Below are 115,343 nucleotides of genomic sequence, written 5' to 3' on the forward strand. Positions count from 1 at the left end.
CCTTTTATAGCATATTTTAAATTTAAAACATCATCAGAATAAGCACATACATCAGAAGCGTATTCAATTCTATTAATATGCAACGTATCACCAAACTCCTCATAATACAATTGCAAGCCTACTTCACTTGCACTATAATCGTTAAATTCTGCTATTAAGTAAGGTTGCTCACCCCATCTCTGTATCTCTGTCTTAAATCCAAATTGAAGGTGATCTGTTTCTTTCCATAGCCCTTGAAGAAGTTTATCTAATTCTTTTTCCAGCTTATTAAGTCCTTCTTCATATTTTAAGAAAAAATTATCCATTTCTTACTTCACTCCTTATTATTATATCTGCACCTAGTTTTTACTTTCGTAGGATATTCGTGTTCTACAAACCTCATAGGTAGTGGGCTTCCAAGACATCAATTCCCAATCAAAGACAGATTTTACTATAGCTTTTCCAATTCCTCTATAAATTGATTGTACCTCTCTAGGTTTGATAATTCTTTGTAAAGTCTCCACTCATTTCCTTGCAAGCCGTTATCAGCTCTTACATTCCCATTGTCAACTTCTTCTTCAACTTGATCTAATATACGCCTGATAACTTTAATAGATTGTAGTACTTGTCGTTTAGAGTAATCTCGCTCTACTTTTATCGTTGTCAGAATCATTTCCTTTTTATCCATATTAATTCCACTCCCTTTTAGTTAGTATTCTTCGGCAATATCTAGGAACATATCATAATCTACTTTTAAATCCTTTAGACGTTGTTCTAGATGTCTTTTTAATAAAAGATTTTCGCTCTCTTTTATAGTTTCTTCTAATTCAGCAATTTCAACTGTTAAGAATGCAATCGCATAATCCAATGCTTTTCTTTGTTGATTACCATTCAATTTAGTCCACTCCTTATTAATCGACTATCTTAATGTTATCTGCATTATAAGCTTCTACATAATCTTTTACTTTATGATAACCCATTTGTTGCTTTAACATAAACTCAACTGTATCTTTCATTTCAGCTAACTGTTTAATTTTTCTGTACTGCTCCTTTGTCACTCCATATTCCACTCTTATCATCTCCCAATCAAAGATAAATTTTATTACCATTTACTACTTATTCATTTTCCTTCATTGAATCTCTTATATTTCTTTTCGGCTGCCAAAGCTTCTTCTTTCGTATCAAATTCATACTGTACCCATTTTCCATTCACAATATCTGCCATTACAGTATTCCTTAGTTTAACATAGTATTTGCCATTGGCTTTTCGTAATATTTCTGATTTCATCCAATTTTCATCTCCAAGCAATTGAATTAATTAGTGTTTGAAATATATTCCAATTTGTGATATCTTATTGTTCAGTATAACATAATTAAAGTAAATGTAAATAATAATTATATAATTATTTAACTTTCCTTTAGTATCACAAAACCGTGATCATCGTATATAAAAACACTGTTAAAACAAAAGCATAGAATCCATAAAATGTAACATACATGCTCCAATGAACCTCTTCATCACGATCTGCAATAAATAATTCATTCATACGTCTCACAAGCTCCATGTTGAGACCTCCATTCTATTGTATATGATTCATCATTTAAGTTGGTCAAAGCCGCCTGCTGCATCCTTACGTTCTACAATGCGTTTGTTATTCTCTGCTTCCTTTTCAGCTTCCTTAATTGCCTTTTCTAGCATTTGTGCAAAACCATTGCCGACTAAATACGATGCATCAGTAGTATGATTTCTAAATGGTTTATTATTATCTACTTTCATTCTTTTCACTCCTGTTTAGTATAATGCTATTTTACTTACTTAATAATTTCATATAGGCTTTTTGCAAATCTCTATATGTAATATGATTATCTCTGCTGTTATTTTTATTATATGTATTAACTACTTCTTTTATACCTTTATTCTCTTTGTAGTACTGTTTAATTTTCTTTATATCATATGCACCGATCAACTCATAATTATTCATTTCATTAATTTCTTGTACCGCAGCCATCGCATGAAATATGTCTGGTTGCTGTTTAATTAGCTCGATTAACTCTGAGAAGGGTAAATATACCCCTCCCTCTATTCTACTTCCCTGTGATGAATCTAGTGAGCGTTGTAGCATGTGTACTATCATTTGTTTGATCTCCTTTTAGTTTGAGTTTTTATATGCCTAATGCATACAAAACTTTTTCTTCTAGTTCTTCTCCTACCATTGCATCATGAGTCACATAAAAAGTGATTAAGGTTTCACCTGAATTGGCTTCAAAAACATTTCCATAATAACCGTCAGACAGAGTATGGACAGTGGTTTCATTTCTTCCGATTATTTTAAAAGAAGCAGTATCACAACCTAACGTCTGTTCTTTATAAACAAGACCTTCTAAAGTTGATAATGTTTCGGCTATCGGATCGAAATGCATCTCTTTTTTCTTATTGTAAAAATGGATTGTTGCAACTGCTACTGGATGTTCATCTTCCACATCGATAACGGTCAACTCCACTGAAGAATTAATGTTCTTATTAAAAACTAATTTCCTCATTCCCTCATTTTCACGTACTTTTAATTCATCTAAATACATCCCGTCACCTATTGTTAGATTACCTTTAAACTCTCCATATACTTTCATTTTGTATTCCTCCATTTCTTTTTAATTATTCTACCACATAAGGTATTAATCTGAACAAATCATTCTATTATTGGATTATTATAAGAAATAAAATGACTACTTTGTCAACGTCTCAGCTATTTTTAGTGCTATTTTAAGTTTTGAACCTTCATAAAATTGACATTCATCTTCTATTGCCTGCCTATCTTCTTTATTCAGATTTTTTGTGATATCCACAAATTCAACGCATTTGCTGTTATATTTTTCATCTTCTCTTTTAAATAACTCTAACAATTTAAAGATGCTTGCGTAACGCATTTCTTTTCCTAACTCATGATAATCCCAGCTGTTTAAATCCATATTAATCAATCTCCTTTTATTTTATTCGATAAGTTGGTAAAAGCAATCTTTCAATCAAATAGCTTAAATAATGACTTATTTTCAGTTGTCTTTATCTTGACTTCTTTGATTCCAAGCAGTTTCTTTTCTCGTTCAATCTCTTTTTCTATTTCATCTATTCTAATTATTCTCAGCACTTTTTCGTTGATACTTTTTGCTTTTTTAAGATATATCATTTCATTTGAAAGCTTAATTTTTAATGTATTAAGATGCGACCTATTGAACATTGTCTTTCTCCTTTCTTGCATATACTGTCGTATTTACTCACCTATCCTAACAGTTTTGCATTTCGGACAGGCATACAGGTTAATCTCTTTCCATCTAGAATTATAAGCTTCTCCTGATTTAAGAGTGAAATCACCTGTGATTAACATAAAATTCTCAGTATCTTCATATTCTAATTCTAAAGTATCACTATTCCAAATACTGCTCTTGTGTCCGCATACTCTACATTCCATTTCTTCATCCTCCCTTTTTTATATATGATTTTGACTTCCTTGTTTGTTTCTATATCTCAATTGTAGCACACATAACAAGTAAGTCAAATGTTTATTTAATTTTCTTTTTGATTTACTCGCATTATGTATATTAATTCATATAGTTATATTTTATACACAATATATACATTTATACTGTATATTTATACAGCATTTACCTAATAAAACTCTGATTTTACAGGAACTTATCATTAAGAAAACCCCTAGATTCTCACGTCTAGAGGCTTCTTAAATGACTTTCACGAATAGTGAAAATGTAAATAGTAGTTGCGGCTACAACTAATACAGTACATGAATACGTTTTACTTGTCTACTAGTAAGTTCTACTAAATACAAATGACGCAACCTTATCGAAAGCAGGTACTAAGCTAAATGTTGTTTGATTCAGCTTACCACTCACTCTCCATAAAGATGCGCCCGATTAGTGTTTAATATTTAATTTGTCTTGCTATGATTATTATATTACATGATGATGAGATGTTTGTCTAGTAATATGATTTGATTCATATTTAAGTCATTTTAAATTTACATTTCTATATTATATGTAGGGCATAAAAGCATGTTATTGAATCCTATTGCAAATATAAAAGGCGGTCACTCATATAGAATGAACCGCCTTTAGGAGTTACTAATTTTGATTTTCTAAATTTAGAGTTAATAATTAATATTCCACAGCAGCGGAGCTGATGTGAGGCGAAGAAAGACGAGTGCTCCTTTCGTCTTTTTGAAGCCTTTCTCTCTATACTCTAAAGATAAGTTAAATAAACGTGTCAATTTTGATGTTTTTTAATTAGAGGGATAACATCATTTTTGTCACTCTTCTAATTTGTGAACTTCCCAATATCTCTCTTTATTTGTTCTCTTCGGCAATATCATGTATTTCAATTTTATCATTTCGAGACCTTCATTTAGTTTTTTATAGCTTCTTTGCTTTCTACCGTTTACTCTTAAATCTATTTGATCTATAAGTTCAATTTGGTCTTCTTTAAGAAGTTTATGCCCAGTTATTTTTTCTAAATAGTTTTCTAATTTCATTTTAGAATCTTCCTCTTCATAAATTTGATATTTAGAATTCAACAACTTTGAAATATAGAGACAGTATCCATATCTCCCTTTGTTAATTATCTTTTTGATTTCTGTAATATCCGCTATTGTTTTAAAGAACATCATTTCATTAAGTTTCTTTTTAATATTTCCATTTTCATCTAGTGTATCATAAATCATATAGCTATTTGTTAAGCTTCTATAGAATTTGTCAATCATTGATTTGTCGCCGTTCTTATACATCTCCACAGGCATTTCTAATTTCTCGACTAATGATGAATATATGCCACCTAGCCTTTTATTGCTCAATGCCTTGATATGAAGAATTATATAGTCGTCTTCATATTGCATCCTCTTCCTACCAATACATTGTATAAGTGATCCTACATCATCTACATCTACAACAATATGATGCAGACTTCTATCTTTTAGATTAATGCCTGCATCAAAGGCCTGTGTAGTGATTAAAATTTGTTCATCGAATCTTTCCTTTTTTAGTATCTCTTTTATCAATCCTTCATTTACATATTTGTAATATGGATTTCCTTTGCTACAGTTAAATACCGTATTCTCTTTATACTTTTTGTGAAGTTCATATGCCTTTTTAGCAGATTGAATAAAGAAAATTGCTTTTTGTCCAGTATTAATTGCATCTTCAATATATGTCTCCAGCGTCTCGTCTTTATAGAAGAACTCCAATCGTTTTATATGTTTATGGCTATTTGGAATTGTGTAATCAATAGTAGTTAATCCTTTATGTTTCTCATTCTTTAAGTAGTATTTCATGTTATCTCCTGTGGCGCTCATAAATATTCTGATAGCCTCACCTTGTGATAAAATACCTTCTAGTGAAATATCACAATAATGATTGTAGCTGCTATCAGATAAGAAATAATGAAATTCATCCGCAACAATAATGTCGTATTGATCTATCATCAAATCTTCTTTTCTTCTTCCTCTTGCTTCTAAAGACTGGTAAGTTTTTATATGCAAGTGTTCTAATTCTATATTTTCTTTCTTTAGTTCAACCAAAAATTGCTCAACACAGCTTCTTCTGTGAATGAGCATAAGAATCTTCAAATCATTCTCTTTCGCATAATCATGTAAGCTATACTTAACAAAATGACTTTTGCCACCACCTGTACCAGAAGCTATTGTAATAATATCTCCTGCATTCCACTTCTCAATTTCTTCTCTCGTAACAACATCTGACACCCAAACTTTACTCATTAAATCTGCTCCATTCTATAATTGGTTCTATAATAGAAAACTACTTAGGTTTTATTTCTGACGACTCCTTTTTGACCACACTGTAAGTAGTTTGCTTAATTCATCATTCATTTCATATATCCACATTCTTTTATTTGTAACATTGTGATTAGTAATTGAATACGGCACTATGCCATTTTCAGTCAAAAAATTTGATAAAAAATAACTATAGCACTCATAAGTTTTTTTGTTATTCAATGAGATCACCTTCTAATTTTAATTTTTAAGTTTAATAAAGTAAAAATAAACATAGCTCTCCACTATCTATTATATAGAAGGAACTCGATTTATGCAACGCGAAAAATAATATTATTTAACTTTATTTATTAATTATTTTACACCCTTATCCCCTTCTAATCATCCAATAAAAGGCGTATTGTATCTCCTTCTGACTGCTCAGTCTAATCGTGAATGGATTATAACTGACAGCTCACCTATCTGCTCAATAATGACTGACCAGACTCCCACCTGTCACTGTGTGTAACCTTAGACTAATCAGTGATACATATTAATTTCTGTTATAAGATTAAAATTGAAAATATAATACATTGTATTATAAAATTTATAAAATCACTGGCGATATCAACTTGAAGCTGTTATCGCGAAACAATCTTCTCAATCTGTTATGCAAATATAAATTCCCTTGCCCGCCCCGCTGCGCCCTTGACTGTCAAAATCCGCCGCGATAATAAACAATTTCTGTTATATAGGTAATTAGCCCTATACTAACTATTAATCAAATATAAAAATTTCTATCTCCCATCTAAAATAAACTATAAAATAATATACAATTAATCCTTGACAAGTCGATCCTCGTATAGTATAATCACACGCCCGCATACGCGCATATATTAATGAAGCTATTTGTTTAATGGCTGCAAAGGTTGATCTCATGCGGTTTTGCAGACAAATCAAAAGAAAACTAAAAGAAAGTTAAAATAGATATTTACTTCTATTTTATATGTGGTATACTACTATTAGGTTAACAAATACGGAATAGCCAAACGACAATAGGAGGAAAATAAAATGAAAAATAAAATTAGACAATCTAAATTCAATAAATCATCTGACAGTACAGAACGTGCAATTATCTTTAGTGCATTAGATTTCATGCATAGTATGGATCAAAACGGTTTCTGGGACGATGTAAAACTTTTGATACAAAGTAATGAAGAAACATGTTCTGACATCTCTAAAGAGATCATAGAAGTATTGCAGGCATGGCTAGTTGATTCGGACGGAAGACAAGAAAAGAACATTCGGGAATGGATCGGAATATTAGAAAACCTTTGAAACGATGCGGAAACAATGCATAGCATCGATGACAGATCAACTTGTATTGCATGTGGGAATAGGCAAGAAATTAGCAATAGGAATTTGGAGATAGTTGATCGTATGGCATATGTGACTTGTGAAAAGTGTAAGAAACAATTTGGATTGTAAAGTAAAAGAAAGTTAAACTAAGTATTGTAATCAGTAAATGAATATGGTATAATGAACTTAGGTTAACAGATCGGGAAAATGAATATTGGAGGAATGAAGATGATTATGAATCAAATAGAATTAGAAGAGTTAGTTAACAGTGTGAAGTATGGACACGGTAACGTAATAAGTAATAACAATGAATATGCAATAACAAAGCCATTGAACACATGGGACACTAACTACAGACTGTACGACAAAAAAGAAGAAACAACTTACTTAATCGACTGTGAAAACGTACACGACAATAAAAAAGATTTGGAGGAATATGGTGGAATCTTATATCAAGACCTTGTGAATTTAGAAATTGAAGAAATTAAAGGTGTAGCGTGGAAAATTGAAAAAGATGATTTTTATTAAAATAATGTAAAACTATAATTTTGAATGGAGATGGAAAAATGAGAACAAAAACATTAAACAATGCAAAGTTTATAATTGAGGTAGAAAGTAACAAAAATACTAAAGAGATAAAAACTGTATCTATTTTTGATAACAGAAGTCAAGAATACCTAACAGATGAATATATCAATGAGCGCAACATTAAACATTTTTTAGATATAAATGATTTAAAAGAAACCCTAAATTGGAATTTAAATGGGGACAGTTCAAAATACCAATTTAAATGGGGACAGAGCGGCAAAAATATTTCTGAAGGCTTGGCTTATGTGTTTGAATAAAAACAACATTTCTTAGGGAAAGGAGAATGAACTTATGAAGAGTAAAGAAGTTGAATTTATTATATCTGTTCTGAAAAAGGAAATATTTAAGTTGCAAAATGACTTAAAACTAGGTCACTGGACAATAGAACAAGAAGAAGAGCTGATGGAAAGATTAGCGAAATTGAACAGATCGATTAATATGTTACATGATAATTTTGTAAGTTGATAAAAGTATCATTTCATGATGAAAGGAGATATATTAGGATGGCTAAAATTGAATTGTATGCAAAGCTGGAAGTCTCACCTTCAAGTGGTTACTTATCTGTTACTGAAATATTCCCTTCTAATGATATTAAAAAAGAATATAATTACTCAATTGAAAGAACAAGAAAATTCGGATTTACGAACAAAGTGGAATCTTTAGAAGGATATACTTTGCAATATGTCCTGTTAAGTGTTTATTATGACGGAAGAAAAAAGAGCGTTCATGATGCCGACATTCTTAAATCATTAGAAAGTCACGGTCTTGCTAAAAAAGTAGGTGAAAGTATGTTTGGAGGTTTTTACTTACCTACTAATGAATTGGAAAGTATGTTAGAAATTCAATTAAAACAAAGAAAAGACTTAATTGAGAAAGGCTTATTTCAAGTTGTATAGCAAGTCGATATATTATTTCGCGTCCATAAAAGAAAATTAAAGAAAGTTTAAAAAGATGTTTACTTTTAGTGTAGATGTGGTATACTAGTAATAGATCAAGCGATAGCAACTAAAAGTAAACACTTTAAAAAGAATCAAAAAGAAAGTTAAATAAACATCTGACTTTCATCTCAATAGTTCTATAATAATAATATACAAATAAACAGTACATAACAAATAACAGCCTAACGGTAAAAGGAGAAATGGAAAATGTTAAAAATTACAGACAAAATGGTAGAAGTTTTAAATTCGATGATGGACAGTGCAACATATACAAAGGACGAAATTTTGGTTTTTGAAACGTATACAGATTTAGCAAAACATATTTATGAAAATGATTTAGACGGATTTTTAAGAGAATTAGAAGACATGAAGGTGTACGATGTCAATAGAAATCTTTTAGAAAACTTCTTCTATGAACATAGTTGTGTAATTGAAGACGAATCTTACGGTTGGATCTTTTATGTATAATTAGTATTGAGGTAAAATAATGATTTTACAATCATAAGGAGGAATGAAACATGACAGAACAAACGATTAAAAGACTTCTTGACGTTGACGTTGACGGCTTAAAGGGAATTGTCACATACAAAATAACGGAAATGTATGACTTGATTGACGATAAAGGGTATGCAACAATCAAATTTAGAACGATTGATGAATTTACAATGGCATGGAAAGAAATTGAGGAAGAAGAAAAAATGCAAGGTCATAGCATGAAAACTGAAATATACAAAGTATATGGCATAGCTGAATAGAAAAAGTGGTATGTGCAAAAAATGCACTATGCACTATTCACTCTAAACAAAAAATGATATGGTTGTTTCCATTTTGGAAAATACCACTTTGCAATAAATGACTGCATTTATCGTCTAATGAGGGCGAATGATCCCCTGCCCTCTCCATACATAAAATTCTAAGGAGGAATAGATATGCAAGCTATTTTAGATAGAGTACAGGAAAGAGAAAATAAACGCCTAATAGGAGTTATGCCTTTGTACGTTAGCGCAATGTGCTTGAAAAACTTCGGCTTTAAAGTGTATAAACACTCCTATGGAAGAAAAGAAAGAGGAATCTATATTTACCCTCAAAATGATAAAGACAAAGTATTTTTAAGTTTAGAAACGTTTAAAGGTAAACATACAGATGATGAAATGGAAAATATCGTTGTCGGTTTATTAAAAGGAATTATTCAGTAAAAGTCTGATTGTATGGGAATAAACAAAAAACTATAGATGAATGGAGAAGATGAAAAATGAAGATTAAACTATTAGTGAATGTTGGAGAAGTGTATAAAGCTGGTCAAGTGGTCAAAGTATGTGAAGATTATAAGAAAGAGTGGAAACATGAAAAAGGGGAAATTGATATTCGTTTAGGTGACGGCTCAGTTTATCAACTTTATACAGGAGAATATAAGTTCATCTAATAAGCCAATAAAAAGTTGATTGTATCGGCATATTAATGATACGGTAAAATAAAACTGAATGGAGCATGTGGAATATGAGAAACTTTCATTTCATCGTAAAATGGGTAGCAGGTATTACAGGCGATAAGTCAAATTATGATTTTGAAAGTATTTTGATTGTTGAGACAGAAAACGTCACAGATGCCGTGAAAAAGCTTTTTGAATGGGCGAAAAATGAAAAAGTAACTATTATAGAATATAAACAGATGGATCGACCTTTTTATATTTAACAGGTGTGCTATAAAATCATTTTACCGTCTATCCCCTATTATGTCTTTCTCATTGCGTCCGAGCAATTGCAACATATCGGACGTGAAAAGAAGTATATAATATAATTGTGTTTTGCATCTGTCTCTGAATCGATCCATATTCGGGTACGGACAGGAAAACATAATTCTAAAAGAAAATTAAATAAACACTTGTAATTTAAACTGTATGGTGTATAATAGTAATTAACAGTAAGAGATGTAGCAATTAAAAATACTATTTGATTGGAGGAATTGAAATGAATAAAATAGGTGGAAAATATGTAGCGCAGGTGAAAGACAGGGAAAATGGAGAAATAAAGTTAGTTCAATCAAGTAAACATTGTAAAACAAAAAAATCGTTTAAAGATAGCCTAAAGGAATATTACATTGTTAGGCAGATAGTTGAAATCTAAATAAATACAGTATTTCATCGTATAACAATAATATAAAATGAATGGAGACGTTGATATGTTAGCGAAATATGAAGGATATACAGATACAATTAGAAAAGTGCCGGAAAATTACTGTTTAGTATATTGGGATGATGAAGGAAAAGCACATTTTGATATGGATGGAGCCACAAAAGAATATAGAAACAAAATAGAACAAGGCTATAAAAATTGGATTGAAAAAGATAGTTGGGAACAAAAAGAATTTTTAGCTCATTTCGTAAGTGAAGAATTGAAATAAAAAGTAACTTTTATCCACCTGTCACGGAAAAATAAAATATAGAATGGAGACTTTATAATGACGGAAATTATTCTAAAATGCGGAGCTTGTGGAACAACAGGAACGGAAAAGGAATTTGAAAATGAACATGGTGTACAGTCTTGTAAGTGGTGTGGCTCAGATGTTTGGTTAGATACGATAGAAAATCACAATGAAGCGAACGAATAAAATACATCTTACATAGGAGAGGTCAAAAATGAAACTTACAAAAGAAAAGGTTAACTACTACAATCATCTAGTTGATAATAATTGTCATGGAGAGCTGCTTACGACTATTGCAAGTGACTTTAAATTAGAGCGGTATAAAAAAGCATTCGGTTCTATTCTTACTATTCACAATGTAGATGGGCATTTGAATTATGATGTGAGCCAAATTCGTAATAGATTTAAGGACGAAATGAAAATGTACCTGAAAAACAATTTAAGCATTGAAGATTATAGTGTTATTTCAAGTTTGATCTAATAAGACTAAAGTAAAAGAAAATTAAACATATAACTTGACGTAATGATGAATTGTATGGTATGATGTATTTAAGTTAATAAGTGCTATAATTAAATTATATACCTAACGGCGGAATGGAGATGATTAGAATGAAAATGACTCTTATAACAAACATGGAGGATTGGAGGAAATTCAAAATGACTACACTTGAAAAATTGAAAAAATATGACAGCAGCTTAACAGTGGATCAATTGCCGGATGATTTGCAAGGCGAAGTAATGGATTGGGCAAGAAATTTTGCAGAAGAAAGTTTTATATCAGAAGATGAAATGGAACAAATGGATCGGGAAACATTAAGAAGCAAAGTCAGTGACGTTGTGGCAATTATGGAGAATTGATCTTTTAGTTGAATATCAAGGTATGATTGAAAATTATTCGTGCCTTGCCATTTGATTAAAGTAAGTAAAAGAAAATTAAAGAAAGTAGTTGATATTACATCTGATTGGTGCTATAATAAAGATATAGTAAATAAGTGGATGTCAGAGGCGATCAAGTGAAGCGTCCGTATACAGACAAGTAAAGCGCAGCATTGTTGAGACGGATTGGGAATACATAAAATAGCCATAAGGCAAAAGGAGATTGCTTAATTATGAATAACAACAAAACATTATACTTTGAACGCGCAGGAATGGATTTTTATAGTAACGAACAGACGGATCAGAGCGATGTAGGAAATTTTAGAATCAGAACATCATTTTTTGATAATGATGGAGTGCAACACTATGTAGAAGTAAGTAACGGACATAGACCAAAAAAGAATAACAAAAGTAAAGATGAATACTATTTAAGTGTACAGCACTTCTTTGACGTAGGAGAACAATTAGATAACCCAAATAGAAAAGTTTGTAAAGAGTTCGATGATCATTATTTACGTACATTAGATTATACAAAAGAAAATATTATAAAGTTGATCAATGACAATCTAAACTGTAATTTTGAGTCAATGGTAGTGCTAGATCGTTTTTATGACTATCATGTACATGATGGGAAAGGACTGTATAACGCAATGGAGTTTATTGAATTAAATCATGAGAGAGCAAAAGCACGTAAAAAAGCATATGACAAAACTGTTGAAAAGTATAAAGCAATATTCAATAGAAAATATCCGGCTATTAGTATTAAAGAAATGTCTGATACTTATATGATTTTGGATAATCATCAAGGAAAAGACCTGTTAGAAAAGCTTAATCTTGTTTCACGCTATGAAAAAATACAAATAGATTACTAAAAATGAAAAGGAGGATTATTAAAATGAAGATACTAGACAGGGGAATCATGACAGATAATACAACTATTCAAATTGAAGATTGGAGTAATGACTATTTATTTATGCCAGAAGGTCACATAATCGGAGCATATCCAAAATCAAAACAGACAATTGCTGGATCGTTTAAACCTAAACTTAATGAGACGTATCGTTTTGAATTTGATTTTATTAGTTATGAAGAAGCAAAGGAAGCATTTCTCAATTTACAGAACGGAAATGCAGAGCTGATTGATTATAAAGAACATTATAGAGGTAAAAAAGAATTTCTAGTATGTCTGTAATAAAAATTTGAAAGGTGGAAATTGATATGGAAAATAGACAAGGCTTCTACTCAATCGAACCATTGAATAATGGACATACGCGAATAGGTTTGATGTGGAATAACACAATCGAAAGAAAATTTTACAATGAAACTGTATCAAGAGAAATTATAGATGTAAAGAAGTTTCCAGATTTTCTTGCACATGTAATAACTAGAGACGATGTGGAAGAAGTAGCAAGAGAATTATTGAATAACAACAATATAAAAGAGTGTGCGGTTATATTTGAGAATTTGAATTATAATGAGACTATGACTATACAAGGGTAGTCTTCCTCTACCCTATTTCTTTTTACAATTGTAAGATACATAAATATAATTAAACGGCAGAATGGAGATAGTAAAATGAAAACTTTAATTGTAGACAATTTTGAATATCTGTATTTTGGAATATTACACGTTGCCTCTTTTATTGCATTGTATATTTGGCTATAAGTTTGAGTAGTAAAATTATGAATGGAGTGTATTGAGTATGACTATGACAAGAGAAAGAACTTATAAAAGTATTCCCATTTACACATATGACTGTATGGATTTGTCAGATAGACAATTGAGTGAAGATCAGACTAAACATTTTAGGAAACACAATGATTTGAAAGGTTGTGTTTATTTGACGCATGAGATAGTCGATAGTTTGATTAAGGAGTCTATACAGTTTAGTATTATCCCACTGAACATAAAACCTTACAAGAAAGATAGTTATGCATTAGTTGAATTGATATTAAATTATAGCAGTACATTCCCTATTAGCTTATACATTGATATAGGATTGTTGGGTATGCTTGTATCATACAGTGAGCAGAAAAGTATATACAAACCCAAACAGGATGATAGGACGGCATGAAAAGACTACTGACCATTGTGAGTATCAAGACAGGTGACACATTGCAGAAGTATAAACTATATGAGAATAAAGGCAAAAGACAAGTAGCTGAGATCATGATAAAAGAATTAGATGAACTAGGAGTTAGCATAGTGGATCGATCGGAAAAGAAAGATGTAATACAGTTGACGTTGGATGATGGTAGGTATATGTATATTGTTAGTGTGTAGTGTGAAGAGAATGAGTAAAAGAAAGTTAAACAAAGTATAGACATGTGATTATAGGTGTGCTATAATAAAGATATAGTAAAGAAGCAAACAAAACTTAAATAGAAAAGGATGATTAGAATGATCAAAGAAATGATTGCAAGTGTAGTGATCGGATTGAGTGCAATGGGAATGATACAGGATGATAACGGATATGAAGAAGTAGTCGTGCCAGAAGGTGAAGAGTATACACACATCGTATGTGAAGTAGTAAGCAATGAGAGTCAAGGATATTATGAGGATGAGTACCTACCATGTGTGAACGTATATGATCGTACAGATGTACCTATACTAGATAAAGAAGATGTGAATGAAGGTGACTTGGTGCATGTAATATTTGAGCATGATGACGTGTACAGTGTAGACAAGATTGAAGGATATAAAATGATGATTAAGAAGGAAGATGCAGAGTGAAGTTAGATACAGTACAGATAGATATAGTGTACAAGGCGTTAGGTTATGTATGTAAGACAGAAGGTATAGAGATGCCAGAAGAAGTATTGGAGGTGTATGAGCTATTAGCAGAACATAACCCGAATGATACACATGCAGTAGATTGTGTAGATGTAATGGAGATGATACAGAGTTGTATAAGGAATGATGAAAGGTATGAGGAATATTTGAATGAAAGTGAGGAATAAAATTAAAAGGAGGTGAAAGTAATGATAGAAAATATTAGAAAGAATGGAGTGTATATTGGATTCTGTAGACTGAATGGCTATATGTATAGAGTAGACAGTAAAGTGTATGGGTATAACAAAGACGGAGTGAAACAGATAGTATGAGTACTGTACGTCTACTTAATTGTAGGCGTTTTTGTGTGGACAGTATAAAGTAAAATTAGATAATGTATTGATAAGTAAAAGACAACATGGTATACTTAGTATAAGAAGTAAGGAAGTACATAAAAACTATAATATGAAATGGAGTAGATGAAAATGACAAACGCATACGTTAATACACTGGATGAGAACGTACAGGTAAAAGTTAAAGCTATGATAAGGAAAGCGTTAGTAATTGAAGGCTATGAAGGATCAGAGTTAGAGGAATACATTGAAGATGCTATGTGCAGTAGGTTGAATAATTTGAATGACTTGATTAACATTGATTCAATATTGAAATGAAATGGATGAATAGGAAAATGAAGGTTCGCATATGCTGCGGATCTTTTTTGTGTGTTTATTAAGATATGGAATGTGAATATGTAGGAATGTGATATCTGTATTATGAAATATGGAATTAGAAATTTGATTGTGGGATATGTGAGCTTATGGATATTGGATTGAGTGAGATGAAAAGTAAAATTAGATAATGAGAAATGTTTCATGCGGAACAATTGGAATAGGATAAGAGTAATACAGTGTAGTACAGAATGGATGATGAGGTGATACAGATTGAGTGGTCGGATTGTATATAGTTAATGTGGATATATAGATGGGATAAACTTATGGTATGATGGAAATTTGATAATATAGGATTATGTATAGTTTATTGTGTGGTATTGTATAATGTATAATAGGTAGATAGTATGATAAGTCTTTGAGAGGAAAATCCCTGTTATATGCCGAATATAATACTGAATAGCCATTCATTTATTGGTATGTGAAATTTTAAAATTAAGTATGCAAGTAGGATTTACTGATTATTGAATATAGGAATATGCGTTCTTATATTACAAATTGCAGCAAATGGGGATCAATGAGAAAATTAGACGGAATAAAGGGTGCTATAATTGCAGTTATAGGAACGTTTAGGCTAGAGGATGTAAGGGTATGGGAGGGGTTAGTTTCAATGATTAGGATGAGTTAAAATTGGAATAAATGGCTACCTCTTCTATCCACACGATATGATATTTTTCTAACTACTCTATTTAATATTACTTATTAATTAAAATTATCCAATATAAAACTTTACATAAAAATTAAACAATAAACTCCAATATTACCCTAATCTCAATTTTCCACCTCATTTCGTCTCGTTTTCCCTCTCGAAACGTGTCGAGACACCCCTTACTTTCTCTACCTTTTCAACACTCGCATTTTCATCATATTTTCCCTTTTCTCTACTTTTCATCATATTTCAGCCTCATAACCCTTATATCCTCTGCTCTCCTTCGAACTCGGTACACATTTCTCATACCCCTCACTCTCTCCCCTATCAAATTTATCACTATTTCATTCACCCTAAACGCATACTTTCCCTACCTTTTCATCAACTCATTCACCCTAAATTTACCGTCCAATATTTATCCCTCTCGACACTCAATTTTCATCTTATCGGAGCTAATTTTCCTTCGAGTCCATTTTCACTATTAACTCATTATCGCCTCATATACCAGACAATCTACGGTGGGGAGGGGTATAATTTCAATATTTCAGAATTTAAGCTTATCCTATACACCACTTCCTAAAATTTACCATATATTAATTATGACCTACTTATTTCCATTTATCTACCCTTTCATCCTCATGTCTTAATCTGTCTAAATCTCATATTCATCTCATCATCAATTCTGACACTCTACAGGTATCCTATTTACCCTCTAATCATCTCCCTAGTATAATTCATCCAATTATATCTAACATGCCTAGAATCAATCACTGGAGGTTCACACAGCTATTCATATTATAATTCTATTTCTTAAACTCAGCCTAACTATTAAATTAACTCTAACACACTCTATCGTAATCTACAGCTATCCTATTTGGCGTTCCAGCTTTCTTATAGTATAATTCATCATAAATAATTACAGCGCCTTAAAACGCATCCTGAACAGTCTGGCGATGCGATGTATATATAAACTTAACATATCCAATATTAGTTCTTGTCTAATCATCAAATTACACCTAACACTTTCTATGGCTATCCAGAAGTATCCTATTTGCTCTCGTAATACATTTATAGTATGATTCTTCACCTTGACTCTAACACCCCTTGAAACGTCGCCTAGAATCTCACAGAGCTATCCATAAATTTTCATGCAAAAAAGAGAAGGAATAATGTCTCCCTCTCCATTAAGAAATTATACTTTCACTTGTCATAGTATTTTTAAAATGTTATCATAAAATTGGAAGGTGCTTATCCGCTACGGTGGATAGGCGCTTTTTCTTTGTGTAAATCATACCGCTTTCCCCACTTCGCGAAGAATATTAAGGAATAAAGGGCTCATTTGTATTAGTACGTATCCTAATCCAGCATTAAATATTGTAGACCATGCTTTTTCTGAGTTACCTATCATAAATAGGAAGCAAGCTCCAAGCATAATAACACTTGCAATTGGAAAACTTATCGCTACCAATATTTGTATTACAGGATCAAGAACTGTAGCAAGCATGTTCAGTGAAGTGTCGGCAATTACACCTGTTTGTATTGTGTCAGTACTTGAAAGAGAAACAGGGATCATTGAAGGATCAAATGTGGACGTAGTGGAAAGTACATTTAGAGGTTCAATCGTAGTTTCTATTATTGGACTCATACCAGCCGTTGATTCTGGTACATTATTAGCTTTGCTATAACTGGATATTGCATATGTCACTAATGATGCAGTAGTGGCTATTCCAACTCCCATTAATATACTTTCTCTCTTTCTATATTTTTCATCAATATGTTCCATTTCTAACTCAGAGACAATTTCAATATCTCTTTTCTTTTTAAACATATTAAACTTCCTCCTCTTATTTTATATCGCTAGTGGTGTAAACCATGATAACTGGTAAACCTTCACACTCCTCTTTAAGCTCTCTTCTTCGATGCTCTGTTGTAGTCAGCCAAACAACTGCTGGAAAATGACCTAACTTTTCTTCTACTAGCCCATTCTTCATAAGTTCTTTGTACCGTTTAATTTTACTTCTATTTTCTTTCATAGACTGAGTAGAATCAATCTCAAGTAGATGCTTACGATCCCAATCATTGGTAAACATAGCGTCTGCTATTAAACTGGTATATCCATCTGATATTTTCACTTCATTCTTCCAATCGTTCGGTCTGTCATGGAAGAGCCACATATCATTTCTCATTATTATATGATGTACATGCCCACCTTTTTTCCGTACTTTATCACACTCGACGTAGTGTTTACCCTTCTTGTTCAAATAGTAGATAGTCTGATATCCTTCGCGGAATCGTGAAAGATAGTCTGTTATTTTGTAAAGAGTTCTATTAGTATGTCTGACGCTACCGAAATGGAAATACTGATTAAGTTGATCGCGAGACATGAAATCAAACCTCTTCAATAGTAACAGTATTGCTTCTTCTCGGTCGCTCAGACGTTTCAATTTTAACAACCTCCTCTTTCTTAATAATATAAGGAGCGATTGTATTACGTATGATTTCAGCTGTAATGAGAGGAGTCTGCAATATTTCACGCTGGTCAGCAGTTTGATAGATTGCTCTACCTTTAATCTGAGGCAATTGTTCAGCACCTTCGCCATCCAACACTACTCTTGAAGCAACGGCAGATTGAACTCTGAATGAAAGTTTGGCATCTGAGTTTTGTTTGCATTGGCGTGGTATTACGTCTCCTGTAGGATATTGAGTTGCTAATATTTGCCTAAATCCCAAACCGGCTCCTAAACGTGCTATTTGACTCATTAAAGTCTGACACTCTAGTTTTAGTTTCTTATCTTCTCTACTAACTGCTTCGGCAGGGTTTAATTCACCTACCTCGTCAATTATGACGAAATAACGTTCTTTAATTCCTGCTTCCTGTACATTTTTCTTTCCCATCTTACGTACATGATTCTGTATGTCTCTCAATTTATTGTAAGCTAATGTTAGTGTTTCTAACGCTTCCTTTGGTTCATAGGCAATAGATACAGTCTGCTTGATGTTTTCATAGTCACATAGCTCAATACCACCCTTTAAATCAATAAGAAATAGATTTGTGTATTTAGGTTTGCTATTCAATAAGCTTATAATCATTGTGTTGATGGTATTTGATTTCCCATATCTAGTAGCTCCTCCTATTACTACATGTGGAGTTGTTTCAAAATCATGATATCTGAAACCATTCTTCATTCTGGTAATTCCTACAGGTATTTTCCAATCAGTTCCAACATGAAATGGAACTTGTTTTGGTAAGGGTTCATCATATACACGGATCACTAGCAATCCATCAAATGAGATTTCAACTTCTTTTGTTTCTGTCAGCTTATTAGCCCATAAATTTCTCAGACTATCAATGATATTGGAGTCAAATTGAAGCTCCTTTAAATCAATGACCGTAACTCTCTTTCTTCTGTTATTTAACCCGTCTTCAATTATATTTAATTTGTTCTGATAGTCTTGAAATGATCTACCAAGCGGGATACGATATTTATACTCCCAGCCCCATTCATATTTTTTCTTTCTAATCAGTTGGGTTGTAAGAGTATCCTTCCCATCTTTAACATTTAATCCAGACAGAGAAATAATTCTTTGTATCTTCCCACTTTCATTTGATGCAATCCCCTGTTTTTTAGTATATGCTTTTATTGCTATACCTCCCATTAAACCTGTCGTAATAATTTCAAATAACATTTCTATCATTCCTCCTTAACGATAACGCCACAGTGGGTTATCTTACAAAGTAAGAGTTTCACTAATAAAGACATAAAATAACAACGAGAAGCCTTGCAGATACAACTTTTGCAATGTCCTGATGGATGGATGAGATGGACTTCATTCAGGACATACATCTGGCGCTATAATATATAATAAATAGAGCACATTTGGACATCGATTAAGACATGAATCAGGACTAAATATTTTCTATCTTATCTAAGTAATTAAAATAGAATCTTAAAGCTTCACGATAAGTCCTGCTTCTATCACGTCTAGGTATTTTTAGAATCTGCTCAATCAAATCTGCATCTAATACAGGGTTTAGTTTTGAAGAGATTTGAGGTATTTTTAATTCTTTCATTGGAGCATTCTCCTTTCATAATTTTTCTAAATACTTCTTACTTTTTCTAATGTATGCAGAACAATCAATGAAGATGACAGAAGAAATTGAATATCTATAAAGCATCTCTTTTTCTTAAAAATTAAGCAGATCATCAAGCGCACTATCCAGTTGTTTATCGTCTAGTATAACCTTTTCAAATATATCAGGAGCATCTTCCAGATGAATGCTGGATTTAAAATGAGGCGGCTTATCAAGTAAGTAGTACCTCAAAGCTGCACGAATTACACTGCTTCTACTATTCTCACTTGTAATGGCTTTCTCCAATGCTTCTGCAATATCATCGTCTTTTTCTGAACGTAACTCAAAAGGGATTATTCTACGTTCCATTGGCGTCTACCTATCTTTCCATATCCATATAGATTGCTTAATTGGTCTCCTATAACTTTATTAGGAAGCGATAGATATTCATTTAGTCTCTCTGCCTGACCACCAACAATCAAAATTCTATTAAAATTCATATTCATATTCTCTATTTCTAATAGTATTTGATGAGAAACCGCCTTGAATGATAGATTTATAAGTGGAGTAATATCGAATCCTTCATACGCACCAGAGGCTACTATATAGTCCATTTCATAACTTGCAGGTGTTTTATGAAACTTTTCGCGAATGTAACGTTTTAAAAGACTATAGCAAGTTTCTACCCCCAAATTCGGAGGGCTAGAACTGATATTGTGTATTTCCATTCCATCTAGGACAAGCAAATCTAGTGTATATCTGCCCCAATCTACAACTAGAATACGTCCTTTAGCGTCTTGTTTATGGATTAGTTCGGCATGATCATCTAATAAATAATTCATGGCTGCTCCTAGAGGTTGTGGAACAAGCTTAAATTCTTGAGTGTGAATATGCTGTTGTAGTGTATTTCCGCCAATTATTTCAAGTGTAGAGGATATATTTTTGAGGTTGTCTAGTAGGGTTAAGAACTCATCTTTTTGTTGGAAGTAAAAGTCTATAGGAAGTCCTGTAACGATGTGTGAGCCATCCGATTGTAGATAAGTGAGCGCAATCTTGAGAAACAGTTCAGTCGTCCAATTTGAAGCCTTAGAATCCTTGAGGCTGTGGTATTTCACGTCGCTGTGTCTGATTGCTAATTCACCTACAAAGTAATCCTCGTAGATGAGGTAACCATTTTTCTTATTTTCTTCATGTAATTGACGTTTATCTCCTAATATAGAAGGTTGAAGGAAAATCTTATCTTTATATCTACTTTTAGCCCAACCATAACCTATATCCATGCCTGTAACGCCCATATTAGAACTCCCTTTCTTAGTTGATGTATTACATTGTATTACAGGGAGGATAGAAAGATGACCGGAGAGTGAAATAAAGATAAATAACACCAAGACTATGATGGACAATTCCAATAAACTTGGTGTATTAACTGTTATTTAAATATATTGTCTAAGTAGTATTCTTAAATACTTCAAGTTTATTTAAACTGTTATTTTCCTCTAACCATTTCTCGAAAGAAAGAGATAACTCATTTACTCTCTGTTTATTTTCTAATTCATAGTGAACTAACAAGTCTCCAACTTCAAATCCCATATATTCAATTAGCGATAAGGTATTAAAGGCGTACAACTTCCTCCAAAACCATGTCTGCTCTTTAATCGGTTTACTGTCGTACAAACGTTGCCTTCGATCAGTCCGTCTAATGAAATCATTCCAAAAGGATTCATCAAAACTCTCTTTTTCTATACAGACGTTTTGAGCTTCGACAGATATTACTGCATAAGACTGATAAATAAATTTACACTCAAAATTGCTAGCTAACATTTCTGAAACACTATCTACAATACTTCTAATCCTTGCTGACTTTTTGTTGCTTCTTAGGGCAAAGTTATACTCATTAATACTACTTCCCAGATCTTTAAGAAGGTTCATACGAGCTAACACAATCTTATCATAATAATATTTATCAACAATTAATCTCTGTCCCTTTAAATCTACAATATTGTAATTTTTAGCATATTTAATTTTCTCACATTTATTTAGTATATTAAAACTTTTCTCTATTAAACTTATGTTCATATTATATAAGGCATCTTTAAAAATCCTTACTATTTCTTTTGGCTTAATTAAGTAAAAGTCTGTAGTTTTATGAGCCTCCTCTATTCTTTCTTCTAATTTTTGGATTGGTAAACTTTCAATATCTAACAAGTCAAACTGACTCACCCACCCATTTAGACTGTGCTCCATGTGTTTACCACTCTCTACCATAAAAATTAACTTTCCATGTATAAACTCTGACATTAACAATTGATCTTCAGTAGGCGGTTGTCCTGTTTTATTGTCCTTTCTCCTATCTTCTTTTGGAATGGCTTTATCCCTAATTTTATTTACAACATGTCTCCTATTCTTACCAGTGAGATATTTACCATTCTTTGGATTAGTCAGTAGATCCACTTCTTCATACAGCATCTCTAATAGTTTCTGTAAGGAAGCTACTGATTTCATATTGTCAAAACGTCCTCTCCTATTATAAGTAATTATCAAACTATTGGCTTCTTCTACTCCTTTTTCTATACAGTGTTCTAATGCTTCTAGATCAGTCATTACTTTTACAAGTGACATACTATATACTCCTTTCTTTTATAAGTTAGATTTATTTGTCCAATTATTTAATAGTATATCTAATTCATTACTCCTCTCATATATCCAAAATGTTCGGTTAGTTTTAGAGTGGATCATCTCATGGATTGGATGTAAGCCATTAACAAACAGATATTCCTTTAATTTATAGCTAAAACAATTATAATTACCTTTTCTCATTTTATGCTACTCCTTTTTAGTTATTATTTTACTAGGCTAACTATTTATATTTATATACTCATACTTAAAAGATAAGAGCCTAACGCGCAAAAGCAAGCTTTTACTTGTTCTCCTTGACTTACGTCAAGTCGTAATATTATTTAATTTTACTTTTGCGAACTAAGCAATTGTATATGTTTAGGTTTTATAATATATAGCATTGCATAGTTCGCAAAATGATGGTACATGTAATTATATAGAAGAAATCTCTATATTGCAACTATATGTATTAAAAACACATTATGTTATTTAACTTCCTTTATTAGCGCGTTGCATATATCACTTCCCTTCTATATAATAGTAAGTAGGAAGTAAAAGAAAGTTAAATAGAATTAATTTAATTATATAGAGAAGATGTTGGATTTGCAACTTGTATGCTAGGGGGAATTTATGATTGGGATTATTGAGTAGCAAGGATATAGAATATCAACAGTATACACTAGGAGACATTGGAGTAATTGAATTATTGATTGTCTATCGATATAAATATGATGACAACATCTTCTTGGATGATTCTATCCCAATGGCAGTCAGTGGAGCAGCCAGAGTTAATGAGGAAGTGATTTATACATATGCTTCTTTGGATCAAACAATAGCTAGATGCAACTTTAATGAGCAACAGAAAGAAATGATTAGATTAATAGGTGAAGGATATTCACAGAGTGAGATAGCGTTTGAGCTCGGTCTTCATCAATCAACTATTTCTGGAAGATTGCAAACAATTTACAAAAAGATATATAAAGAAAATGAGTGGCTCTGGAGAAAGTGTGTATATGAAGATAAGTTAGAACTGAAAAATAAAATTTGTAGTAAATGCAAGGAAGAAATGCCTGCTACACCAGAGTTTTATAGTGATTTGCATAAATCAAAGGACGGTTTCCATAGTCAATGTAGAAAATGTAAATATTGAAGTATCCGTAAAACATAGAGAGAAGTGCCTTCTCACCCCCTTATAAATTAGATAGACTTATTTAGTCGGAAAGAGGAATTCAATGAAACTTAAAATGCCTCACAAAACATACATTCTAGACTTTGAACTAGACTTAGTAGAAAGATTAGAAGTTGTAAATAGGATTCTTGCTGATAAGATTGATTTCAATGGTGAGAAAATGACTGTAAACGAATATTTTCGGGAGACGTGGAATGTTCTAAGTTACAAAGACACTACTATAACTTATAAAGAGATAATTGGTTATTACTTAACTAAAGAGGAAAAAGATTTGAGTGTGCTCTCTAGAGATAAGCTAAAAGAAATGAGTAGAGGCTCAAAACGTCACACCACTTTCTCAGGAATGGGATATGACAATCAGGTTAATTGTGGATTGGTTGATCCTGAGCAATACGAATATAACTAAAGTAAAATTATATAATATTGAACGGTTTTCGTCAATTTCCGTTTCAAAAATTACGTGAAAACTATAATAGTAGAGAAAAAGGAGATAGATTATTTATGACAGTACTCAAAGCAGATGAACTACGAGGATTATTCGCAGAGGAATATGGCGTTACAAAGAAGGAAGCAAAAGAACAGTTGGATGGTATTTTTGATTTTTTTGAAGATGTGATGGTTAAGCAGCAAAAAGGATTCGTATTCGGCAACTTAGGAAAAATTGAGATTGTAGTAAATCCTGAGAAAGCGTATCTGAATCCACAAACAGGTGAGTTGGGAGATCCTAAGCCTGAACATTATGGATTCAAATTTAAAACAAGTAAAGGTAAAGCCTCTGTTCGTGAGAAGTTGAAAGATGTAGAAGTGAAATAAGCAATTGGAGAATAAGCGATAAAAATATATACGTGTAGAGGGAGCTTTGACTCCCCTGCTGCATGTTAATGGGAGATTAGCTTATGACAAATGAGAAAATGTGGATTGCAGATACGAATTTTCTGTACGATGGTATTGAACAAGTTATTGATACTAAAAAGATTGTTCTTATGTCAACCGTAAGATTCGAAACAGACAAACATAAGACGGCAATTGACAAGGATCTACAGTACAAAGCCAGAAAAGTTAACAGATTCATCTTTGATAATTATGATAAGTTTCATCATGACGTTGGAGAATATAATCCTGAAGTGATTCTAGGGTTAGACTACAGCAAAGATGTGATGGACTACAGGATCTTAGCCTGTGCGAAGGTTAATGACTACGGTATTCTAACAAATGACTTAAATCTCTATTCTACTGCCAAAGCATTCAATGTAGAAGTAAAAACTTTAGCGAAATTAAATGGTGAAGCAGAAAAAGAATATACAGGTATTCGTAAGATTTATGTTAAACCTAATAGCGAAGATGAAGAGAAATTCGCTAGTATCTATCAGGATATATCAAATAACCCATATAAGTTACTAACTAATGAATATATTATCTTTTATGATAAAGAGACTCCAATTGAACATGATGAAGACGGTTATCCCACTAAATACAAGGTATTGGACAAGTTTCGTTATGACGGAAAGAAAATGCATAAGCTAAAGCTGCCTCATAAGAAAGTTGTACAAGCTAGGAATGAAGAACAAGAGTGCGCTATCGACTTACTGAACAATGACGATATTCCCATTAAATTTATTATTGGTGTAAGTGGATCAGGAAAGACAAAGCTTTCTGCTAAACTAGGAATTCATAAAGTTTTAGACACTGGAGCTCACTCAAAGATATTAGCTGTAAGGAATCCTATTGGTTCAGGAGAAAACATTGGATTTTTGAAAGGAACCTTTGAGGAAAAGACTGATAAATTTTTCGAACCAATTATTTCGTGTCTGAAGGGTGGAGAGTTAGAAGCTGCCCTGATGGAACAAAGAGGACAGTTAGAAAAGCATATTCCTTACTTCTCTAAAGGATTGACTTGGAATGATTCTTACGTTCTCGTGGATGAAGCAGAGGACTTAAGTAAAATTATCATTAAGCTACTTGGTTCTCGTATAGGTGAAGATGCCAGTATTGTTTTTGCTGGGGACTATAAACAAGTAGAAGAAAAATATTCTCGTAATAACGGACTCATTCAAGCCATTGAAGATTTAAAAGGCAACTCGTTAGTCGGAGTTGTTTCGTTAAGTGAAGATGTTCGATCAGAAGCATCTAAAGTGTTTGCTGATTTGTGGTAAAGAGTTGACCGTTGGCACGGGTCATGCCTGAATCCAAATATTCCATTCGCGGGAGATGTAGAGCTATATGCCTTACTTCTTATGAATATGCTTATGACGAGGGTATAAGTTGTACTAGAGTAAAATTAAACATTGCAGTACCGTACGCGTGGTCTGAGTAGCGGTATATAGAAGCCTCTTAACAATGCTGTCTAGCTATATAGGAATGAAAAGACCGCTTCTAGAACGCATGATATTTCTCTCTCCCCTTTCTCCAGTCACCCTATTGATAGGAGATAAAAAGCGCATTTTAACTAATGCTGACGGCTAGCTTTAAAGGTTGGTAGCTGGTTTTATATTGGAAGAGTATGCAAGTGGATAAAGCAGGAAGACTGTAAATCTTTTACTTCGGTTTCGTAGGTTCAAATCCTACCTCTTTCACTAAAAAGTCTTTCTGAGACTATAAAGCAGACGAATAAAAGGATAAGGGAGATTGATTATTAATGACAAACACTACTGAAATGACTGTGGCTCGCGCCTTAAGTGAATTAAAGTTATTAGACTCGAAAATCCATCGCACTATTAACGGAGCTACATTTATCGGTGCTGAAGTTGGCAAGAAAGTTTCTGCTGGGTTTAAGAGTGTAGAGGAAATTGCAAATCGAGCCAAATCAGATTATCAGTCATCTCAGGATTTAATTAAGCGTAGAAATGTGATTAAGTCGGCTATTGTAGTGTCAAATGCTCAAACTAAGGTAAACGTTGCAGGAGTGGAAATGTCTGTAGCAGAAGCAATTGAGCGCAAAACATCAATTGAATATGATAAAACACTTCTTAATAAGATGAAACGTGTTTATGCAGAGTACGTGCAAGCAGTAGATAGAACTAATGAAGATATGAAAGAGCGCTTAGATAAGCATCTTGAAACTTTGTTTGGCAAGGAAGGGAAAGCTTCTGCTCAAGCTAATGAAGATATTGTGAAAGCTTTCAAAGCAGACAATGAAGCTAAACTAGTTGATCCTCTAGATTTGAAGGATAAGATTGAAAAGTTAGAAGCTGAGATTGAGGACTTTGAGTCAGAAGTGGACTTCACATTATCAGAAGTGAATGTTTTAACACGTATTACAGTGTAATGAATGTAAAGTAAAATAAAACATTGTTAACCAGTCGAAATTCAATAAACTAAACACCTCAATTAGAAGTAGGTTAACTTCTAAAACTCATAAAAGAGCCGAAATTAATCCAAAGATGGGATATATTCTGATGACATACATCAAACAGGTTGAAAGTTCAAACTTGAAATCTCAGAGATTAAATTTCAATATTCAAAGTTCTTATGAGCTCAGAGTTTAGTTTTTAAAGTTAAAGAATCGATAAAATCCTAGTGAAGTGGCTTATGGGTATTTGTTTATTGACCCTATTGGATGCCTCTAGGCTGACTGATTGACAATACTTTTTTTATGGACATATAGCCAAGTTGGATAAGGCGTTGACCTCATAAGTCAGAGATGCACTGGTTCGAGCCCAGTTTTGTCCACTATGTTACGTTGAGTTTCATGTTTAACTCAAATAAATCAAATTAAACATGTGAATATAAGGATAAAGGGGATTATATATAATGGCTAAACAAAACTCAGGATTTTCATACAAAGGTGAAATTGGATATGATGATGGACGTTTTTATGTAACAGAGATTAAGAAGGATTCAGAAGAAACATATGATTTATCTGCAATGTTGATTAATTATGTAGGACGGACAATTACAATCAACGGAAAAGAAGAGTTGGAAATTAATCCTATCGAGGAATCTTGATTATGGAGTATAACTTTAATAGACTTCAAGGAGAGATACCATTTCAGCAATTGAAACGTATTAGTGTAGATAAAGTAAATGGTTTACACAGAATGGATTGGTTAGACGTTAAAGAGAAATTTGGATTTGAACAAAGTGCCGAAACTTTACGTCGGTATGCTCAAGCTTGGAAAATGGATTTAGATAATAGTTTGGAATCTAAAGAAAAGTCATCTAAAAACGAAGAAGTCATCAATAAATATAGAAGTACAACAGAGATTATGGGTGATGGCTCGCATAAGTCAGATAGACTAGTAGAAATGAATGATGAACAGTCTAAGAATCCTGATTATGTATTAAAAGCTCATGGATTTGATAAGTCTGAATGGGAATTGGTTAGTGCTAAGAATAGCATTTGGAATGCTAATCAAACTGACGGAACTAAAACGTTGTTCTCTAGTAAGATTTCAGTAAAGCCCAAAGTTAATGGATTTGATGTTGATAGGTTCTTGGAGAAGCTAGAGAGTATAAAGCCTAAATACAGGAAACAACTAACAAATTCAACGGACAGATTACTTACTTTATCTTTTGTAGACTTACACTTCGGAATTAACAGCTGTGAAGACTATCAGCAAAAACTAGATGAGACTATTGAAATTATTCAATCTAAACAGTGGGATACTATTTACATTCCACTAGGAAATGATGCTTTACACAATAACGATCATACTGGTAAGACAGCCAATGGAACACAGATTGAAACTGTAGATATGGATTACGCAACCGAAGAATTCTATAAGTTCTATACTATCTTAATAGAGGAATCTCTAGATAATTCTACTAATGTCGTTGCTGATTATATCCCCGGCAATCATGATGCAGATATTACGTGGATGATGGTTAAGATGCTGGCTAAAATGTACCCTCAAATTAAATGGAATACTTCTATGGATGCCAAGAAGATGTTTAAATGGAAGAATATATTTCTTGTTAATCTTCATGGAGAAAAAGGGATAAATAGAGTTGCGAAAACATTAATTACTGAATATCGAGACTATATGGTAGATGCAAAAACAACAGAAATTCATAGCGGACATCTCCATTCCGAGAAAGTGAAGGATGAGTTTGGAATTCTAGTTAGGACACTGCCCACTAGTGCGAAGACAGATGGTTGGCATAAAAATATGTCATTCGAAGGTGCAAATAAGACTAGTCAACTATTTGAATATGATTGTGATAAATTAAAAGTTATACATTATGTCTGATAAGTAAAACAAAAATATTAATAGGATAAACACTCATGAAATAAAAGGAGATTACAACTTGACAAATAAAAACAATCAATCAGAAGAGAAATGTGAAGTCTGCTCAGCGTATAGTTACTTCTCTGATTTAGTAGATAATACAAATACTACTGTAGAAGAAGCATTCCATGATGCATTTGAGCTACTGACAGAGACAATCATCGAACAAATTGCAGACGATATGATGGAAAAGGCTTTCATGGACGGCTATGAGATTGGGAGATATGACTCTATTAAGGCACTACAAAAACAACTAGGAAACATTGCAGAAGTTATGGAAGATGAGATTCATACAGGACATTGTGGAGACTGTGATTGTGATGAAGGATATTGCGAGCGCGAGGATGACGGCACGAATTATAAGAAGGATGATGAATTGGACTATTCTAGCGTAGAAGATAAGATTCGTAAAGCTATTCGGGAAGATAAGTAATGGCAGATAGGATAGGGAAAGTTAAATATAAGATTAAGTGTATAGCTATTCTATTACATTTTAAGTGGGAATGCAAGAAGAATGAGTTCATGGATAAATTTCTACAGTATAAACGGTAGATGAGCACAAGGAGAATGAGGGAAGATGCCCTCCTCTGTCCTTCTAATAAGATGAGAGATTAGGAGGAGTGGGATTATGAGCGAAGAGAAGAAGGATGTTGTTGAGGATATTGAGGAAGAAATTGCTGATGTTGAGAGTGTTGAGGATGGAAATATTGAGGCTGAAGATGAGAGAGAAACTGTTGTAGTTTATCTTGATGAATTAGAAAAGCTGTCAGAATTAGTAGATGAATTAGAGAATGATGAGAATATTGAAGATAAGATTGATCGGACGCTGTTTGATGAGAGAGTGATATATTTACAAGGAACTATTAGTACGGACACAGTGAATCAAGTTGTGCCTATGATTCATTTTTATAACATCCAAGACTCAAAAAATAACATTCCTATCGAGAAGCGCAAAAACATACAAATTTACATCTCCAGTGTTGGTGGGGAAATGACTCATGGCAAAAACATCTTGGCAGCAATGGAAGCATCTGAGGCTAAGATAGAAACAATCCTACAAGGATCTATGGGAGCTAGTATGGGAATGGTGCTTTTTCTGGGCGGCGACATTCGAAAAATGTCTAGACATGCTGAAATGCTATATCACAATTTGTCAGCTGGGATGGAAGGTACCTATTCAGAAATGAAGAATCAATTTGCTTACTATGATAGGTTGCAAAAAGAAATGGATAAATACATTGTAGAGCGTACAGATATTCCTATGAAAAAGTTAAAACGATACAGTGAAAGAAACTTAGACTGGTACATGTCATTCGAAGAATGTAAAAAATATAATGTATTTCATATTGAGATTTAATAGTTTGTTAGGAGGCTTGGCTGGTACGAGCTCCTTATAGAGATTATTAAATTATAATAAGTAAAGTTAAATATATGAGATAGGATAGGTTGGGAGTTGCTCCCCGACTGATAAGTGACCTCAACCCCACTTCCTATCTTTTTTATTATTGGGTTGGGAGAAAAGGGTTGTGAGATATGAGCGAAGTAAAGAAACGTTCTAGAGGTAGAAGATTAACAATAGAACAAGTGAAAGAAGAGTTTGAAAGCAAGGGATGTTTATTGTTATCTAAGCAATATAACAGAATTTCAGACACCCTTTCTTATAAGTGTAAATGCGGAAATATCGCAGAAAAATCGTTAAAAAACTTTAAATCTTATCCTTACTGTAAGGAATGTGCAAGAAATGATAAATCAAAAGAGACAAAAGGAAGAAGTAAATACAGTTACGAAACAGTAAAAGAATATTTTGAGCAGTACGGTTGCGAGCTGATTACAACTGATTATAGAGGCGTGTCTCAAAAATTAGATTATAAGTGTCACTGTGGAAGAAAAGCCGAGATAACCTTTAGCAAATTTAAACAAGGACGTAGATGTATGCAATGCGCCATAGAAACAAGAGCAAATAAGAGAAGACATCCTTATGAGAAAGTAAAAACAGACTTTGAATCTGTTGGCTATCAATTAATTACTACTGTAGATAAGTATGTTGATGCATCCTCGAAAATAGATTTTATTTGCGATCAAGGACACAAAAGAAGTACTACCTATAGGAGTTTCAGAGAAGGAATAAGATGCACAGGATGTAGTGGTCATGAAAAACATACTTTTGAATACGTACAGAAGTTGTTTTTAGATAGCGGTTGTGTTCTTTTAGATGATAAATATATTAATAATGAAACCAAGCTAAACTATATATGTTCTTGTGGAAATAAATCTTCTATTAAATTACAAAACTTCATAATGGGGAAAAGATGCTATGAGTGTAGATCAGACAAGATTGCCGAGGCTATAAGATTACCTTACAAATATGTACAAAACTATTTCGAAGAAAACGGATGTACGCTTATTTCTAAAGAATACAAAAGTTTGAGCTCTAAACTTAAATATATTTGTAAGTGTGGCAGAAAGGGATTTTCTTCTTTTGCAACCTTTAAAGAAAGCAAACAATGCAAGAAATGTTCTTTTGATGCGTTAAGGAACCCAAATCTAACAGATGAAGATAGAGTGAATCAAAGAAAAATAGAGGGGTACGAAGCGTGGAGAATAGCTGTTTATAAACGCGATAATTATACATGTCAATGTTGTGGAGATAACTGGAGTGGTAAGTTAAACGCTCATCATAAGGATGGATATCACTGGTGTCAAGAAAGACGTTTAGACGTGACGAATGGAATAACTCTTTGTGAAGAATGTCATAGACTAGGAGAGTTCTCATTTCACGCAATTTTCGGAAACGCTAATAACACAGAAGAGCAATTTGAAGAGTGGTTTTTAAAATACAAGGCACACAACTTAAAAGAAAGGAGAATATCATGAGTGAGTAAAATTAAAGAAAGAACCAGAAAAATATGCACAAAATGTATCAAGGAAAAAAATATCACGGATGACTTCTACCTCGCTGCCAATGACCTTATTAGCAGTGATGGTAGACTTAACATATGTAAATCATGCCTGACTGATTTAATTGATATGAATACTCCAGAGACTTTAATAGACGCTATGAGAGCAGTAGACAGACCTTTTATCAAAGAAAGATATGATGAAGCCATGACCAAGCCTAATCCATTGGGATATTATATGCGTATGTTAGGCACTATCCAGCATAGAGACTGGACTTACTTAGAAAGCGACTTCGATTCTGATAATAGTAGATATAACGCTAAAACATCTAAAGAGTTAAATAAACCTAAACAAGTCGACGATATAATTAAATTTAAAATTACACCTGAAATTGTTTTAAAATGGGGATCAGGCTATCCAGAAGCAGAGTTGTATCAGCTAGAGACATTTTATGAAGATATGATTACAGCTAACGATGTAACCACACCGCAACATAAAGAATACTTAAAGTTGATTTGCAAACTAAGTTTAGAACAAAACAAAGCCTTAAGTGAAGGAAGAGTTAATGAATTTAAAAATCTCAATACTCAATACAACGTAATGATAAAAGAATCCGGATTTAGACCAATTGATAGAAAATCTGGTGGAGAGTCGGCGGGGATAAGAACATTCTCACAAGTTTGGGAAGAGATTGAGAAAGATGGATTTATTGAACCTCATCCCTATGAGGTTAGTCAGGAAATAGTTGATAGGACTATTATGTATGTAGGAAATTACACTAGAAAGCTTGTTAATATGCAGAGCATGAGTGAACCTCCTAAAGATACACCTAAAGTAAATGAAGGTGAAGAAGATGAGCTATAACAATTACCGTCACCCTGATAAGAAACACAGTAATTTAAATGACGTATCTGATAATGATCTCTCTAAAAAAGAGACAAGCGTATCTTCCTTCGATACGATGCGAGACGACTGGAGAAAGTTTTGTTCGTATTATAGACAATATCCAGATTATTTTATCGATTTAATTAGCCCCCCAAACTCTAGAATAAAGCTGTTCTTCTATCAGAGATTAATGCTGAGAATATTATTTAGGTATCAGCAAGTTTATTTCACAATGACCCGTGGATCAGCAAAATCTTTTACTCAAATATTAGGACTCTACCTAAAAAATATCATGTATCCCGGAGTTCACCTTTTTATAGCGGCGCCCACAAAATTGCAAGCGGCTAATATATCACAAGAAAATATAGAGAAAATATGGGAGTATTTCCCCTTACTTAAAAACGAAGTAAAACAATTCTACTTTAATAAAGACTCAACTAAATTGGTTTTTCAAAACGGTTCAAAATTAGATGTTGTTCAAGTCTCTCAGTCTGCTCGTGGAGGGAGAAGACATGGTGGATCAGTAGAGGAGATAGTTGACGAAACAATGAAGAAAGATGTGCTGAATGAGGTGGATTACTGCCTTCCTTCTTAGAAATTTGAAGGTAATCAAATTGGACAATATCGGTGAAATCCTCTATTAAAAATGGATAATACCGAGATAAGCAGGAACATCGCCTGCCATCGTAGAGCGTAGGAATTGAGCGATAAGAGAGCAATAATATTCCCAAGAGTGTCCGATACCTAAAGTGAGAACTATGGTAAAAATGTACGCCGAACTTATATGATAGAAAAATATAAGAAGTAGAGGATAAAAAACCTTTACGATAACAAATTGAGTAATTCCAATGATGGCTAATAATAGAATTGCTACGTGTGGGGGAACCGACCCCAATGAAATTCACAAGTCTACTGCATATGTTACAACCGCTGGTACAAGACAATCCTTTGCATATGAAAAACAAATGGAAGTCTTGAGAATGATGGTTGAAGAAAAGAGTGCCTTTATATTCGGTGCGGGTTACGAGCTCCCTGTAATGCATGACCAGTTGGACTTAGACTACATTGTCTCTTTAAAAGAGTCAGAAACATTCAATCCGTTAGGCTTTACTAGAGAGTATGAAAGTACATGGACGGGAAGTTCTGATAGATCACTTGTAAGTTTTGAAGATATTAACGAGTGTAGAGTTCTTCCAAAAGCCGAAGAAAAAAATATGGATAAAGACGCAATGTATGTATTATCCTATGATGTAGCAAGAGCTGAAGGTTTAGCTAATGCTAACAGTGCTTTAGCTGTAATAAAATGTATCCCTCGCGGAGATGGAACTTATACAAAACAACTTATAAATATCTATAGTTTTGAAGGAACTCATTTTCAGGAGCAAGCTAAATTTTTAAAGCAAAAGGTAAATGATTTTAAGGCGAGTATTTTAATTGTAGATATAAATGGATTAGGCAGTGGATTGGTGGATTTCCTAGTTACTGACACGATAGACGAGAATCCTCCGTATTCCGTAGTTAATGATGATAGATACAACGCCTATAAAACTCCAAATTCCATACCTATGATATTTGCCATCAATTCAAGTAGCAGAGATACCAAGGCAAGTGACATCCATAATTTATTTATTAATCTTGTTTCTAATCATAGGGTGAAGTTGCTCATATCTCAATCACAGGCGAGAACAAAATTAGGAAATGTAAAGGATAGTCAAAAATTATCTGACAGCTTGTTGCCTTATGTTATGACAGATTTATTAGTGGAAGAAGTTATGAACTTAGAATATAAGCAAGCAGGCAATGATACCCAAGTCAAACAAATCTCAAAAAGTATAACAAAAGATAAATTTAGCGCATTCCAATATGGATTGTTTTGGATTCATTTAGAGGAAAAGCGTAATCAGACTCGTAAAAAGCAAGATATAAGCGTCTCTCAACTATTTAAATTTAAGCAAGGTAAACTATACTAATCTATAATCATCACACAAGAAAGGAGGAAATAAATGTCTAACTATATTAACAAACAAAATAACAAAAAATTCTCGCCCCCTTCCCCACCTACAGAGGAAGAGCTTAAGAAGCAAAAATTTGTAGCTGAACAGCAGAAAATGTTTTCATCTGTTCAGCGATCAATCATCAGAGAGACCAATAAGCATATTTCATCTAATTCATCTCTAGGCAACTTTACAACTCAACAGGTTACACGTTTTCTTCAAAATCCTATTCAATTTGAGAAACAATTGAGACAGTTATCTAATTATCTATATAATGTAAGTGGAAACTATAAGCGCATCATTCAGTATTTTGCTTTACTCCCTACTTATGCTTACACTATTGAGCCTTACTCTATACCTGAAAAATATAATAAAGAAAAATATAAGAAAGAATATTTTAAGGTAGCCAAAGAATTAGAAAAGATGAGTCTTCGGCACGAGTTAACAAAAATTATGAAAATAGCTTTTAAAGAAGACGTATTCTATGGATATATAATTGAATCCAAAGATACGTTTTTTATTATGCACTTAGATGCTGATTATTGTAAGATTACTTCACTTTCGGGTGAAGATGGTTTATTTAACTTCTCATTTGACTTTTCATTCTTTGATAGGAATAAAGACGTATTGTCTACCTATCCCGAAGAATTTCAGCAAAAATATCAAACTTATTTAAACGATACATCTCAGAGATTTATCGAGTTAAGTTCAGATAATGCAATCTGTATTAAAGTTAATGATGAAATTGAATACCCTCTTATCCCCTTTAGCACTATATTTGAGAGCATCTTTGAAGCTGACCAGTATAAAAAAATTAAAATGCAGAAGACAAAAATGGACAACTTCCTTCTATTAACTCAGAAGATTCCGCAAGGAGATAAAAATGAAGTTGACATGTTTACAATTAACCTTGATTTAGCTGGACAATTCCATGACATGTTGAGTCAAAGCGTCCCAGAGGGAATTAGCGTTGCATTGAGTCCAATGGAAATTACAGCGACGCGAATGGAGAAAAGTCGAAATGATCAAGACGTTATTCAGCAATCTCAACGTGATATATATAGTGCAGCAGGAGTACCTCAACAAATATTCAACTCAGAAAAAAATACAGCTGTAGGCATTAACAAGAGTATCGTGACAGCTGAGCAAATTTTATTTGGCATTCTGCGTCAAGTTGAAAGATGGGTAAATAGAAGATTATCTAAAATGAATGCTTCCTATAAATTTCATCTCAAATTTCTCGATATAACCGTATTCAACCAAAAAGAGAAACAAGATCAGTTGCAAAAAGCCGCTACTTCTTCTATGCCTGTAATCAATGAATATGCTGCTAGCTTAGGTATGAGTCCGTTGGATTTATATAATAAAGCAGTATTAGAGAATGAAGTATTATCCTTGCATGATTTATTGAAACCTTTGCAGTCCACTCATACGCAATCAGGCAAAGACAATGAAGGTGGAAGAGATAAAGTAGACGATGATGTTGTAAATGAAAGTACAGAGCAGTGGAGAGAAACAGACGACGCACAAGGTGAATCATAAAAACAATAACATCAATTAAATAAACTAACATCACAGAAGCCAAACGAGGCTTTTTTATTTTGACTCATATTCCCTTTTAAGGAGGTGAACACATAATATGACAGTGAAAGAAATGGATAAAAATTTAAGATTTGAAACTGAAATCCAATCTATAGAAAAAATCAATCCTCTATTTTCCCGCGCCACTTTAAAAGCCTTTTATACAGGTGTTAACAGGAATGGGAGTTTTATTTCAAAAGAAGTAGCCGAAGATGCAATCAAATCAATATATAACACTCCTATTGTTGGAGAGTACATTGAGCAAAATGATAATTTTGGTGGACATGGTGGAGAAATTGTAATTACTGATGATGAAATCAAATTTAAAACTACAACTATGCCCTATGGCGTAATTCCAGAATCTGCAACTATTAAATGGGAAAATGTCACAGAGGTAGATGGAAGAGTTAATGAATACTTAGTAATCGAAGGTGCTTATTTATGGACTGGTAGATACGAAGAATTGAATGGTCTACTAAATACATCGTATGGGCAATCGATGGAAATTGAAGTTCAAAATGGTAGCTTTGCAATTGTTGATGGAGTAGAAGCATTTAAAGTAGATGAGTTCTTGTTCTCTGCTTTCTGTATCCTCGGAATCGCCAAGGATGGAGAAGATCGTGTTGAACCCTGCTTTGAGTCAGCTTCAATTACAACATATTCATTAGATAAAGATAGTTTCAAGAAAGAGTTTAATCAAATGATCTCTGAATTGAAATTTAGTCTTGAAAAAGAAGGAGGTAATGAAATGTCAAAGGAAAATGTAACACCTGAAGTAGAAGCAACTGAATCTACAGAAGAAGTAGCTATCGAAAGAGACTATGAGAAAACTGAAGTAGAGGCTACTAATCCTACTGAAGGAACAGAAGAAGATAAGACTGAAACTACAGAGGATGCTAACGAGTCACCTGATACTCCAGAGGACTTCACAGAGGCTTCTAATGAAGCTACCGATGAATCTACTACGGAGCAACCAGAAGACGCTACAGAGTTAACTGAAGAAGCAGAAGATGAGACTGATTATAAAACAGAGTATTCTACTTTATTAGAAACTCATGAAACACTTAAATCAGATTTCACTACTCTACAATCTCAATTAGATGAACTTCAATCTTACAAGCGTCAACGTGAAGAATCTGATTTGAAGTCTAAATTTGAAGGTAAACTTTCAGACGAGGAATTCACTCAAGTATTCACCGAGATGAAAGATGAAACAGTTGAAACAGTAGAAGAGAAGCTATTCGCTTTAATCGGTAAGAAAACTTATTCAATTCAGAAGCCAACTAACACAAAAGAAAATAAAATCAAATTAGCAGTCTCAAAAGAAGATGCAAAACCATCTAGTCCTTATGAGGCTTTATTTACAACATATTTACAAAAATAAGAAAACATATTCTAGGAGGAACAAATAATGACAAAAGTAAATCTTGATAAGATTCAAGCAAAAGGTGACGGTAATATTGTATCCGTTGTAGGAGATGCAACACTTCCAAACGGTGCTGTAGTGGCACTAGGAGAACTATTAGACGGTGAGCGCGAATTGTTTAAAGCAGTAGCTCCAGAGGCAGAAGCAGAGTTGCTATTAGTAGCTGCTCCAGAGGTTAAATATGATGAAACTCAAGATCAGCTAGACTTCGAAACTAAAGCTGGTACTCCAGTACGTGCGTATCACTTGAAACGTGGAGATATGTATCAGGCTGAGCATTCTCTATTTGAAGCTACACCAACAAAAGGACAAGTTGTAACTGGTAACGCTACTTACGGCTATAAAGAAGCAGTCGGAACGGAAGTAACTAAATTTAAAGTTGAAGCATTGACTAAGTTTGGCTATGACCGTCGTGACATGGCACTATTGCGTGTATTGTAAGATAAACAAAAGTAAAATTAAACTATAAAATATAACAAACATTCAGGAGGAATTATTAATGAGCAATTATAAACTAGCAGTAAATATGGCAAAAGAGGTAGGTTTAGGACAAGCGCAAGCGGTCGCTAACTACTCAGCAACAGATGTGGATACAGTAATTCGTGGAGCATTTCTAGAAGAAATCGGAGTTGAAGCTATCGACTTTAACACATACCGCGAGAATAAGTATAAAATTTTCCGTATTCTACAGGAAACAGTATCCCCTATTATTAATGACCGACTAGTTGAAACTATGGGACAGTTTGCTGAGATTCGTAATGTAGCATGGGGTGATACAACTGTATTTGATGTAGAGAATCCAGATTTGTTCGATGTTGCAGTTATTGCAGACGGAACAGCTAACCTACGTCGTCAACGTCTAGATAATGGTAAAATGGACGTTCAAATGTCTAACTACGGTATTGCTATCTATGATGAATTCTACCGTTTCCTAGCAGGTCGTACTAACTGGTCTCAAATGGTAGATAAAGTTGCCAAGTCATTCGAACGTAAATTAGCAGAGTCTGTACATGCTTCAATCTTCGGAGCATATGACAAACTAGATGCTAAATTCAAGTATACAGGCTCTTACAGTGAAGATGAATTATTGAACGTCCTTCAAGCAGTAGAAGCTATGTATGGTTCAGCTATGGTAGTTGGAACGAAAGCAGCTCTAGCTAAGATTAAACCTGACTACGTTGGAGATGGCACTAAGGATCAGTACAATGCAATTGGTCATCTTGGAGTTTTCCGTGGTTATAACATGGTTGCACTTGCACAATTCTTCAAAGCTGGAACTACAGAGTTTGGTTTGTCTAGTACAGATCTACTTGTTCTTCCGTCTGCTAATGAGAAGATTGTCAACATCGTACATGAAGGTGAAGCAATTGTTCAGGACAAGCAAAATGACTCTGACTTGACAATTGAGCACACATTCATCAAACGTGCTGGAATTGGTCTAGCAGCAGCTAATGGTTTCGGTATCGTTAAATTTTCATAAAATAAATTAAATATACTTTGCGAGAGGGGTCATTCTCCTCTCAATGATAAAAAGGAGAATAATAAATGACAGAAGAAAAAAAGACTGTAGCTAAAAAAGCCCCTGCTAAGAAAGCTTCTACTAAAAAAGTGGAAACTGAAAATGTAGAAGTTGAAGAGGAAGTTAAAAAAGCTATTCCTAAAGAAGAACCTAGACGAGAACTCACTAATGAGACTCAAGTTGAAGTCATGAATAACACTACTGGACGTTATGGATACTTTGGTCGTTCAGGGTTTGCAATGGAAATGACTGAATATGGAGATGTATTAGAAATTCCATTTGGTGAGCTAAAGCGTATGAGAGCAGAACAGAAGCGTCACCTTGAAGATGCATTCATTGTTCTATTAGATGAAGATGCAGTGAAAGAATTGCGCTACGAGAAGTTATATGAAGGAGTATTTAATGAAGAAGGATTAGACGAGCTATTCCATAACCCTGATAAACTTGCAAAAGTACTCCCTAAAATGCCTCCTACTATGCGTGAGACAGCAGGTTCTATTGCAAAACGTAAATTTGAGAATTATGAACTTACGAATACTCTAGTTAAAAAAGTCATTGAAGAGAATCTAAACATTAAGATTGACGCTTAAGAAAGAGGTGATTCAAATGGGAACACCTTTTAGCGATATTTATTTACTGTTTCTTTCCCAAATTAAAGATTATGAATTAGCTACTATGGAAGAAACTCTATTAGAAGAGAACTTACAATTATGGCTAATCAACTCAATTGGATACTTTACCCTGTGTAAGAAGGATTTACGTAACTATGATTCAGACCTTGCTCAATTCACTGATGTTCTAGATTCTATTGAAAAACAAATACTAGCCAAATTTATGGTTCATTCCTATCTCAATACATTCCTACTAACAGAGCAAAACTTAAAGCAAGCTCTTAACTCTAAAGATTATCGTATGTACAGCCCAGCTAATCAGCTTAAAGCTTTAAAGGAAGTAAGAGAGCAAATTAATTCAGAAGCTAACACATTAATGAGTCGGTATTCATATAATATTCACGATGTAAAGAGGTTTTTCAAATGAACAGAGGATTAACAGAAAGAGATTATCGAGAGTATCTAATTAACCTTATTCCCTCTATTTTTAAACTCCTTCCATTATATGAAGAAAAGAATGAATACTTAATTGACTTTATTGATTCACTATTACACTTTGAATTGTACGGTGCGACTGAAGCTATTGGAGACTTACCTAAAGGCGTCTGGTATGGGAAGACCATTACCACTCTAGAAGGCATTGAAAAGCATTTACGACAGGAATTATCTGATCCCGAATATAAAGATAATCATAAACGCTTCAAGAGAGAAATATTTAAGATTACAGCATTAATCGATAAGCAAATAGACCAGTTAAGAGGAGGGTGATGCTATGGGTAAATATGATTCTTATATTGCTAGAGTTACAGCCAGCGGGAATACGTTCCAAGAAGATGTAATGAGCTCTACTAAGAGACAAGCCTATGAATATATCATGAACTCCCCTACTAAGTCAGATGTAAGTATATTTAATATTATTATTAATGAGCAAGGTAAACATGAATTTATAGAAGTTGACAAAAAAGTTACCATTGTATCTGAGAAAACAGGAAAGACTTTCCACGAGAAGTCAGTGTTATTCCTTCCAGATGAAGATGAGCTAATTGGCACGTATATGCTATATAAAAACAGAATGTATCTAGCTACTGAAATTTCTGATATTGAAGGTTATCCACAAGCTTTCGTTGAACATTGTAATTACTTCTTAGATATTAAAGTAGGAGAAGATCAGAAGATACAAACTGGAACGAATTCTAGAGGAAGACCAATATTTGAGTATATTACTCCTACTATTAAGTTACCAGTTAAACAGTCTTCTAAAATTTACTCTGAATTAAACAACTCTCAAGTCCCTCTGCCTGAAGGAGCGATTATGATCAAGGTTCCTTATCATAAAGATATTAAAATAAAGGTGAATGATGAGTTCTTTATACATGGGGATAAGATACAAGTTACGACTGTTTCTAGTGATGATCTATATTTTAATAGTGATGGGTCACTGTACGGTTATTATACAGTACGAGGTCAAAAGGGTGACGGCGTTGAAAAATGAGATTAAACGTGGAACATTAAGGTATCATATCAATACAATTTATACGCTGCTTAGAAAAGATGAATATTTAATGAGGTTATTATATTACAAACCTGAATCTTCTGAACTAGAGGATTCTTTGGAAATTAAACATATTCTTGATAATGATGATTATTGGAACATTGTAGATGAGAGAATTATGACAACTACTAAGTCCTCCGAGATAGAAAAGGAAGAGCTGTGTAGATTATACATTTATCCCGGCAGAAGAAGATCAGATTTTAATAGCTATGTAGTCGCTGATCAAGAAATTGTAATAGATGTGCTTGTACATGATTCATATAGCTCTGATTTACGAACAGAATGGATAGCAGATAGATTAAATGAGTTAATAGCGCTAGAAAGAATAACTGGATTCGGTAAAGTAGAATTTGCAGCAGCAAATCAAAGAGATGCTCCCACTAGATATGATAGATATCAACTTGTTTATACAATAAAGGATGGTAAGAAATGAGTCAAGTTAAATACGATAGAGAGATGTTTATTTTTGGTGAGCCTGTCTATGTGGATGGAATTGGTAATTTTAGATTTCTAACATATAAAGAATACTTAACTGAAATTCAAAGTCTATTAGCTATTAAAATGAACACACTGCATGTCTACTATTTATACCGTAACCAGCTTGATGAGAATGATACTCAGGCTATGAGCGAACTAGAAGAGTTAAAGAAAATGAAACTGTTTGAGATTGTAACGACTCAGAAGATGCTCCTTGATGAATACGTGAAAATTTTGTCTATTGTGCTGGATGAGAATAGTAAGAGAAATACTTGGTCAGATAGTTTAAAGGAATCTGTAAATAAAGATATAGAAGAAGCTAGAGAAAATGCTTATGTAAAAGATATGGAATTTACAGAGCCTACTACTGATGAGTACAACTATTTATTGTTGATGAAGGCGCTAGGTTTAATTTTTAATGATGAAGAGTTGTTTGAAGAAGTTCGCAAGTTAGTGATGGATATGCAAGTTTTAGTGGAAGAAGAAGTTAGTGAGGATAAAGTTGTCCAGAGTTTTATTGAAAAAAGTAGACGCGTTCAACAAAAGAATTCTCAACCTCAGTCGACTTCGGATCTTGCGTCTTCAATAGTGGTCGGTTCAAACTATAAATACGAAGAATTAGCAAAAATGACAATTCTTCAGATATACAGTACTTACTATAGAATAGCTGCAATGAAGTCATATGACACTTCTACACTTTTTGCAACTGTTTCTGGAGATGTGCAAATAGATCAGTGGAATCGCTCAATAGATTTATTTGAAAAACAATCAGTAGGTATTGCAGCATCAGAATTTAATAAAAGTTTTGGAAGACTCTTTAAATAAGGAGTCTTATTAAAAATAATAAAAACAACAATGGAGGAATAAATTTATGAATAATCGTTATGTAATTGCGGACACATGTGATGTAACTTGGGAACGTATCCGAGACGGTAAAATTGTTATGACTACAGAAAGTCAGCTTGCTAGCATTAGTCAGGCAGTTTCTGAAGAGCGAATTTATGGAGGTATCGGTGGAGGTACTGTAGCACTAATTTCTTCTCAAAAGGAAATTGATCTATCTGTTCGAGACGCTTTATGGATGTTAGATTATCTTGAAATGACGCAAGGTGTTGAAATTAACAGCGCAGGAACGGCAACTATTACTAAAAAACTAGAAGGGAAAGTAGCTGATAATGCTGGTACGTTAGAAGTTACAATCGATAACACAACTGTTACCGAAGGTGTCATTGTTGATAAAGACGGCTCACAAAATGTAGCAACTTTCACAACAGGAGTAGCTGACCTACCTTTACCTGCTGAAGCAAAAGATGGGGATACTGTGGTGGTGTATATCAAAGAAGAAGTAACTGGAGATATGGTTACATTTAGTGCGGATAAATTTAGTGAGTTGTACAAGTGTACTTATCGCACTATTGCTTTTGATCCTTCTACAATGGAACATAAAAAGGATATCGTTATTCAGTTCGACTCCGTAAAACCATCAGGATCGTTCGATATGTCGTTTGAAATGAATTCTCCAATAGCGCCCGAAATGAATTTTACTGTTCTGACTCCTATGGGGAAAAAAGAGATGGGACGTATTCTAGTAACTGATCCAATTTAACAACCATAAGTAAAGTTAAACAGTACGTTGCATATAGAGGATTCCTTCTATATAATAGATTAGGGAGTTAATCTCCCTTTCTATTTTTAGTCATCAAAAAGAAAGTTAAATAATATAATTTGTATTTGATTATTAAAAATAGAATTATAGCAGAAAGATAGAGTGGGAAGTCATGAGTTCACTCGAAAGTAGGCAACTCCAATACCTATTTCTTTCTGACTTATTAAATTGGAAAAAGTACACTACTGGAGAGTGGTTGGGAATGAAGAAGAGTCAAGTTGAATCAATGAAGGAATGTCGTATGTGTAAAGAAGAAAAAATGTTAATTTTAAAGGAGAGATTCTGTGATGAGTGTAAACATAAAAGAAAAAAAGAGTCCCAAAGAAGATACGATGAAAAAGTAAAAGAAGATAGAGTCAAGAAGAAGCGAAGAAAATATGAGGATAATTTTTACGAAATCGATCCATCAGGCGATGATTTATTACCTATTAAATTTAATAAGATATCGAAAATAAATGCAGAGTCTTATAGAAAACTATTTAAAATGAATTGGAAAGAGGTTTTAGATAAGTTTGGTAAATTAGAAGAAATGCAATCTCTGCTCGACCATAAGTATGAAATGTTTCATAAGGAAACGGGAAGTCAAGATGTGGCAAGATTCTCAAGAGAGATAGGAAGCAATTACTACACTATACAAGACTTCGACATAAATAGAATGATGAGTCCTTTAGGGTTACGATTTAATAGTTATGAGGATGAACATTATAGAAATAACATGAAGTATTTATACAATAAATACAATCGTATACCTCTGTATTCAGAATTTATGGAGAACACAAAAATTCCTATTCCTTCTTATGTATATAGATATAAACTAGTAGGAAAAGTGTATGATCAATTGGTTAATATGTTTTATAATGAAAAAGATATAAGAGAATATACAAAGCTGAGACTCTCTGTAAAGTCTGACATAGGGAGAGAGAACCATCAAGGATACAAATACGACTTCGATGATCTAGAGGAAAACTTTAGATTTGTATTTAATAATTATTTCGAGGATGTCAATGAATATCCAACAATAGAGATTTTTAGTAAGTTTTCCAATGTCGACGTAACCACTTATAATCATAGATTAAAGATGTCTTTCACTCAAGTGGCGAAACACTATGGGTATCCTGTAGATGCCTATGGAAGTAAAACTGAAAAATATGTGCTCAGCACTATCTCCAGATTGTTAGATACTGAAGCTGATACGCAAATGACATTTAAATGGCTTAAGTCAATTAAAGGATTTCCTTTAAGATGTGATGGTTACTATAAAGACCATAGCTTAATAGTTGAGTATGACGGGCAACAGCACTTCTATCCTATTGAGTTTTTTGGTGGAATTGAAGGATTCGAAAGACTGCAAATAAATGACGCAATCAAAAACGATCTAATCCCTAAACACAACCTAACACTTATTCGTATTGCCTACGATGAACCTTACTGGGACGAAGACTTCCTACGTATGCGACTATATGAGAATGGGATCATCTCACCTAACCGAGCACTCATCACAGACAGTCAGATCAATCAAATTAAAGTTTCATAAGTATAATTAAACTATATAACAAATCAGTGGCAAAGTAAAGATAAATAATACAGTCATCCAAACAGTGCCTATCTCTTAAATGAGAAATGGCACTGTTTTATTTTACCCAGAATCATCAGACTATAAGGAGGAATTAAAATGTCAAATAAAAATAAAGAAACAAATAAGAATACAACTGCATCATCCCCTACTAAGAAAGTTGGTTCTAAACCTCGTGCTAAAACACTTAATATGAAAATGATTGATAAACAATTTAATGACTTATCCAAATTAACCACTTATACACTCGATCCCAAAGAAAATTTAGTAGTTAAATATTATGAGAAATTTGATGAAGTGAAAATTCAGGAATTACTTCAACTAGCCTATAAGCATTTAGAGTATGTACGAGAAAAAGAATTACCTTACTTCCAATCAGATGATGAGTTCATGATTTTCGTGCAGTATCTAATTATTTATAAATTTGCAACTGTAGTAGATGAAGAATCAGAAGACTTCGAGCCCCATATTAACATTATGAATAAACTTATCAGTACAGGGTTGTATCGTGTATTTTTAGAGGATATTTTTGATCCTAATGAAGTTATGAAAGTGTTAGACAGATTAAAAGAATTCCAGAATCTAATTGAGAAAATTGGAGCGCTGACTTTTGAAACTCAGAAAGAGTTAGAATCTACATTGCAGAATAAAGAAATTATAGATGGAGCATTTGGTAAGAAGAATACTGATAATCCTATTCATCCATTAGTTGATCCTTATGGAGATGAGAGTAATGGTAAAATTTAAGAATTTAGCTCAAATGCAAGCATGGCTTGAGAAGAATGTACATCAAGTGGTGAATAAATCTGCTGAGATTGAGAGGATTCTTGTGGACGCTATGGTGGAAAGTGTATGGATGAATGTCTATGATGCTTACGAACCTCAACAATACAACAGGCGTGAAGATGAAGGTGGACTTGCCGATGAGAGGAACTATGAGGTGACAAGTGTTTCTCTCGTCGATGGAAGAGTACGGATGGTAGTGGAGAACTTGACTCAAGGTAATGACAATCTAAGTCACACGTTCCTTTCTGACACAATTGAGGCTGGAATTAAGTCCAATTGGAACAATTCTAATGGATCGTGGGCAGAAGCCAGACCGTATATTGCTGAAACAATAAAGAAACTTAAAGAGAATCCTGAAGAGTTAGCTGGAACGTTGCGTAAAGGATTAGCTGCTAAGGGATTAAAGATTCAATAAAGAATATTAAATTATAAGTAAAATTAAATATTATATAGTAGAGAGGAAGTTTTTATGAGTGAGTAAAAAGATGAAGAGGGTTAAATATTTCACTAATGAAAAGAAAGCTATGATTAATCCAGAAAATAAAAAGAAATATAATAAATATTATAACTCAAGAGTCGCAAGTAACAGAGATGTAAAGAGTACAACCTACAAAGTATATAAGAATTATATGGATCACTTTTTAGTTTATCTAATGGAAGAGTGGGACAATGTTGATCTATACAGTGAAGAATTCTTAGATAGCGCAGTTGAGATTATGGAAGGATTCATGATTTTTTGTCAAGATGTGCTATATAACAATAAGAAAGTCATCAACACAAAAATATCCGCAGTTTCCAGTTTCTATATATGGAGTGTAAAAAGAGATCTAGTCGACAAACATCCATTCGATAACAAACTAGAAAGAATGAAAGGTGCTCAAGACGAACAGATCATTGATTCACACTATTTAAACGAAGAAGAGACTGATGTCATTACAAAGGAATTAGAAACTGATAAGCGTTACGATATTCAGGACAGACTTATTTGGGGTATTATGCTTGATTCCGCTAACCGTGTAGGAGCCATTTCAAAACTTACTCTATCGTCTTTAAACTTAGACTTGATGGTATTTGAAGGAATAAGAGAAAAATTAGGGAAGATTGTAGAAGTTGCTTTTGAGGAAGATACAGCAGAAATACTGAGAGAATGGCTAGAACTTAGAAAAGATATGGACAATTTAGAGGTAGATGCTGTATTCATTACTAAATATAATGGAGAATATCGTCCTATGTCAAAAGGAACTATTCAAGAGAGAGTAAAGAAAATTGGGCATATTATTGGCTTGACTACTTTCCGGTCTCACTCTATCAGAAAGACAAAGATTAATCAAATTTATGTAGATACAGGAGATCTTGCTTCTGCCAGCGAATATGCCAATCATTCTGGATTGGATGTTACTAAGCAAAGCTATACTAAACCACAGACTAAAGCTGAGTTAAGAGAGAAGATTGCAGAGATGAAACGCAAAAAGCAAGAAAGCAAAAATAAAACATCAGAATAATATCACCATTTTATTATAATAATAAACACATACTATACCAACAAAAATATTTCAATAATTGAGAAATTGTGGTATAGTATATACATATCTTAGTAATACTACAAATAATAAAACATACTATATAATACATACAAAGGAGTTGATAAAATGAAGAGAATTTTACCGATCTTGTTATTTTGTTCACTACTATTATTTGGATGTGGGGATATAGAAAAAGAAGATCAAAAAGTATCTGCAAATACGTCCAACGAAACAAATTTAAGTGAAGAGAATTACGTTTCAATTGTTAAATCTCTTGAATCCATAAAAGATTTTAATTCCCATGCATTTGTCTTCATGGAAAGATTGACGCTAGATACATCTCTTATCCACAATGAAAAGTTTAAGGATGAGTATTTTGATATTTTCAAAGGAAAAATGTATGAGTTAGAAAACGTCTCTTTAGACATCGAAAATGAAAAAGAATTAGAAGGTTATCTTAATGATTACATTTCCATGAATAAAGAGCTTGTGGATGCTTTGATCAAAATGATTGAAAATGAAGATATAACTTATACTTCCGTAGTTACTGAAACGTTTCGAAAGTGGGAACTAAAAAAAGAAAGTTATGGGGATATCTTAAATAAGTATAACTTGGATGAAGAAGTATTGTAATAAAATTTAATAAGTAACAACACTAACGACACTCCAATAGGTGTCGTTTTTTGTTGTGCAAATTTATAGCAAAGGAGACGACACCTATTGACAGGGAATACAGATAATAACCTCGAACTTTTGGTAAAAATTTCAGCGGACACGACAGGATCGAAAAAAGATTTGCAAACACAGTTGTCTAGCTTATCGGAAGATCTTAAAGGTTTAGATAAAATAAAATTAGGTATAAATCAGGATGATGTAAAAGCTTTAAAAGATATTGCTAAGATTGATTTCTCTAAACTAAAGCAAAGCCTAGAAAAACCTTTATCAGAAGGTATAGATACAGCGAGAAATAAATTAAAGGAAGTAGCAAGAGTAACTGAGCAAGAATTTGCTGAAGCGGGTAGAATTGCTGCATCAGTAATAGGTAGAGAATTTGGCAAAATAGATAAGCTAGACTCAATTAATGATATAGAAAGAACCCTTAAATCAATTGACCCTTCTGCATTGATACAAGTCACTAAGGAAGTAGGCAGAGCTGGAGAAGAAGTAAAAGCCCTGTCAGCTTCGTTTAAGCAAGCAGGAATTGAGCGTAAAATTGCTTTTGAACAAGTTAAAATAGGAGATGCAGTAAACCCCGATGTTTCTACTCTAGGGTGGATGCCTAAGATTATAAAAGAAACAGATCTTAATTTAAAAGAAGCTGCTCAGTCTACTCAAAAACTAATGACTGAGATGGAACGTCTCAAAAAAAGTGGAGAAATAACTAATCAAGAGTTTGAGAAGTTTTCAGGTAGAATTGGAAAAGCAACTGATTCTGATGGCATTAAGAAATTAAATTTAGAGTTAAATCAAGCAGTTGATAATAATAAACGTATCAAACAGGAACAAACTGAACAAAATAAGAAACTCAAAGAACAAGAAGCTATCAGGGAGAAAATTAGGAAGCTAGAATTAGGTATTATAACAGCTCAAAATAAAGATCCTAAATCGTTCGGTGGTGCATCAGGTACGAACGAGATGCTCTCTACTCTTCAGAAGATTGATCCGGCATCTAAAGGTGCTGCAAATGCTGTAAAAGGCGTGTCAGATAGCTTCGATTCCCTAAAAGCGTCTTCCGTAAAAGCTGGAAGAGAGTCAATGAGTGTTATGGACTCCTTTAAAGTGGCAATGGAAAAGTTCCCTGTATGGATGGCAGCTAGTACCGCCTTCTACGGAACAGTTAGAAGTGTACGTGGGGCTATGGAGGAAATTGTAAACCTTGATTCTCAGATTACTGTTTTACGTAGAGTTGCAGGCGACGGAATTGATGTAAATTCTGTAATGAAAGAGTCTATTGAACTCGCATCAAAACTAGGAAACACAATAACTGACGTCAATGAAGGCTTCATTTCGTTTGCTAGACAAGGTTTTCGTGGAGAAGATCTTAGCTATCTTTCTGAATATGCAACCTTATTATCCAATATCTCGGAAATGAGTACAGAGGAAGCTAGCTCAATATTAACTGCAAGCTTAAAAGGTTTTAGTTTAGAAGTCTCTGAAGCTGCAAGAGTAGTCGATAGTTTGAATGAGGTCGACAATAACTATGCAATCACATCAAAAATCTTAGCAGAATCTCTTCAACGTTCGGCTGGGGCAGCAAATACTTATCAGGTCTCCCTTGAGAAGTCAATAGGATTAACTACCGCAATCGGAGAAGTAACACGAGAATCAGGATCAGTAATCGGTAATTCACTGAAATCAATTTATTCTCGTATCACCTCTATCCCGAAAGCAGTAGAATCTTTACAGGATATTGGAATTGCAGTAAAAGACGGAGCAGGAGAAATGCGATCCGTAGAGAGTATATTAGATGACGTTGGCGCAAAGTGGAAAGACTTATCTGCTGAACAACAGCAAAATCTAGGATTACAGATAGCTGGAAGGTATCAATTAAGTCGGTTCTTAATTGCAATGAACGAATATGACACTGTTTTAGCTGCTACAGAGACAGCATTAAATTCTCAGGGAAGCGGTTATCGAGAAAATACCGAGTATTTAAAATCATTTGAAGCTCAGATCAATATGGTTAAAAACGCCTATACTGAAGCTGTAATTTCAGCTAGAGATAGTGGATTAGGTGACGCTATGGTCACAGGTTTACAAGCGGGGCTATTGGCATTGAACGGTTTAACAGCAGTCATTGACAAAATAGGAGTCCTTCCTGTAGTAATAGGCGGGGGCTCAGCAGCAATGTTGCTCTTCTCTGAAAGAGCTAGAAACATGTCAATATCTATTAACAATGGTGCAACATCTCTCTTAGCACAAGGAGCAGCTCTTTTAAAGAATACGGCAGACAAAAATACTAATACGGTCGCTACAACAAGGTTAACGTCTGCTAATACTACTGCTAGTGCGTCTATAAAAGGCTTAAATATTTCCATGATTGGTGCAAGCTCAGCTACAAATACTGCAACTGTTGCAACAACAGGAATGACTGTCGCATTGAGAGGTTTAATAGCAACTGCATCTACGTTCTTACTCCCTGTTGCTGGTCTTATGGCACTGGGTGCAGCATTCTCTTTTGTCACAGAAAAAATAGTGGGAAGTATAAAAGAGCAAAAAGAACTTAATAAAGAAGTAGAAGACTATATGCGTAAAGGAGTAGATGCGGTCTCTGTTAATAAAGAACAGGTTGACGAGTTGACCGCTAGCTACGAAAGGCTACGTCAAAAGCAATCCGAAGGATCTTTAACTGTTGAAGAGGAAGAAGAATATTTAAGAGTGCAAAATGAATTAGCAGAAATTTTCCCTGCTATTGTTGATCATATTGACAGTAAAGGAAACTCACATCTTAAGACTTCTGAAGAAATCAAGAAAGAAAAAGATGCGATGCTAGAATTGCTTGCAGTAGAGGAAGCTTTGAGAGTTGCTACTGCAAATGACGTTTATAAAGAAAAAATTAAAAATATCAAAGAGTATACTAATGCGGCAGAAAATGCATCTAGAAGAGAGAACTTCGCAGATGACGAGACGAGACTCAAAGCGCAAGCAGAGAAATTAAAAAACACAATGCTGTCAAATAGTGAACTAGAAGGTATTGTGACTGAAATGTCCAATGTTCTTAGTATACAGCTGAAAAATTTACCCGACAAGGTCTCTCCAGCTATTCAAGAAGCTATGTCGGAATTAGGGAAACTTATTAAGCTAGATCCTAAGGACTTAGATGAGGATAACCTTGAGGCAGCAGTAGGAGTGCTTCTAAGAGCATCAGAAGGATTTGATAAAGCTTTTAAGACCAATGACAAAAAAGAATTTCAATCTGTAATGAAAAATCTAGCAAAAGAGTTAGATTCATTAGGTATCGAAGCCGATTCATCTTCATTGTCTTTAGATGATATGAGTAATATAGCAGAGAAACTGAAGCGAAAAGCCGAAGAAACTGAAACTTCTATTGATGAGTTCGGAGATAGCATGGAAGATACTGGAGATCAAGCAGAATCTTCCTCGGATAAGTTAGGTAAGAATGCAGATGTAATAGAGAGGCTTGCTGGAGTTAGTAAATCTTTCTTGTCTGATGCAGATGAACTTTTATACACTATTAACGAGCTCGGAAGCATGAGTGAACTAACAGCAGAGCAAACAGGGCAATTATCAGATGCTCAGCTTTCGCTAATGAATATGTATCCAGAAATTACAGGTTCTGCAATGGACTTAATTAATAAATATGATGATCTCACTAATAGCACATTAGCTAATGCGAATAGCATCGGAGAAGCTACTCAGGCAGGCAAAGAGCAAAAAGCTATAGAAGAAGAGCTTATAGCTTTATACCCTTCTTTAATTAACGGAGACATGGATAGAGTCTCCATGATAGACGCAGTCATTAATGCTATTGCAGACGAAGTTAAAGCAAATGACATTCTTCTAGCTGCTCTATCTGCAAAACGAGACGGCGCTTTAACTTCTGAAGAAGAGACAACTTTAGGTCAATTACAGAATGTTAATGCAAGGATAGAAAATATCAATGCAGAAATAAAAGCTTTAAATCTATTAGCTCAAAATTACAATAAGATTTCAGCGGCAAACAAGGCAGCCCAAACTGCACTTTCATTGATGCCGGGAACAGAAGTTTTTAGAGCTGGTATAGAGGCTATGGATAAAGGAATAACATTTAACTTTGACAATCAACAAGCTAAGTTGGCTAGATCAACTGCTGAAAGAATAAAGCTCACTGATATCCTATCCAAGTCAAATGAAGTAATGTCTCGAACAACTTCTGATGGAAATAAAGCTGCAAAGGAATCTGCTGAAAAAAATCTAAAAGATGCTAAAGCAAAAGACAAAGGTTCAAAAGCTACTAAAGATGCAACTAAGGCTCAAAAGGATTTTAATACAGAGCTCCAGAAATCTATATATCTATCTGACTCTTTCCGGGAAGCACAAGAAAAAATTAACATTGAATTAGCTAAACAGAATGAAATTAAAGCCAAAAATGTTCAACATAGTGTTGCCTATTTGAATGCCTTACAAAAAGAGTTAGAGGCTCTTCATGAGAATAAAAATCTTCAACGTGAAGAAGCTGCCCATATTAGGAATCAGATAGCAACGGGAAACATACAGCAAACAGGAATTGTAAAGGTTCCGTCATCAAGTTCTGGAGGATACAGCGGTAAATATGCTAAAGAGATTAACAAGGCAGCTTCCGTATATGGTATTGACCCTCAGTTAATCGCAGCTGTTATTAAAGCTGAATCTAATTTCAATCCAAATGTTAGATCTTCTGCTGGAGCACAAGGCTTAATGCAATTGATGCCTGCAACAGCTAAAAGCTTAGGGGTTAAAAATTCTTACGATCCTGAACAGAATATCATGGGCGGAGTTAAATACCTATCTCAACAACTTAAGGCTTTTGGTGGAGACATTAAGAAAGCTTTAGCTGCCTATAATGCAGGTCCCGGCAATGTTAGAAAATACGGTGGAATTCCTCCTTTCAAGGAAACACAAAATTATGTTAATAAAGTTATCAATTCTTTTAATAGTACCAAGTCTACCGCTGCTGCTCAACAAGGAACGGCCTCAGTAGCAGACTATTACCTTAACAATTCTGCATTTAAATTCGCATCAGGTTTCGGAAAAAGACCTGCTCCTAAAAAAGGCGCCTCTACCGATCATATGGGTATCGACTTGTCATCCAAAAAAGGAACAGATATTAAAGCTGTTCGAGGTGGAAAAGTAGTTGCGAATGCTTATCACGATGGAGCTGGCAACTATGTAAATATCCTTCAAGATGACGGTTTAGTAGCAAGGTATCTACACATGGATAAGAAGTCTCCCCTTAAGAATGGCTCAGTTGTAAAAGCGGGAGACGTCGTTGGTAAAGTAGGAAGTACAGGAAACTCCACAGGAAACCACCTTCATCTTGAAATTCGAGACCCTAAGAAAAAAGGAAGCGACTCAGCAGGAAGTATGGGTCTTGCTCAAGATCCTGTTGAATATTTAAAAAAGCAAGTACAAGGAATCTCGTCAGGAAGTCAATCTGTAGCAGAATTCGAAAAAAATATAGACGACTTGAAATCTGACCTTAATGGAATGTCTCTAAAAATATTTGGCACCAATGAGGAAATTAGACAAAAAAGTGCGGAAATTACTGAAGCTCTATTAGGTGCGTATGCAGTAAAACGTAACGATTATCAAAGAATAATTGACTATGAGACTACAAAACTACAAGAAGTAGATATCGAATCTGAGCGCTACGGTAAAACTATTGAAAAGATTATTGCTCAGCAAAAAGCTCAGCAAAAAGCAAATAAAGAAGAAATGGCTACGGCTCAAGCTCTAATAGACTCAAAGAAACTCAGCGCGGTAGAAACAAGAAAGCTGACAGATAGAGTCTGGGAACTTAAAAATGAAATAATTGAACTCGATCAAGCTTCCAAGGCAATGTCTCTTGAAAAACTAAATATCGAAATTCGTAAAATGGATGAAGCCCTACGAACAAATAATTATCAATATGAACGTTCCATTGCAATTATGGCATTGTATGAAGAAGGTAGCGCTGACTATAATGTAGAAGCTAAAAAGCAAATTGAGTTACTTAAAGAAGAGCAAAAAGCTATAGCCAATAAAAGAGACTTTTTACAGAAATCTCTGATGACAGAAAACTTGAGCATAGAGACAGCTAAAGAGTTAGGAGTGCAAATTGATGAGCTCTCGCTCTCCTATTGGAAACTATCGGGAAGTATAAAAGATGCAGAGAAATCTCTAGAAGAGACTAATAAGAAAGTTGCGGAAGAGTTAGCAAATAAACTTATTGATTTACACAAGACTGTTACTAGTGAACGCAGAGATGCTCATATGCGACAACTCGAAGCCGAAGTAGATTCAGAGAATGATCGTCATGAAGCTGCTATGAATGCCATTGAGCGAGAAATGGAAGCAGAAAATGAGCGACATGATGAAGTTAAGAAGCAGTATGATTATGAAATCGAAATGGAAGAAAAACGACATAAAAAACGCATGGACGCTATCAATAAAGAATTTCGTGCTTTTGAAAGATATGTTCAAGCTCAGCTTCAAGAAATGGATCGCAATGAGAATACGCGCACTTATGATAAGGACATTGATAAACTACAAGAAGAGCGTAATGAGACTCAAAGAAAACTAAATGATTTGCAAGGAGACGACAGTTACGAAGCAAAAGCAAAAAAGAAAGAGTTAGAAAAACAGCTCGTAGATATTGATGAGCGCCTATTTGAACGTAGAAATGAGCGTGAATTAGAACTCCGCAAAGACAACTACGATGACCTTTTACAGAAAGAGAAAGATAAAGTAGAAGAAATTGAAGAGAATGAAACGAAACAGCATGAAAACACTCTCGACAGAATCAAAGACAAAATTAAAGCTGAAGATGAGATGCATGACGGGATTATCAAAAACCTTGAAAAGCAAAAGAAAGCTGAAGATGAAACTCACAAAAATAGACTCAAAAATATTGAAGATGCAAAAAGATATTGGAATAAATTCTATGAGGATCAGCTTAATAATGAAAGAGAGTTTGCTCGTATTCGAGAAGAAATAATAAAAGGGAACTTAGAAAATATTGGAGAAGAATTTCAAGGATTCTTAGATGAAATGGAAGCAACCATGCCCGAGCTTGAAGATACATTAAACGGTACTATGCAGGCAGTAGGCACAGAGATCAGAAAAAATCTCATAGATAATCTTAAAGAAGCGTTGCAACTATTGAATGAATTTAACTCCAAAAAGAACACGAGCAACCCAGTAACGTCCCCATCTGGCTCAGGATCTTCAGGCGGTGGATCAGGTGGCGATAAAAAACTACTATCTAGTGCAAATATGACAGTTCTTACAGGGAAGTTCTTAAACGACATATTAGCTCCACAAGAGCAAGATGCGAGTAGAAAGGCTAAAATTAAGGAAAAAGGTCATTCTTTAGCAGCGGCTGGAAGAGCTTCAGGTTCTGATATCTCTTCTACTGAAGGTTTCGATTCTGTTGTTGCGTCACTTTCTAAAGAAGAGCAAGCGCAATTGGGATTGTATTTGAAGAGTAATGGAGTTAATCATGTGTCTTCGGATTATTTAAAGGACTATATTAGACAATACGCTGATAAATTAATGAAAAGCGCCGCTGCCTTTGATACTGGTGGATTTACGGGCTCATGGGGTGGTTCAGGGAAGTTAGGTATTCTTCACGAGGAAGAACTTATTCTGAATAAGAAAGACACTTCAAAATTTACGGAAACAATGAATACATTCGACAGATTACATTCATTAATGTCTATGCCTAAAATTCCTCCAATGAGTAGTAGGACACAAGATATAAATGAGGGTGATTTAATTATTCATTTTAATGTGGATAAGATGACAGGCGATAAAAATGATGTTAGATCCTTTACCAATGAAGTTGGAAGAATCTTGAAACGTCAGAAAGGAGGAAGATGATGCAAGAATCATCTCATTTTAACTTTGGTGGTATTAGCTCAAAAGAAATGGGCGTAAGAATAGCAACAACATCGAAAGGTTTATTTGAAGAGACATTTTTACCCACAAGGAATATTATCGAAAAAGAAGTAACTCATAGAGAAAAGCCTTATCTACAGAGAGTGGAGAACGAACCACTCTCTTTTTCTTTGGGTTTTTTTATTGAAGAATGGGACAAGCCCGATTCTCTTAGAAAAATAGCTAGGTGGTTATTTCAGTCTTACTATAAACCATTAATTATGGACGCAAACCCAAATAGAATTTTTTATGTAATCTTCGAAGGTGATTCCAAACTCTTTCACAACGGTGCAAAAGAAGGTTATGTAGAGCTTAATGTAAGAGCAGATTCTCCTTATTCTTATACAGCAGAACGTAACACAGAAAATATTAAATTCAGAACAACAGACACCGCGACGATAGTAGAAAACTCAGGAACAGACTTTACAGGAGAGATGAATAATACTGTCTTAACGTCTAATGGAGTTACTATAGATAAGGTCGTAAATAGCTGGGGAGATTTGGTAAAAAATAAGAAGAAATGGGGTGAACTTTTATAATGGAAAGCACCAATAAACTACATTTAAAGATAGTTACAGAAAACTCTTTTGAAGAAGATGATATTGAACAAACGATCATAGAGTATGGAAAAAACTTTGGAAAACTGGAATATGAAAGTGCTGACAGCGGATCTAACATAGAAGATTTGAAGGCTGGACATGAATATATGTTAGGCAAAAAAGTATGGAATTCTCATCCCATTTCCGGCGGACATATTGGATGGGTGAATTTAAGAAAAGGCATCTATGCTCCTGAATGGAAACCTCTCAAGAATTTCATGGAAAATGATATTATTAGAGCCTTTCCTGATAACGGAAATATATATAAATGTATTACAGCAGGTAAGACAATGGCTCGGACACCTTCTTTTTTAACAAATGCCAGTGTTGAATTTTATGACGCTAACGGAAATAAGTGGATACCAAACTACAACTATGAAGTAAATGATGTAGTATTCTCCCTTGATAATAGTGTAGTTTTTTATTATATATGCGAGACTGCTGGGTTTTCGGCAACAGAAGAGCCAGACTGGAATAAAGTTGCAAATGGAACAACTGTGATAGATGGATCTGTTACTTGGAGAAAAGAAAGAACTGTGAAATGGAAGCAAGTTGGAACTTCGTCTAACTTTAAGCCGTTTGGGAAAATAGAGTAAAGTGGTGAAACTATGTCGAATTGGAATAGCTTAATGACACCTTACGGAGAATATATATCTGAACCTTTTAACATTTCTAGTAGTCTTGATCGCTACGTGGCAGAAATTGAGTTTACAGTCTTAAATATACATGATGAACAGTTAGACTTCTATTTTTCTGTGTCTAACGATCAACATGTATGGAGCGAATGGAAGACTTTCTATGAACAGTCTTCTGATTTTCTCAATGATTACTCTTTAGACAATCTCTACTTTAGATATAGGGTGATAATGTCTTCTAAGAATCTCGATAATCGCCCCTACCTTCAGTCTATAAGTATCAAATTAGAGCCTTATGTTTTAATTGAGAACATAGGAGATATAGTAATGAAGCCTAAAATATGGATTAGAAAAGTAGATGGTAAAGGAGATGTGAGAATTAAAAATCAAATGACTGGGCAGGAATTTGTAATGACTGATCTCATGAATAATGAAGAAGTTTTCATTGATTGTGAAAATGAGGAAATTATATCCTCTTTTCAAAATACAGGTATATACAGATACGACAATCACAATGATGAGTGGCTAGAATTTGATGCCGGAGAGAGTTATATCAAAGGATACGGCGATTTTGATCTAGATCTACGTTATCAAGGGAAGCTACTGCAAGATTAAATTAAGGTGGTGAGGATTTGTGAAATTAGGGGAGATAAATCCTAATAGAAAACCAATAAAGGAAAATTTATTTTTATGTAAACCTGATAAAAAAACAATAGCCAAGCTTAGTGAGGCTTATGATGTTAAATGTTCCACTAAGTTAGGAACAGTAAACGAGATTACGTTTAAAATCCCTACAATATTAGAGAAAGATAGAATTCCGATAGATAACCCTAACATAAAGAAAATTAAACATAGGTATCTATTTAAATTATCTCATGGTGAGAAGATAGAGTATTTTGTTTTCAATGAAAGAAACAAAGTCTATTCAGATGATGAGTATATAGAGTACCGAGCTTACTCAAAAGGGTTTGAGTTAAACGATAAGATGATTAGAAGGTATGAAGCTGTCTCTAAAACATTAACAGAAATGCTAAGTGATATTTTGAAGTATACAAATTGGAAAATTGGCTATGTAGACTCTGCATTTGATTTAACAAACAATCCTGCAAAAAGAAGTCATGAAATAGGATCACAGACTGTTTTGGAGGCTGTATATGAATTAGCACAAAAGTTTAATGCGATACTCGAATGGGATACAAATGATCTAAAGATAAATATATATAAACCAGAAAATACAGGAAATATAGATAAAGGATTTAGAATTAACGATGGAAAATATTTAGAGTCCTTTAATCTTTCCGATAACTCTGAGGAAACAATTACTAGACTAATTCTTATAGGAGCAGAAGATTTATCTATTCGTCGCTTAAGCTCGACGGGCTCAAATTATATTGAGGATTTTGGATACTATATGTATCCGTTCAAAAGGGACCAAAACAAGAATGTAATAGAAGAATCTTACTATATGTCAAATGAGCTATGTCACGCGCTATTAGATTATCAAGAATATTTAATGTCAATTGACGGACAGTTCAAAAACTATACTGAACAGTTAACAGCCATCCAAAAGTCCATTCAAGAAGAAGAGGAAATTTTAAAAGGTTTGCAAAACCAACTCAAACTAATACTAGATGAGTTAGATTTATCTAACGCCAACTTTCAGATGACTTCTGATGGAAATGAAATCCCCGTACTTGATACTCCAGAGCATCAGGCTATCATAGCAAGACGTATACAAAAAGAGGCTGAAATCGATGTTAAAGTCGCTCATATTGCAAGTTTAGTGGTACTGGAAACAGATAAACAAAATCAAATAACGAGTTTAGTAAATGCGTCTAAAATTGATGTTCACTTAGGATCTTTAATGACCGAGTTAAATAGATTCATCATTGAAAAAGAATATGTGAACAATATTATTATTGACGACGAAGATCTCCTTAAAGAAGGAATAGAGGCTTTTAACCAATTCAGAGAGCCTAAAGTTAGGTTAGATGTTGATATTGTAAATTTCTTATCTATTGTTGAAGCGCAGAATGACTGGGATAAGTTAGTTTTAGGTGATGAAGTTCTTGTTAGGTATGATCGATTAGATGTGTATATCAAAGCTAAGATAATTGAGATTAACTATGATTTCGAAACAGATGATATTTCCCTTGTTATTGCCAATGAAAAAGAAATAGCCGATGATGACGTATTAGACATGATCTATAATTCAGGAAAAACATCTACCACTGTCGACATGGATAAATGGAAATGGGATTTATCCGAAGAAAACAATGGATCTATTAATGAAATCATTAATAATAAATGGGACGCCCTTAAGAATGCTATTGTCGGTGGATATGAACAAAAAATAGAGATAAATGAGCGAGGAATCACAGTCAAAAGTCTTGATGATCCTAATAGTTGGTTAGTGATACAAAACGGCTTCCTTGCCATAACTAATTCTAGAGGAAATGACTGGAAACATGCAATAACTAAGGACGGCATTGTCGGAGAACGTATTTACGGAAAAATTATAATGGGTGTTAACTTAGCCATCGAAGATGAAAGTGGAATCCTAAAATTCCGTGGATCTAGAGGTCAAATATTTGATCGTAACGGAAATGAAGTAATGAGATTAGGCTTGGTATCAGACGAAGATAATTCTAGGGAGTGTTTTGGAATTACATCTTGGAATAGTATCACAAAGGTAGCTATGACTGATTGCGAAGGAATATCTATTTCTAGAAGAAAGTTAGATACTAGCTGGGAAAAGGTATTCTGGGTCGCCCCTGACACTGGAACACTCTATACAAGAGATATGGTAGCCGAGCGTATTAAAATTGTATCAGACACAGGGGATATGATTCTGGATGCCGAGAATGGTTATTTTGACGTGGGATGGTTTGACAAAATTGTTGCAGATGGAAAGTTGACCACAACTGAGAAGTATGAATTGTGGAATACCGTAAATACAATTATGTCTCAATATCAAATACTACTTGATCATGCAGCTGACTTTAAATATTCTGCTAGAGATGATTCCTATATATTTAGCACACAAAATCCTGAATCTTCGAGAACACCAAGTAGCATTGTAAGAGTCGATGTAACACAACTTAAGTTAAAGTACGCATCGTTAATAGCTTTCATTGGACAGTACATCTCTATCCCACCGGCATTTGACGATGAAATAATGGAAAGAACAGATGAGATAGATAGAGATACCTTTGTTGTCCGTTTTAAAGAATACTACGATGAAGCAGAGAAGATACGAGCCGCTATAGATGATTTCTTAATTTACTCTGGAATGCAATTCGGTCGATTCTATAACAATTTAATCATGGATGCCAAAGTAGGGTTTATGGCTATTAGGAATGATTACAAATACCGCGCAAGACTTAGCGCTACCGATGGACTGGCTCTTGAAAAATGGGAGAGAGGGTCATGGGTTAAGAAATTGTACGCTGCTTTAGGGCATCCTGATTATGAAGATGGAACGCTTATAGCTGAGAATTTAGTTGCAAGAAGTTTGAGAATTGTAGATGGAAATCTAGGAGATAGAATTGTTCTTGATGAGAAAACCGGGATCAGTATTTATGGAAATAAAGCAAATATATTCTTGAATGCTGATGATGGCATACGTATACAGGTGAATGGTCAAGACAAATTTTATGTAGATATCGATGGTAGATTGTATGCCAAAGATATAACGACTCACGGGCTGAAAATAGTAGACGGGTTACTAGGCGAAAGAATTATCTTTGATTGGTACGACGGTATAACTATTCTAGGAGATAAAGCCACTATATTCCTCAATGCGAATGATGGAATCCGTATCAATTCAGGAGGAAAAGATAAGTTTTATGTTGGTACAGACGGCAGGCTATACGCACATGATATTACAACTCACGGTCTAAAAATTGTAGATGGTGAGCTAGGTGAAAAAATTATCTTTGACCAAGAAACTGGTATTACTATCAACGGTAATAAAGGAGAACAAATACGTTTAAATGCCAACGAGGGAATAGCTATTGACGTAAACAATAAGAAAAGATTTTGGGTAGGAACAGACGGTAATTTGTATGCTAGAAAATTATTCATAATGAATGATTTAGAAACCCCTATTCCAGATGAAGTGACAGGCAGTTTCATCTCTGATCTTACGGTAAATAAAGTTAGAACTCTATATTCTGCCTCTCCTGCTGATCATGTGTATATTGCTGATAATTTTCTTAAATTGATGACAGGATCTGCAAGAGGTGCCAATGAGAAGTTTACTCTTCAACTCATGGGAAGTGGAGATTCTTCTTATCCTCACATGACATGGGGAGCTGGAGGAAGCACGGGAGGAGCAGGAAGCAACGTGGGGCAGATCTATAAAGATACTCGCTCCCTCTCCTTTATTTATACGGGAACAAACGGCAACGAGCGTAAATTACTGTTACAGAACTCTGATACAGACTCTATCTTATTGGAAACTGCTCAAGGAATGGTATTGAAAGCGGGGACTAAATTTACCATCGAAGTAGGTGGAGGTGTCTCTATGGAAATGTCTTCCTCTGGGATTAAGTTTAAATCCCCTCGCGTTGATTTTGATTAAGAAAAAGGAGGTTGCGACATGGCTGGTATAGCACATGAAGGGCATAAGCTTACACAGGCAACAAAATCTGTTTCTTATACGGCTCAAGTATGGAACTCTTGTAAGTATTGGGATGAGGAGTCAGGATGTTCTGGAGGTTACGATTATCCTACTCGATCTTCCTCTATTAGAATTAACGGAACATTAAAAGGAGATTCGACGAAAGTTTATATAGGTGGTAAAAAAGTGTCAGTAAATGGTGGAGGAACAACTGAGAACGATAGTTGGAGCCAACCTTCTGATTACTACTCAGGTGTGAACTTGCATTCAAGCTCCTCTGGAACTATCTCTAGCGGAAATAGTAAAGGTGTCTATATAAGTGGAAAATTAATTGCAGTCAAAGGCTCAACAGTGAATACTCATGAAGGAGTTAATACTACTATTGCAGAAGGCTCATCAAAGGTTTTCATTGGAGGATAAATGAAATTATAGAAAGGAGGTGAATATATGGCAAAAGAAAATACGTATTTAGAATTCAACAACCCTATCCACACGATTTGGAGATCCGGTTTACCCGATGATCCGTATATAGATCGCCTAGATATCTCTAAAGTGGTGAATCAAAGAATAGCCCTATTAGAGATACCAGATGAGTTGTACAGGGTGAGAATTGCTAATATGCAAGAAATAAACTATGAGAGATTCATAAAGAATACTTTAAACGAAAATGAATTCTATGTAGATTATTCTAATGGATTTGTATATTTCCATCACTCAAAAGAGGCTCTTACAATTTCTATTGTATATAAAGGGAGAGGTATGCTACTGTACCCTACTTCCCGCTTAGTGCATTTCGACGGGACAAACCCTTCTGAAAGCTTACATGATATCATTGAGAAAGCTAAGCTGCAAATAAGAGACTTAATCGATGAAACTCAAAATTATGAGCACGTTATGGAGAAAATGATAATAGCGACTAATCTTACTAAAGAGGCAGCTGATGGTGCAATCAAGGCTACACAGGATGCACTTACTGCAACAGACTTAGTACATGATGCGTATAAAACAACCGTTTTAATCTATATGCCTTTCGTTCAAACTGAGAAGGATATCGAAACAACATACCCTAATCCATCTGTTGGATGGACAACACAAGTGTATGATACAGGAATTCGTTATCGCTGGAACGGTGCAGAATGGGTTCCTATTGACGCTTTAGGTGGGAATATTCCCTTAGCAAATGAATTGATAGACGGTTTACTATCTACATCACTTTATAAAAAATTAGATGCAATCACCGAGAATGTTGATACTCGTGTGGTTGTTTTTATTATTCCTCAAGACGTACTTTCGGGTATTCAAGATCCCCATATTGCTTTCCCTTTCAATGGAGTAATAGAGAGTGTTGAAGCATTTGTATCTAAAAAAGGGAGCGCCGACACTTCGATAAGAATTGAAAAAAGCACGGATTATGAACAGTGGAGTAATATTCTCGGTAGCCCTTTAATGATAAAGTCTGGAAGTTTTTTTGATGATAATTCACACAACATAATCAAAAATGAAGTTAAAGTAAATGACATTTTTAGATTGTATATCCCTTTTTCAGGGGATGTACAAAACTTAACAGTGAATATAAAAATAAAATTATAAATAATGGAGGAATATAAATGTCACAACCAATCGTGTCATGGTATGAAGAAGTAAATGCAAAAGACAAAGAAGTCAAAGGAACAATTTCTTATGGTACAGTGGACGCAGATACCGACTCAGGACAGAAAACGTTCTTTATTTGGAATAACCGAAATAGTTTAGAGAATGTATCTAAGATGGAGGAAGTCACATTTACTACGAGAGATCGTCTCGGTGGTACAGGAGACACTCCGGGTAATATTGTTGAAGCTGTGCGAGATAACTGGTTTCAAGTTAGAGTAGATTCATTAAATGAAGATTCGTTTACACCTGTAGGTAAAGGCGGTGTAGGAACAGAAAACGAAAGTGGCGTAAAAGCAGTTGGTACAAACGGAGCTACTATTAATCCCAACGCTGCTACAGCATCCACATGGGCTACTGGCGTCGCGTATGAAGTTGGAGATTATGTAAAACCAACAGCAAATAACGATTATATGTATAAGGTTACAACAAAAGGCACTACTGGTGGATCTGAGCCTTCTTGGTCTGTTACTGAAGGAAATGTAGTTACAGACGGAACGGTAGAATATACAACAGTTAAAGTTTCCAAGAAGCCAGCAACTCAAGAAATTCTAGGATTGGCTAACAAAGTAGAAGATGACGGATCGAATGCAAATGAAGCAGGAGGAAACTTTGTAAAGGTAACTGTTTATGCCGAAGTTCCTGTAGATGCTTCTGCCGGGAAGAATTTGCTCGTTCAGCGTGTCAATTTAGGCACTCTTTTATCAGCGATGATAATTGTATAATCTTGTGAACTCGTAGATGCGAGGTGTCATATCAACGTAATAGTAGCGTCAGGAAATGGGCGTCAATGATATGGCTAACAGGGGAACCTCAGCACGTGTGAGTGATAGGAATCACATGGTGGTGGCAATCCTGTGCCAAGCTTTGAGAGAAATCTCATTGAAGGTGCAACGACTAGGATATACCGTCTAAGGCAACCGCTATGACGATGAAATCTTTACCTTTAAGGTGCAATTCCTTATTGGGAAGCGCAAGACATCTCTAAGAGATGATGATATAGTCTGGCTTATGTGAAAACATAAGAGGTAAACGCTCTTACCGATACGTTTAATAAATAATAAGATATTTTAGAGGTGGCTCATTTGAGTCATCTCTTTTTTATTTCAATTAAAACTCAATACAATGAGGTGGCAAATATGATTTTCAACAACAATAAAGCACCACAGGCAATTAACATCCCTTTTAACTGGGTAGCAGACTATTTTGATGGTAGCTATCTGTCTGAATATGATTTCCAATCACATAAACCTAACAATTTTTATACTGTAAAACAGGATTTCACTTTAAGATTTGGACTAATTGGACAGGGTATGAAAATGTATTTTGATAATACTGATGGATCATTTCATCTTAACGGTAGAAAAGTAGATATTGTATATGAATTTGAAGGAAAACAATATGTATTAACATGTAACAATGAAAAAAAGGATTTTATCACATATAAGCAGGCATTTACAGAATACAACAACAGAGAAGGGCGGCAACGATCAAATATAGAGTCTATTAACTTCGGATATAAAACAGTTTACAAAAAAGACGATATTGAAATGTTTTTCCAACCCGTAGTAAGTCTCCCTTTTGATTCTAAGGCTTTTATAGAAATCAAACTAACATCTAATAAAGAGATGAATGGTGAATTGGTGTTTATATCAAGACGAAAAGAAATCGAGAGGTTTAAAGCTCCACTTCAAGTAAATACATCTGGGAATATGAAATGGACTATAAAATAAGTAGGTGATAAAAGAATGGCTACTGTAGAAACGAAAGAGATAGGAATTGCATTAGGGGTAGATAAAGGAAGCTATATAAAGACTGAATACGTAAAAGGAAAAATTCAATTAAAAAAAATTACAGGATCGGAAAGTAATTTTGAAAAAGAAGGTTATTGGGAGTCCGAGATAATAGATATTGCAGGGAAGTTTAAAGAGTATGACAAGTTAGCTGTAACAAAAACTCAATTCACAAAAGATCTGTATCTTATTGAAACTAGAACTTCTGACAATGGAGTTGATTTTGATCCGTATATTGCTCTCAGTGCAGGAGGAAGCATACTGTCTACTAAAAGGAAATATATCCAAATCAAAATTACATTTTTTGCTGGCTATGTAGAAGAGAATGTAAATGTAGATGACTTTGACTCAGAAGAAAGTCAAGGTAATTGGGATAGTGAATTTATAACTGTAGAAGATGGAAACTTAAAACTTAAAGAAAATTACACATATGAGATGACCAAAGATGCTACTTGGACACAAGAAGGTACATTATTTAGACAACCTATACAGAATACAAAATTTAAAAAAATTAATTCATTGAACATAGAATAGGAGTGATTAGTACATGGGTAACGGATATTTAGGCTCAAGTAAAATTTTAACATCTGCAGCCAATCAAGAAATAGTTCCTGAAACGCCTGAAAACTGGACATCGGATAGATACAGTATCTACAAATTGTCTTTCATAAACAAAAATAATTGCTCCGTGAAAATTAACGGTGGAAGTTCTATTTATTTGGAAGCTAATCAAGGATTTGAGAGTTCTAAAGAAGATAAGGCTATTAATAGTTTTGTAATCGTAGAAGAAGGAATCCAGTATTCTTTCATTGGGGCTTATTAATATGAGTATGTTCAAAGATAGATCAGGAGGTAGCATGTTTAGGTTTAAATCATTATCTGGATACATGAAGATATTGTATGAAGAACATTTCTTAGATGGAGATACGCCTCCTGTAACTGAGCCTGAAGGTGAATTAAAGAATAAGATGATTGCTAATTATGAAGTTAAAGCCAAGGAGGCGTAACCTGTTGAAAGAATTTTACTGGTTCAATAAAGACATCCTAGAGACCATTTCAATCAATGACTCTAACAATGAAATACAGATTATTAAAGCAACAGAAAATATAGAGTTGGAAATACCATCTGAAATGTACTCTATATCTGATTTGCTTATCACTTTAAATAATTTAGTTAGTGAGGAGGTTATTTTTCAACTTGGCACAATAGTAGATGAAAGAGGACGTACTAAAAGATGCGTAACAATTGCAGACGAGGCAGCAGTGCTTTCAGTAGGTGGTAGTTTTTTTGACTACTTAGAGGGTGTAGAGTATGTCAAGTCGCAAAAAGATATCAGTCAAGAACTAGATGAGGGTCAGGGTATTGCATTTAAACTACATCCTAAAGCTAGGGAAATTGCAATTAATCGAAATCCTCAATGGAGTTTTCTAGGAGACGTTGACGATTTAGGTGAGGTAAAGGAATGGAGAGTTTATTTTAAAGAAAATGATGATGAAGAAGAAGTTTTTCTTGGCATAAGACCTTATGAAGATGCTGAAATAATTATCGAAGACTATTACTTGCTACCTTCACATAGGAAACATCTATATTCTATAATCCAGAAAGATGAATATGGTAAAAATCTAGTTGAAAAAGTAAAGGTTGCATACAGTGGTGAAACGGAAAAGAAGGTTATGGACATTGCTTACAATGATGTTTCTTATTTGGGAGTATCTGATGATAGTAATATAATTGTTATCCTCCATAATGATGACAAGAAAGATCAAACAGAAATTATCAAAATAGAAGACGACATTTCTGAAGAGTTGTTGCTTCCCTATAGAGTAAAACGAGCAAATCTGTCAGATGACGGAGTTACTTTAGCTGTTCAGAATTTTGCTAATAACTATGAATTACTAAAAACATCAGATATGAAGCGTTCTGTGTCAACAGAAACAAAGAAATTGTCTAAAGACCTTGATGTTTATTTCACTGAAGATAACGAGTTCGCATACTATCAAGAGGATTCCAAAATTAAAATTGCCAATATGAACACTATGGATAGTGGTTATTTTTATAGTGGTGAAATAGAAGGTGTAGTAGCAAAGGTTCTTTATAATAATGAAAAGACAGTATTTTTTACATCGGATAAAAACAGAATAATCGTTTACAACAACTCTCCTATAGAGAAAAAACAATATATTAATTTAAGAGAAGATGTATATAGAGGCTTTTCATCGTCAGAGGGTAAAGAACCTGAAATTATTAATATGAAAATATCTAAAGATGGGAGACACATCTACTTTTCTGTAGAGAGCTATTTTGGAGAGTATGATGAGAATCTTAATAATTACGATGAAAAAGAATTTCCTCATGTAGATATGTTCATATATGAACTGTCTGAAGAAGATAATTTGTATATAAAGAAGCTAGAAAAGATAGCTCCAGAACATTCTTATAAATATTCTTCCATTCTAGATTCAGGCAGTAAAAACTATTATGCCTTAAACAGAGAAAAGTTGAAGTTTTATAATTATGACGATGTTATTGTTGGACAAACAGAGCAAGAAATATCTGCAAACCTCTTTGACATAGCGGATCATGCTAACCAAGTTTTTTATATCCAAGAAGATAAAGGAAAGTTAGGATTATATACTAGGAAGTTAAAAGATTAAATAATTATTTTTACTATATGTTGTATGTAGCGCAATAGACTATTCACAATATATAGTATTGTATACTGATAAAACAGTTCTTTTATTTAGAAATAGGAACAAGAAAATATTGATAAACAGAGAGGTGAAGATGAATGGCGAAAGTGGGTGACGTTCTTCCACAACCAGAAGCAGGTTGGAAAAGATATGATGAAACCAATGAGAATATATTATATGAAGGCAACTGGATTGATGCGCCTAACGTTTCTAACTATATGGGAAGCAGAAAATATTCTGTGGCTAATGGAGATTCGTACTCTTTTTATTTTAAAGGGGACAAGATTAGGATTATAGCAGTATCTAATACTTCTTATAGCAAAAATATAGAAGTATTTATTGATGGAATTTCTTATGGTTTTTTTGCTGGAAACATAAAACCTACAACTACTTTTACGGTGGTGATATTTGAAGCATTTTTAACTCAAAAAAAGGAATATCATGTAAAAGTAGTCAATAGAGAACCACAGCAAATCAATTTGGATGCTATTGACATAAACGAAGATGGTTTTTTTGGAAAATCTTCAATAAATAAAACATTCATTTTATCTACTGATGGATATAAGAAGTTGGATGAGGGAAGTCCTGAAACAGAAAGTAGATTCACTCCCACGTCAATGACTCAAAATACAACACCCGAAGGAATTTCTGTTTCGGCAAGCTCCACTCTTAGCGGTAGCTTTGAGCCATTTTATGCCTTTGCTAATTCTAGAGGATGGGCAAGTCTCGACAGCAAACCATTTCCGCATTGGATAACAATAGATTTAGGAGAAAATAAACAGAAAGCTGTAGCTAGTTATAGAATAACTGGTATAAGCAGTAGTTTGACAAACAACAAAAATTCCCCATTAGACTGGAGTCTACAGGGTTCTAATAATGGAAGCTCTTGGACTGATGTTGATAGTCGAATTGACACTGCATCATGGAGTAGTTTAGAGGAAAGAGTTTATGTGGTAGACAGTAATAGGCTATTTAGATTTTATAGGCTTTATATCAGAAAAACGGAAGCAAACACTTTTGCAACATTAGGGAAACTGGAGCTGTTTGAGCGTATTCCACCGTCTCCACCATCATGGAAAACAGTCTCACCTACCCTTCCTACCCTTACTCAATTCCAATCAGAAGGAATGGATGACTTATCTATCCTAGACCGTAAATTACAACAGGTAATAGAGTCACCTCAACAGATGACAAGTGAAGTTTTAGGTGAAGGTAAAGTCTTCAAAGGGACAGTGGATTTGCAGAAGTTATTCGATTTACGGAAGCTGGAAGTGAAGTAGGCTATACTTAATAAAAAAGGAGATGGCTTATATGTGGCTAGTAGCTATCAATGGTGATGGGGAAGAGTGGAGTAAGTTATACGACAATGAGCAAGATGCTGTAAATTTCATTCAAGAGTATAAAAGAGGAATGTCTACGGATGCAAAGCTGTATGTAGCTGAGATTAAGCATGAGGTGGGCGGGGAGATAAGGTGGTAACTACGGGTAAAAGAGATATTTTACTTGAACATAAACGTGATACCTATGCACTTTGTAGCGTGTCTCGTTTACATGAAATGGGAATTTTATTTAGATAGGAGGACGAGATAATGGCAATAGTAGGACAAGTTCTAGCCAATCCAGAATCAGGATGGAAGAGAATTGATGATGCTCACTTAAAGATATTAAAAAGTGGAGATGTGACATCCTTGTCAGGACTTAATGGATATTGGGAAGGAACACGAACATCAATGATAGGGACAAACAGTAATTCAAACTACTTAGAGTTCGTATTTTCTGGTGTTATGTTGCGAATAATTGGCGATACAGCTACATCTGCCTCATCGTCTGCTGATAGCTCAATTACAATTGAAATTGATGGAGTAAAAAGCACCTTTACAAATATTAGTAATGGTGTTTATAAAACAGCTCTGCTATATGAAAAAAATAATCTACCTATGAAAAACCACACAGTAAAAATATATCCTTCAAATGGAAAAACATTGTGGTTCGATGCAGTTGATATTGATGATAATGGGACTATGGGTGGAATTGTGAATAAAATCTTACTTTTAAGTGAAAAAAATAATAAAACATATTCAATTAAACCTCGCACTTCATCTAATACTCTAGCTACTCCAACAATGTCATCAAATATTGCCCCAAGTGGTGAAGTACTATTCAGTACACAAGCCAATGCAACTACTCTTGGTGCATGGAGAGCATTTAATAAAGTAGAAGATGCAATTGGTTGGCAAAGTTTAGCTTCGACTACAGGATATATTGGATATGATTTTAAATCTCCTAAGAAGATAAGTAAATACACATTAAGAAGTGGGGCAGTTGCTAATGTCTCAATGTTACCTAAAGATTGGACGTTAGAAGGATCGAATGACAATGTAGAATGGAAAGTTTTAGATAAGCAAGTAGGGCAGTCATGGACTACTCTTAATACAGATAAAGATTACTTCATAACAAAACCCGAAGATTTTCAGATGTATCGTGTAAATATTACAGCTAATAACGGACACACTACTGTAGTTGGTTTGAATGAATTAAAATTATACGAAGAAGATTCACCTTTAACTTTGGTTGAGTTACCTTCTAGTGATGAGAGTGTATTTGTAGAGCATGGAATTAATCTTGCTGATTTTAATAAGTTTCCTCTTAACTCTGTATTCACTAAGAAAGAAACAGTTCAAGAGGGCGGAGGAATTACCTCTGAAAGTGCCTCATCTACTATTTATGATATAGTCGGCAAAGATGAGAATGGAGAGCAACTACCAATTGGAGTCATTTACTACACAGATGATCCAGACAAAACTTCCGCAGAACTAGAAATCACAGCGAATTATTCTCCATTAGATGAGTTTAATGAAGATTATGAGGTTGTGACGTGGACGGATGAGAATGGATCAGATGTAAAAAGAATATTAAATATGAACGCAAATCCTAAACCTCACCTAATTAAAAGCATTAATCCACTAAAAATACAGTCAGAAATCAGCAATTTTGTCATAAATAATGCAAATAATCCAAGTAAAATGTTCCTTTTATCTCCAGATCGTAATGTATGGAAAACTTGGGACGGAAGCTCTTTTGCTGCTGTAAGTGTATCCGACCCTTTTACTATTCCTAATGAAGCTATGACATCTACAATACTGTCATCCATTACTAAGGAGCAATGGAAATTGTGGTCAGACGAGGAAGTGTTCTTGGGCATTTATTTAGATGAAGGGGATGTTATTGAGAATATCTCTTATAAAGGGATAGCACCAACAGAATCCACTCAGATCTCCGATGCTAGGCTTTACATTTTAAATACAGTTTCTACAATCAATGTTTCTTTTGCGGGCAGTACTCTTACGGGAGTCATAGATGATGAAGATAAAGGGAAAGTGCAATATCGCGTCCTTCTTAATGGTGAAAATTACTATCCAAAAGATGGTTCATTCACGAAGCTTTCTCCTGCTCCGTTAGATATAGATATCACTTTATCTAACAAAGACTATCTTATTGACCAGAACAACACGCTTAGAGTTGAATTTAAAGATTACTGGGGTACTGTTGATTACTGGCAAAGCAATTTCGTGGGAACATATAGCGGTCTTTTGTTTACGGATGAGACAGGAGAATACTACTCTGATGAGATAGGCGGTATTTTAAAGTATTTAGATTTTGGTGTAATCATAGCGGGACAAACCACAATAGAACAGGCAATTATTTTAAAAAATACCTATGGCTATCCTGTCAAAGATATAACTATAACTGCAAACCAATCTAAATTTCCAGCTGGTATGAAAGCGCAATTTGGAACAAATACAATCTCATTCGAGGCGTTAGATTACTTAGCATTTCCAGAAGTCATGGAAGATGGAGAAGAAAGAAAATTTTATATGAGATTATCTACTAGATTAGGCGTTACCCCAGAAGCAAGTGGTGAGTTCGATATACTAGTAAACGCAAATAGGGTAGTAAAAGAAGAAGAAGTGAAATAAAACTCAATACAATGAGTTAGGAAGTGATCAAGATGAATCACGATACGGAAAACGAAGAGATTTTTATACCACCTGACAACAGGATGAAAGCAAAATATACACTCTATGCAGTGGATAACAGCGAAGTATTTACCGAAGTCGAAGTTTCGCAAGACGAAAATTCATCAATTCTTACTGAAATAGCTGTAAAGGTAAATGAGCGCAGTGATAAAAATACGGAAATTGACATAAAATATCGTGGAAATTCGGATGTCTTTGTAGAAATACAGCCAATAGGATTCAATGGAATCTCTGTAGAAATTGAAGTTCCTCCACATAATAAGATGTGGGCGCTATTTGAAGTACAAGAGCCTCCTAGAATAACAGCTATTAAAAATCCTTTTCAGGACTCTTTTACACGAGAGAAAAGTCAATTCCAAGCAATTAACTATGGACAAAACAATTCATTAGTGGTTGGGCGTTCAGAGGATGACATCTACAGATCTTACATTCAATTTGACTTCGGTGAATGGTCTCCTCATTTCATAATTGTTGAATCTAAAATAAAATTATATTATACAGGTACTATTCCTGATAATGCTAAGCTTGAAATTTTAACACTAAATGAGCAATGGTACGAGTACGGTATCACACATCTTAATCGACCTTCACCAATAAATCTTATTGTTGACAAGTACACCATTAACAAAGAAGAAAGGTATGTAGAGTTTACCGTAACTGGATTAGTGGAGAGTTGGTTAAAAAATGAAGTTAACAATCACGGTATAGTAATCAGAGCATCAAACGAAACGAAAGATATGCTAGTTAATTTCAGAGCCAGAGAATCAACCAGACCTCCTGAATTATTAATTACTTATTATGATGCAAATGTATACAGCGGTGGAAGAACACAGATACCTACTGAAATCTTTGTTTGGAATGCAGACAAAAGTGATGTAAATACAGAAGTCACTGTTGGGTCAGTTATTGGGACAGATATTATTCCTGTTGAAATTTACGTGCATCGTTATGAAGTACCCGTTGACTCTGTTCATGATATAGAAATCACTGTTTCAAGACCTCTCATTCTAACGGAAATTACTATCTCAGCACTGGGAGAGAGCAGTACGTTAGCAGAATTAAGTGTAAGGTCAGGTCGTTTAGATGATAAAAGAGACGTAGAGATTACTGTTTCTAAGCCAAAGTTTTTATCTGAGATATTTATTAAGTATGTAGATGATATTGATGCAGAAATTACAATTCAAAGACATGAAGATAGCGAGAAGTATGCGGAAATCAGCATAACTAGAGAAGTCGTAAATAGTGAGATCTACATTAAACATCGTCATAATATCGAAACGGAAATTACTGTGCAACGATTTACTGATGATGAGAAAAACGCAGAGCTAATTATAAATAGAGAATCAGTTAATGTAGAAATAAGCGTAAGTCATCGATCTGATAAGAACACTGAGATAACCGTTCAAAAGTTAAAAGAAGAAGATATGTTGACTGAGGTTGCTATTACGAGAGAGAAAGTTGAAGTAGAACTATTTGTAAAATATAAGAATGACATCTTAGTCGAGCTAACAGTTCAGAGAGAAGATGCTTTAGAAAACGAGGTAGAGCTAATCGTATCTAGACCTCTTATTAACACAGAAATTAATGTTAGAGCGTTAGTTAAAGATGACACATATATAGAAGTTGTAGCTAGAGCTATAGGTGAAGAAGAAATAGACTCAACAATCACAGTAAGCCGTGATGAGATACTAACTTTAATCACTGTTGTTGAGTTTTCTACTGTAGATGCCGAACTGTACGTTAAACACAGAGATGATAAATTAACGGAAATCATTGTTACGATCTTCGATGATGTTTTAGTAGAAATTGATCCACTACCTCAATCTAAAATTTCTGTGGAAATAACAGTTACTCGACCAGACACTCTTGCACAGATCACTGTTCCTTATTGGGATGATAGCAATGTAGAAACTGAATTAGAAGTTCGTATCTTGGAAATCAGCGACGTTGAAACAATTATCACTGTAAAATCCAAGGGCGGAGCTTATGTATTTATTATATAAATTGTGAAAGAGAGGTTAGTGCAGCCTCTCTTTTTTTTGAATTTAAATTAAAAGGAGAATGATATAACATGCATATGAAAAATTATGAAGTAAAAGAATTTGGGGACTTTCTCTACTTACTAAAATTAAAAGGTAAACAATCTAGAATGAGAAATAGGCTTGTAAAACTTCTTGAAGAACATCTCTTGCAAGTAGAAACTGAAAGACAGCACTTGGTTGAAGAATACGCATTAAAAGACGAAAATGGTGAAATTATTTTTGATGATAATAACAATATAGACTTTAAAGATGAGCAAGGATTAAGAAAAGAGATTGCGGTCTTAATGACAGAAGAATATATCCTTGAAGAGTCCTTAGATAAACAAGAAATGTTTTCTATCATTAGAGAAATTATAGAAGAGTACGGAGAGAGTACAGAAATGTCAGGAGAAGAGTCTATGAACTTTGAAAGATTCTGTGAGTTTTTGGATATTTAAATTATAATTTATAAAATTATTAGAGCAAAAGGATGAGAAAAAGGAGTCGATATCAGTTTCCCTTAGAGGAGGAAGAATTATGACAGAAAGATCACCCAAAGATCTAGAACAAATACAGAAAAGCAAATGGGAGATTGAGCAGTTAAAGCAAAATGAAAAAGTGCTCAAAGAAGATATCCAGAAGATTAGCGAAAGAGTAACGGTGGAAGTTAAGGAAATTAATATGAATTTCACTAAAGAAATAAAAGTTTTGGAAGCAAAGATTTCAGAATTTGATATATGGCGTGAAAAAATTGAGAGTCGCGTTTCCGCATTATTCCGTATCGTTGATACCTTAAAAGAAAGTGATCTTTGGCTGAAACGTACTATAATAGGGGCAATTGTATCTGCATTAGTAGGGGCTGCCTTCTCAATACTAATCTTCTTCATAAAAAACTAAAAGGAAGTGAGAAAAATGTCTGAAAAAGAGCAAATTAGAGAGACAGAAATGAAGCTTGATGAGCTAAGTAAAAGAGTAGAAGAAAAAGTAATGAAGAAGAACATCCCCCTTTTTGAAGTTTTCGTGACCCTGTATAGCATATTAGTCTCTATTATGATACTTCAATTCCCATCTGTAATGGAGATAATGGTAATAGACCACGGTTCTGAGGGAGTTTTAATTTTTGAAATGCTGCTTGATTTAGCAAACCCTTGGGTATACGGAGTAATTTTCTTTATAGCTGGAGCATTTAAGGGTCTAGGACTGGTAATTGATAACGCCCCAATGAGAGTAGTCGGATTACTTCTATCCGTTGCACTGTATTCAACATTTACGCTAGCTTTAATGTTTAACGCCCCTTCTTTTATATTGATTAGTTTTTTTACTATGAGTATATTTTCAACAATATCCTTAACTTTAGTCAAGAGCACAGGGATCAGTTTGAAACAGGAAAGAACTGAAACAGAAGAGTTGGAGAAAACTGAAGAAATGTAAAATACGTATCATTATATAATTATGACTCCTAATAGGAGGAAAAAAGATGAATAGCACAAACAAAAAAATAAAAAAGATAAACTTCTTCACCAGAGGATGGACTGATAGGGCGTTTATTATGACTATCAGTGTTCTAGTGTTTTTTATATTTCTTTCTACTGGTTTAATTATGCTACTGCTTAATAGAGAGTTAGATCCAATGTATCTTTCATTACTTAATATGGGTAAAGATCCTCTCCTTTTGATCGTGGGGAGCATTTTTGCGATAGAGGGAGTTGAAAAAGTTACTGATAGGAAAACCAAACAAGAGATAGAGTCTATAGTTGAAAAGCGTGTTGATGATGTTGATATAGGTAGGGATGTCTCTGAGAATGTTTATGGAAGCATCGAGCTGGAAAACTTTGATATGAATGTTGTAGAAGAGGAATACCAAGAAGTCTATCAAGATAAATCAGATGATATTCAATCAGAAAAAGATGAAGATTCAGGAGATTATCTAGTATAAGTTTAATAAAAGGAGAGATTTAGATGGAATTATTTATCGATAATTGGTTCGTACTATTGGCTTTTGTTGCTGCAATGGCTTTAACAGGAGTATTAGTATACACATTTATTAAGATGCCAACTTCTAAGCAGTTGGATAAAGTTAGGGAATGGTTAGTATTTGCTTGTATTCAGGCAGAGATACAGCTAGGGAATGGTACAGGAAAAGTTAAATTAAGGTCAGTTTACGACAGCTTCCTAACAAAATTTCCTTGGCTAGCTAAAGTAGTAAGTTTTGAGACATTCTCCGCTATGGTGGATGAAGCGTTAATCACAGTTAGAGAAATGTTAGAGTTAAATACAGCGATCAGAAATTTGGTTGTAATGGAAGTGAAGGATAATGCATGATTTCATATCTCCAGCGACAAGCCATATCACAAGTTTCTATGGGTCTAGGACTCATCCAATAACTGGAGTAAAGAATAAATTTCACTACGGTATAGACTACTCAGGTTTAGCCAGTCACGATGTAGTTTCAGCAGCCGATGGAATAGTTAGAATTGCAAAAAGTATGGCTGGTTATGGAAATGTAATTATGATTACGCACACTATTCGCGGAAAGATTTATGAGACTGTTTACGCTCATCTTCAGACATTTAATGTGAAACAAGGAGCTAAGGTCAAACAAGGACAACTTATAGGGATAATGGGAAATACAGGTTCTAGTACAAGTCGTCATCTTCATTTCGAGTTATTCAATGGGCATTATAGGAGTAACTATTCTAATACTCTTAATCCACTTGCATATGTATTTGATCCAAATACACTAGAATTACAGCAACTCCTCAATAAGACGGCTCCGTTCAACTTAAAAGAAGATGGCTTCAGAGGGGAGAACACTATTAATGCTACTGCTGTATTTCAAAAACGACAGAAACTAAACGTAGATGGGTATGCTGGAAATGCTACATTTGATACTTTGCGTAAATTGGTAAAATCCCCACCTAAACAAGTAGCATCTGACTCTCCTCTTCTAAATATAATTGCTAATAACGAATCAAATACAGGTACACTCATCACTACTTCTGAAACTCTCAAGAAAGCTTATACAGAGCATCTTCAACGAGCTATTGATAGTAAAATTGTTCAGCCCAAATGGTTGCAAGACTATTTGAGTGGCAAGTTGAGTATCTCAGATGCTATTCATTTAGACGTTCTGATTAGAGCTAATTCATAAGGAAAATTAAATATAGAAAGGAGAGGATATAACATGAATAAAACTGAGTGCGTAATCTGTACAAAAGAAATTAAAATAATCGACAACTACAATGGTGAAATGATGTGTCAGGAATGCTATAACGATCCTGAGAATGAGGTGTTTGAATAATGGCTCTTATAGTAATTGACGCGGGGCATGGAGGATCGGATGGAGGAGCTGGTGGCAAATACACTAATGAGAAAGATAATGTCTTAAAAGTAGCTTTACGACTTAAAACTCTACTTGAGCAAGCAGGTCATACAGTTAAGCTAACGCGCTCTACAGACGTATATTTAACACTAAGTCAGAGAGCTAAGTTAGCTAACCAATGGAGGGCAGATTTCTTTATCAGTCTTCATAATAACTCTGCTAAAAATAAACAAGCTTCTGGATTTGAGACATTTATCTATAATGGACAGGTCAGTAGTAAAACTATACAGTTTCAGAAAAGCGTTCATAAAGCTATTTTAAATGAGTTAAAAATTAGAGACAGAGGAATGAAACGCGCAAATTTTGCAGTACTAAGAGAAACCAATATGGCATCCTGTTTAATCGAATATGCATTTATCTCTAATGACGAAGATGAAAATCTGTTAATGAATAAAGTTGAACAGATGGCTCGATCCACGGCACAAGGTATTGTAAATTATGTAGGAGGTAAGAATATCCCTACAGTGTCGTCAAATTCACCCACTCAAGACGTAATCGCTAATAATAAAGGAGAGAATGGAATGTTAATCACAACTTCAGCAACACTAAAGAAAGCGTATCAAGCATATCTACAGAAAGCTATTGATAAGAAAATTATCCAACCTAAATGGTTACAGGATTATAACAAAGGTCAATTGTCTATTTCAGATGCAATTCACCTAGATATTTTGATTAGAGATAATATGTAAAGAAAAATTAAATAAAAAACGGGAGGAATTATATGAAAATAGACGTATCCTATAATATATACGATAAAGATATTTCGTCCGCTGTCTTATCTAGCTTAGATGAGCATAATAATCCTTCTAAGTTCCATCTGACAATTGATCATTCAGAAGAAATTAAACGGTTGATATTGGCTCATGTAGACATCTCTACAGGTAATCCAAATGAAAATAAACTCGTAATGACGCTAGATGATGCTCGACAACTATTACTTTTGCTTGCTCAGTTTCTACATCAGATGCAGCCATCAGACATAAACAAATAACAATAAAAGAGACCTTACAGAAGCATAAAAGGTCTCTTTTATACATAATGCAACACCCTAAATTTCACATTCATATTTCTCTATATCTAATTAAATCAATGCCTCATACAGTCCCCTACCGAAATAATTTCACATGTGGAAATCACCCTAAAATACAATTCCGTTTTCATGAAATGAAATTGGACTGCCTTCCGACAAAATGATGTCAAAGTGGAGTTTATTGTAAATAACTATTTCAGATACTACTTCTCTAATTTCATCTTCAGTCAACTCTCTTCTAAATCTATTATTCACTAATTCCACTAATTTAGCCTCACTTATCGCATTTCTCTGACACTTTTTAGAGTTATCATATGTGCTGCATACGTACACCTTCTTTTTATGCCTCCCTTCTCTTTTCATTTTAAAATTACCTTGGCAATTGCCACAGGATATCTTCTTATAAAAGAGTGATTTTATTCGCATAATGACCTCCTAAGAACCCCGTAAACACGGGACTTTGACCATGTTGGTATTTTGATTATTTACTGTTTATAGACAATTTCTAAAAACATTGGATGTAATCTCCTGTTATCGGCTATGTCTTTGTAATAATATATACATTCAATAATTTCTCTCAGTGCTGTATTTAATTCTTCTACTTCCATCTCACCTGTTAGAATATTTGTAGCAATGTCTTTATATTTCTCCATTTTCTCAATCTCTGACTTAGAATCAGTACTTTTAAGCTTTCCTAAATTGAATTCTAATTGTGATTTATCTTCATCTAATTTTGTTAACTCATGGCTTGCTTCTTTCTGATCGTATATCCCTACTTTAAATCCTTCTTGAATACGCTTCCTCTCTATAGATAATTGATTAAGTCTTTTTTCTAGATCATTTATTTGCACATCAACTTCACTAAATATATCGCCTCCTTCGTTTATAAGAATTTCAATTTCTTGTTCCAATTCTTCTATATAGGATTCTAACTCTTCAAAAACCTTTTCTTCAATCCTGTTAGATTTAACACCCATATTTGAACATCTTTGACTAGCGTTAGCTTTAGCTATCTTACTTTTTGACGAGTGGCAATTTAATACATACAACTCTCTCTCCTTTTTGTTTAATTCCTCTTTTGACTTTTTTGAGGGATATTTCATACAGAACGACAATGTGGTTTTACACTTAGGACATACAATTAATCCTGACAACGGGTAAGAACCTCTTTTGGATTTCTGTGGAACAATGCGTCTTTCTTTTCTTATAATTTGAGCCTCATCAAAAACATCCTTATCCACAATCGGTTCATGAGCATCTTTTTTAATGATAGGATCTCTACCTTCAAGCTTGTAATATACTGTTCCAATATAAGCAACATTCTTCAAAATAATAGAAATACTTCTATTTGTGAATGGTTTATTTTCATTAGTTTTATGTCCTAGGAGATTAAGATGTCGAACAATTTCCTCTTGATTCTTCTTCTTATTCACATACATATCAAATATCATTTCAACCACTTTTGACTGCTCGGGGTGTTTAATAAGTATCTTAGGTTTTGTTTGAGACTTGTTATATCCATAAGGAGGTATCCCAAAGTATACGCCACTATTTAATGCCTGTACTCTCCCTCTCATCATTTTCCTCTTTAACACTCTCATAAAATGGTTATCCATCTCAGCTGTAATGCCTGTCATAAAGTTATCGTCGTCATTGGAAAAGTCGAAGGTTTTATTTAGCGTATAGAACATTAATCCTTCTTCGATGCATATCCGTTTAAATAAACCAAAATCAGTTGAATCTCTAGATATTCGATCTTGCTCTGTAACCAGTACACCATCATACTTGTCATTTCTAACTTCTCTCAACATCTTTTGGAGTTCTATTCTATTCCAATTTTCTGAGCTGCCTTCTTCATGGTAAATTTTATACTGCATATTGTTCTTGTTTGCAAAATCTATAAGAAGTTCAATCTGTCTAGATATCTCCATTGAGTCATCATTCTTTAGACGAGACTTACGAACATAGATTGCCACAAGTTTGTTTTGTGTAATCATACTTCGACCAGCTCCTGTGATATAATGTATAGGAACATGATAACACAGGGCTTGATTAAGATGCAAGATACCAGACATCCTATGTACCCAAGTGATTTCGCTTCTTCTCTAGACGTACTTTCACTCGACGAAACACGGCAGGCCATCACAGATCTTCTTTCCTATCGCGATAAAAATACCTGGATGTTATTTGGAACATTGCCGTTCTACAACTGCAGTCAAGACGCCCGTGATCAAGAGTTGTTTGCAAAACTTGCAGCCAGCAAAAATGTCACTGTGCGCAATGATCCGGACGGTCGCTCTCGTTTGAATGTTAATATTTTCACGGGAGATGTAATTGTCACAGATTTTGGCGATGTACCACCTCTTGGAAATATTCAGACGGATCATTTGCCTGAACTGTATGATCGATGGCAACAACATCCACTTGCAAAAAGTGTGAGCTGTCACTGCCCTGCTGTCCGCTGTCTTGGACCGAATTTGCTTGTGAAAGATGCTTATTATCCAGAAGTTGATTTTTTGAAACGAGAACTTGTGAAATGATAAAAAGGCTATCACTGGAAAATTTCAGTGATAGCCTTTTAATTTCATATGCTGAAGATTAAAAATAAATATCCGCCGATTACAGAAATCGATATCAACAGCTTCGCACCCATAGTCGTTTTTTTCCCAACGATGCTCATAATAAAGCCTACTACTCCTGCTGCAAAGAGCACCAACGCAATCATTTTACTGGCAGTATAGTTATCCGGAAAGGATGTATACGATATAAAGCCAATCAGTAAATTCAGAAGTATATTTTGAATCCATACACCTCTTTTATCTCCAAAGCGTTTTAAATACAGCAATACTTGACCAATGATCACTAGTATTCCTAATACTATTAGTATGATTAAAAGTTCTCCCATGGTTCTCACCTCAAGTATAATACTTCCCGAGGTTTGACCTATAGAAACATGAAAGGATCAAATTGATATGTCAAATTAGTTTTAAGAATTTGCCAATCAGCTGAGTTATGATTCATAGGACTATTATCTACTTTTATTTATTTATAACCAAGTCTTCCCCTGCCAATAGAGACTCTGGGGATACATATTTCAATCCTTGAGATTGTGCAACGGCCAAACATGTTATCTTCCCGTTTAAGGTATTTAAGCCTGTTCGCAGCGATGTATTATCAAGAAGTGCTTGCATCCAACCTTTATTGGCAATTTGAAGTGCATACGGTACCGTCACATTGGTCAATGCCATTGTAGAAGTTTGCGGCACCGCACCAGGCATATTAGCAACAGCATAATGGATCACTCCGTGCTTAATGTAGATCGGGTCATCATGAGTTGTTACCCGGTCAGATGTGGAAAAAATTCCTCCTTGGTCAATAGCGATATCCACTAGCACGGAACCTGGTTTCATCGATTGCACCATCACTTCTGAAACAAGTTTTGGTGCTTTTGCTCCAGGAATCAACACGGCTCCAATGACAAGATCCGCTTCTTTTACAGATTCTGCAATATTGAACGGGTTCGAAACTAACGTCTGAATATCGCTGCCAAAAATATCGTCTAGCTGACGTAAACGATCTACCGACAAATCAAGAACTGTTACTTGGGCGCCCATACCGATTGCAATGCGAGCAGCATTCGTTCCAGCCTGTCCTCCACCAATGACAACGACTTTACCACGTGGTACACCCGGCACGCCCGATAACAGTATGCCTTTTCCACCATTTGTCTTTTCAAGATACTGAGCCCCAATTTGTGTCGCCATACGCCCAGCCACTTCACTCATTGGCGCTAGCAACGGTAAAGAGCGGTTTGGAAGTTGTACTGTTTCATAAGCGAGACCAATCACTTTGTTATCCAAAAGAGCGTTAGTCAGCTCAACCTCAGATGCTAAATGCAAGTACGTGAATACTAGTAATCCTTTGCGGAAATAACGGTATTCAGAAGGAATGGGTTCTTTCACTTTCATAACCATCTCTGCTCCCCATGCCTCGGCGGCCTCTTGGACAATTTTTGCACCCGCTTGAATGTATTCTTCATCAGTAAAACTAGATCCAAGACCTGCTCCTGTTTCAATTACTACCTCATGGCCAGCCGAATGCAAAGTAAATACTCCAGCTGGTGTCATTGCCACACGATTTTCATTACTTTTAATCTCCTTTGGCACACCGATCAGCATAGACATTCCTCCCACAATAAGATGAGTATTCTTTTCCTGTCTCAAACACAGGTTCTAATCCATTATCGTAATCTTCACATCGTACATGAGTCTGGTTGCCGTATGGTGCGTCGTAAACAGTACCCCCGTACTTATAAAAGCAGGGAGGTACTTCTTAATCGAGTTAACTAATTACTCATTTTCTTTGAATACTTTCTTCAACACAGAGACGATGAAATCAAAATCCTCATCCGTACAAGAAAGCGGCGGACAGAGTGTGAGAACATTGTTGAAGCCAGCCACCGTATCTCCATTACGTCCGACGATTAGCCCATTTGTTTTACAGTCACCTATTATTTTACCGATTCGAGCATTGGTCGCAGGTTCTTTTGTGTCCTTGTTCTCGACAAGCTCAATCCCCAATAAGAAACCTAAACCTCGAATATCGCCTACAAATGGGTGACCTTTCAAACTAGCAAGCACTTTGTGCAAACGATCTCCCAGTTCTACTGATCGATCTATAAGATTTTCACGTTCTATAATTTCTAAGTTTTTCAAAGCCACCGCACAAGCAGCCGGATTCCCACCGAAGGTATTGACGTGACGTAAATGGCTATTCTCTTCACCCGTATCGAACTTCTCGTATATATCTTTACGGATTGCTGTCACAGATAGCGGCAGGTAGGCACTCGTTAAACCTTTTGCCATCGTGATAATATCTGGCTTCACATTGAAATGCTGATGACCGAATGGTTTTCCTGTTCTTCCGAATCCACAAATCACTTCATCAATTATCAAGAGGACACCGTGGCGAGTACAGATCTCTTGAACTTTTTCTACGTAAACCGGATGTGGAATTAAGATACCCCCGCCTGTAATAAGGGGCTCCATAATAATCCCTGCTATTGTCTCTTTCTGTTCCCAGATAATCTTCTCTTCAAACTCCAATGCTCGCTGAATATTATACTCTTCTATAGTTTGACCAGCAGGTTTTCGATAATTATCCGGAGGCGCCACATGCAAAAATCCTGGCACTAGTGGCTCATATTTAAACTTTCGAAGTGCCTGCCCTGTGGCTGACAATGCTCCCATCGAGCTTCCATGGTAGCCGCGGTAACGAGAAATGAATTTATATCGAGAATGGTCTCCGTTTTGCTGATGATACTGGCGGACCAACTTGAATGCGACTTCATTTGCATCTGATCCACTATTCGAATAAAAAATCTTATAATCATCACCGAGCATTTTATTCAGTTTCGCTGCTAGTTCAATCGCTGGTTCATGGCTCTGAGACATCGGCACATAAGACATCTTTTTCATTTGTTCATAAGCCGCTTGCGCAAGTTCCTCGCGGCCATACCCGACATTTACACACCATAACCCCGACATGGCGTCCAAATAGCGTTTGCCCTGATGATCTTTGATCCAAGCACCTTCTCCGCTCTCTACAATCATCGGTGGATTCTTTTCATTATATGCAGAAATGTGATGCCAAATATTATTCCGGTCCTTTTCCACTAATGAATTCGTCTGTTCCTTTGCAGTAGCCATCAAAACTCCCCTTCCATTATTGTTAAGAATGACGTGCTGTCAACATTTTCTTACGTGTGAAAAATTCAATACCATCTCGACCATTAGCATGGAGGTCACCATAAAATGACTTCTTATAGCCGGAAAATGGGAAGAATGCCATCGGTGCAGGTACGCCTAAGTTTATACCAAGCATCCCTGCATCCATTTCTTGCCTGAATTGACGAATAGCTTTTGCACTGTCCGTAAATAAGCAAGCTCCATTTGCAAAATCCGACTGATTAGCTAGTAAAATTGCATCATCGAGTGTCTCGGCTCGAATAATCGAAAGGACGGGCGCGAAAATTTCTTCTTTCCAAATCCGCATTTCTTTTGTAACCCCTTCAAAAATTGTCGGACCTACAAAATAACCTCCTTCAGAAGAGGATTGATCTTTTCGACCATCGCGGACCAGCTTGGCTCCTTCTTCGACACCCGACTCAATGTAAGCGAGTGTTTTCTCTTTGTGTGAATCACGGATAACGGGTCCGAGGAAGATTCCTTCATCCAAACCATTTCCAATAGTCATGTTGTTCGCTTCTTCGACTAAACGGCTCACAAGCTCGTCTGCAATATCTCCGACTGCTACAACTACCGAACAAGCCATGCATCTTTCTCCGGCAGAACCGAATGCTGCATTGATTATATTTTTTACGGTTAGATCCATATCCGCATCTGGCATGACAATCGTGTGATTCTTAGCTCCAGCAAGCGCTTGCACACGTTTGCCATTCGCTGTTCCTGTTTTATATACGTATTCGGCAACCGGTTGTGATCCTACAAATGAAATAGCAGGGATATCCGCGTGGCTTAGCATTCCATTGACAATGTCGTGCGCCCCATGAACTATGTTAAACACGCCATCTGGTAAACCTGCTTCTTGCAAAAGCTCTCCCAAACGACTGGCAAGAAGCGGCGTTCGCTCGGACGGTTTAAGAATGAATGAATTGCCTGCTGCAATCGCCAGCGGGAACATCCAGCAAGGAACCATCATAGGGAAGTTAAATGGCGTAATCCCACCGATCACACCAAGAGGATAGCGGTACATTCCCGATTCTATATTAGTAGCAATATCGGGGAGTTGAAAACCCATCATCAGCGTTGGGGCTCCTGCTGCAAATTCTACACATTCAATGCCACGTTGGACTTCGCCATAAGCTTCTTCGTAGTTTTTTCCGTTCTCTACAGTAATTAGTTTCGCCAGCTCATCCCAATGTTCTATAAGAAGCTGCTGGTATTTAAATAGTATTCGCGCTCTTTGCGGAACGGCAACATTTCGCCAAGAAGTGAAAGCTTTTTTCGCCGCCATAACCGCTTTTTCTAAATCTTCGGTCGTTGAAATGGGCACTTCTGCGATAATTTTTCCTGTAGCAGGGTTTGGCACTTCTTCATATATTTTTGTAGTTGATTTAACCCATTGTCCATCAATAAAGTTCGAAAGCGTTTTCTTTTCAATTGCTGTTGTATTCATCTTTCTTCCTCCTGTTCTCAGTACCTTGCGTAATAGTCGCACATAAGCTAAACTACAATTACAAGTTTACTAATTTTTTAGACTACTTTCATTTTACATAGTGTAACATTGTCACTATATATTTTTCACATTATGGAGGTCTTAACTTGATGAATGAACTTTCGTTAACTGTTCGCGATGTCTTAGCTCGCGACTCATTTAAACATGCAAGAGTAGCCGCTGGTAATAATGGATTGGATCGTCAAGTAAAGTGGTCCCATGTTTTAGAAGTGAGAGACTTTGGTTCATTAATCAATGGTGGTGAATTGATCTTAACGACCGGAATTGAGTTACCGCGTGATTTACCAACACATATACACTATATAAAAAAACTGATCGAAACAGACGTTGCCTGTATTTGCATAGAAAAAGGGATTCACTATCAGGAAGTCCCGAAAGAAATTATAGAACTAGCCGACCAACAAAACTTCCCCATCATTGTTTTTGAGAAAACAGTTAAATTTGTTGATATCACCCAAGATCTCCATACACTACTGATTAACCATCACTATGAAATGCTTTCAAAAATTGATACATTATCCAGACGGTTTAATCAGTTAAGTCTAATGCCTAATGGAACGTTAAAGATTCTGCAGGAGTTACATTCCTTCTTTAAACAAAATGTTTTGTTTATTGCTGATAACGCCAAATCTTATTATTATCCGGTCGAAGCGATTAATTGGGAACATCCTATACAAGAGCTTTTAATAAAAACATCGACACGAAGCGCAAAACAAGATGTTTTTTTAGTCGGGACAAGTCTATTTGCCATCTCACCTGTCAATGGGCTTGGGCAAACATTAGGGTATGTCTGCCTCCAACTTAAACAGTCGATTTCCAATGAGTTCACTTTTTTAATTTTAGATCGGGCTTCTCTTGCAATTGCTCAAATATCACTTAGAGACCGTACAATTGAAGAAAGAAAACAACATAATGAAGATGAACTTGTCCGTAATTTACTGCACGGTCGTCCTGTTGAGCAAGAGGAAGTTCAATACCATTTACCCACTAATAGCCGGAACTTGCATTATCGGATCTTTGTCATCCAACTGAATACGCATGAGTCCATTTTGGATGAGCACAGTTGGGAAGAAATTCGTTTGCAGCAATCGATGGCTGTTCGTTCGCTATTCAAACGAAATGGTTTCTTTCCAGCTCTCACTGTGAATAAAAATGAAATTTCTATCATTGCCTCATTTATAGCAGCAGATCCCAGTGCAAAAGACACCGACCGCTTTTCACAAATCGCACAACAAATTACCGACTTGAACGACGATAACTTTTTGCATGGTCGCTCATATACACTAGGTATCAGTTTTGTCCATCATGACTTCACACTTATTGAAAAAGGTTATGCAGAAGCAAAAAAAGTTTTGGCTATTAAAGAAACACTCCCATTTAAGAGTAATTTCTATGAAGATCTTGGCATCTATAGGCTCCTTCTATCAATAAAGAATCAAGGTTATCTTGATCATTATGTAGAAGATTACCTACATGCTATTATCGAATATGACAAAAAGACCGATAGCAATTTATTAGAAACACTCCGAATTTATCTGGAGTGCGGAGGTTCAAAAAAAGAAACCGCTGATCGCCTGTTTATCGTTCGGCAAACACTGTATCACCGACTAAACAAAATTGAATCCATACTTGGAAAAGACTTCATGTCTCCATTAAATCGTGTAGCTTTAGAAGTAGCTATTATCGCAAATCAACTGAGGACCATAACTTGACTCATTCAATCTCCACACATATATTTTACGCAAATCGTGGCTGTATAAAAGAATTCGAATCTTGTTTACATGTTGAACCCCTACCGTGCTTCCTACTCAAAAATATAAGGTCCTATTTTATAAAGGATGATAACTCCCACTAACCGCATCCACTATTAGGTGTCCCGGTGAGTTATCTGCCATCTCAAATTCCGCTAACCAAAACGGCCGATAAAAGAGCGTTCGGTGAATTTCTGATATTTTGGGCATTGTGACAAACTTTGCTTTTGTTGAAGCATTTTCGAAAACAAACTTCTCTGCAATACCAGCGGCTTCTTTTTCATTGATAATGAGAGGCGGGGCCTGTTCCGGAGCAATTTGCCGCTGGTAAAACACCGGCTGGATATCGACCATAGCACCCCGACCGCCAAGTCCATCCACTGTGCAAGCCGCCTTTCCCCTAAATTTCAGCAAACTTTTCGCACTCACTTGAAATTCAAAAAAGTAATATGGATAATAAATTACGTCCTGAATACGGAACTCTATTTCCTTTTCATACTGCTGCAAACCTTGCAAAACTTCTTCTTCATTAAAAACAATTTCTTGCGTTAGAATAGCATTCATAATAAATTACTCCTGTACGTTATTTTTTCAATAAGAACTGTGACAAGATACTTGCTTCCGGAGCCAAATCACGTGCAATATTTCGATCGAACTCTTTTGAAAAGAAACGTTTTTGTCTTGATTTCTCGAAAGCATCTTGAATTTCTTTTGATGGACGACGACCGAACTGGCTTCCAATGATCATACCTAAAAGTGATACGATAAGACCTGCTAAAAATGGATGAAGCCCTGTAGTCGCTTCCAGGTCCGTAGAAGTCCAAAGAATATTCGTTGCTGCCCCTCCAATCATTGCACATAAGCACCCAATATAATTAGCTTTTTTTGAATAAACCGAAGCGACATAAGGTACGAGAAACGCATTTCCTAATGTTCCAAAAGCAAATAAGACCAACGCGAAAACGGAAGGCGGTTCATAGATAGCAACGACTACTCCGACAATACCACCCATTAATATGCACAGTCTCGATACGATAATCATTGTTTTTTGACTTGCATTCTTGTTGATGAATCGTTGATAGACGTCACGTGAAAGAATAGAACCTGCTTGCATAAGGATGGAATCCGCAGTCGACATGACCGCTGACATAATAGCAGAGAGTAAGAGTGCCGCAAAAATACCTGGGAACAAAGTATACGCTAATTCCGTAATAATCATTTCCGGATCAGCGATGGTCGGCAACAAGATGATCCCAATTAGACCTAGGATATATGGAACAAAAATGAAGAATTGATTCCAAATAGCACTGATCATGATTGCCCCTTTAACAGTCTTTGTACTCTTCATCGACATATGGCGAACCACTACATGCGGAAGCCCCATATAACCGATTGAATAGATTAGGACAGCTCCAAGCACAACGCCCCATTGACCATAATACGCCAAGTCTTTACCCCAAATACTTAAATACGTAGGATCTAGAGCCTTTAAAGAAGCATTAAGACCAGTCAATCCGCCTACGTGGAAGTAAGCTAGGAAACCGATGCCGACCACACCGAACACCATGATGAGACCTTGAACAAAAGATGTATAGGCAACAGCCAAATAGCCCCCGGCAACCGTGTAAATGATGATGACGCTAATTCCGATAATAAGAGAAAGCTCATAACTAAAACCTGTTAAAGTGGACATTGCCTTTCCGGCAGCAATGAATTGTGCACATACATAACCAAATAAAAAGACGATCGAAATGATCGATCCCACAACACGAACGCTGGCACTTTCGAACCGTTTCTCTAGATACTCAATTGGTGAAAGCGCTCCCAAAATTTCAGACATTCTTCTCATTCTTTTACCTAAAACAGAAAGATTTATAATCGATCCCCCGGCATCTCCAATTGCATACCAGATGGCATACCAGCCATATTTGAATGCCATAGCAGGCGCTCCCATAAACATGAAACCACTCATCGCAGTAGTCTGCATCGTCATAGCGGTCACGGCTGGTCCAAGAGATCTTCCACCAAGTAAGTACTGTTCCGTCGATGCAGCAGACTTCCGCGAAAACCATAAACCGATTGATAATAGAACACCTAAATAAACGATGAAAATAATACCATCAATACTCATTAAATCCCTCCCTATCCACTATTTATTTTCCTATTTTTGCTTCTCTTCTCGGTCATCTTCCTTTTTAAGTTTAAAATAGAGGACTGAAGCCAACCCAACCCATATAAATGGCCATGGAACGAACCACCAAAATGTTTCTACTGGAAAATTAAACATTTGTCCATCTCCTTTTGTTTGCTATCCATTTAGTCTAGTATAGCCTACAAGGATTGTTAAAATATTAGACATAGTGTGTTAGAAAGTTATAACTTCCTAGCCATTTTGTAACTTCTAAATAGCAACTGGTGTAGCCATAATTAATAGAGAAGGTGAGACTATCTCAAAGAGTTTCCAACGAACTTCAACAATCTCCCGGCCAATAGTTAATCCAGAACTACACTAAACAAAATCCTTCTTGCATACAAAAAAGAGCAATCTGAAAGGCCAAATAAAATGACTTCTCAGACAGCTCCTCTTAACTATTTTTGAGCCTTTTTCCAGGACCTACGGTAAGTAAAGGCTCAAACGATCAAAATCTACTTTACATTAATATACAACTTTTCATATTCGATTTTTCCGTCAATCATTGTTAATTCAACGGATAAGTCTTTCAAACTTTCTGATTCAACTGCTAAAATACTTTCATTTAAGACAACTAAGTCAGCAAGTTTTCCAACTTCAATGCTTCCCTTTCGCTGTTCTTCAAAACTAGCATAAGCTCCCATATACGTATAGGCTTTTATCGCCTCCTGAACAGTGATCTTTTGATTAGCCCCTATATCTTGCCCGGTGCTAGTCTTCCGGTTGACCGCAGCATGTATGCCAAGAAGCGGACTATGCGTAATGACAGGCGTATCTGAAGCGAAAGCAAAAGGAATCCCTTTTTCCAAATAATCTTTTGCCGGATACATTACATTTACACGATCACCGTAATTGTTTATATAGGAATCTCCATTCACATAAACAAAAGCTGGATTTGGTATCGCAACAACACCTAATTCCTTCATACGTTCTTGCAGGTCTAGACTAGCAATTCCGGCATGTTCTATACGATGTCGATGATCTTTTCGCGGATGTTTTTCCAATACATTTTCAATACAATTTAACAACATTTCAATTGCGCGATCACCTTGAGCATGCGCAGTAATTTGATATCCTTTTTCATGTGCTTCTCCCAACATTTCATTTATTTCCTTCTGACTATAATAAAGAATTCCGCAATCTGACGGATTACTATCATAGGGTTTTCTTGTAGCAAGAGTAGGTCCTGTGCTGCTGCCGTCCGTAAAGAGTTTAGCTGGACCAATTTTAAACCATTCATCACCATCTCCAGTTACAGCCCCGTCATCTATCATACTTCGAATGAAGGCCTTGGAATCTGTCAGCGAGCCGACAATAGCATACACTCGTACTTTTACATCGCCAGAACCAATACTCTTTTTCATTAAATGCAAAACATTTGGTCCCCAACCATAACTACCCGCATCATGTACACTTGTGATACCAGCTTTTACGAATGTGTCTGATGCCAACTTAAATCCTTCTTCAATTTCCTTATCGCTGTAATCTGCTTCATTAAAGAGTTGCATATGGGCGCTTTCCAGCACTTTCCCCGTTAGCTCACCATTTGAATTTCGTTCGATCTTTCCACCTTCCGGGTCTTTGGATTCTTTCGTAAAACCTACCGACTCTAACGCCCGGCTATTTGCAATAGATGTATGATTACAAACTCGAATAATGACAATAGGGTGTTGAGTCGATATAGCATCCAGCTCTTGTTTGGAAGGAAAGCGCCCTTCCATCATTGTATGTTCATTAAAACCTGTAACACGAACCCATTCGCCGACTGGGGTCTGATCTACCTTCTTTTTTAATTCAGTATATAAATCCTGCAATGATTGAATATGAGGATCTTGACAGTTGATGCCAAGTAAGTTGGTACCAAAAATGGTCAAATGCAAATGGGCATCTATAAAGCCAGGAAGAAGTGATTTTCCATCTAAATCTATTACCCTAGTTCCCTCACCGATCCATCCATTCATTTCAACAGTCTTTCCTACTCCTACAATCTGGTTATCTTTTACAGCTACGGCTTCCTGAACGGACTCATTACCATCGACTGTGATCACTTCTCCATTAATAAATATAATATCTGCATACATAATAACGCACCCTTTCAGAATGTTAACATTTTGTAATTTGATTAACTGCGGAGATACACATCTTCTTCTTCATTACCGGCTGGCTTCGAAAGTAAACTTACAATGATCATTACCAGGACGTTTGCAATCAATCCTATAATCCCCGCATGAATCCCAAATGGTGTTGATGAAGCAACCAATTGATAATAGAAATTTAAGATTGCTCCTACAATTATTCCACTTACAACACCTGTGGCCGTTGCACGCCGCCAATACAGGGCGCTGTAGACTCCTGGCGCAAACTGAACAATGGCTCCATATGCCCCGAGAAGTAAGACAATTAATCCTTGTCCTCCAAAGATCGTGATGATATATGCCAATCCTCCAATGACAAATACCCCTATGCGCATAATAACTAAGGCCGTTTTATCAGATATATTTTTGAAGATAGCACGAATAATACCATCCGTTGTTTCGAGTGTCGCATTATGTGTAATGGCATCTGCAGATGACATGGCCGCTGCTAGCGCCCCCGCACCGACTAATCCGTAGACCCAACCTGGAAGATTCATAACGGTTGTTATCAAGAAAGGAAGTACTTGATCAGCACTTTCAATAGCATTCGCATCTACAATTCCTTTAGCGGCGAATCCGACAAGTAATAGGGGTACTAAGAATAATGCGAATATCGGATAGACCAAAACGGTTTTCTTAATAACGCGAGGACCTGATGCATAAGACTTTGTAAATAAATGCGGCCACATGAGGAACCCAATGACAGATACTAAGATGGTGGTGGTATACGGTATTTTCCCCATATTAGATCCTTCTTTTCCTATCTCCAAGAATTCAGGAGTTTCCGAAGCGATATTTGTAAACATTGTACCAACCGAACCATGTAATTGATGGACAATTGCCAATCCGACAACCCATGAAATGATAATCATTAATAATCCTTGAAATACATCTGACCAAGCGGCTGCTCGTAATCCGCCGGTTGCTACATAAATAACTACAATTCCATAAGAGACAAGCGCTCCAAGCCAAAACGGAATTCGACCTTCTGTCATAATATTGAATATATGAGCCATTCCTGTAAGCTGTGTTGCCAAGTATTGAATGGAGGCCAATAAAGCAATCAAGCCGACAACAACGCCCAGTAATTTATTTTGATATCTTAACTTTAAAAATGAAGAGAGTGTATAAAGATTATATTTCTTTCCAATCTTAGATATCTTCGGTCCAATGATATACCATGGAAGAATGGCAAATGCAGTATACGTAATGATATAAAAAGCGGGAGCTCCTTTTTCATAAGCCCATCCAGGTGCACCTAGAAAAGAGAAAGCACTAAAGACTGCTCCACCCATCAGGAACCACATTACAATCAATCCCAATTTTCCACCCGCGACAGCAAATTCTTCTAAAGAACTGGAATCTTGTCCTTTCCCTGCCAATATTCCAACAATTAAAGCAATAACTAAATATCCAATCATAATGAATAATGCGATTTGCCAATGCTCCATTAATCTTCACCTTCTTCCAAGGCATTATCAGGATCGAGTTTATACAAAATTAGAATTGCTGCAAACGTAAGTAAGATGAATAGAATAATGAAAAAAAAAGAGAATGGTAGCCCCATAATAATTGGTGTGGCTCGATTGGCTATTTCATACAACGGGAATATTAATAGTAAAAAAGGAATTGTAACGGTCAAGATATAAATAGTTGTAAACTTTTTCTTACTCATTTAATCCCTCCGTTTATGCTATTTTTTAAATATAACCAATGTTTATTGACAAGCCATTCTATAAACAGTCTTATAAAGCAACTCTGCTCCTAAAGCGATGTCCTCAGGCGAACTGTATTCTTTTGGATTGTGGCTAATACCATCTTTAGAGCGAACAAAGATCATTCCATAGTCACAAACATAAGACATTTCAAGGGAATCATGAAAAGGTCCACTCATTAATTCTGGTGGAGTTAAGCCCATTTTTTCACTTTCCTCTTTCATAATATGCAGGATATTTTCATTACAGAAGCGGGGCTCACTGCGGGTATCTTCGCTAATTGTATAAGTTAAGCTATGTTCATTTGCTATTTTTTCTATTTCTTGTCGTAATACATATTCAATCTTATCTCTCCTTGCCTCATCGACATCGCGCAAATCTACCGTGAAAGTGACTTTTTCAGGAATGATGTTACGTGAATCTGGAAACACTTGCAGGCTTCCTACTGTGCTGACAGTCGGCGCTTTGGGGATTTCTTGTGCTAACTCGTTTAATTTTACAATGACTTTAGCCGCACCGACCAATGCATCTTGTCTCATCCCCATTGGAACTGATCCAGCATGACCGGCGACTCCTTCTATTTCAACAGTCATCCACAACGGACCTGAAATTCCAGTCACAATCCCAATCGGTTCATTTTTCGATTCTAGAACAGGACCTTGTTCGATATGAAGTTCTAAAAATGCAGCTATCCTTGCAGGATCATAAATCGATTCATGAAACTTTTCAGGATCACAGCCAAATTCAATCAATGCTTCCCGTCTTGTCATTCCATTTTTATCACGTCGATCCAACTCCCCTTCTTCCAGCTTACCCAACATCCCTCTCACACCAAATAATCCTTTATTAAATCTCGATCCCTCTTCGTCAGCAAAAGCGACTAACACAATTGGTCTTTTGGGCTCTATATTTTGTTCACGAAGTGTTTGAAGTACTTCCAATGCGCCAAGCACCCCTAAAGCCCCGTCGTATTTCCCACCATAAGGTTGTGAATCAATATGTGAACCAATCATCAAAACGGGCTCGTCATTAGCGATTCCGTTCATTCTTCCAATTAAATTCCCGAAGTGATCAATAGTTGTTACCAATCCAATGGAATCCATCCATTTCTTTACTTGTAACACTCCTTCCTTATCCTCTGGCGAATGGGCAAGTCGACAAACACCTGTCAACCCGATTTTCCCTATTTCTGCCATCGATTGTATCCTTTCATTCAACCTCAAACCGTTGACAGACATGGACAAAGCTTTCAAAATAACAAACCTCCCTTTAATAGAAGCATTATTCAATTAATAATTAATTGTACTTATAATTCTGATAATTATCGTTTGACAAACTGTTAATTTATTAAATAAAAATAGTGACATCTCGTCTAGTCTAGAAGAGATACCAAATGCTTTGAGCCATATAATTGTATAAATTGATTTGAACTATATCATTATGGAAGTAGCATACGTTCCAATCTGTCCTTTACTGACAACCATTCTTGGTCGATTACACTATAAAATACAGAATCTCTTACATAGCCATCAGGCATAACCATATGATTCCGAAACACTCCTTCTTTTACTGCGCCAATTCTTTCAATTGCTTGCTGAGATCTTACATTACGACGATCTGTTTTTAACTGAACACGAATAGTCCCATGTGTTTCAAAACAGAGTTTTAAAAGGAGGTACTTACACTCTGTATTCACTCTCGTTCGCCAAACCGTTGGAGACAGCCAAGTCCAACCAATTTCCAAGTTACGATTCAGTTCGGATATACTGATAAAGCGGGTACTTCCCACAATTTCACCTGAATACTTATCGCGGATAACAAAGGGAAATTCGAATCCTTGTTTCCTCATTAGAAGCGCTTCGTTCACTAGACATTCCATCTCCTCAATCGATTGAATCTTCTTGGGCATATACGGCCATATATCTGGACTACTTCCCGCCTCAAATAATTCTTGTACGTGGCAAATTTCCATTGGTAAAATCCGTACTCTTTCCCCTATGAGTTCTACTGATGTTAATTCCATTATCTATCCCTCCCTTTTTAAAACATTGCCATCTTATTCGGATTTTTTATACCTTATCCCTCTTTTTAAGAATAAAATTAGAACGACAAAGGTTTTCAACAATAACTCGATTGGAAAGCTCTCCCGCTCTTTAGGTGTTAATTTGTTTATTTGAATTGCTCTACTTTACTCTTTTTGGATATACCCATTAAATTTTAAGGGTATCCGGATTATCGTGTGGAAAATCAATAATAACAATTTTGTTTTCATGAGATCACAAACGCATTATCATGTAGAAAAATTAAAACTATATTTCCTTGATACTCTACCCACGTCACCTTTTATACTTATATTTAAGTAAAGATAAGAAAGGTGAAAAAAATGAATAAACCATTAAAAAAGGAAATATTTTCAGTACAATTAATGCTTGTAGTCTCGCTGCTTCTTGGTGTAATACCTCCCCTTATTATGTTTTTAATGACAAGGAAGAAAAATTTATACTACTGTGAATCAAGTCGGAAAGCTCTTAACTTCCATTTGACGATATTTCCATTATTTATTATCAGCAGTCTTCTTCCTGCGTGGGTTAAATACGCTTTATTAGCTATAGAAACATTAATAATCATGTATGCTATTATTCGAATAGCTTTTCAAAAAACATATTATTATCCAGCCATTCCCTACATTAAAAGCAAAGAAGAAAATATAGAAAAGAGGTATTCACATGTCAGGTGATACGTTGACGATCGGACAATTAGCTAAGCGAACAGGCGTTACCATACGAACACTTAGATACTACGACAAAATTGGGTTGCTATTACCAAGTGATTACACAGAAGGAGGACACCGACTTTACAGTCTTGATGACCTCTTACGGTTACAAAAAATACAATCTTTTATATTCATAGGATTTTCGCTTAAAGACATCGCAGATTTATTAGAATCCAATTGTATAGAAGAACAGCAACTTAGCCACTCAATTGCATTTTAAAAAAGGGAACTTATTGCGGAACAAGAGAGAATTCATCAGACTATTGACCAATTGAATCATATGGAAACTATAATCTCAGGCTATGAAAAAATAGATGCAAAATTATTTTGCTTTATTATTCATTCAATTCTTTTTGAAGAGGAAAATCTTAATGAATATAGTCAAGTCAAGGACTCTATTCACAATTTTAGAAGTGAAGAAAGAGTAGTTTTAGATAAAGGGTACTTCTCATTATTTATGGCTTTAAAAAAACTTGTAGCGAACGAAACAAATCCTGAATCTGATGAAGCGCTAAGATTTATCAAACAGTTGGTTGCACTTTCTAACCAAACTTTATCAAAGATAGAGACAGCGGAAATAAATTCAATGGACCAATATGACGAACCTAATATACTAAATCCCTTTACTGGAGAAGAAAGAACGTTTCTTAAAAACGCTTTTGCCTATATGTCAAAGTTACAAGAATGATATTTTAGCAGGAAACAGTATCCGCAATCACTAAATAAAAAAATTAGGGTAATCGGAAAATAGTGTGGAAAATCAGCACCATAAACTTCTTCATGCACTTATTCATAACCAGTTTGTGACCAATTCGGAAATTGATCAGGTAACATTTTACCGAAAGTAACTTCAATTTCTTTAAATTTCCTTTTCTTTTTTACTTTACGATAGCCTTGTGTGAACAAAATCTTTGCTCTAAGGGCTTCAGAAGAGTAACCACGACCAACATGGTTCATTGTCTTAATTAAATGATTCAAGGATTCTGTATATTCGTTTGTAATTGGAGAATTGAAATAGTTAAATATCTCTTCCTACCAATTATTCATTGCTTTTATCAGATCCTCAAAGTAATTCATCAATGCTTTAGATACATTTTATAACCAGTTTTGATAAAGTTCTTAGGTTTCGTTGATTGACCCAGCCTCATAGATATCAAAGATATCAAAAAATCCTCTTTTAGCTCATACGATTGACCAAGTAAAGGGAACATATCAGTCCATATTTGCAATTTTATTTAGTCGTCAAAGTCATTAAGGTCTTTCGTCTTTTTAGAAGTACATAACGGTCTCTCATGAGTTGCCTACGATCTTTGGCTGACACATTTTGGCGGTTGGCCTTTCGTATTCCTTCCAAGGCTTCGTTTGTCAATTTAACGACATGAAACTTAATTTTGAACAATGTGAAGGAGAGGGGGGTGTAGATTCCACCAGAAAACGGTGATCATTTTCAAATTCCTTCGTATCCATTACTTTTAGATTAGGTAGGTTGAGCGTATCCATCTATACCATTGACTTTCTTGTTTTAACGTCTCGATGTTTTTCCGTTTCCTTATTTATAGGAAACGGAAAGAGCCTATTTAGACAAAATTAGATCAAAATAAATAGACTCTTTTTCTAATATCAAAATCAATTTTAATTCAGAAAAAGTTCGATAGATTAAATGTCCGATTTTAACATAAGGCCTTTTGAATGAAAGAACAAACTATCAAATTAAAAGTTCGTCTCCTAGTTTGTTGTACCTTTATTTGCTATGTAACTTAACATATTCACGATTTTGAATCGGCCACCATATTAAATGGAAAAGCATGTGGACAAATATAGCTGCTAATAACCCCCCTTGAATGAAGGCTACCCCAGCGAAAAACCCAACCCAAGTGTTACCAACAACCGTATACACATACATAGGAGGTTTTGGTTGCGAGGCAACAAGTTTAATAGATGGTAAATGGACAATGGCAAATAAGATACTTGAAATAGAAATTGCAAATAATATACTAACACGATCATTTATATTCATTAATTGGGATAACCAAATAAATAAGCTAAGTAAGCCCCATCGAAACATCACTTCTTCTAAAATTCCACCATAAAATACACGACTTAAGATTCCTGTATTCGCATAATGTGTTTCAATCTCCATATAGTCTGTTTTTGTCAATCTCGGTACTAAATACATATAATAAAACAATAAATGGCCAATTGAGCAAATAACACCTAGACCCAAACCATATAATAGAATTTGACTAATTTCTATTTGTTGAACAACATTAATCTTAGGAACAGCATAAGCACCCAACATTGAAAAGATAAGTGCTGATAAGCAATGTGCTATTAATCGTTGTCTATCTGTTACATCATCCTCCTTTATATGAATTTTTTCTGACTGATACATAAAATAAATGCCTGGAATGCAAATGATGCATACAATAATTAAATAAACCAAATTCATAGGGATTACTCTCCCTTCGCTTTCACTTGTTCTTCTAAAATGACCTCATAAATCTTGTTCACTGCCTGTTCTAATTGATTAATTACTTCATCATCTAGCTTAGCGTAGTATGTCAATACAATTTGCTCATCTGCTTTTGCATATAATTCATAAAGTTCTTTACCTTTCATGCCAAGTGTTACGATGATTTCACGTCTTGAGTTAGGATTAATGGAGCGCTCGATATAGTGCTCCTTCTCTAATTTAGTTAGTAACTGACTAATTGCACTTGCGGTCACATTCATCTTTTCAGCCAGTTCATTGACCGTTAAAGCACCATACTGCTCTACATGCTCGATAATTAAGGATTGCTTCGGTGTTAATTTATGCTCAAGCACTTCCTCATAGTGATGTAGCAATGCGTAGTTTATCTGATCTAATGTTTGAAAAATCTCATTCATTCGCTCTGCTAGCATAAAAATCCCTCATTTCATTAAGCAACATAAACATTTTAGATACCTAAAGTGTTTTTATGAGAATATTGTAACTAAATACACGCATTAATCTCAACCGCATTCAAGTATAATTTATGTATTTATCTTTAATTTTCGCTACTCAAAATAAGTGTCAGCATAATAAACATTGAAATAAACAGAAGGGAGTAATTTTTCAATCTAACTCCCAAGTCTTTTTACCTGAATATAGATATCCAATTTATAATAAAATTCAAACCTTGATATAATTTATCAAATGGTTAGTTCTCAAAAAGGCGTTTTATTAAAATGACAAGCCAAGAAACATAATATTTAGTAGCAAAATTTATATGACGGAACGTGAAAAAGTATATTAATGTATTCCACACCATTATCCGATTTATGGATGCTTCGAGTAAAAATTTAATTATTAGATTTTCCAAACGATAATCCGATTACCCCATTTTAATAAATAAAAAACGCCCCTACATCACTGTAGAGACGCCATACCGTTGCTTCATTCACCGAAACCTTGAAATTCATCCTTTATTGCTTTTTTAAAGGTCTTCGACTGTACAGCTTCTTTTAAAGCTTCAGCAAATTCCTTGTCCAAATCTTCTTCTTTTACTGTCAACACGTATTTCAATTCTTCGTTTAGTTCTTCTTCAGCGAGTGCGTCTGCCAATTCCATTTCATTGACAATGATGTAATTATCCGGAATGACCGCCAAGTCTCCACTCGTTAAAGATGCAATGAGCTGAGAGGTGAGGACTGGTTGAATTTGCAGGTTTTTGGGATTATTTTCGATTTGCTGTTCGTTAACGTCGAATGCATTTGCATTTGAATCTAATGCCAGCAAACCTTGTTGCTCCAAGAAACGAAGTGCTCTGGCTGTGCCAAGTTCATCATTCGGAATTGTAATTAACGCTCCGTTTGGAATATCATCAATCGATGTGATGGAGTTCGAGTATAATCCAAGACCTACACTTGGAACCTCTGAAAGCGACACGATGGAGAGATCGTATTCTTCATTAAATTGAGTTAGATAAATATTTTGCTGAAACAGGTTCGCATCAATTTCGCCTTCCGCAAGTTCGGTATTTGGTTCAATCAAATCGCCGTATTTTACAACTTCCACTTTATAGCCCTGTTCTTTTAAAGCCGGCACTAACGCTTTATCAACCACTTGTGCATAGATTCCTTCTGTTGTGCCGATTTTCAGCGTTTCATTGCTTTCGTTCTGACTGCAGCCTGTCAGCAATATGCCGAATATCGTCAACAGTCCAAGTATTTTCATTTTCATAGTTTTCCAATCGTTCCTTTCAAAAAAGCTACTATATCCCATCATATTCGCTGCGTTTTTCACTGTCAAACAGTAGCTTCACCAAAAAAAGATGTGCAACTTTATACACATCTCTTTATGCGTTATGTAATTTTACCAAATGGATGGTTTTTGTACCATTAACCATAACATGATCATGAGTAATCCAATATAAATCCATGCAGTGCGACGTAATTTGTTGAGGATCATATGTCGATCCATGCCGGATTCATGGAATCTTTTCAGAACAGATGAAAAACCAGTTGCCAGAAAGACAGCAGACAGCAGCATGATAACTAGCGTGAGGATCACCCAGGAACTATGCCATGGCCACGGACCGAACAGAATGAGCAAGGCGCCTGTCACAACCAACACGTGGCCTGCATGCATGACAAGTCGGATGATCACTCGGATGAACGCCAGATAAATGTCTTCCGCTTCTGCTTTGGCAGTGCGCAGCCGACGAATCAGCGGCAACAGTAGAAATAAGGGTCCTACTGCAATGACAGCCGATACTACGTGCGCAAAGACAACCGCTCCGTAATAGAGACTCATAGGTTTACATCATTTCTGAACAGGGCTGTATTCGTGCACCCATACTTTCATCTGTGGAAGCCAAGGCATTTTTTCGTGAATGGAGAGCATGGTTTGTTTGTAGTCCTCAACTGTATCGTGGCCTTCTGATTTGGCATCTTCATCCGTTAGTTCTCCAAGAGTTTGTTCGTAAAGTTTGTCGATGCTATACTCTTTTCCTTCAAGTGTCATAATTTCTCCCGGGTACGCGTAGACGCCATTTCGTCTAGTTGCCCACTTTTTACCTTCAAGCACTTTTTGTACATCTTCAGGAATTGTGACCAGTCTTTCGATGGAACATGTTTTTTCAGGATAGTTTGTCATGTGAATACTCCTCCAAGTTAACTATATTATTACTACTCTTGTCATTGTAACGCTTTCTTCGGGATAATTCGAGTTTAACATTTAACAGTGATTCTCTTTATGAGCGGCCGCTGTTATTAGAGCGCAAAGGCTGTCACAGAAAGCCTAGTTGCTCGGACATTCTGTAACAGCCTCGTTCTTCTCAAGTTATTTCACTTCAACCGTATGTTCTTCATGTTCATGAAGATCTTCATTTTCGATATGGATCGTTACTTTATACGTTCCGGCTTTTGGGAACTTATAATTGGCTATGTATTCACCTGGTTTCGTTTCTTCTGTTTCTGCCCATTGAATTTCATCGGCAGGATCTGCGATTTCATAGCGGACATTTGTGTTTTCCAGTGCTTTTCCTTCAAGTTGTACATGTGTCATTAATTCCGTTTCAGATCCTGTTTTTGATTCTTCTGGCTGCATGAAATGAATTGCTAAGCCTTCAGTTGTTCCATGGTCATGATGGTCTCCGTGTTCACCTAATTCTTGGGATTCGCTATCGTCGCCTTCTGCCAACTCCGCCTCACCGATTTGGATTTGTTTTTCAGGCATGATATGCATTCCGCGGGCTGTCACATGGACTTGCACATGATAGATTCCATCCTGTTCAAAAGTCGTTTCTGCCGAATAAATCCCTTTTTTCTCGTTCGTCGACTCGACATGGATACTGTCGTCTTTCTTTCCTTCTTCCCAAATTTCAAATTCCACTTCCGTTGCATCTTCCACTTCTTCATTGCCTTGCATTACAAGAGCAGACACGGTGACTGGTTCATTCGCTTCAGCTTGCTCCGGCACAGTCAATTCCACTTCAAGTGGTTCAGGCAGTGCTGCATCTGTCGGTACGTCTTCCTCTTTTCCGCAAGCCGCGACAACAGCAAGCATGGCAACACCCAACATAAAAATTACGAAACGTTTCATTTTTCATTCTCCTATCTATTCGTTTAGCTGTTATGATTATAAAATACGATTGCGAAATTTGAATGAAGTTTCGACAACTTCTTGAAAGTTCATTCAGACTTCACAACTTTTCCGGAAAATTGATCTATAGATAGAGTAACGAGTGGAGGGCCCATAATGAATTACACGATTTTAGTGATTGATGATGAACCGCAAATGCGTAATTTAATCCGCATGATTCTTGAAGACGCGGGTTATATGGTAATCGAAGCGGGTGATGGATTACAGGCGTTATCTGCTTTGAAGCAGCACGACATTCATTTATGTATCGTCGATGTCATGATGCCTTATATGGATGGCTTTACGTTCGCGGAAGAAGTGAAACGTACGTCCACTGTACCGTTGATTTTCTTATCAGCAAAAGGTGAGGAATGGGATAAGATCCAAGGATTGAAGCTTGGCGGAGATGATTATATTGTCAAGCCGTTTATGCCGGGGGAACTTGTTGCACGGATTGAGGCCGTACTGCGCAGGACATATCGGCTGAATCCAGATCCACAAATGTTGCAGGCAGGCCCATTAACGATTAATGAGGACGCCCACACTGCGCATATTAACGGAAAACAACTGAATCTGACGCTAAAAGAATTCGGTCTGTTATTGCTGCTGACAAAGCATAGCGGTCGCGCCTATTCACGCGAACAATTGCTGGAATTGGTTTGGGGGGATGATCACCAAAGCAGCGAGCGGACAATCGATACACATATTAAAACATTGCGGCTGAAACTCGGCGATGCAGGGAAAATGATCGAGACGGTCTGGGGGATCGGCTATAAACTTGAGGCTTCTAAATGAAGAACTTAAGCCTCAGCAAAAAGATGATGCTGGTTTTTTTAGGAAGCATCGCTTGTACGATTTTATTCTCCTTCTTCTTCATTCACTATCTTTACACGGATCTGTACAAAGAACGGATCAAGGAGTCCATCATTTATCAGGGAAATCGCACTGCCGCACATTATCATTACGGCGAATTGAGCGATTCGATCATCGAAAAAATCCAATGGTACAATATTGTCTCCGAATACGAGATTATTGTCGTCGATCGGCTGGATGACCTGACTTCTTATTTCCCTTATCAACTCGATTATCAGTCTCTTGTCACTGAGAGTGACCAGGAGATATTAGCCACAGGACAATCTGTAATGAAGGAAGGGTATGTGGAGGAACTGAAACGCGAAATCTTCGGCGGAATTTTCCCTATTAAAGGAGAAGATGGGCTGATCGGGTTCATTTATATCTACGTTCCGCTTGCTGCCATTCAGGACGTCTTTCGAGCTAGTTTACCGATCATGATCGTTGTCGGTGTGGTTTTTTTCTTTATTTTATTTTTGATCTTACAGCGTGTGTGGCGCTCTTTATTTGACCCATTAAAAACATTGCAGGCGTATTCGGAAGAAGTATCAAAAGGTGATTATTCCAATCGATTAAATACAGGGCGAGACGACGAAATCGGCAAATTAGCGACGGCTTTTAATTCGATGAGTCATTCGCTTGCAGAACAAGATCAGCGAAAAAAGGAGTTTACTTCGAATATTGTTCACGAACTGCGGACTCCGCTGACTTATATTAGTGGATATGCACAACTTTCGAGAGATAAAATCGATCGTTCACCTGAAGAAGTGAAGCAGTATTTGTCGACGATTGAGAAAGAAACGGAGCGGCTAAAGAAGTTGATTCATGACTTGGTGGAGCTAAATCATTTGGAGCAGGATTTTTATACATTAGAGAATGAACCGATTGCGATTGCCCAACTGTTGTTTGATACACTCGAACTTTTTGCGATTCGTATGGAGGGAAAAGGAATTCATTTACAGACGTCCATTGACGAGGAATTGATTCTGCAAGGAGATCCTAAACGACTTCAGCAAGTGTTTTACAATACGATCGACAATGCAGTAAAGTACGCGCAGCAAGAGATTACCATTTTATTAATGGCAAATGAAAAAGGAGTACAATATGAAGTTTCCAACGATGGAGTGACGATTGGAGATGAAGACGTGGAAAGGATCGGAGAACGTTTTTTCCGTACGGATAAGGCACGAAATCGAACAACTGGCGGATCGGGACTTGGTTTGTCGATCGTAAAAGAGATTGTCCGGCTCCATCAAGGGACATTTGAAGTGTCCAACAAAACGACAGATACGACAGTAACGATTAAGCTGCCCGTCGCGCCGGAGCTAGCGCAAAGGAGTGAAGTATGAAATGAAACGACTCACCCCCTTCATATTGTTGATAGTTTTGCTTCTCTCCAGTTGCAGTGAACCGCTCGAACGCGGTAAAAAAGTCCGTGATTTCACTTTTATCGATCAAAATGGAGAATCGTACGGTACGGAACAATTGGCTGGTACGCCATGGATTGCTGATTTTATCTTTACGTCCTGCACAACGATTTGTCCTACGTTGACGAGCGAAATGGCATCGCTTCAGAAAATGTTGAAAGAGGAAGGTCTGGACGTACAGTTCGTGTCTTTTTCCGTTGATTCAGAAGTCGATGAACCAGCCGTCTTGAAAAAGTATATTTCCAACTTCACGGATGACGAATCCGACTGGCATCTGCTGACTGGCTATTCTCAATCTGAACTCGAAGCATTTGCGCGAGAAGAATTTCAAACATTCGTACTGAAGCACGACTCCTCTAACCAAGTTGTGCATGGCACCAATTTTTATCTGATGGATTCAGAAAGTTATATCCTGAAGGAATACAATTTTTCAAATGAAATGTATAAAGAAGAGCTGCGGAAAGATTTGAAGCGAATTAAATGATCGGCGGCCGGTAACGAAAGACATGACGACCGGCTTCGATTCCGCTATACTAGTTGATGGAAAGCAGGTGTACGTGTTGGATTCTCGTTATTGGAAAATCGGTTTCTTCACCGGTTTAATTTCATTCGTGTTGCTCATCTTAGGTGTTCGTACCGTGCTCGGTCATGAACTCATCGTCAACAATTACTTGACGTTCGCGGTATTCGGGCTGATTGTAGGCATCGTCAGTTCGCTGTTGCTTTTTTATCAATTACATATTGCCTTTAAGATGTTTATGGTCGTTCTCGTGTTAGCGTTTGCGGAAATGTTCCGGAGCTTCATCATGATGGACAATGAATTTTCAGAAGCCATCGGGATGCTGTCACTGTTCATCATTTCTTCATTCGGACTGGCGATCTCTGTTATCATTCAATTTCTTGTCAAATTATTGAAGAAAAAGTAAAGCCGGCTGGAGAATTATTCTCCGACCGGCTGTTTTTTTGTTGTTTTAATTTGCTTACTGCGTAATTGACCACAAGCTGCGTCAATATCTGTTCCATTTTCCCAACGGACACCGCAATTAATGCCTTTACGTTTCAATGCTTCATAAAACGACTTGATTGCTTGCCGCTCACTGCGCTGATACTGACCGTGTTCATCGACAGGATTGTAAGGAATCAAGTTAACATAAGATAGATGACGTTTATCCGCGAGTAACCTTCCGAGTTCTTCCGCTTCTTTAACATGGTCATTGACATCGCGTAATAAAATATATTCAAATGTGATTCGGCGATTCGTTGTTTCCAAATAATAATTGATTGCGTCCATCAATTTTTCAATTGGAAATGCTTTATTGATTTTCATGATTTTCGAACGCAATTCATTATTTGGTGCGTGCAATGACACTGCCAAGTTGATCTGGATATTCTCTTCGGCGAATTCTTTGATCTTCTCCGTCAAGCCACTCGTAGATACGGTAATATGGCGCGCTCCGATCGATAGACCTTTTTGATCGTTGACGATATGAAGGAAGTTCATTAAATTTGTATAGTTATCGAACGGTTCTCCGATTCCCATGACGACGATATGGCTGACACGCTCGTCTTCCCCTTTTTCATCAAGATGTTCTTGAACTTTCATGATCTGTCCAACAATTTCCCCTGCATCGAGGTCTCGGTTTTTACGCAATAACCCACTCGCGCAGAAACTGCAGCCAATATTACAGCCGACCTGTGTCGTCACACAGACGGAATAGCCGTATGGAAATTTCATCAGGACAGTTTCGATCAAGTTACCATCTGTCATTTTAAAGAGGAATTTCACCGTACCATCTTGAGATACTTGCTTGACGTTCTGTTCAAGCGTTTGGATCGTAAAGTGCTCGTTTAATAAGTCACGCGTATCTTTACTGATGTTTTTCATTTCATCGAATGACAGCACGCGTTTTTTATATAGCCAGTCCCACACTTGCGCCGCGCGGAACTTTTGTTGTCCGTGTTCTATGAAGAAGTTTGTCAATTGTTCGATTGTCAAACCGTATATGGATTTTTTCATTTAGTTTCTGGCCTCTTTTCAAAAATTGCAATCCTGTTATTATACTACAGGATTGCACAAAAAGGAACAACCGATTTGGTCTATTCTTGCTGTTGTTTTTCGGTTCTAAGTTTCACATAAAAGGCAACAAGATTCAGGAATGCGAGCACGACAAAAAGAATGCCCATTTTCGTTTGTCCCTCAGATATTCGATCATAGGCAAAGTACACCATAATGAGACCGATGACGAGATCGGTAATTTTGGATTTCAACATATTGGTTCCCCCTTATTCACCTCTCAGTATAGCAGAAAAGCCTGGCATCCGAGCGAAAAAGTCGTCGAACCGAACCAATCAACCATCAAACCGCACGTAACTAGAGCACAACCGAACAAATCCCTGGTAGAAGCGAGCCAAGCTAAGAGCCGACCGCACCAAAAAAACGCATTAGCCACCGAATTTTCATTCAGCGCAGATGCGTTCACAGTTCAGATCAACTTATGCTTTTGTAGCTGTCAATTGATGCTTTTCAATGAAATCTTCCAGCACCGTTTCAAGGTTCGGTCTGCCAATTTCTTCTAGATCGTAATAGACACGTGTGCAAGGCTTGTTGATGTTGATAACACGGGAAAGGTCCATCGGTGTTCCGATAATGACTGCGTCACAATCCGCTGCATTGATTGTAGCTTCGAGGTCTTTCAATTGCTGCTCGCCATATCCCATTGCCGGCAAAATACTCTCGATATGTGTGTATTTATTAAACGTTGTGATCAAGCTGCCAACTGCAAATGGACGTGGGTCGACTATTTCAGTTGCCCCTAGACGTTGAGCTGCGATGACACCTGCGCCTAACTTCATTTCACCGTGCGTCAATGTCGGGCCGTCTTCCACGATCAGAACGCGCTTGCCTTTGATGATTTCAGGATTGTCTACTGAGATTTTTGATTCGGCTTTAATGATCGTGCTGTTTGGAGCCGCAAATTTAATATTGTTTTCAACAGTCTGGATTGCCTCTTCAGACGCACTGTCGATTTTATTGATGATCGAGACATCTGTCGTACGCAAGCACACTTCTCCTGGGTAATACTTCAGTTCGTGTCCAGGACGGTGCGGGTCAAGAACAGTGATCGCTAAATCCGGCTCGTAGAATGAAAAGTCGTTGTTGCCACCATCCCAGAGGATTACGTCACAGCCATCCGGATCATTTTCAGCAGCATCCAAGATATCCTGGTAGTCTACTCCTGCATAGATAATGTTGCCACGAGAAACATGCGGCTCATATTCTTCCATTTCTTCAATTGTACAATTATGTTTTTGGAAGTCTTCCACAGTCGCGTAACGTTGAACTCGCTGTGCAGCCAAGTCACCGTAAGGCATTGGATGACGAATCGCCACAACTTTCAAGTCATGTTCAAGCAATGTCTCGATAATTTTACGTGAAGTCTGGCTTTTTCCTGTTCCCGTTCTCACGGCACAGACCGAAATGACCGGCTTATTACTTTTAATCATCGTCGCTTTTGATCCAAGCAATGTGAAGTTCGCACCTGCTGAATTGACGATGGCGCCAAGTCCCATGACCGCTTCATAGCTAATATCACTGTAAGAGAATACACATTCATCTACTTTTAGCTCTTCAATTAATTTAGGTAATTGATCTTGTGAATAAATTGGAATGCCTTCAGGGTAAAGTTCTCCCGCCAGTTCAGCCGGATACTTACGTCCATCGATATCAGGAATTTGTGTCGCTGTGAAGGCGACAACGTTGTACTCCGCCTTGTTACGGTAGTATGTATTAAAGTTATGGAAGTCTCTTCCTGCTGCGCCAATGATAATTATATTTTTAGTTTTCATGATTTCATCTCTCCAATCGAGCTTCTTTTTATTATTATAAGACATAATGTATAATAATACAATAGGAAACGTAAAAAAATACATTGAATCGTATAGATATACACGACGCGGCAGACTATTACTAGTTCAAACACTTGGTATGACAATGTTTTATGATATTTAAAGTTGTATGCATAAATAAAAACCATTCTAAATCAGAATGGCTTTTTATTACTTTATTCATTTTATCAGTTGCTTCAGCGCTTCCACTAACACTTCCATCTGTTCATCCGTACCGATCGTGATGCGCAAATAGTTGTTAATTCCTTCTTGATCAAAGTGCCTCACCAAGATTCCTCGTTCTTTCAATTGTTCATACAGTACCAAAGCGTCTAGATTCGCCGGCTTTGCAAATAAAAAGTTCGCATCAGACGGCACCACGTCAAATCCCATTTCAATTAATGACTGCACGCACCGTTCTCTTGTCCGGATGATTTTCTTCGTGCTTTCCGAAAAGTATGCATGATCTTGAAATGCTGCAGTTGCTCCTGCCATCGCCAGTCGGTCAACCGTGTAGGAATTGAACGAATCTTTAATCCGTGTTAGACCTTCAATCAGTTCGGGTTGTCCAAGCGCAAATCCTACACGCAGTCCAGCAAGCGCCCGGGACTTCGAAGTCGTTTGGATGACAAGCAAATTGTCATAACGATCAATCAACTTTATTGCGGAAGGACCTGCAAAATCTATATAAGCTTCGTCTATGACCACCACTTGATCACGATTCTGTTGCAAGATCCCTTCGATCACATCGAGATCTGCATAGATACTCGTCGGCGCGTTCGGATTTGGTAAAATTACTCCCCCGTCCGATTGAAAAAAATTTTCCATGGGCAATGTAAAATCTTCATTCAACGGTACTTTTTCAAATGGTATATTGAAGATCTTCGAATAGACCGGATAAAAGCTATAACTGATTTCCGGAAACTTAATCGTTTTTCCCGGTTCGAAAAAAGCCATGAAAGAGAACGCCAACACTTCATCGGAACCATTTCCGACAAATACTTGTTCTTTCGTCAGTCCATATGTATCTGCGATTGCATGTCGCAGTGGATCGGCTGTCGGTGAAGGATAACGCTGCAAAGAATTATCGTCGAGAGCCTTTTGAATCGCCGCAAGCACTTTTGGGCTCGGGGGATATGGGTTTTCATTGGTGTTTAGTTTGATGATATCTGGCTGATTCAATTGCTCGCCCGGAACATAAGGCTCAGTCCGTTTGGCAACTGTGCTCAGAAATCTACTCATTTCGCAACACTTCCTTTTTCGGTCTTCTTTTGCGCAGCACTTGCTGAACGTCTGATAGATCGACATCTAGAATATTCATCAAGACGAGCGTGTGATAGATCAAGTCTGCGATTTCATTGGATACTTCTTCTTTATCTGCATTTTTCGCTCCAATTACCACTTCCGTCGATTCTTCTCCGACTTTCTTCAATACCTTGTCAATGCCTTCATTGAATAAATAAGTCGTATAAGAACCTTCAACTGGATACTCTTTACGATCAGCGATTTCGTCAATCACTTCATAGACAACTTCACGCAAAGATTCCTCCTGCTCCATTGCCTTCGTGAAGAAGCATGTTTTCCTACCTGTATGGCAAGCCGGGCCTTGAGGTGTCACTTGAATGAGCAATGTATCCTGGTCACAATCCACTGAGATCCGCTTTACTTGCTGGCGATTGCCGGAAGTTGCTCCTTTATTCCAAAGTTCTTGTCTCGAACGGCTGTAGAACCAGGTTTCATTCGTTTCTAACGTCTTCTCAATTGCATCTTTATTCATATAGGCGAGCATTAAGACTTCCCCTGTTCGATCGTCTTGCACGATTGCGGGTAGCAAGCCTTTGTCGTCAAACTTAAGGGCGTTGATGTCAAGTGTCATATTAGTCATTCCTCACTGCAATATTTTCTTCTGCTAAATATTCTTTCAGTTCCCGAATATTAATTTCATTAAAATGGAAAACAGAGGCTGCAAGTGCCGCGTCGGCTTTGCCTTTTGTCAGAACGTCTTTGAAGTGTTCAGGTTTTCCAGCGCCGCCGCTTGCGATAATTGGAATACTAACCGCTTCTGCCATCGCATTATTTAAGGCAAGATTGTACCCGTCTTTCACGCCATCTTCATCGATGCTATTAACGACCAATTCGCCTGCGCCCAAGCTCTCCATTTTCTTCGCCCATTCGATGGCGTCAATTCCTGTCTCTTCCATACCACCCTTTGCGTATACCGACCATTCCTTATCGCCTGTCTGACGAATGTCCATCGACAGCATAACGCGTTCCGATCCGTATTTATCAGCAACTTCCTGAATCAATTGGGGATTCGTCAAAGCTGCACTGTTGATGGAAACTTTATTACCACCAAGTTCAAAAATTTTGTCGACATCTTCCAATGTACGGATACCGCCGCCCACGATGAATGGGACCGGCACCTCTTTTGCGATTTCTTCGATTAAATCTAAAAACATACCGCGATTTTTCGTTGAAGCAGAAATATCATAAAATACGAGTTCATCCGCTCCGTCAGCAACATATTTCTTTGCTAAAGTAAGAGGATCCGCTACTTCCTGAACGTCCAGAAACTTTTTCCCTTTTACGACTTTGCGATTGTCTACATCCAAGCATGGAATGATTTTTTTAGTTGCTGACATAGCTGTCGTCCCCCAGTAATTTTTCTAAAGATAATTTGCCTTCGTATAGTGCTTTCCCGATAATCGCTCCATACATGTCTTGTGCAGCAAGTTTCTGAATATCATTCTCCGTCGAAACCCCGCCTGAAGCGATAATATCAATAGAAGATGTTTCGTTCATCACTTGCAGTTCCTCGAAATTCGGTCCTTGCAACATGCCGTCTTTCATAATGTCAGTGTAGACGACTGTTTTGACGCCGATTTTCGCCAGGTCTTGCAACAGATCGACTGCTTTGACGTTGCTTGTTTCAGTCCAACCGTCAGTTGCGACTAGACCGTTGCGTGCATCGATGGAAACCGCGATTTTCTCACCGTATTTTTCTACGGCTTGCTTTAGGAATTCTGGATTTTGAATTGCTGCTGTGCCGATGATGACGCGTGAGACGCCGCTTTCGATGTGCGAGTCAACAATGTCCATAGTGCGGATGCCTCCGCCTACTTGTACAGGAATTATAACGGCTCGCGCGATGGCTTCAATTGCTTTTTTGTTTAGCGAGTCGCCGGTTTTGGCGCCGTCAAGGTCGACAACATGAATGTATTCGGCTCCTTGTCTTTGCCATTCTATTGCCATGTTGGTTGGCGAGTCATTATAGATTATTTCTTGACCGTAGTCTCCTTGGATCAGACGTACGCATTTGCCGCCTCTAATATCGATTGCTGGAAATAAAATCATCAATTAGTCCCCCTAATAGATTAAGTGTAGGTTTCTGGCACCGTTGATCTGCGCTGCAGGCGGACGCTTTCCGATCCGATCAACTAGTGCATATCTCTACTTTGCTTACTTCGCTCATATTCTATTGAAAAATTAAGCCCGAAATAGTATAGAATAATTTCATCTTACAAAGTTCCCTTAGTAGAAGGAACGCCCTTAATTTCCGGGTTGATGGTGCTGGCTATGCGCAAGGCGCGGCCGAAGCTTTTGAATACCGATTCTATGATGTGATGTGTGTTTTTTCCATAGTCTAAGTTGATATGTAATGTGACGTTAGCATGGCTTGTGAAGGCGATGAAGAATTCTTCCACGAGTTCGGTGTCGAAGTTGCCTACTTTATCTTTCATTCCGTCGACGTTAAAGACGAGGAATGAGCGGCCGCTGATGTCGATGGAGGCTGTGGATAGGGCTTCGTCCATTGGTGTAGATACCATTGCAAAACGTTCGATTCCTTCTTTGGTACCGATGCATTTATTGAAAGCTTGTCCGAGCACGATGCCGACATCTTCTACTGAGTGATGCTGGTCGACTTCGATGTCGCCGTCACATATCACAGTTAAATCAAATCTTCCGTGCTTCGCGAAGGCAGTCAGCATATGGTCGAAAAACCCGACGCCTGTCTGAATCGTTGTCTTGCCTGTGCCATCCAATGAAAAGTCCATTTCGATGGATGTTTCGCCTGTTTTACGTGAAATTTGTTGTTTGCGCATTAATATCCTGCCTTTCGTACTTTGATCGAGTTGGCGTGCCCTGTCAGTTGTTCAGACTCAGCTAGAATAATGATATCATCCGCCACCTCAGCCAGTGCGCTTTCCGAATAATAGATTACACTGGACTTTTTCATAAAATCATAGACACCTAGAGGGGAAGAAAATGCCGCTGTACCGCTTGTAGGCAAGGTGTGATTCGGTCCTGCCATATAGTCTCCGAGGGCTTCCGGTGAATGTTCACCAAGGAAAATCGCACCTGCATTGCGAATCGAAGCCAAATGCTCCATTGGATTATCGATCATCAGCTGTAAATGTTCTGGTGCCAGTCGATTGACAAGTTCAAATGCTTCTTGCAATGTGTCGACAAGAATGATACGTCCAAATTGCTCAATCGATTGCGTCGCAATTTCTTGACGGTCTAGTTGTGCTAGCTGGCGTTCGATTTCTGCTACAAGTTTACTTGCAAATACTTCACTCGTTGTGACACAAACTGCTGCTGCTCGCTCATCGTGTTCTGCTTGCGACAGCAAATCCGCTGCTGCGTAGATTGGATTTGTATTGTCATCCGCCACGACGCAAATTTCGCTCGGGCCCGCAATCATATCGATCGCGACGTCACCAAATACCCATTTCTTCGCTCGTGCTACATAGGCATTACCAGGTCCAGTGATTTTGACGACTTTATCAATCGTCTCTGTTCCGTATGCAAGAGCCGCGATCGCTTGGGCTCCGCCTACTTTATAGATTCGATCGACACCTGCTTCTTTCGCTGCCACCAAGACGTGAGGATTTATTGTCCCATCACGCTGAGGTGGTGTAACCATGGAAATTAACCCGACACCGGCGATTTTTGCAGGTAATGCATTCATTAGTACAGTAGAAGGGTACGCCGCTTTTCCGCCTGGTACGTAAATACCGACACTATCAATAGGCGTTACTTTCTGACCGAGCACGATGCTTTCATTCGGATTCAAAAACCAAGATTGTTCTTTCTGGGCTTCGTGATAGCTTGTGATCCGTTGCTTTGCTGACCGCAGTGCATGATAAAATTCTTCGGATACTGCTTGTTCTGCTTCCTGGATTTCCTCTTCGCTGACCATCAAGTTATCTAGTTTTACACCGTCAAAGCGCTCGGTGAAATCAAGAACTGCTCTATCGCCTTCCAAACGGACTATTTCTATAATCGATAAGACATTTCGATCGAATTCCAAATCTAGCTGACTCGAATCACTTCGTTGCAGCAACTCTTCCTTAAATTCAGTTCCGCGAATCGTTTTCATGCGCGCACCTCCAGTCCTTCTTTCATATCTTTTATGAACTGCTGGATGTCCGCAGTTTTCGTTGCATAGCTGGCTTTATTGACAATTAAACGCGCACTGACTTCAGCAATTTCTTGCAGTACAACAAGCCCGTTTTCTTTCAAAGTCGTCCCCGTCTCGACAATATCAACGATGACGTCTGACATACCGATCAACGGTGCCAGTTCGATGGAGCCGTTCAATTTGATCATCTCTGTCCGAATTCCTTTTTTATCAAAGTATTCTTTTGCCACTGCTGGATATTTAGAAGCGACCGTTAAAAATGGCATCTCATCCACTGGTGTTCCCGGGAACCCGGCTACTGCGAGTTTGCATCTGCCAATGCCTAGGTCCAGTAATTCATAGACATCACGCGGATCCTCCATCATGACATCCTTCCCTACTATACCGACATCGGCCGCTCCATTTTCCACATATACCGGTACATCTACGGCTTTGACAAAAATGAGTTTGATCGTTTGCTTGTCATCATAAATGACGAGCTTTCGACTTTCATCTGTGAAATCCGAGAATCGAACGTCTGACTTTTCAAGGAAATCCATCGCTCTGTCCGCCGTGCGCCCTTTCGCCATGGCAACTGTTAAATAGTCCATTCAGGTACCCCTTTCTTGCGTACAATCAAGTCCAGCAAATGTTTAAAATCTACAAATTCTGTTGTCTCTTCTTCTATCAGTTGATTCTGCTGTTGCGTGAGATGAATTGTATAAAGACTATCTTGTATTTGAAGCGGATGCTTCATTGGTTTAGATATCACGCGATATTCCCGCTCTCTCAATTCATTCGTTATGTCGATGGCGTATTTCATCCGGCTTTCTTCATAGAAAACCGTTATATCTATGCTATAACGCTCGGTCAACTCTTTATGCGTCGCGGCTTTTACTAAAGAATCAATTTCGCAAGCAAAACCGACAGCAGGTAATTTGATACCAAACTCTTCACTTAATGCATCGTATCGACCACCCATCAGTACAGGTTTACCGAAGTTTTCGACATAACCTTGGAAGATAATGCCTGAATAATAGCCCATATGATTGATCAAACCAAGGTCGATGACGATATGTTTTTTTAATCCAT

139 protein-coding genes, 2 tRNA genes and 1 pseudogene (2 of these 142 cut by a window edge) are annotated in these 115,343 nt (G+C 36.0%); 89 read left to right on the top strand and 53 right to left on the bottom strand.

The genetic code is table 11. The features are described from left to right. From MKY93_RS12350 to MKY93_RS12410, 13 genes are all read right to left on the bottom strand, one after another. A protein-coding gene (locus MKY93_RS12350) for a hypothetical protein (protein ID WP_340759302.1) crosses the window boundary here: on the bottom strand, window positions 1-305 show its 5' portion. Its footprint begins 169 nt before the window's first position; only the first 305 of its 474 coding nucleotides appear in the window; it begins with the start codon at window positions 303-305; its stop codon lies off the left edge, out of view. A gap of 125 nt (window positions 306-430) precedes the next feature. Continuing rightward, complete coding sequence (locus MKY93_RS12355; protein ID WP_340759303.1) at window positions 431-667, bottom strand: hypothetical protein; 237 nt, start codon at window positions 665-667, stop codon at window positions 431-433. A gap of 21 nt (window positions 668-688) precedes the next feature. Beyond that, a complete protein-coding gene (locus tag MKY93_RS12360; RefSeq protein ID WP_340759304.1) occupies window positions 689-874 on the bottom strand; it encodes a hypothetical protein in 186 nt (61 codons plus the stop codon). Between the two features lie 16 nt (window positions 875-890). After that, complete coding sequence (locus MKY93_RS12365; protein ID WP_340759305.1) at window positions 891-1,049, bottom strand: hypothetical protein; 159 nt, start codon at window positions 1,047-1,049, stop codon at window positions 891-893. A 50-nt stretch (window positions 1,050-1,099) separates the two neighbouring features. Then, window positions 1,100-1,267 (bottom strand): hypothetical protein, encoded by a 168-nt coding sequence (locus tag MKY93_RS12370; RefSeq protein WP_340759306.1) that lies wholly within the window; start codon window positions 1,265-1,267, stop codon window positions 1,100-1,102. A 136-nt stretch (window positions 1,268-1,403) separates the two neighbouring features. Further along, window positions 1,404-1,544, bottom strand: coding sequence for a hypothetical protein (locus tag MKY93_RS12375; RefSeq protein ID WP_340759307.1), 141 nt, complete (start codon window positions 1,542-1,544; stop codon window positions 1,404-1,406). 32 nt (window positions 1,545-1,576) lie between these two features. Beyond that, the gene (locus MKY93_RS12380) at window positions 1,577-1,756 is read right to left on the bottom strand and encodes a hypothetical protein (protein WP_340759308.1); all 180 of its coding nucleotides are present in this window, start codon (window positions 1,754-1,756) and stop codon (window positions 1,577-1,579) included. A gap of 31 nt (window positions 1,757-1,787) precedes the next feature. After that, window positions 1,788-2,114, bottom strand: coding sequence for a hypothetical protein (locus tag MKY93_RS12385; protein ID WP_340759309.1), 327 nt, complete (start codon window positions 2,112-2,114; stop codon window positions 1,788-1,790). Window positions 2,115-2,142: 28 nt separating this feature from the next. Beyond that, on the bottom strand, window positions 2,143-2,607 hold the full coding sequence (locus MKY93_RS12390) for a hypothetical protein (RefSeq protein WP_340759310.1): 465 nt from the start codon (window positions 2,605-2,607) through the stop codon (window positions 2,143-2,145). A gap of 96 nt (window positions 2,608-2,703) precedes the next feature. Beyond that, window positions 2,704-2,946, bottom strand: coding sequence for a hypothetical protein (locus MKY93_RS12395; protein WP_340759311.1), 243 nt, complete (start codon window positions 2,944-2,946; stop codon window positions 2,704-2,706). A gap of 50 nt (window positions 2,947-2,996) precedes the next feature. After that, window positions 2,997-3,212, bottom strand: coding sequence for a hypothetical protein (locus MKY93_RS12400; RefSeq protein WP_340759312.1), 216 nt, complete (start codon window positions 3,210-3,212; stop codon window positions 2,997-2,999). Window positions 3,213-3,245: 33 nt separating this feature from the next. After that, window positions 3,246-3,443 (bottom strand): hypothetical protein, encoded by a 198-nt coding sequence (locus tag MKY93_RS12405; RefSeq protein ID WP_340759313.1) that lies wholly within the window; start codon window positions 3,441-3,443, stop codon window positions 3,246-3,248. A gap of 852 nt (window positions 3,444-4,295) precedes the next feature. Then, complete coding sequence (locus tag MKY93_RS12410) at window positions 4,296-5,756, bottom strand: DEAD/DEAH box helicase family protein (protein WP_340759314.1); 1,461 nt, start codon at window positions 5,754-5,756, stop codon at window positions 4,296-4,298. 1,065 nt (window positions 5,757-6,821) lie between these two features. Between MKY93_RS12410 and MKY93_RS12415 the strand changes: the two genes are divergently transcribed. From MKY93_RS12415 to MKY93_RS12530, 24 genes are all read left to right on the top strand, one after another. Next, window positions 6,822-7,088 carry a hypothetical protein gene (locus MKY93_RS12415; protein ID WP_340759315.1) on the top strand — a complete coding sequence of 89 codons (267 nt, stop codon included), beginning with the start codon at window positions 6,822-6,824 and terminating at the stop codon, window positions 7,086-7,088. Window positions 7,089-7,337: 249 nt separating this feature from the next. Further along, window positions 7,338-7,637 carry a hypothetical protein gene (locus MKY93_RS12420; RefSeq protein ID WP_340759316.1) on the top strand — a complete coding sequence of 100 codons (300 nt, stop codon included), beginning with the start codon at window positions 7,338-7,340 and terminating at the stop codon, window positions 7,635-7,637. Between the two features lie 38 nt (window positions 7,638-7,675). Then, window positions 7,676-7,954, top strand: a complete 279-nt coding sequence (locus tag MKY93_RS12425; RefSeq protein ID WP_340759317.1) for a hypothetical protein — start codon at window positions 7,676-7,678, stop codon at window positions 7,952-7,954. Window positions 7,955-7,988: 34 nt separating this feature from the next. After that, a complete protein-coding gene (locus MKY93_RS12430; RefSeq protein WP_340759318.1) occupies window positions 7,989-8,162 on the top strand; it encodes a hypothetical protein in 174 nt (57 codons plus the stop codon). 38 nt (window positions 8,163-8,200) lie between these two features. Next, on the top strand, window positions 8,201-8,593 hold the full coding sequence (locus MKY93_RS12435; protein ID WP_340759319.1) for a hypothetical protein: 393 nt from the start codon (window positions 8,201-8,203) through the stop codon (window positions 8,591-8,593). A 249-nt stretch (window positions 8,594-8,842) separates the two neighbouring features. Beyond that, window positions 8,843-9,103, top strand: coding sequence for a hypothetical protein (locus MKY93_RS12440; RefSeq protein ID WP_340759320.1), 261 nt, complete (start codon window positions 8,843-8,845; stop codon window positions 9,101-9,103). 50 nt (window positions 9,104-9,153) lie between these two features. Then, window positions 9,154-9,390: a hypothetical protein gene (locus MKY93_RS12445; RefSeq protein WP_340759321.1), complete on the top strand. Its 237-nt coding sequence runs from the start codon at window positions 9,154-9,156 to the stop codon at window positions 9,388-9,390. A 174-nt stretch (window positions 9,391-9,564) separates the two neighbouring features. Beyond that, a complete protein-coding gene (locus tag MKY93_RS12450) occupies window positions 9,565-9,831 on the top strand; it encodes a hypothetical protein (protein WP_340759322.1) in 267 nt (88 codons plus the stop codon). Window positions 9,832-9,887: 56 nt separating this feature from the next. After that, window positions 9,888-10,058, top strand: coding sequence for a hypothetical protein (locus MKY93_RS12455; RefSeq protein ID WP_340759323.1), 171 nt, complete (start codon window positions 9,888-9,890; stop codon window positions 10,056-10,058). 74 nt (window positions 10,059-10,132) lie between these two features. Next, entirely contained in the window at window positions 10,133-10,327 is a 195-nt protein-coding gene (locus tag MKY93_RS12460; protein WP_340759324.1) for a hypothetical protein, read from the top strand. Between the two features lie 275 nt (window positions 10,328-10,602). Further along, window positions 10,603-10,758 (top strand): hypothetical protein, encoded by a 156-nt coding sequence (locus tag MKY93_RS12465; protein ID WP_340759325.1) that lies wholly within the window; start codon window positions 10,603-10,605, stop codon window positions 10,756-10,758. Window positions 10,759-10,813: 55 nt separating this feature from the next. Continuing rightward, complete coding sequence (locus MKY93_RS12470) at window positions 10,814-11,035, top strand: hypothetical protein (protein ID WP_340759326.1); 222 nt, start codon at window positions 10,814-10,816, stop codon at window positions 11,033-11,035. Window positions 11,036-11,092: 57 nt separating this feature from the next. Then, window positions 11,093-11,242, top strand: coding sequence for a hypothetical protein (locus tag MKY93_RS12475; protein ID WP_340759327.1), 150 nt, complete (start codon window positions 11,093-11,095; stop codon window positions 11,240-11,242). Window positions 11,243-11,270: 28 nt separating this feature from the next. Then, entirely contained in the window at window positions 11,271-11,537 is a 267-nt protein-coding gene (locus tag MKY93_RS12480; RefSeq protein WP_340759328.1) for a hypothetical protein, read from the top strand. A 176-nt stretch (window positions 11,538-11,713) separates the two neighbouring features. Then, complete coding sequence (locus tag MKY93_RS12485; RefSeq protein ID WP_340759329.1) at window positions 11,714-11,914, top strand: hypothetical protein; 201 nt, start codon at window positions 11,714-11,716, stop codon at window positions 11,912-11,914. A 251-nt stretch (window positions 11,915-12,165) separates the two neighbouring features. Continuing rightward, window positions 12,166-12,804, top strand: coding sequence for a hypothetical protein (locus tag MKY93_RS12490; RefSeq protein WP_340759330.1), 639 nt, complete (start codon window positions 12,166-12,168; stop codon window positions 12,802-12,804). A 23-nt stretch (window positions 12,805-12,827) separates the two neighbouring features. Next, window positions 12,828-13,124 carry a hypothetical protein gene (locus tag MKY93_RS12495; RefSeq protein WP_340759331.1) on the top strand — a complete coding sequence of 99 codons (297 nt, stop codon included), beginning with the start codon at window positions 12,828-12,830 and terminating at the stop codon, window positions 13,122-13,124. Between the two features lie 26 nt (window positions 13,125-13,150). Continuing rightward, on the top strand, window positions 13,151-13,432 hold the full coding sequence (locus MKY93_RS12500) for a hypothetical protein (RefSeq protein ID WP_340759332.1): 282 nt from the start codon (window positions 13,151-13,153) through the stop codon (window positions 13,430-13,432). Between the two features lie 202 nt (window positions 13,433-13,634). Next, window positions 13,635-14,006 (top strand): hypothetical protein, encoded by a 372-nt coding sequence (locus tag MKY93_RS12505; protein ID WP_340759333.1) that lies wholly within the window; start codon window positions 13,635-13,637, stop codon window positions 14,004-14,006. Next, the gene (locus tag MKY93_RS12510) at window positions 14,003-14,215 is read left to right on the top strand and encodes a hypothetical protein (RefSeq protein WP_340759334.1); all 213 of its coding nucleotides are present in this window, start codon (window positions 14,003-14,005) and stop codon (window positions 14,213-14,215) included. Before MKY93_RS12505 ends, MKY93_RS12510 begins: the two co-directional genes overlap by 4 nt. A gap of 117 nt (window positions 14,216-14,332) precedes the next feature. After that, complete coding sequence (locus MKY93_RS12515; RefSeq protein WP_340759335.1) at window positions 14,333-14,665, top strand: hypothetical protein; 333 nt, start codon at window positions 14,333-14,335, stop codon at window positions 14,663-14,665. Further along, window positions 14,662-14,892: a hypothetical protein gene (locus MKY93_RS12520; protein ID WP_340759336.1), complete on the top strand. Its 231-nt coding sequence runs from the start codon at window positions 14,662-14,664 to the stop codon at window positions 14,890-14,892. The genes MKY93_RS12515 and MKY93_RS12520 overlap by 4 nt, the downstream gene beginning before the upstream one ends. A 21-nt stretch (window positions 14,893-14,913) precedes the next feature. Then, the gene (locus MKY93_RS12525; protein ID WP_340759337.1) at window positions 14,914-15,036 is read left to right on the top strand and encodes a hypothetical protein; all 123 of its coding nucleotides are present in this window, start codon (window positions 14,914-14,916) and stop codon (window positions 15,034-15,036) included. Between the two features lie 153 nt (window positions 15,037-15,189). Then, on the top strand, window positions 15,190-15,375 hold the full coding sequence (locus tag MKY93_RS12530; protein ID WP_340759338.1) for a hypothetical protein: 186 nt from the start codon (window positions 15,190-15,192) through the stop codon (window positions 15,373-15,375). 1,994 nt (window positions 15,376-17,369) lie between these two features. Here MKY93_RS12530 and MKY93_RS12535 read toward each other — a convergent pair. The 7 genes from MKY93_RS12535 to MKY93_RS12565 all read right to left on the bottom strand — a co-directional run bounded on the left by MKY93_RS12535 (window position 17,370) and on the right by MKY93_RS12565 (window position 22,772). Further along, a complete protein-coding gene (locus tag MKY93_RS12535; RefSeq protein WP_340759339.1) occupies window positions 17,370-17,909 on the bottom strand; it encodes a hypothetical protein in 540 nt (179 codons plus the stop codon). 16 nt (window positions 17,910-17,925) lie between these two features. Next, window positions 17,926-18,465: a replication-relaxation family protein gene (locus tag MKY93_RS12540; RefSeq protein WP_340759340.1), complete on the bottom strand. Its 540-nt coding sequence runs from the start codon at window positions 18,463-18,465 to the stop codon at window positions 17,926-17,928. Between the two features lie 4 nt (window positions 18,466-18,469). Beyond that, on the bottom strand, window positions 18,470-19,768 hold the full coding sequence (locus MKY93_RS12545) for an FtsK/SpoIIIE domain-containing protein (protein WP_340759341.1): 1,299 nt from the start codon (window positions 19,766-19,768) through the stop codon (window positions 18,470-18,472). A 220-nt stretch (window positions 19,769-19,988) separates the two neighbouring features. Continuing rightward, a complete protein-coding gene (locus MKY93_RS12550) occupies window positions 19,989-20,153 on the bottom strand; it encodes a hypothetical protein (protein ID WP_340759342.1) in 165 nt (54 codons plus the stop codon). A gap of 114 nt (window positions 20,154-20,267) precedes the next feature. Further along, the gene (locus tag MKY93_RS12555; protein ID WP_340759343.1) at window positions 20,268-20,522 is read right to left on the bottom strand and encodes a ribbon-helix-helix protein, CopG family; all 255 of its coding nucleotides are present in this window, start codon (window positions 20,520-20,522) and stop codon (window positions 20,268-20,270) included. Further along, a complete protein-coding gene (locus MKY93_RS12560) occupies window positions 20,507-21,448 on the bottom strand; it encodes a ParM/StbA family protein (RefSeq protein WP_340759344.1) in 942 nt (313 codons plus the stop codon). Before MKY93_RS12560 ends, MKY93_RS12555 begins: the two co-directional genes overlap by 16 nt. Before the next feature lie 151 nt (window positions 21,449-21,599). After that, window positions 21,600-22,772, bottom strand: a complete 1,173-nt coding sequence (locus tag MKY93_RS12565) for a hypothetical protein (protein WP_340759345.1) — start codon at window positions 22,770-22,772, stop codon at window positions 21,600-21,602. Window positions 22,773-23,403: 631 nt separating this feature from the next. Here MKY93_RS12565 and MKY93_RS12570 point away from each other — a divergent pair. The 56 genes from MKY93_RS12570 (at window position 23,404) to MKY93_RS12845 (ending at window position 78,716) form a co-directional block, all read left to right on the top strand. Further along, entirely contained in the window at window positions 23,404-23,919 is a 516-nt protein-coding gene (locus MKY93_RS12570; protein ID WP_340759346.1) for a helix-turn-helix transcriptional regulator, read from the top strand. A gap of 82 nt (window positions 23,920-24,001) precedes the next feature. After that, window positions 24,002-24,364 carry a hypothetical protein gene (locus MKY93_RS12575; RefSeq protein ID WP_340759347.1) on the top strand — a complete coding sequence of 121 codons (363 nt, stop codon included), beginning with the start codon at window positions 24,002-24,004 and terminating at the stop codon, window positions 24,362-24,364. Window positions 24,365-24,459: 95 nt separating this feature from the next. Beyond that, complete coding sequence (locus tag MKY93_RS12580) at window positions 24,460-24,771, top strand: HU family DNA-binding protein (protein ID WP_340759348.1); 312 nt, start codon at window positions 24,460-24,462, stop codon at window positions 24,769-24,771. Between the two features lie 83 nt (window positions 24,772-24,854). Continuing rightward, a complete protein-coding gene (locus MKY93_RS12585) occupies window positions 24,855-26,111 on the top strand; it encodes a PhoH family protein (RefSeq protein ID WP_340759349.1) in 1,257 nt (418 codons plus the stop codon). A 339-nt stretch (window positions 26,112-26,450) separates the two neighbouring features. Further along, window positions 26,451-26,531: transfer RNA gene (locus MKY93_RS12590), tRNA-Tyr, on the top strand. Window positions 26,532-26,593: 62 nt separating this feature from the next. Continuing rightward, window positions 26,594-27,223, top strand: coding sequence for a hypothetical protein (locus MKY93_RS12595; protein WP_340759350.1), 630 nt, complete (start codon window positions 26,594-26,596; stop codon window positions 27,221-27,223). Window positions 27,224-27,552: 329 nt separating this feature from the next. Next, window positions 27,553-27,627, top strand: a tRNA-Ile gene (locus MKY93_RS12600). Window positions 27,628-27,708: 81 nt separating this feature from the next. Beyond that, a complete protein-coding gene (locus MKY93_RS12605; protein WP_340759351.1) occupies window positions 27,709-27,903 on the top strand; it encodes a YonK family protein in 195 nt (64 codons plus the stop codon). A 2-nt stretch (window positions 27,904-27,905) separates the two neighbouring features. Further along, entirely contained in the window at window positions 27,906-29,147 is a 1,242-nt protein-coding gene (locus MKY93_RS12610) for a hypothetical protein (RefSeq protein WP_340759352.1), read from the top strand. Window positions 29,148-29,205: 58 nt separating this feature from the next. Beyond that, window positions 29,206-29,619, top strand: a complete 414-nt coding sequence (locus tag MKY93_RS12615; RefSeq protein ID WP_340759353.1) for a hypothetical protein — start codon at window positions 29,206-29,208, stop codon at window positions 29,617-29,619. Between the two features lie 195 nt (window positions 29,620-29,814). Continuing rightward, window positions 29,815-30,543, top strand: a complete 729-nt coding sequence (locus MKY93_RS12620) for a ClpP family protease (protein ID WP_340759354.1) — start codon at window positions 29,815-29,817, stop codon at window positions 30,541-30,543. 176 nt (window positions 30,544-30,719) lie between these two features. Next, window positions 30,720-32,060 (top strand): HNH endonuclease, encoded by a 1,341-nt coding sequence (locus tag MKY93_RS12625; RefSeq protein WP_340759355.1) that lies wholly within the window; start codon window positions 30,720-30,722, stop codon window positions 32,058-32,060. Continuing rightward, on the top strand, window positions 32,061-32,948 hold the full coding sequence (locus MKY93_RS12630) for a hypothetical protein (protein ID WP_340759356.1): 888 nt from the start codon (window positions 32,061-32,063) through the stop codon (window positions 32,946-32,948). Continuing rightward, window positions 32,938-33,564: a hypothetical protein gene (locus MKY93_RS12635; protein ID WP_340759357.1), complete on the top strand. Its 627-nt coding sequence runs from the start codon at window positions 32,938-32,940 to the stop codon at window positions 33,562-33,564. The genes MKY93_RS12630 and MKY93_RS12635 overlap by 11 nt, the downstream gene beginning before the upstream one ends. 256 nt (window positions 33,565-33,820) lie before the next feature. Further along, on the top strand, window positions 33,821-34,939 hold the full coding sequence (locus MKY93_RS12640; RefSeq protein ID WP_340759359.1) for a hypothetical protein: 1,119 nt from the start codon (window positions 33,821-33,823) through the stop codon (window positions 34,937-34,939). Window positions 34,940-34,972: 33 nt separating this feature from the next. Continuing rightward, window positions 34,973-36,505: a hypothetical protein gene (locus MKY93_RS12645; protein WP_340759360.1), complete on the top strand. Its 1,533-nt coding sequence runs from the start codon at window positions 34,973-34,975 to the stop codon at window positions 36,503-36,505. Window positions 36,506-36,602: 97 nt separating this feature from the next. After that, entirely contained in the window at window positions 36,603-37,928 is a 1,326-nt protein-coding gene (locus MKY93_RS12650) for a hypothetical protein (RefSeq protein WP_340759361.1), read from the top strand. Window positions 37,929-37,955: 27 nt separating this feature from the next. Further along, window positions 37,956-38,411 carry a hypothetical protein gene (locus MKY93_RS12655; RefSeq protein ID WP_340759362.1) on the top strand — a complete coding sequence of 152 codons (456 nt, stop codon included), beginning with the start codon at window positions 37,956-37,958 and terminating at the stop codon, window positions 38,409-38,411. Window positions 38,412-38,469: 58 nt separating this feature from the next. Further along, window positions 38,470-39,450 carry a hypothetical protein gene (locus MKY93_RS12660; protein ID WP_340759363.1) on the top strand — a complete coding sequence of 327 codons (981 nt, stop codon included), beginning with the start codon at window positions 38,470-38,472 and terminating at the stop codon, window positions 39,448-39,450. 65 nt (window positions 39,451-39,515) lie between these two features. Then, window positions 39,516-40,079 carry a hypothetical protein gene (locus tag MKY93_RS12665; protein WP_340759364.1) on the top strand — a complete coding sequence of 188 codons (564 nt, stop codon included), beginning with the start codon at window positions 39,516-39,518 and terminating at the stop codon, window positions 40,077-40,079. Between the two features lie 16 nt (window positions 40,080-40,095). After that, entirely contained in the window at window positions 40,096-40,527 is a 432-nt protein-coding gene (locus MKY93_RS12670) for a hypothetical protein (RefSeq protein WP_340759365.1), read from the top strand. Continuing rightward, window positions 40,524-40,868, top strand: coding sequence for a hypothetical protein (locus tag MKY93_RS12675; protein WP_340759366.1), 345 nt, complete (start codon window positions 40,524-40,526; stop codon window positions 40,866-40,868). Before MKY93_RS12670 ends, MKY93_RS12675 begins: the two co-directional genes overlap by 4 nt. A 4-nt stretch (window positions 40,869-40,872) precedes the next feature. After that, complete coding sequence (locus tag MKY93_RS12680; RefSeq protein ID WP_340759367.1) at window positions 40,873-41,592, top strand: hypothetical protein; 720 nt, start codon at window positions 40,873-40,875, stop codon at window positions 41,590-41,592. Further along, window positions 41,582-42,085: a hypothetical protein gene (locus MKY93_RS12685; RefSeq protein ID WP_340759368.1), complete on the top strand. Its 504-nt coding sequence runs from the start codon at window positions 41,582-41,584 to the stop codon at window positions 42,083-42,085. Before MKY93_RS12680 ends, MKY93_RS12685 begins: the two co-directional genes overlap by 11 nt. Further along, the gene (locus tag MKY93_RS12690) at window positions 42,082-42,954 is read left to right on the top strand and encodes a hypothetical protein (protein ID WP_340759369.1); all 873 of its coding nucleotides are present in this window, start codon (window positions 42,082-42,084) and stop codon (window positions 42,952-42,954) included. Before MKY93_RS12685 ends, MKY93_RS12690 begins: the two co-directional genes overlap by 4 nt. A gap of 46 nt (window positions 42,955-43,000) precedes the next feature. Further along, on the top strand, window positions 43,001-43,735 hold the full coding sequence (locus MKY93_RS12695) for a hypothetical protein (protein ID WP_340759370.1): 735 nt from the start codon (window positions 43,001-43,003) through the stop codon (window positions 43,733-43,735). A gap of 172 nt (window positions 43,736-43,907) precedes the next feature. Beyond that, window positions 43,908-45,329, top strand: a complete 1,422-nt coding sequence (locus MKY93_RS12700) for a hypothetical protein (RefSeq protein ID WP_340759371.1) — start codon at window positions 43,908-43,910, stop codon at window positions 45,327-45,329. Window positions 45,330-45,467: 138 nt separating this feature from the next. Then, the gene (locus MKY93_RS12705) at window positions 45,468-46,115 is read left to right on the top strand and encodes a hypothetical protein (protein ID WP_340759372.1); all 648 of its coding nucleotides are present in this window, start codon (window positions 45,468-45,470) and stop codon (window positions 46,113-46,115) included. Beyond that, on the top strand, window positions 46,102-46,569 hold the full coding sequence (locus tag MKY93_RS12710; RefSeq protein ID WP_340759373.1) for a hypothetical protein: 468 nt from the start codon (window positions 46,102-46,104) through the stop codon (window positions 46,567-46,569). The genes MKY93_RS12705 and MKY93_RS12710 overlap by 14 nt, the downstream gene beginning before the upstream one ends. A gap of 58 nt (window positions 46,570-46,627) precedes the next feature. Next, window positions 46,628-47,656, top strand: a complete 1,029-nt coding sequence (locus MKY93_RS12715) for a tyrosine-type recombinase/integrase (RefSeq protein WP_340759374.1) — start codon at window positions 46,628-46,630, stop codon at window positions 47,654-47,656. Window positions 47,657-47,803: 147 nt separating this feature from the next. Beyond that, window positions 47,804-48,310 (top strand): hypothetical protein, encoded by a 507-nt coding sequence (locus MKY93_RS12720; RefSeq protein WP_340759375.1) that lies wholly within the window; start codon window positions 47,804-47,806, stop codon window positions 48,308-48,310. An 87-nt stretch (window positions 48,311-48,397) separates the two neighbouring features. Then, window positions 48,398-56,236, top strand: a complete 7,839-nt coding sequence (locus MKY93_RS12725; protein WP_340759376.1) for a phage tail tape measure protein — start codon at window positions 48,398-48,400, stop codon at window positions 56,234-56,236. Next, window positions 56,236-56,832 carry a phage tail protein gene (locus tag MKY93_RS12730; protein ID WP_340759377.1) on the top strand — a complete coding sequence of 199 codons (597 nt, stop codon included), beginning with the start codon at window positions 56,236-56,238 and terminating at the stop codon, window positions 56,830-56,832. The genes MKY93_RS12725 and MKY93_RS12730 overlap by 1 nt, the downstream gene beginning before the upstream one ends. Beyond that, a complete protein-coding gene (locus MKY93_RS12735; protein WP_340759378.1) occupies window positions 56,832-57,488 on the top strand; it encodes a hypothetical protein in 657 nt (218 codons plus the stop codon). Before MKY93_RS12730 ends, MKY93_RS12735 begins: the two co-directional genes overlap by 1 nt. A 12-nt stretch (window positions 57,489-57,500) precedes the next feature. Continuing rightward, window positions 57,501-58,142, top strand: a complete 642-nt coding sequence (locus MKY93_RS12740; RefSeq protein WP_340759379.1) for a hypothetical protein — start codon at window positions 57,501-57,503, stop codon at window positions 58,140-58,142. A gap of 19 nt (window positions 58,143-58,161) precedes the next feature. After that, complete coding sequence (locus MKY93_RS12745; RefSeq protein WP_340759380.1) at window positions 58,162-62,112, top strand: phage tail protein; 3,951 nt, start codon at window positions 58,162-58,164, stop codon at window positions 62,110-62,112. A gap of 18 nt (window positions 62,113-62,130) precedes the next feature. Continuing rightward, complete coding sequence (locus MKY93_RS12750) at window positions 62,131-62,571, top strand: hypothetical protein (RefSeq protein WP_340759381.1); 441 nt, start codon at window positions 62,131-62,133, stop codon at window positions 62,569-62,571. Window positions 62,572-62,598: 27 nt separating this feature from the next. Beyond that, window positions 62,599-63,741 carry a hypothetical protein gene (locus MKY93_RS12755; RefSeq protein ID WP_340759382.1) on the top strand — a complete coding sequence of 381 codons (1,143 nt, stop codon included), beginning with the start codon at window positions 62,599-62,601 and terminating at the stop codon, window positions 63,739-63,741. 17 nt (window positions 63,742-63,758) lie between these two features. Further along, the gene (locus MKY93_RS12760) at window positions 63,759-64,526 is read left to right on the top strand and encodes a hypothetical protein (RefSeq protein ID WP_340759383.1); all 768 of its coding nucleotides are present in this window, start codon (window positions 63,759-63,761) and stop codon (window positions 64,524-64,526) included. A 414-nt stretch (window positions 64,527-64,940) separates the two neighbouring features. Continuing rightward, window positions 64,941-65,534, top strand: coding sequence for a hypothetical protein (locus MKY93_RS12765; RefSeq protein WP_340759384.1), 594 nt, complete (start codon window positions 64,941-64,943; stop codon window positions 65,532-65,534). A gap of 15 nt (window positions 65,535-65,549) precedes the next feature. Beyond that, entirely contained in the window at window positions 65,550-66,128 is a 579-nt protein-coding gene (locus tag MKY93_RS12770) for a hypothetical protein (protein ID WP_340759385.1), read from the top strand. 13 nt (window positions 66,129-66,141) lie between these two features. Beyond that, entirely contained in the window at window positions 66,142-66,417 is a 276-nt protein-coding gene (locus tag MKY93_RS12775; RefSeq protein ID WP_340759386.1) for a hypothetical protein, read from the top strand. A 1-nt stretch (window position 66,418) separates the two neighbouring features. Next, complete coding sequence (locus tag MKY93_RS12780) at window positions 66,419-66,601, top strand: hypothetical protein (protein ID WP_340759387.1); 183 nt, start codon at window positions 66,419-66,421, stop codon at window positions 66,599-66,601. Window positions 66,602-66,605: 4 nt separating this feature from the next. After that, complete coding sequence (locus MKY93_RS12785) at window positions 66,606-68,249, top strand: hypothetical protein (RefSeq protein ID WP_340759388.1); 1,644 nt, start codon at window positions 66,606-66,608, stop codon at window positions 68,247-68,249. Between the two features lie 134 nt (window positions 68,250-68,383). Beyond that, the gene (locus MKY93_RS12790; protein ID WP_340759389.1) at window positions 68,384-69,565 is read left to right on the top strand and encodes a discoidin domain-containing protein; all 1,182 of its coding nucleotides are present in this window, start codon (window positions 68,384-68,386) and stop codon (window positions 69,563-69,565) included. A 31-nt stretch (window positions 69,566-69,596) separates the two neighbouring features. Beyond that, the gene (locus MKY93_RS12795) at window positions 69,597-69,764 is read left to right on the top strand and encodes a hypothetical protein (RefSeq protein WP_340759390.1); all 168 of its coding nucleotides are present in this window, start codon (window positions 69,597-69,599) and stop codon (window positions 69,762-69,764) included. 110 nt (window positions 69,765-69,874) lie between these two features. Further along, window positions 69,875-72,262, top strand: coding sequence for a hypothetical protein (locus tag MKY93_RS12800; protein ID WP_340759391.1), 2,388 nt, complete (start codon window positions 69,875-69,877; stop codon window positions 72,260-72,262). Between the two features lie 32 nt (window positions 72,263-72,294). Then, complete coding sequence (locus MKY93_RS12805; protein WP_340759393.1) at window positions 72,295-74,325, top strand: DNRLRE domain-containing protein; 2,031 nt, start codon at window positions 72,295-72,297, stop codon at window positions 74,323-74,325. Between the two features lie 68 nt (window positions 74,326-74,393). Beyond that, window positions 74,394-74,801 (top strand): hypothetical protein, encoded by a 408-nt coding sequence (locus MKY93_RS12810; protein WP_340759395.1) that lies wholly within the window; start codon window positions 74,394-74,396, stop codon window positions 74,799-74,801. A gap of 79 nt (window positions 74,802-74,880) precedes the next feature. Continuing rightward, on the top strand, window positions 74,881-75,240 hold the full coding sequence (locus MKY93_RS12815) for a hypothetical protein (protein ID WP_340759397.1): 360 nt from the start codon (window positions 74,881-74,883) through the stop codon (window positions 75,238-75,240). Window positions 75,241-75,255: 15 nt separating this feature from the next. After that, window positions 75,256-75,774, top strand: a complete 519-nt coding sequence (locus MKY93_RS12820) for a hypothetical protein (protein ID WP_340759399.1) — start codon at window positions 75,256-75,258, stop codon at window positions 75,772-75,774. Between the two features lie 46 nt (window positions 75,775-75,820). Beyond that, a complete protein-coding gene (locus MKY93_RS12825; RefSeq protein ID WP_340759401.1) occupies window positions 75,821-76,279 on the top strand; it encodes a hypothetical protein in 459 nt (152 codons plus the stop codon). Window positions 76,280-76,302: 23 nt separating this feature from the next. After that, window positions 76,303-76,665, top strand: coding sequence for a hypothetical protein (locus MKY93_RS12830; RefSeq protein ID WP_340759403.1), 363 nt, complete (start codon window positions 76,303-76,305; stop codon window positions 76,663-76,665). After that, window positions 76,658-77,494: a peptidoglycan DD-metalloendopeptidase family protein gene (locus tag MKY93_RS12835; RefSeq protein ID WP_340759405.1), complete on the top strand. Its 837-nt coding sequence runs from the start codon at window positions 76,658-76,660 to the stop codon at window positions 77,492-77,494. Before MKY93_RS12830 ends, MKY93_RS12835 begins: the two co-directional genes overlap by 8 nt. Window positions 77,495-77,643: 149 nt before the next feature. Further along, window positions 77,644-78,414: an N-acetylmuramoyl-L-alanine amidase family protein gene (locus MKY93_RS12840; RefSeq protein WP_340759407.1), complete on the top strand. Its 771-nt coding sequence runs from the start codon at window positions 77,644-77,646 to the stop codon at window positions 78,412-78,414. A 32-nt stretch (window positions 78,415-78,446) separates the two neighbouring features. Next, entirely contained in the window at window positions 78,447-78,716 is a 270-nt protein-coding gene (locus MKY93_RS12845; protein WP_340759409.1) for a hypothetical protein, read from the top strand. A gap of 147 nt (window positions 78,717-78,863) precedes the next feature. Here the strand turns inward: MKY93_RS12845 and MKY93_RS20430 are convergent, their stop codons facing one another. Continuing rightward, the gene (locus MKY93_RS20430) at window positions 78,864-79,181 is read right to left on the bottom strand and encodes a zinc ribbon domain-containing protein (protein ID WP_445683491.1); all 318 of its coding nucleotides are present in this window, start codon (window positions 79,179-79,181) and stop codon (window positions 78,864-78,866) included. Between the two features lie 59 nt (window positions 79,182-79,240). Further along, the gene (locus tag MKY93_RS12850; RefSeq protein ID WP_340759411.1) at window positions 79,241-80,752 is read right to left on the bottom strand and encodes a recombinase family protein; all 1,512 of its coding nucleotides are present in this window, start codon (window positions 80,750-80,752) and stop codon (window positions 79,241-79,243) included. A gap of 39 nt (window positions 80,753-80,791) precedes the next feature. On the opposite strand from MKY93_RS12850, the pseudogene yfkAB reads away from it, so the two are divergent. Then, window positions 80,792-81,295, top strand: a pseudogene (gene yfkAB, locus MKY93_RS12855) (radical SAM/CxCxxxxC motif protein YfkAB); the annotation flags it as partial. 44 nt (window positions 81,296-81,339) lie between these two features. On the opposite strand, the gene MKY93_RS12860 reads toward yfkAB, so the two are convergent. The 4 genes from MKY93_RS12860 to MKY93_RS12875 all read right to left on the bottom strand — a co-directional run bounded on the left by MKY93_RS12860 (window position 81,340) and on the right by MKY93_RS12875 (window position 85,952). Beyond that, window positions 81,340-81,660 (bottom strand): hypothetical protein, encoded by a 321-nt coding sequence (locus MKY93_RS12860; RefSeq protein ID WP_340759413.1) that lies wholly within the window; start codon window positions 81,658-81,660, stop codon window positions 81,340-81,342. Window positions 81,661-81,793: 133 nt separating this feature from the next. Then, window positions 81,794-82,933, bottom strand: a complete 1,140-nt coding sequence (gene ald, locus MKY93_RS12865) for an alanine dehydrogenase (protein ID WP_340759415.1) — start codon at window positions 82,931-82,933, stop codon at window positions 81,794-81,796. A 171-nt stretch (window positions 82,934-83,104) separates the two neighbouring features. Beyond that, window positions 83,105-84,463, bottom strand: a complete 1,359-nt coding sequence (locus MKY93_RS12870) for an aspartate aminotransferase family protein (protein WP_078818092.1) — start codon at window positions 84,461-84,463, stop codon at window positions 83,105-83,107. Window positions 84,464-84,485: 22 nt separating this feature from the next. Next, entirely contained in the window at window positions 84,486-85,952 is a 1,467-nt protein-coding gene (locus tag MKY93_RS12875) for a CoA-acylating methylmalonate-semialdehyde dehydrogenase (protein ID WP_078818093.1), read from the bottom strand. 149 nt (window positions 85,953-86,101) lie between these two features. Here MKY93_RS12875 and MKY93_RS12880 point away from each other — a divergent pair, with 149 nt between their 5' ends. Further along, window positions 86,102-87,724, top strand: a complete 1,623-nt coding sequence (locus MKY93_RS12880) for a PucR family transcriptional regulator (RefSeq protein WP_078818094.1) — start codon at window positions 86,102-86,104, stop codon at window positions 87,722-87,724. Between the two features lie 117 nt (window positions 87,725-87,841). Here the strand turns inward: MKY93_RS12880 and MKY93_RS12885 are convergent, their stop codons facing one another. The 8 genes from MKY93_RS12885 to MKY93_RS12920 all read right to left on the bottom strand — a co-directional run bounded on the left by MKY93_RS12885 (window position 87,842) and on the right by MKY93_RS12920 (window position 95,827). Continuing rightward, a complete protein-coding gene (locus MKY93_RS12885) occupies window positions 87,842-88,327 on the bottom strand; it encodes a hypothetical protein (RefSeq protein WP_078818095.1) in 486 nt (161 codons plus the stop codon). A gap of 19 nt (window positions 88,328-88,346) precedes the next feature. After that, complete coding sequence (locus MKY93_RS12890; protein ID WP_078818096.1) at window positions 88,347-89,894, bottom strand: sodium/proline symporter; 1,548 nt, start codon at window positions 89,892-89,894, stop codon at window positions 88,347-88,349. A gap of 30 nt (window positions 89,895-89,924) precedes the next feature. Continuing rightward, complete coding sequence (locus tag MKY93_RS12895) at window positions 89,925-90,050, bottom strand: hypothetical protein (protein WP_281250671.1); 126 nt, start codon at window positions 90,048-90,050, stop codon at window positions 89,925-89,927. 359 nt (window positions 90,051-90,409) lie between these two features. Continuing rightward, window positions 90,410-92,035 carry an amidohydrolase gene (locus MKY93_RS12900; protein WP_078818097.1) on the bottom strand — a complete coding sequence of 542 codons (1,626 nt, stop codon included), beginning with the start codon at window positions 92,033-92,035 and terminating at the stop codon, window positions 90,410-90,412. Window positions 92,036-92,076: 41 nt separating this feature from the next. Next, entirely contained in the window at window positions 92,077-93,540 is a 1,464-nt protein-coding gene (locus MKY93_RS12905; RefSeq protein WP_078818098.1) for a sodium:solute symporter family protein, read from the bottom strand. Then, window positions 93,540-93,764, bottom strand: a complete 225-nt coding sequence (locus MKY93_RS12910) for a hypothetical protein (RefSeq protein WP_078818099.1) — start codon at window positions 93,762-93,764, stop codon at window positions 93,540-93,542. Before MKY93_RS12910 ends, MKY93_RS12905 begins: the two co-directional genes overlap by 1 nt. A gap of 42 nt (window positions 93,765-93,806) precedes the next feature. Then, on the bottom strand, window positions 93,807-95,042 hold the full coding sequence (locus MKY93_RS12915; RefSeq protein WP_340760932.1) for a M20 family metallo-hydrolase: 1,236 nt from the start codon (window positions 95,040-95,042) through the stop codon (window positions 93,807-93,809). A 200-nt stretch (window positions 95,043-95,242) separates the two neighbouring features. Then, the gene (locus tag MKY93_RS12920) at window positions 95,243-95,827 is read right to left on the bottom strand and encodes a GNAT family N-acetyltransferase (protein WP_078818100.1); all 585 of its coding nucleotides are present in this window, start codon (window positions 95,825-95,827) and stop codon (window positions 95,243-95,245) included. 360 nt (window positions 95,828-96,187) lie between these two features. On the opposite strand from MKY93_RS12920, the gene MKY93_RS12925 reads away from it, so the two are divergent. The 3 genes from MKY93_RS12925 to MKY93_RS12935 are packed head-to-tail and all read left to right on the top strand — an operon-like array spanning window position 96,188 to window position 97,265. Continuing rightward, entirely contained in the window at window positions 96,188-96,541 is a 354-nt protein-coding gene (locus MKY93_RS12925) for a DUF4870 domain-containing protein (protein WP_078818101.1), read from the top strand. Further along, the gene (locus MKY93_RS12930; RefSeq protein ID WP_245799513.1) at window positions 96,531-96,797 is read left to right on the top strand and encodes a MerR family transcriptional regulator; all 267 of its coding nucleotides are present in this window, start codon (window positions 96,531-96,533) and stop codon (window positions 96,795-96,797) included. Before MKY93_RS12925 ends, MKY93_RS12930 begins: the two co-directional genes overlap by 11 nt. 60 nt (window positions 96,798-96,857) lie before the next feature. Beyond that, the gene (locus MKY93_RS12935; protein WP_340759417.1) at window positions 96,858-97,265 is read left to right on the top strand and encodes a hypothetical protein; all 408 of its coding nucleotides are present in this window, start codon (window positions 96,858-96,860) and stop codon (window positions 97,263-97,265) included. A 98-nt stretch (window positions 97,266-97,363) separates the two neighbouring features. Here the strand turns inward: MKY93_RS12935 and MKY93_RS12940 are convergent, their stop codons facing one another. The 8 genes from MKY93_RS12940 to MKY93_RS12970 all read right to left on the bottom strand — a co-directional run bounded on the left by MKY93_RS12940 (window position 97,364) and on the right by MKY93_RS12970 (window position 102,644). Next, on the bottom strand, window positions 97,364-97,603 hold the full coding sequence (locus MKY93_RS12940) for a transposase (RefSeq protein ID WP_139366017.1): 240 nt from the start codon (window positions 97,601-97,603) through the stop codon (window positions 97,364-97,366). Between the two features lie 205 nt (window positions 97,604-97,808). Next, window positions 97,809-97,976, bottom strand: coding sequence for a transposase (locus MKY93_RS20435; protein ID WP_425441353.1), 168 nt, complete (start codon window positions 97,974-97,976; stop codon window positions 97,809-97,811). 342 nt (window positions 97,977-98,318) lie between these two features. Next, complete coding sequence (locus MKY93_RS12945; RefSeq protein ID WP_078818103.1) at window positions 98,319-99,026, bottom strand: CPBP family intramembrane glutamic endopeptidase; 708 nt, start codon at window positions 99,024-99,026, stop codon at window positions 98,319-98,321. A 5-nt stretch (window positions 99,027-99,031) separates the two neighbouring features. Continuing rightward, entirely contained in the window at window positions 99,032-99,466 is a 435-nt protein-coding gene (locus tag MKY93_RS12950; RefSeq protein WP_340759421.1) for a MarR family winged helix-turn-helix transcriptional regulator, read from the bottom strand. A 529-nt stretch (window positions 99,467-99,995) separates the two neighbouring features. Beyond that, window positions 99,996-100,781: a MetQ/NlpA family ABC transporter substrate-binding protein gene (locus tag MKY93_RS12955; RefSeq protein ID WP_340759422.1), complete on the bottom strand. Its 786-nt coding sequence runs from the start codon at window positions 100,779-100,781 to the stop codon at window positions 99,996-99,998. 132 nt (window positions 100,782-100,913) lie between these two features. Then, window positions 100,914-101,354, bottom strand: a complete 441-nt coding sequence (locus MKY93_RS12960; RefSeq protein WP_078818106.1) for a hypothetical protein — start codon at window positions 101,352-101,354, stop codon at window positions 100,914-100,916. Between the two features lie 9 nt (window positions 101,355-101,363). Beyond that, on the bottom strand, window positions 101,364-101,696 hold the full coding sequence (locus tag MKY93_RS12965; RefSeq protein WP_078818107.1) for a hypothetical protein: 333 nt from the start codon (window positions 101,694-101,696) through the stop codon (window positions 101,364-101,366). Window positions 101,697-101,882: 186 nt separating this feature from the next. Beyond that, window positions 101,883-102,644: a FixH family protein gene (locus MKY93_RS12970; protein WP_078818108.1), complete on the bottom strand. Its 762-nt coding sequence runs from the start codon at window positions 102,642-102,644 to the stop codon at window positions 101,883-101,885. A 153-nt stretch (window positions 102,645-102,797) separates the two neighbouring features. Between MKY93_RS12970 and MKY93_RS12975 the strand changes: the two genes are divergently transcribed. The 4 genes from MKY93_RS12975 (at window position 102,798) to MKY93_RS12990 (ending at window position 105,888) form a co-directional block, all read left to right on the top strand. Beyond that, the gene (locus MKY93_RS12975; RefSeq protein ID WP_176132586.1) at window positions 102,798-103,478 is read left to right on the top strand and encodes a response regulator transcription factor; all 681 of its coding nucleotides are present in this window, start codon (window positions 102,798-102,800) and stop codon (window positions 103,476-103,478) included. Beyond that, complete coding sequence (locus MKY93_RS12980; protein ID WP_078818110.1) at window positions 103,475-104,884, top strand: sensor histidine kinase; 1,410 nt, start codon at window positions 103,475-103,477, stop codon at window positions 104,882-104,884. The genes MKY93_RS12975 and MKY93_RS12980 overlap by 4 nt, the downstream gene beginning before the upstream one ends. 1 nt (window position 104,885) lies before the next feature. Next, window positions 104,886-105,446, top strand: coding sequence for an SCO family protein (locus MKY93_RS12985; protein WP_340759424.1), 561 nt, complete (start codon window positions 104,886-104,888; stop codon window positions 105,444-105,446). 76 nt (window positions 105,447-105,522) lie between these two features. Beyond that, window positions 105,523-105,888: a hypothetical protein gene (locus MKY93_RS12990; RefSeq protein WP_078818112.1), complete on the top strand. Its 366-nt coding sequence runs from the start codon at window positions 105,523-105,525 to the stop codon at window positions 105,886-105,888. Between the two features lie 14 nt (window positions 105,889-105,902). On the opposite strand, the gene rlmN is transcribed toward MKY93_RS12990, so the two are convergent. The 11 genes from rlmN to hisZ form a co-directional block, all read right to left on the bottom strand. Then, on the bottom strand, window positions 105,903-106,979 hold the full coding sequence (rlmN, locus tag MKY93_RS12995) for a 23S rRNA (adenine(2503)-C(2))-methyltransferase RlmN (RefSeq protein WP_078818113.1): 1,077 nt from the start codon (window positions 106,977-106,979) through the stop codon (window positions 105,903-105,905). Window positions 106,980-107,059: 80 nt separating this feature from the next. Further along, window positions 107,060-107,233: a hypothetical protein gene (locus tag MKY93_RS13000; protein WP_176132574.1), complete on the bottom strand. Its 174-nt coding sequence runs from the start codon at window positions 107,231-107,233 to the stop codon at window positions 107,060-107,062. A 222-nt stretch (window positions 107,234-107,455) separates the two neighbouring features. After that, window positions 107,456-108,808 carry a cyclic 2,3-diphosphoglycerate synthase gene (locus MKY93_RS13005; protein ID WP_078818114.1) on the bottom strand — a complete coding sequence of 451 codons (1,353 nt, stop codon included), beginning with the start codon at window positions 108,806-108,808 and terminating at the stop codon, window positions 107,456-107,458. A 219-nt stretch (window positions 108,809-109,027) separates the two neighbouring features. Further along, window positions 109,028-110,089 carry a histidinol-phosphate transaminase gene (hisC, locus tag MKY93_RS13010; protein WP_078818115.1) on the bottom strand — a complete coding sequence of 354 codons (1,062 nt, stop codon included), beginning with the start codon at window positions 110,087-110,089 and terminating at the stop codon, window positions 109,028-109,030. Then, window positions 110,082-110,732: a bifunctional phosphoribosyl-AMP cyclohydrolase/phosphoribosyl-ATP diphosphatase HisIE gene (gene hisIE, locus MKY93_RS13015; RefSeq protein ID WP_078818116.1), complete on the bottom strand. Its 651-nt coding sequence runs from the start codon at window positions 110,730-110,732 to the stop codon at window positions 110,082-110,084. Before hisIE ends, hisC begins: the two co-directional genes overlap by 8 nt. Continuing rightward, entirely contained in the window at window positions 110,725-111,489 is a 765-nt protein-coding gene (gene hisF, locus MKY93_RS13020; protein ID WP_078818117.1) for an imidazole glycerol phosphate synthase subunit HisF, read from the bottom strand. The genes hisIE and hisF overlap by 8 nt, the downstream gene beginning before the upstream one ends. Next, a complete protein-coding gene (gene hisA, locus MKY93_RS13025; protein WP_078818118.1) occupies window positions 111,476-112,201 on the bottom strand; it encodes a 1-(5-phosphoribosyl)-5-[(5-phosphoribosylamino)methylideneamino]imidazole-4-carboxamide isomerase in 726 nt (241 codons plus the stop codon). The genes hisF and hisA overlap by 14 nt, the downstream gene beginning before the upstream one ends. Window positions 112,202-112,365: 164 nt before the next feature. Next, window positions 112,366-112,950, bottom strand: coding sequence for an imidazoleglycerol-phosphate dehydratase HisB (gene hisB / locus MKY93_RS13030; protein ID WP_078818119.1), 585 nt, complete (start codon window positions 112,948-112,950; stop codon window positions 112,366-112,368). Next, complete coding sequence (gene hisD / locus MKY93_RS13035; protein WP_078818120.1) at window positions 112,950-114,230, bottom strand: histidinol dehydrogenase; 1,281 nt, start codon at window positions 114,228-114,230, stop codon at window positions 112,950-112,952. Before hisD ends, hisB begins: the two co-directional genes overlap by 1 nt. Continuing rightward, on the bottom strand, window positions 114,227-114,862 hold the full coding sequence (gene hisG, locus MKY93_RS13040; protein ID WP_078818121.1) for an ATP phosphoribosyltransferase: 636 nt from the start codon (window positions 114,860-114,862) through the stop codon (window positions 114,227-114,229). Before hisG ends, hisD begins: the two co-directional genes overlap by 4 nt. After that, window positions 114,850-115,343, bottom strand: the final stretch of a protein-coding gene (gene hisZ, locus MKY93_RS13045) for an ATP phosphoribosyltransferase regulatory subunit (RefSeq protein ID WP_176132575.1). It continues 736 nt past the right edge of the window; the window shows 494 of its 1,230 coding nt (coding positions 737-1,230); the start codon falls outside the window, past its right edge; its stop codon occupies window positions 114,850-114,852. Before hisZ ends, hisG begins: the two co-directional genes overlap by 13 nt.

It is taken from the genome of Sporosarcina sp. FSL W7-1283, from assembly GCF_038003105.1.
GTDB classification, from domain to species: domain Bacteria; phylum Bacillota; class Bacilli; order Bacillales_A; family Planococcaceae; genus Sporosarcina; species Sporosarcina newyorkensis.

Coding starts and splice junctions, on each gene's coding strand:
- MKY93_RS12595 (WP_340759350.1), top strand. CDS start 26,594: ATGACAAACACTACTGAAATGACTGTGGCTCGCGCCTTAAGTGAATTA.
- MKY93_RS12920 (WP_078818100.1), bottom strand. CDS start 95,827: ATGGAATTAACATCAGTAGAACTCATAGGGGAAAGAGTACGGATTTTA.
- MKY93_RS12905 (WP_078818098.1), bottom strand. CDS start 93,540: ATGGAGCATTGGCAAATCGCATTATTCATTATGATTGGATATTTAGTT.
- MKY93_RS12415 (WP_340759315.1), top strand. CDS start 6,822: ATGAAAAATAAAATTAGACAATCTAAATTCAATAAATCATCTGACAGT.
- MKY93_RS12770 (WP_340759385.1), top strand. CDS start 65,550: ATGGCTACTGTAGAAACGAAAGAGATAGGAATTGCATTAGGGGTAGAT.
- MKY93_RS12455 (WP_340759323.1), top strand. CDS start 9,888: ATGAAGATTAAACTATTAGTGAATGTTGGAGAAGTGTATAAAGCTGGT.
- MKY93_RS12460 (WP_340759324.1), top strand. CDS start 10,133: ATGAGAAACTTTCATTTCATCGTAAAATGGGTAGCAGGTATTACAGGC.
- MKY93_RS12490 (WP_340759330.1), top strand. CDS start 12,166: ATGAATAACAACAAAACATTATACTTTGAACGCGCAGGAATGGATTTT.
- hisB (WP_078818119.1), bottom strand. CDS start 112,950: ATGCGCAAACAACAAATTTCACGTAAAACAGGCGAAACATCCATCGAA.
- MKY93_RS12815 (WP_340759397.1), top strand. CDS start 74,881: ATGACAGAAAGATCACCCAAAGATCTAGAACAAATACAGAAAAGCAAA.
- MKY93_RS12890 (WP_078818096.1), bottom strand. CDS start 89,894: ATGAGTATTGATGGTATTATTTTCATCGTTTATTTAGGTGTTCTATTA.
- MKY93_RS12475 (WP_340759327.1), top strand. CDS start 11,093: ATGACGGAAATTATTCTAAAATGCGGAGCTTGTGGAACAACAGGAACG.
- MKY93_RS12845 (WP_340759409.1), top strand. CDS start 78,447: ATGAAAATAGACGTATCCTATAATATATACGATAAAGATATTTCGTCC.
- hisF (WP_078818117.1), bottom strand. CDS start 111,489: ATGTCAGCAACTAAAAAAATCATTCCATGCTTGGATGTAGACAATCGC.
- MKY93_RS12870 (WP_078818092.1), bottom strand. CDS start 84,463: ATGGCTACTGCAAAGGAACAGACGAATTCATTAGTGGAAAAGGACCGG.
- MKY93_RS12780 (WP_340759387.1), top strand. CDS start 66,419: ATGAGTATGTTCAAAGATAGATCAGGAGGTAGCATGTTTAGGTTTAAA.
- MKY93_RS12675 (WP_340759366.1), top strand. CDS start 40,524: ATGAACAGAGGATTAACAGAAAGAGATTATCGAGAGTATCTAATTAAC.
- rlmN (WP_078818113.1), bottom strand. CDS start 106,979: ATGAAAAAATCCATATACGGTTTGACAATCGAACAATTGACAAACTTC.
- MKY93_RS12800 (WP_340759391.1), top strand. CDS start 69,875: ATGGCAATAGTAGGACAAGTTCTAGCCAATCCAGAATCAGGATGGAAG.
- MKY93_RS12860 (WP_340759413.1), bottom strand. CDS start 81,660: ATGGGAGAACTTTTAATCATACTAATAGTATTAGGAATACTAGTGATC.
- MKY93_RS12790 (WP_340759389.1), top strand. CDS start 68,384: ATGGCGAAAGTGGGTGACGTTCTTCCACAACCAGAAGCAGGTTGGAAA.
- MKY93_RS12930 (WP_245799513.1), top strand. CDS start 96,531: ATGTCAGGTGATACGTTGACGATCGGACAATTAGCTAAGCGAACAGGC.
- ald (WP_340759415.1), bottom strand. CDS start 82,933: ATGCTGATCGGTGTGCCAAAGGAGATTAAAAGTAATGAAAATCGTGTG.
- MKY93_RS12410 (WP_340759314.1), bottom strand. CDS start 5,756: ATGAGTAAAGTTTGGGTGTCAGATGTTGTTACGAGAGAAGAAATTGAG.
- MKY93_RS12950 (WP_340759421.1), bottom strand. CDS start 99,466: ATGAATGAGATTTTTCAAACATTAGATCAGATAAACTACGCATTGCTA.
- MKY93_RS12390 (WP_340759310.1), bottom strand. CDS start 2,607: ATGAAAGTATATGGAGAGTTTAAAGGTAATCTAACAATAGGTGACGGG.
- MKY93_RS12960 (WP_078818106.1), bottom strand. CDS start 101,354: ATGAGTCTCTATTACGGAGCGGTTGTCTTTGCGCACGTAGTATCGGCT.
- MKY93_RS12540 (WP_340759340.1), bottom strand. CDS start 18,465: ATGTCTCGCGATCAACTTAATCAGTATTTCCATTTCGGTAGCGTCAGA.
- MKY93_RS12420 (WP_340759316.1), top strand. CDS start 7,338: ATGATTATGAATCAAATAGAATTAGAAGAGTTAGTTAACAGTGTGAAG.
- MKY93_RS12610 (WP_340759352.1), top strand. CDS start 27,906: ATGGAGTATAACTTTAATAGACTTCAAGGAGAGATACCATTTCAGCAA.
- hisC (WP_078818115.1), bottom strand. CDS start 110,089: ATGAGTAGATTTCTGAGCACAGTTGCCAAACGGACTGAGCCTTATGTT.
- MKY93_RS12465 (WP_340759325.1), top strand. CDS start 10,603: ATGAATAAAATAGGTGGAAAATATGTAGCGCAGGTGAAAGACAGGGAA.
- MKY93_RS12655 (WP_340759362.1), top strand. CDS start 37,956: ATGACAAAAGTAAATCTTGATAAGATTCAAGCAAAAGGTGACGGTAAT.
- MKY93_RS12955 (WP_340759422.1), bottom strand. CDS start 100,781: ATGAAAATGAAAATACTTGGACTGTTGACGATATTCGGCATATTGCTG.
- MKY93_RS12470 (WP_340759326.1), top strand. CDS start 10,814: ATGTTAGCGAAATATGAAGGATATACAGATACAATTAGAAAAGTGCCG.
- MKY93_RS12575 (WP_340759347.1), top strand. CDS start 24,002: ATGAAACTTAAAATGCCTCACAAAACATACATTCTAGACTTTGAACTA.
- MKY93_RS12485 (WP_340759329.1), top strand. CDS start 11,714: ATGACTACACTTGAAAAATTGAAAAAATATGACAGCAGCTTAACAGTG.
- MKY93_RS12525 (WP_340759337.1), top strand. CDS start 14,914: ATGATAGAAAATATTAGAAAGAATGGAGTGTATATTGGATTCTGTAGA.
- MKY93_RS12535 (WP_340759339.1), bottom strand. CDS start 17,909: ATGTTTAAAAAGAAAAGAGATATTGAAATTGTCTCTGAGTTAGAAATG.
- MKY93_RS12985 (WP_340759424.1), top strand. CDS start 104,886: ATGAAACGACTCACCCCCTTCATATTGTTGATAGTTTTGCTTCTCTCC.
- MKY93_RS20430 (WP_445683491.1), bottom strand. CDS start 79,181: ATGCGAATAAAATCACTCTTTTATAAGAAGATATCCTGTGGCAATTGC.
- MKY93_RS12720 (WP_340759375.1), top strand. CDS start 47,804: ATGAAGAGAATTTTACCGATCTTGTTATTTTGTTCACTACTATTATTT.
- MKY93_RS12700 (WP_340759371.1), top strand. CDS start 43,908: ATGAGTTCACTCGAAAGTAGGCAACTCCAATACCTATTTCTTTCTGAC.
- MKY93_RS12385 (WP_340759309.1), bottom strand. CDS start 2,114: ATGATAGTACACATGCTACAACGCTCACTAGATTCATCACAGGGAAGT.
- MKY93_RS12515 (WP_340759335.1), top strand. CDS start 14,333: ATGATCAAAGAAATGATTGCAAGTGTAGTGATCGGATTGAGTGCAATG.
- hisIE (WP_078818116.1), bottom strand. CDS start 110,732: ATGACTAATATGACACTTGACATCAACGCCCTTAAGTTTGACGACAAA.
- MKY93_RS12495 (WP_340759331.1), top strand. CDS start 12,828: ATGAAGATACTAGACAGGGGAATCATGACAGATAATACAACTATTCAA.
- MKY93_RS12660 (WP_340759363.1), top strand. CDS start 38,470: ATGAGCAATTATAAACTAGCAGTAAATATGGCAAAAGAGGTAGGTTTA.
- MKY93_RS12565 (WP_340759345.1), bottom strand. CDS start 22,772: ATGTCACTTGTAAAAGTAATGACTGATCTAGAAGCATTAGAACACTGT.
- MKY93_RS12690 (WP_340759369.1), top strand. CDS start 42,082: ATGAGTCAAGTTAAATACGATAGAGAGATGTTTATTTTTGGTGAGCCT.
- MKY93_RS12810 (WP_340759395.1), top strand. CDS start 74,394: ATGCATATGAAAAATTATGAAGTAAAAGAATTTGGGGACTTTCTCTAC.
- MKY93_RS12735 (WP_340759378.1), top strand. CDS start 56,832: ATGGAAAGCACCAATAAACTACATTTAAAGATAGTTACAGAAAACTCT.
- hisD (WP_078818120.1), bottom strand. CDS start 114,230: ATGAAAACGATTCGCGGAACTGAATTTAAGGAAGAGTTGCTGCAACGA.
- MKY93_RS12750 (WP_340759381.1), top strand. CDS start 62,131: ATGGCTGGTATAGCACATGAAGGGCATAAGCTTACACAGGCAACAAAA.
- MKY93_RS12550 (WP_340759342.1), bottom strand. CDS start 20,153: ATGAAAGAATTAAAAATACCTCAAATCTCTTCAAAACTAAACCCTGTA.
- MKY93_RS12355 (WP_340759303.1), bottom strand. CDS start 667: ATGGATAAAAAGGAAATGATTCTGACAACGATAAAAGTAGAGCGAGAT.
- MKY93_RS12980 (WP_078818110.1), top strand. CDS start 103,475: ATGAAGAACTTAAGCCTCAGCAAAAAGATGATGCTGGTTTTTTTAGGA.
- MKY93_RS12935 (WP_340759417.1), top strand. CDS start 96,858: ATGGAAACTATAATCTCAGGCTATGAAAAAATAGATGCAAAATTATTT.
- hisA (WP_078818118.1), bottom strand. CDS start 112,201: ATGATTTTATTTCCAGCAATCGATATTAGAGGCGGCAAATGCGTACGT.
- MKY93_RS12635 (WP_340759357.1), top strand. CDS start 32,938: ATGAGCTATAACAATTACCGTCACCCTGATAAGAAACACAGTAATTTA.
- MKY93_RS12620 (WP_340759354.1), top strand. CDS start 29,815: ATGAGCGAAGAGAAGAAGGATGTTGTTGAGGATATTGAGGAAGAAATT.
- MKY93_RS12445 (WP_340759321.1), top strand. CDS start 9,154: ATGACAGAACAAACGATTAAAAGACTTCTTGACGTTGACGTTGACGGC.
- MKY93_RS12665 (WP_340759364.1), top strand. CDS start 39,516: ATGACAGAAGAAAAAAAGACTGTAGCTAAAAAAGCCCCTGCTAAGAAA.
- MKY93_RS12440 (WP_340759320.1), top strand. CDS start 8,843: ATGTTAAAAATTACAGACAAAATGGTAGAAGTTTTAAATTCGATGATG.
- MKY93_RS12895 (WP_281250671.1), bottom strand. CDS start 90,050: ATGTTTAATTTTCCAGTAGAAACATTTTGGTGGTTCGTTCCATGGCCA.
- MKY93_RS12585 (WP_340759349.1), top strand. CDS start 24,855: ATGACAAATGAGAAAATGTGGATTGCAGATACGAATTTTCTGTACGAT.
- MKY93_RS12835 (WP_340759405.1), top strand. CDS start 76,658: ATGCATGATTTCATATCTCCAGCGACAAGCCATATCACAAGTTTCTAT.
- MKY93_RS12910 (WP_078818099.1), bottom strand. CDS start 93,764: ATGAGTAAGAAAAAGTTTACAACTATTTATATCTTGACCGTTACAATT.
- MKY93_RS12425 (WP_340759317.1), top strand. CDS start 7,676: ATGAGAACAAAAACATTAAACAATGCAAAGTTTATAATTGAGGTAGAA.
- MKY93_RS12850 (WP_340759411.1), bottom strand. CDS start 80,752: ATGATTACACAAAACAAACTTGTGGCAATCTATGTTCGTAAGTCTCGT.
- MKY93_RS12530 (WP_340759338.1), top strand. CDS start 15,190: ATGACAAACGCATACGTTAATACACTGGATGAGAACGTACAGGTAAAA.
- MKY93_RS12545 (WP_340759341.1), bottom strand. CDS start 19,768: ATGTTATTTGAAATTATTACGACAGGTTTAATGGGAGGTATAGCAATA.
- MKY93_RS12640 (WP_340759359.1), top strand. CDS start 33,821: ATGGCTAATAATAGAATTGCTACGTGTGGGGGAACCGACCCCAATGAA.
- MKY93_RS12925 (WP_078818101.1), top strand. CDS start 96,188: ATGAATAAACCATTAAAAAAGGAAATATTTTCAGTACAATTAATGCTT.
- MKY93_RS12560 (WP_340759344.1), bottom strand. CDS start 21,448: ATGGGCGTTACAGGCATGGATATAGGTTATGGTTGGGCTAAAAGTAGA.
- MKY93_RS12405 (WP_340759313.1), bottom strand. CDS start 3,443: ATGGAATGTAGAGTATGCGGACACAAGAGCAGTATTTGGAATAGTGAT.
- MKY93_RS12775 (WP_340759386.1), top strand. CDS start 66,142: ATGGGTAACGGATATTTAGGCTCAAGTAAAATTTTAACATCTGCAGCC.
- MKY93_RS12730 (WP_340759377.1), top strand. CDS start 56,236: ATGCAAGAATCATCTCATTTTAACTTTGGTGGTATTAGCTCAAAAGAA.
- MKY93_RS12795 (WP_340759390.1), top strand. CDS start 69,597: ATGTGGCTAGTAGCTATCAATGGTGATGGGGAAGAGTGGAGTAAGTTA.
- MKY93_RS12450 (WP_340759322.1), top strand. CDS start 9,565: ATGCAAGCTATTTTAGATAGAGTACAGGAAAGAGAAAATAAACGCCTA.
- MKY93_RS12755 (WP_340759382.1), top strand. CDS start 62,599: ATGGCAAAAGAAAATACGTATTTAGAATTCAACAACCCTATCCACACG.
- MKY93_RS12840 (WP_340759407.1), top strand. CDS start 77,644: ATGGCTCTTATAGTAATTGACGCGGGGCATGGAGGATCGGATGGAGGA.
- MKY93_RS12695 (WP_340759370.1), top strand. CDS start 43,001: ATGAATAATCGTTATGTAATTGCGGACACATGTGATGTAACTTGGGAA.
- MKY93_RS12395 (WP_340759311.1), bottom strand. CDS start 2,946: ATGGATTTAAACAGCTGGGATTATCATGAGTTAGGAAAAGAAATGCGT.
- MKY93_RS12650 (WP_340759361.1), top strand. CDS start 36,603: ATGACAGTGAAAGAAATGGATAAAAATTTAAGATTTGAAACTGAAATC.
- MKY93_RS12760 (WP_340759383.1), top strand. CDS start 63,759: ATGTCACAACCAATCGTGTCATGGTATGAAGAAGTAAATGCAAAAGAC.
- MKY93_RS12830 (WP_340759403.1), top strand. CDS start 76,303: ATGGAATTATTTATCGATAATTGGTTCGTACTATTGGCTTTTGTTGCT.
- MKY93_RS12965 (WP_078818107.1), bottom strand. CDS start 101,696: ATGACAAACTATCCTGAAAAAACATGTTCCATCGAAAGACTGGTCACA.
- MKY93_RS12705 (WP_340759372.1), top strand. CDS start 45,468: ATGTCAAATAAAAATAAAGAAACAAATAAGAATACAACTGCATCATCC.
- MKY93_RS12880 (WP_078818094.1), top strand. CDS start 86,102: ATGAATGAACTTTCGTTAACTGTTCGCGATGTCTTAGCTCGCGACTCA.
- MKY93_RS12505 (WP_340759333.1), top strand. CDS start 13,635: ATGACTATGACAAGAGAAAGAACTTATAAAAGTATTCCCATTTACACA.
- MKY93_RS12680 (WP_340759367.1), top strand. CDS start 40,873: ATGGGTAAATATGATTCTTATATTGCTAGAGTTACAGCCAGCGGGAAT.
- MKY93_RS12740 (WP_340759379.1), top strand. CDS start 57,501: ATGTCGAATTGGAATAGCTTAATGACACCTTACGGAGAATATATATCT.
- MKY93_RS12375 (WP_340759307.1), bottom strand. CDS start 1,544: ATGGAGCTTGTGAGACGTATGAATGAATTATTTATTGCAGATCGTGAT.
- MKY93_RS12400 (WP_340759312.1), bottom strand. CDS start 3,212: ATGTTCAATAGGTCGCATCTTAATACATTAAAAATTAAGCTTTCAAAT.
- MKY93_RS12900 (WP_078818097.1), bottom strand. CDS start 92,035: ATGTATGCAGATATTATATTTATTAATGGAGAAGTGATCACAGTCGAT.
- hisG (WP_078818121.1), bottom strand. CDS start 114,862: ATGGACTATTTAACAGTTGCCATGGCGAAAGGGCGCACGGCGGACAGA.
- MKY93_RS12380 (WP_340759308.1), bottom strand. CDS start 1,756: ATGAAAGTAGATAATAATAAACCATTTAGAAATCATACTACTGATGCA.
- MKY93_RS12625 (WP_340759355.1), top strand. CDS start 30,720: ATGAGCGAAGTAAAGAAACGTTCTAGAGGTAGAAGATTAACAATAGAA.
- MKY93_RS12580 (WP_340759348.1), top strand. CDS start 24,460: ATGACAGTACTCAAAGCAGATGAACTACGAGGATTATTCGCAGAGGAA.
- MKY93_RS12710 (WP_340759373.1), top strand. CDS start 46,102: ATGGTAAAATTTAAGAATTTAGCTCAAATGCAAGCATGGCTTGAGAAG.
- MKY93_RS12945 (WP_078818103.1), bottom strand. CDS start 99,026: ATGAATTTGGTTTATTTAATTATTGTATGCATCATTTGCATTCCAGGC.
- MKY93_RS12805 (WP_340759393.1), top strand. CDS start 72,295: ATGAATCACGATACGGAAAACGAAGAGATTTTTATACCACCTGACAAC.
- MKY93_RS12765 (WP_340759384.1), top strand. CDS start 64,941: ATGATTTTCAACAACAATAAAGCACCACAGGCAATTAACATCCCTTTT.
- MKY93_RS12480 (WP_340759328.1), top strand. CDS start 11,271: ATGAAACTTACAAAAGAAAAGGTTAACTACTACAATCATCTAGTTGAT.
- MKY93_RS12820 (WP_340759399.1), top strand. CDS start 75,256: ATGTCTGAAAAAGAGCAAATTAGAGAGACAGAAATGAAGCTTGATGAG.
- MKY93_RS13005 (WP_078818114.1), bottom strand. CDS start 108,808: ATGAAAACTAAAAATATAATTATCATTGGCGCAGCAGGAAGAGACTTC.
- MKY93_RS12645 (WP_340759360.1), top strand. CDS start 34,973: ATGTCTAACTATATTAACAAACAAAATAACAAAAAATTCTCGCCCCCT.
- MKY93_RS12430 (WP_340759318.1), top strand. CDS start 7,989: ATGAAGAGTAAAGAAGTTGAATTTATTATATCTGTTCTGAAAAAGGAA.
- MKY93_RS12555 (WP_340759343.1), bottom strand. CDS start 20,522: ATGGAACGTAGAATAATCCCTTTTGAGTTACGTTCAGAAAAAGACGAT.
- MKY93_RS12970 (WP_078818108.1), bottom strand. CDS start 102,644: ATGAAACGTTTCGTAATTTTTATGTTGGGTGTTGCCATGCTTGCTGTT.
- MKY93_RS12875 (WP_078818093.1), bottom strand. CDS start 85,952: ATGAATACAACAGCAATTGAAAAGAAAACGCTTTCGAACTTTATTGAT.
- MKY93_RS12605 (WP_340759351.1), top strand. CDS start 27,709: ATGGCTAAACAAAACTCAGGATTTTCATACAAAGGTGAAATTGGATAT.
- MKY93_RS12885 (WP_078818095.1), bottom strand. CDS start 88,327: ATGAATGCTATTCTAACGCAAGAAATTGTTTTTAATGAAGAAGAAGTT.
- MKY93_RS12825 (WP_340759401.1), top strand. CDS start 75,821: ATGAATAGCACAAACAAAAAAATAAAAAAGATAAACTTCTTCACCAGA.
- MKY93_RS12510 (WP_340759334.1), top strand. CDS start 14,003: ATGAAAAGACTACTGACCATTGTGAGTATCAAGACAGGTGACACATTG.
- MKY93_RS12670 (WP_340759365.1), top strand. CDS start 40,096: ATGGGAACACCTTTTAGCGATATTTATTTACTGTTTCTTTCCCAAATT.
- MKY93_RS12435 (WP_340759319.1), top strand. CDS start 8,201: ATGGCTAAAATTGAATTGTATGCAAAGCTGGAAGTCTCACCTTCAAGT.
- MKY93_RS13000 (WP_176132574.1), bottom strand. CDS start 107,233: ATGTTGAAATCCAAAATTACCGATCTCGTCATCGGTCTCATTATGGTG.
- MKY93_RS12370 (WP_340759306.1), bottom strand. CDS start 1,267: ATGAAATCAGAAATATTACGAAAAGCCAATGGCAAATACTATGTTAAA.
- MKY93_RS12500 (WP_340759332.1), top strand. CDS start 13,151: ATGGAAAATAGACAAGGCTTCTACTCAATCGAACCATTGAATAATGGA.
- MKY93_RS12915 (WP_340760932.1), bottom strand. CDS start 95,042: ATGTCTGTCAACGGTTTGAGGTTGAATGAAAGGATACAATCGATGGCA.